General features: G+C 33.9%; 95 protein-coding genes and 1 riboswitch (2 of these 96 only partly in view). Of the genes, 51 read left to right on the forward strand and 44 right to left on the reverse strand.

What is annotated here, in order from left to right:
- Positions 1-175, forward strand: partial view of a translation elongation factor Ts gene (gene tsf / locus JI750_RS02065; RefSeq protein ID WP_132990828.1) — the end only. 788 nt of this gene lie to the left of the window's left edge; 175 of the gene's 963 nt are visible here — the last part of the coding sequence; its start codon lies beyond the left edge, outside the window; it ends in the stop codon at positions 173-175.
- A gap of 61 nt (positions 176-236) precedes the next feature.
- Here the strand turns inward: tsf and JI750_RS02070 are convergent, their stop codons facing one another.
- On the reverse strand, positions 237-2,300 hold the full coding sequence (locus JI750_RS02070) for a M3 family metallopeptidase (protein WP_201998635.1): 2,064 nt from the start codon (positions 2,298-2,300) through the stop codon (positions 237-239).
- A 161-nt stretch (positions 2,301-2,461) separates the two neighbouring features.
- Here JI750_RS02070 and JI750_RS02075 point away from each other — a divergent pair, with 161 nt between their 5' ends.
- The 12 genes from JI750_RS02075 (at position 2,462) to JI750_RS02130 (ending at position 12,287) form a co-directional block, all read left to right on the forward strand.
- Entirely contained in the window at positions 2,462-3,124 is a 663-nt protein-coding gene (locus tag JI750_RS02075; RefSeq protein ID WP_201998636.1) for a queuosine precursor transporter, read from the forward strand.
- Positions 3,125-3,143: 19 nt separating this feature from the next.
- Entirely contained in the window at positions 3,144-3,821 is a 678-nt protein-coding gene (locus tag JI750_RS02080; RefSeq protein ID WP_201998637.1) for a hypothetical protein, read from the forward strand.
- A 164-nt stretch (positions 3,822-3,985) separates the two neighbouring features.
- Complete coding sequence (locus JI750_RS02085; RefSeq protein ID WP_201998638.1) at positions 3,986-4,420, forward strand: lipocalin-like domain-containing protein; 435 nt, start codon at positions 3,986-3,988, stop codon at positions 4,418-4,420.
- A 73-nt stretch (positions 4,421-4,493) separates the two neighbouring features.
- A complete protein-coding gene (locus JI750_RS02090) occupies positions 4,494-5,057 on the forward strand; it encodes a DNA-3-methyladenine glycosylase I (protein WP_201998639.1) in 564 nt (187 codons plus the stop codon).
- 72 nt (positions 5,058-5,129) lie between these two features.
- Positions 5,130-5,226, forward strand: a riboswitch (TPP riboswitch).
- Positions 5,227-5,292: 66 nt separating this feature from the next.
- Positions 5,293-5,499, forward strand: a complete 207-nt coding sequence (gene thiS / locus JI750_RS02095; protein WP_201998640.1) for a sulfur carrier protein ThiS — start codon at positions 5,293-5,295, stop codon at positions 5,497-5,499.
- A 123-nt stretch (positions 5,500-5,622) separates the two neighbouring features.
- Positions 5,623-7,446: a phosphomethylpyrimidine synthase ThiC gene (gene thiC, locus JI750_RS02100; protein WP_201998642.1), complete on the forward strand. Its 1,824-nt coding sequence runs from the start codon at positions 5,623-5,625 to the stop codon at positions 7,444-7,446.
- A gap of 74 nt (positions 7,447-7,520) precedes the next feature.
- On the forward strand, positions 7,521-8,129 hold the full coding sequence (locus JI750_RS02105; RefSeq protein WP_201998643.1) for a thiamine phosphate synthase: 609 nt from the start codon (positions 7,521-7,523) through the stop codon (positions 8,127-8,129).
- Positions 8,087-8,839: a hydroxymethylpyrimidine/phosphomethylpyrimidine kinase gene (locus JI750_RS02110; RefSeq protein WP_201998644.1), complete on the forward strand. Its 753-nt coding sequence runs from the start codon at positions 8,087-8,089 to the stop codon at positions 8,837-8,839. Before JI750_RS02105 ends, JI750_RS02110 begins: the two co-directional genes overlap by 43 nt.
- Entirely contained in the window at positions 8,832-9,470 is a 639-nt protein-coding gene (locus JI750_RS02115) for a thiamine phosphate synthase (protein ID WP_201998645.1), read from the forward strand. The genes JI750_RS02110 and JI750_RS02115 overlap by 8 nt, the downstream gene beginning before the upstream one ends.
- Entirely contained in the window at positions 9,451-10,227 is a 777-nt protein-coding gene (locus JI750_RS02120) for a thiazole synthase (protein ID WP_201998646.1), read from the forward strand. The genes JI750_RS02115 and JI750_RS02120 overlap by 20 nt, the downstream gene beginning before the upstream one ends.
- A 137-nt stretch (positions 10,228-10,364) precedes the next feature.
- The gene (gene thiH, locus JI750_RS02125) at positions 10,365-11,477 is read left to right on the forward strand and encodes a 2-iminoacetate synthase ThiH (RefSeq protein ID WP_201998647.1); all 1,113 of its coding nucleotides are present in this window, start codon (positions 10,365-10,367) and stop codon (positions 11,475-11,477) included.
- 102 nt (positions 11,478-11,579) lie between these two features.
- Positions 11,580-12,287, forward strand: a complete 708-nt coding sequence (locus JI750_RS02130; protein ID WP_201998648.1) for a HesA/MoeB/ThiF family protein — start codon at positions 11,580-11,582, stop codon at positions 12,285-12,287.
- Here JI750_RS02130 and JI750_RS02135 read toward each other — a convergent pair.
- From JI750_RS02135 to JI750_RS02150, 4 genes are all read right to left on the reverse strand, one after another.
- Positions 12,284-13,078 carry an MOSC domain-containing protein gene (locus tag JI750_RS02135; protein ID WP_201998649.1) on the reverse strand — a complete coding sequence of 265 codons (795 nt, stop codon included), beginning with the start codon at positions 13,076-13,078 and terminating at the stop codon, positions 12,284-12,286. The genes JI750_RS02130 and JI750_RS02135 overlap by 4 nt on opposite strands.
- Before the next feature lie 3 nt (positions 13,079-13,081).
- The gene (aat, locus tag JI750_RS02140) at positions 13,082-13,720 is read right to left on the reverse strand and encodes a leucyl/phenylalanyl-tRNA--protein transferase (protein WP_201998650.1); all 639 of its coding nucleotides are present in this window, start codon (positions 13,718-13,720) and stop codon (positions 13,082-13,084) included.
- 168 nt (positions 13,721-13,888) lie between these two features.
- Complete coding sequence (locus tag JI750_RS02145; RefSeq protein ID WP_095927972.1) at positions 13,889-14,260, reverse strand: DUF3127 domain-containing protein; 372 nt, start codon at positions 14,258-14,260, stop codon at positions 13,889-13,891.
- Positions 14,261-14,293: 33 nt separating this feature from the next.
- Positions 14,294-15,169, reverse strand: coding sequence for a flavin reductase family protein (locus JI750_RS02150; protein WP_201998653.1), 876 nt, complete (start codon positions 15,167-15,169; stop codon positions 14,294-14,296).
- Positions 15,170-15,330: 161 nt separating this feature from the next.
- On the opposite strand from JI750_RS02150, the gene JI750_RS02155 reads away from it, so the two are divergent.
- Positions 15,331-16,482 carry a sensor histidine kinase gene (locus JI750_RS02155; protein ID WP_201998654.1) on the forward strand — a complete coding sequence of 384 codons (1,152 nt, stop codon included), beginning with the start codon at positions 15,331-15,333 and terminating at the stop codon, positions 16,480-16,482.
- Between the two features lie 87 nt (positions 16,483-16,569).
- On the opposite strand, the gene JI750_RS02160 is transcribed toward JI750_RS02155, so the two are convergent.
- A complete protein-coding gene (locus JI750_RS02160; RefSeq protein ID WP_160780920.1) occupies positions 16,570-16,959 on the reverse strand; it encodes an HIT family protein in 390 nt (129 codons plus the stop codon).
- Between the two features lie 62 nt (positions 16,960-17,021).
- Positions 17,022-17,498 (reverse strand): transcription elongation factor GreA, encoded by a 477-nt coding sequence (greA, locus tag JI750_RS02165; RefSeq protein WP_026728641.1) that lies wholly within the window; start codon positions 17,496-17,498, stop codon positions 17,022-17,024.
- A gap of 159 nt (positions 17,499-17,657) precedes the next feature.
- Here greA and JI750_RS02170 point away from each other — a divergent pair, with 159 nt between their 5' ends.
- Positions 17,658-18,074 carry a Rieske (2Fe-2S) protein gene (locus JI750_RS02170; RefSeq protein ID WP_201998656.1) on the forward strand — a complete coding sequence of 139 codons (417 nt, stop codon included), beginning with the start codon at positions 17,658-17,660 and terminating at the stop codon, positions 18,072-18,074.
- 50 nt (positions 18,075-18,124) lie between these two features.
- On the opposite strand, the gene JI750_RS02175 is transcribed toward JI750_RS02170, so the two are convergent.
- The 5 genes from JI750_RS02175 to JI750_RS02195 form a co-directional block, all read right to left on the reverse strand.
- Positions 18,125-20,287, reverse strand: a complete 2,163-nt coding sequence (locus JI750_RS02175) for a TonB-dependent receptor (RefSeq protein ID WP_201998658.1) — start codon at positions 20,285-20,287, stop codon at positions 18,125-18,127.
- 283 nt (positions 20,288-20,570) lie between these two features.
- Positions 20,571-20,975, reverse strand: coding sequence for an alternative ribosome rescue aminoacyl-tRNA hydrolase ArfB (arfB, locus tag JI750_RS02180; protein WP_201998659.1), 405 nt, complete (start codon positions 20,973-20,975; stop codon positions 20,571-20,573).
- A 1-nt stretch (position 20,976) separates the two neighbouring features.
- Positions 20,977-23,091, reverse strand: a complete 2,115-nt coding sequence (locus JI750_RS02185; protein ID WP_201998661.1) for a DUF4301 family protein — start codon at positions 23,089-23,091, stop codon at positions 20,977-20,979.
- The gene (gene pnuC / locus JI750_RS02190; RefSeq protein WP_111379299.1) at positions 23,052-23,675 is read right to left on the reverse strand and encodes a nicotinamide riboside transporter PnuC; all 624 of its coding nucleotides are present in this window, start codon (positions 23,673-23,675) and stop codon (positions 23,052-23,054) included. Before pnuC ends, JI750_RS02185 begins: the two co-directional genes overlap by 40 nt.
- A 23-nt stretch (positions 23,676-23,698) precedes the next feature.
- Positions 23,699-24,424, reverse strand: a complete 726-nt coding sequence (locus JI750_RS02195) for a phosphoglycerol geranylgeranyltransferase (RefSeq protein WP_201998663.1) — start codon at positions 24,422-24,424, stop codon at positions 23,699-23,701.
- A gap of 94 nt (positions 24,425-24,518) precedes the next feature.
- Between JI750_RS02195 and JI750_RS02200 the strand changes: the two genes are divergently transcribed.
- The 3 genes from JI750_RS02200 (at position 24,519) to JI750_RS02210 (ending at position 25,880) form a co-directional block, all read left to right on the forward strand.
- Positions 24,519-25,115, forward strand: coding sequence for a Crp/Fnr family transcriptional regulator (locus JI750_RS02200; RefSeq protein ID WP_201998665.1), 597 nt, complete (start codon positions 24,519-24,521; stop codon positions 25,113-25,115).
- Positions 25,116-25,197: 82 nt separating this feature from the next.
- A complete protein-coding gene (locus tag JI750_RS02205) occupies positions 25,198-25,485 on the forward strand; it encodes a hypothetical protein (RefSeq protein ID WP_111379304.1) in 288 nt (95 codons plus the stop codon).
- Positions 25,482-25,880 carry a group III truncated hemoglobin gene (locus tag JI750_RS02210; protein WP_201998667.1) on the forward strand — a complete coding sequence of 133 codons (399 nt, stop codon included), beginning with the start codon at positions 25,482-25,484 and terminating at the stop codon, positions 25,878-25,880. The genes JI750_RS02205 and JI750_RS02210 overlap by 4 nt, the downstream gene beginning before the upstream one ends.
- A gap of 141 nt (positions 25,881-26,021) precedes the next feature.
- Here JI750_RS02210 and JI750_RS02215 read toward each other — a convergent pair whose 3' ends face one another.
- Positions 26,022-26,672, reverse strand: a complete 651-nt coding sequence (locus JI750_RS02215) for a 4'-phosphopantetheinyl transferase family protein (RefSeq protein ID WP_201998669.1) — start codon at positions 26,670-26,672, stop codon at positions 26,022-26,024.
- Between the two features lie 317 nt (positions 26,673-26,989).
- Between JI750_RS02215 and ahcY the strand changes: the two genes are divergently transcribed.
- The 12 genes from ahcY (at position 26,990) to JI750_RS02275 (ending at position 37,416) form a co-directional block, all read left to right on the forward strand.
- On the forward strand, positions 26,990-28,306 hold the full coding sequence (gene ahcY / locus JI750_RS02220) for an adenosylhomocysteinase (protein ID WP_201998671.1): 1,317 nt from the start codon (positions 26,990-26,992) through the stop codon (positions 28,304-28,306).
- A 211-nt stretch (positions 28,307-28,517) separates the two neighbouring features.
- On the forward strand, positions 28,518-30,836 hold the full coding sequence (locus JI750_RS02225) for a patatin-like phospholipase family protein (RefSeq protein ID WP_201998673.1): 2,319 nt from the start codon (positions 28,518-28,520) through the stop codon (positions 30,834-30,836).
- Between the two features lie 228 nt (positions 30,837-31,064).
- Positions 31,065-31,403 (forward strand): hypothetical protein, encoded by a 339-nt coding sequence (locus tag JI750_RS02230; RefSeq protein ID WP_201998675.1) that lies wholly within the window; start codon positions 31,065-31,067, stop codon positions 31,401-31,403.
- Between the two features lie 29 nt (positions 31,404-31,432).
- Positions 31,433-31,717 carry a hypothetical protein gene (locus tag JI750_RS02235; protein ID WP_201998677.1) on the forward strand — a complete coding sequence of 95 codons (285 nt, stop codon included), beginning with the start codon at positions 31,433-31,435 and terminating at the stop codon, positions 31,715-31,717.
- Between the two features lie 10 nt (positions 31,718-31,727).
- Positions 31,728-32,810, forward strand: coding sequence for a WG repeat-containing protein (locus tag JI750_RS02240; RefSeq protein ID WP_201998679.1), 1,083 nt, complete (start codon positions 31,728-31,730; stop codon positions 32,808-32,810).
- Between the two features lie 40 nt (positions 32,811-32,850).
- Positions 32,851-33,183, forward strand: a complete 333-nt coding sequence (locus JI750_RS02245) for a DMT family transporter (protein WP_201998680.1) — start codon at positions 32,851-32,853, stop codon at positions 33,181-33,183.
- An 18-nt stretch (positions 33,184-33,201) separates the two neighbouring features.
- Positions 33,202-33,663, forward strand: coding sequence for a GNAT family N-acetyltransferase (locus JI750_RS02250; protein ID WP_201998681.1), 462 nt, complete (start codon positions 33,202-33,204; stop codon positions 33,661-33,663).
- A 268-nt stretch (positions 33,664-33,931) separates the two neighbouring features.
- Entirely contained in the window at positions 33,932-34,774 is an 843-nt protein-coding gene (locus JI750_RS02255) for a bifunctional helix-turn-helix domain-containing protein/methylated-DNA--[protein]-cysteine S-methyltransferase (RefSeq protein ID WP_201998682.1), read from the forward strand.
- A 200-nt stretch (positions 34,775-34,974) separates the two neighbouring features.
- Positions 34,975-35,730 (forward strand): SDR family oxidoreductase, encoded by a 756-nt coding sequence (locus JI750_RS02260; protein WP_201998683.1) that lies wholly within the window; start codon positions 34,975-34,977, stop codon positions 35,728-35,730.
- Positions 35,727-36,431, forward strand: a complete 705-nt coding sequence (locus JI750_RS02265) for a 2OG-Fe(II) oxygenase (protein ID WP_201998684.1) — start codon at positions 35,727-35,729, stop codon at positions 36,429-36,431. The genes JI750_RS02260 and JI750_RS02265 overlap by 4 nt, the downstream gene beginning before the upstream one ends.
- 144 nt (positions 36,432-36,575) lie before the next feature.
- Positions 36,576-36,821, forward strand: coding sequence for an Ada metal-binding domain-containing protein (locus JI750_RS02270; RefSeq protein WP_201998685.1), 246 nt, complete (start codon positions 36,576-36,578; stop codon positions 36,819-36,821).
- The gene (locus JI750_RS02275) at positions 36,808-37,416 is read left to right on the forward strand and encodes an alpha-ketoglutarate-dependent dioxygenase AlkB family protein (RefSeq protein ID WP_201998686.1); all 609 of its coding nucleotides are present in this window, start codon (positions 36,808-36,810) and stop codon (positions 37,414-37,416) included. The genes JI750_RS02270 and JI750_RS02275 overlap by 14 nt, the downstream gene beginning before the upstream one ends.
- A gap of 4 nt (positions 37,417-37,420) precedes the next feature.
- Here the strand turns inward: JI750_RS02275 and JI750_RS02280 are convergent, their stop codons facing one another.
- Positions 37,421-37,741, reverse strand: coding sequence for an MmcQ/YjbR family DNA-binding protein (locus tag JI750_RS02280; RefSeq protein ID WP_201998687.1), 321 nt, complete (start codon positions 37,739-37,741; stop codon positions 37,421-37,423).
- Positions 37,742-37,773: 32 nt separating this feature from the next.
- Positions 37,774-38,529 carry an NUDIX hydrolase gene (locus tag JI750_RS02285; protein ID WP_201998689.1) on the reverse strand — a complete coding sequence of 252 codons (756 nt, stop codon included), beginning with the start codon at positions 38,527-38,529 and terminating at the stop codon, positions 37,774-37,776.
- A gap of 294 nt (positions 38,530-38,823) precedes the next feature.
- On the opposite strand from JI750_RS02285, the gene JI750_RS02290 reads away from it, so the two are divergent.
- A complete protein-coding gene (locus JI750_RS02290) occupies positions 38,824-39,081 on the forward strand; it encodes a hypothetical protein (RefSeq protein ID WP_129748489.1) in 258 nt (85 codons plus the stop codon).
- Between the two features lie 149 nt (positions 39,082-39,230).
- The gene (locus JI750_RS02295) at positions 39,231-41,252 is read left to right on the forward strand and encodes a DUF3857 domain-containing protein (RefSeq protein WP_201998691.1); all 2,022 of its coding nucleotides are present in this window, start codon (positions 39,231-39,233) and stop codon (positions 41,250-41,252) included.
- Between the two features lie 44 nt (positions 41,253-41,296).
- Here the strand turns inward: JI750_RS02295 and JI750_RS02300 are convergent, their stop codons facing one another.
- The 14 genes from JI750_RS02300 to JI750_RS02365 form a co-directional block, all read right to left on the reverse strand.
- Positions 41,297-43,525: a glycoside hydrolase family 3 N-terminal domain-containing protein gene (locus tag JI750_RS02300; RefSeq protein WP_201998693.1), complete on the reverse strand. Its 2,229-nt coding sequence runs from the start codon at positions 43,523-43,525 to the stop codon at positions 41,297-41,299.
- A gap of 13 nt (positions 43,526-43,538) precedes the next feature.
- Positions 43,539-44,963 carry a glycoside hydrolase family 30 protein gene (locus JI750_RS02305; protein ID WP_201998695.1) on the reverse strand — a complete coding sequence of 475 codons (1,425 nt, stop codon included), beginning with the start codon at positions 44,961-44,963 and terminating at the stop codon, positions 43,539-43,541.
- Positions 44,964-44,965: 2 nt separating this feature from the next.
- Positions 44,966-45,805, reverse strand: coding sequence for an endonuclease/exonuclease/phosphatase family protein (locus tag JI750_RS02310; protein ID WP_201998697.1), 840 nt, complete (start codon positions 45,803-45,805; stop codon positions 44,966-44,968).
- A gap of 72 nt (positions 45,806-45,877) precedes the next feature.
- Positions 45,878-46,951 (reverse strand): glycoside hydrolase family 16 protein, encoded by a 1,074-nt coding sequence (locus tag JI750_RS02315; RefSeq protein WP_201998699.1) that lies wholly within the window; start codon positions 46,949-46,951, stop codon positions 45,878-45,880.
- Between the two features lie 60 nt (positions 46,952-47,011).
- Positions 47,012-48,757 carry a cellulase family glycosylhydrolase gene (locus JI750_RS02320; protein WP_201998700.1) on the reverse strand — a complete coding sequence of 582 codons (1,746 nt, stop codon included), beginning with the start codon at positions 48,755-48,757 and terminating at the stop codon, positions 47,012-47,014.
- Between the two features lie 18 nt (positions 48,758-48,775).
- Positions 48,776-50,248, reverse strand: coding sequence for a glycoside hydrolase family 30 protein (locus JI750_RS02325; RefSeq protein ID WP_201998702.1), 1,473 nt, complete (start codon positions 50,246-50,248; stop codon positions 48,776-48,778).
- A 29-nt stretch (positions 50,249-50,277) separates the two neighbouring features.
- The gene (locus JI750_RS02330) at positions 50,278-51,729 is read right to left on the reverse strand and encodes a glycoside hydrolase family 30 protein (RefSeq protein ID WP_201998704.1); all 1,452 of its coding nucleotides are present in this window, start codon (positions 51,727-51,729) and stop codon (positions 50,278-50,280) included.
- 92 nt (positions 51,730-51,821) lie between these two features.
- Complete coding sequence (locus tag JI750_RS02335; protein ID WP_201998706.1) at positions 51,822-53,276, reverse strand: glycoside hydrolase family 30 protein; 1,455 nt, start codon at positions 53,274-53,276, stop codon at positions 51,822-51,824.
- Between the two features lie 146 nt (positions 53,277-53,422).
- Positions 53,423-54,298 (reverse strand): hypothetical protein, encoded by an 876-nt coding sequence (locus tag JI750_RS02340; protein WP_201998708.1) that lies wholly within the window; start codon positions 54,296-54,298, stop codon positions 53,423-53,425.
- 29 nt (positions 54,299-54,327) lie between these two features.
- Complete coding sequence (locus JI750_RS02345) at positions 54,328-55,836, reverse strand: RagB/SusD family nutrient uptake outer membrane protein (RefSeq protein ID WP_201998709.1); 1,509 nt, start codon at positions 55,834-55,836, stop codon at positions 54,328-54,330.
- 13 nt (positions 55,837-55,849) lie between these two features.
- Entirely contained in the window at positions 55,850-58,960 is a 3,111-nt protein-coding gene (locus JI750_RS02350; RefSeq protein ID WP_201998711.1) for a SusC/RagA family TonB-linked outer membrane protein, read from the reverse strand.
- A 1,004-nt stretch (positions 58,961-59,964) separates the two neighbouring features.
- Positions 59,965-60,756 (reverse strand): hypothetical protein, encoded by a 792-nt coding sequence (locus JI750_RS02355; RefSeq protein ID WP_201998713.1) that lies wholly within the window; start codon positions 60,754-60,756, stop codon positions 59,965-59,967.
- A gap of 28 nt (positions 60,757-60,784) precedes the next feature.
- Positions 60,785-62,494, reverse strand: a complete 1,710-nt coding sequence (locus JI750_RS02360) for a RagB/SusD family nutrient uptake outer membrane protein (protein ID WP_201998714.1) — start codon at positions 62,492-62,494, stop codon at positions 60,785-60,787.
- Positions 62,495-62,510: 16 nt separating this feature from the next.
- Positions 62,511-65,741, reverse strand: coding sequence for a SusC/RagA family TonB-linked outer membrane protein (locus JI750_RS02365; RefSeq protein ID WP_201998716.1), 3,231 nt, complete (start codon positions 65,739-65,741; stop codon positions 62,511-62,513).
- Between the two features lie 345 nt (positions 65,742-66,086).
- On the opposite strand from JI750_RS02365, the gene JI750_RS02370 reads away from it, so the two are divergent.
- Positions 66,087-68,966: a triple tyrosine motif-containing protein gene (locus JI750_RS02370; protein ID WP_201998718.1), complete on the forward strand. Its 2,880-nt coding sequence runs from the start codon at positions 66,087-66,089 to the stop codon at positions 68,964-68,966.
- 34 nt (positions 68,967-69,000) lie between these two features.
- Here JI750_RS02370 and JI750_RS02375 read toward each other — a convergent pair whose 3' ends face one another.
- The gene (locus JI750_RS02375; protein ID WP_201998720.1) at positions 69,001-70,284 is read right to left on the reverse strand and encodes a UDP-N-acetylmuramoyl-tripeptide--D-alanyl-D-alanine ligase; all 1,284 of its coding nucleotides are present in this window, start codon (positions 70,282-70,284) and stop codon (positions 69,001-69,003) included.
- 117 nt (positions 70,285-70,401) lie between these two features.
- Positions 70,402-72,087, reverse strand: coding sequence for a gliding motility lipoprotein GldJ (gene gldJ, locus JI750_RS02380; protein WP_201998722.1), 1,686 nt, complete (start codon positions 72,085-72,087; stop codon positions 70,402-70,404).
- Between the two features lie 212 nt (positions 72,088-72,299).
- Here gldJ and porU point away from each other — a divergent pair, with 212 nt between their 5' ends.
- From porU to JI750_RS02420, 8 genes are all read left to right on the forward strand, one after another.
- Positions 72,300-76,136 (forward strand): type IX secretion system sortase PorU, encoded by a 3,837-nt coding sequence (gene porU / locus JI750_RS02385; RefSeq protein ID WP_201998724.1) that lies wholly within the window; start codon positions 72,300-72,302, stop codon positions 76,134-76,136.
- Positions 76,137-76,177: 41 nt separating this feature from the next.
- Positions 76,178-77,383, forward strand: coding sequence for a type IX secretion system outer membrane channel protein PorV (gene porV / locus JI750_RS02390; RefSeq protein ID WP_201998726.1), 1,206 nt, complete (start codon positions 76,178-76,180; stop codon positions 77,381-77,383).
- Positions 77,384-77,463: 80 nt separating this feature from the next.
- Entirely contained in the window at positions 77,464-77,946 is a 483-nt protein-coding gene (cdd, locus tag JI750_RS02395; RefSeq protein WP_201998728.1) for a cytidine deaminase, read from the forward strand.
- Positions 77,947-78,105: 159 nt separating this feature from the next.
- Positions 78,106-79,104, forward strand: a complete 999-nt coding sequence (gene pdhA / locus JI750_RS02400; RefSeq protein ID WP_111379359.1) for a pyruvate dehydrogenase (acetyl-transferring) E1 component subunit alpha — start codon at positions 78,106-78,108, stop codon at positions 79,102-79,104.
- Between the two features lie 4 nt (positions 79,105-79,108).
- On the forward strand, positions 79,109-80,779 hold the full coding sequence (locus JI750_RS02405) for a dihydrolipoamide acetyltransferase family protein (protein ID WP_201998730.1): 1,671 nt from the start codon (positions 79,109-79,111) through the stop codon (positions 80,777-80,779).
- Between the two features lie 91 nt (positions 80,780-80,870).
- Positions 80,871-82,718 (forward strand): hydrolase/aminopeptidase, encoded by a 1,848-nt coding sequence (locus JI750_RS02410; protein WP_201998733.1) that lies wholly within the window; start codon positions 80,871-80,873, stop codon positions 82,716-82,718.
- Between the two features lie 475 nt (positions 82,719-83,193).
- Complete coding sequence (locus JI750_RS02415; RefSeq protein WP_201998735.1) at positions 83,194-83,724, forward strand: carboxymuconolactone decarboxylase family protein; 531 nt, start codon at positions 83,194-83,196, stop codon at positions 83,722-83,724.
- Positions 83,725-83,820: 96 nt separating this feature from the next.
- Positions 83,821-84,699: a helix-turn-helix domain-containing protein gene (locus JI750_RS02420; RefSeq protein WP_201998737.1), complete on the forward strand. Its 879-nt coding sequence runs from the start codon at positions 83,821-83,823 to the stop codon at positions 84,697-84,699.
- Here JI750_RS02420 and JI750_RS02425 read toward each other — a convergent pair.
- The gene (locus tag JI750_RS02425) at positions 84,696-85,940 is read right to left on the reverse strand and encodes a glycosyltransferase family 4 protein (RefSeq protein WP_201998740.1); all 1,245 of its coding nucleotides are present in this window, start codon (positions 85,938-85,940) and stop codon (positions 84,696-84,698) included. The two genes, JI750_RS02420 and JI750_RS02425, sit on opposite strands and share 4 nt — an antisense overlap.
- Positions 85,941-86,053: 113 nt before the next feature.
- Between JI750_RS02425 and JI750_RS02430 the strand changes: the two genes are divergently transcribed.
- Positions 86,054-86,635: a MiaE family protein gene (locus JI750_RS02430; RefSeq protein ID WP_129746205.1), complete on the forward strand. Its 582-nt coding sequence runs from the start codon at positions 86,054-86,056 to the stop codon at positions 86,633-86,635.
- Between the two features lie 51 nt (positions 86,636-86,686).
- Complete coding sequence (locus JI750_RS02435; RefSeq protein WP_201998741.1) at positions 86,687-89,449, forward strand: AsmA family protein; 2,763 nt, start codon at positions 86,687-86,689, stop codon at positions 89,447-89,449.
- 100 nt (positions 89,450-89,549) lie between these two features.
- Here JI750_RS02435 and JI750_RS02440 read toward each other — a convergent pair whose 3' ends face one another.
- From JI750_RS02440 to rplU, 3 genes are all read right to left on the reverse strand, one after another.
- Positions 89,550-90,845 (reverse strand): hypothetical protein, encoded by a 1,296-nt coding sequence (locus tag JI750_RS02440; protein WP_236672956.1) that lies wholly within the window; start codon positions 90,843-90,845, stop codon positions 89,550-89,552.
- Between the two features lie 139 nt (positions 90,846-90,984).
- Positions 90,985-91,245 (reverse strand): 50S ribosomal protein L27, encoded by a 261-nt coding sequence (rpmA, locus tag JI750_RS02445; protein WP_012023622.1) that lies wholly within the window; start codon positions 91,243-91,245, stop codon positions 90,985-90,987.
- A gap of 24 nt (positions 91,246-91,269) precedes the next feature.
- Entirely contained in the window at positions 91,270-91,707 is a 438-nt protein-coding gene (gene rplU / locus JI750_RS02450; protein ID WP_026728576.1) for a 50S ribosomal protein L21, read from the reverse strand.
- 273 nt (positions 91,708-91,980) lie between these two features.
- Here rplU and JI750_RS02455 point away from each other — a divergent pair, with 273 nt between their 5' ends.
- Both JI750_RS02455 and JI750_RS02460 read left to right on the forward strand, forming a co-directional pair.
- The gene (locus JI750_RS02455) at positions 91,981-93,303 is read left to right on the forward strand and encodes a M16 family metallopeptidase (RefSeq protein ID WP_201998743.1); all 1,323 of its coding nucleotides are present in this window, start codon (positions 91,981-91,983) and stop codon (positions 93,301-93,303) included.
- Between the two features lie 12 nt (positions 93,304-93,315).
- Positions 93,316-95,364: a M16 family metallopeptidase gene (locus JI750_RS02460; RefSeq protein ID WP_201998745.1), complete on the forward strand. Its 2,049-nt coding sequence runs from the start codon at positions 93,316-93,318 to the stop codon at positions 95,362-95,364.
- 294 nt (positions 95,365-95,658) lie between these two features.
- On the opposite strand, the gene JI750_RS02465 is transcribed toward JI750_RS02460, so the two are convergent.
- Positions 95,659-96,525 (reverse strand): DMT family transporter, encoded by an 867-nt coding sequence (locus tag JI750_RS02465; protein ID WP_201998746.1) that lies wholly within the window; start codon positions 96,523-96,525, stop codon positions 95,659-95,661.
- Between the two features lie 102 nt (positions 96,526-96,627).
- On the opposite strand from JI750_RS02465, the gene JI750_RS02470 reads away from it, so the two are divergent.
- Positions 96,628-97,005 (forward strand): heavy-metal-associated domain-containing protein, encoded by a 378-nt coding sequence (locus tag JI750_RS02470; protein ID WP_201998747.1) that lies wholly within the window; start codon positions 96,628-96,630, stop codon positions 97,003-97,005.
- A 51-nt stretch (positions 97,006-97,056) separates the two neighbouring features.
- Here JI750_RS02470 and gldD read toward each other — a convergent pair whose 3' ends face one another.
- From gldD to mutY, 4 genes are read right to left on the reverse strand one after another with little or no spacing between them, the layout of a single operon-like run.
- The gene (gene gldD / locus JI750_RS02475) at positions 97,057-97,617 is read right to left on the reverse strand and encodes a gliding motility lipoprotein GldD (RefSeq protein WP_201998748.1); all 561 of its coding nucleotides are present in this window, start codon (positions 97,615-97,617) and stop codon (positions 97,057-97,059) included.
- Positions 97,610-98,914 carry a gliding motility-associated protein GldE gene (locus tag JI750_RS02480; RefSeq protein ID WP_201998750.1) on the reverse strand — a complete coding sequence of 435 codons (1,305 nt, stop codon included), beginning with the start codon at positions 98,912-98,914 and terminating at the stop codon, positions 97,610-97,612. Before JI750_RS02480 ends, gldD begins: the two co-directional genes overlap by 8 nt.
- Before the next feature lie 26 nt (positions 98,915-98,940).
- On the reverse strand, positions 98,941-99,378 hold the full coding sequence (locus JI750_RS02485; protein ID WP_095928033.1) for a single-stranded DNA-binding protein: 438 nt from the start codon (positions 99,376-99,378) through the stop codon (positions 98,941-98,943).
- Positions 99,379-99,414: 36 nt separating this feature from the next.
- Positions 99,415-100,461, reverse strand: coding sequence for an A/G-specific adenine glycosylase (gene mutY, locus JI750_RS02490; protein ID WP_201998752.1), 1,047 nt, complete (start codon positions 100,459-100,461; stop codon positions 99,415-99,417).
- A gap of 140 nt (positions 100,462-100,601) precedes the next feature.
- On the opposite strand from mutY, the gene JI750_RS02495 reads away from it, so the two are divergent.
- From JI750_RS02495 to JI750_RS02505, 3 genes are all read left to right on the forward strand, one after another.
- The gene (locus JI750_RS02495) at positions 100,602-100,892 is read left to right on the forward strand and encodes an HU family DNA-binding protein (RefSeq protein WP_007805026.1); all 291 of its coding nucleotides are present in this window, start codon (positions 100,602-100,604) and stop codon (positions 100,890-100,892) included.
- A gap of 376 nt (positions 100,893-101,268) precedes the next feature.
- A complete protein-coding gene (locus JI750_RS02500; protein WP_066032867.1) occupies positions 101,269-102,813 on the forward strand; it encodes an Rne/Rng family ribonuclease in 1,545 nt (514 codons plus the stop codon).
- A 146-nt stretch (positions 102,814-102,959) separates the two neighbouring features.
- Positions 102,960-103,763 (forward strand): hypothetical protein, encoded by an 804-nt coding sequence (locus JI750_RS02505; RefSeq protein WP_236672958.1) that lies wholly within the window; start codon positions 102,960-102,962, stop codon positions 103,761-103,763.
- Between the two features lie 8 nt (positions 103,764-103,771).
- On the opposite strand, the gene pbpC is transcribed toward JI750_RS02505, so the two are convergent.
- From pbpC to JI750_RS02525, 4 genes are all read right to left on the reverse strand, one after another.
- A complete protein-coding gene (gene pbpC, locus JI750_RS02510; RefSeq protein WP_201998754.1) occupies positions 103,772-106,147 on the reverse strand; it encodes a penicillin-binding protein 1C in 2,376 nt (791 codons plus the stop codon).
- A gap of 131 nt (positions 106,148-106,278) precedes the next feature.
- Positions 106,279-111,966, reverse strand: coding sequence for an alpha-2-macroglobulin family protein (locus tag JI750_RS02515; protein ID WP_201998755.1), 5,688 nt, complete (start codon positions 111,964-111,966; stop codon positions 106,279-106,281).
- Positions 111,967-112,142: 176 nt separating this feature from the next.
- Complete coding sequence (locus tag JI750_RS02520; RefSeq protein ID WP_201998756.1) at positions 112,143-112,775, reverse strand: hypothetical protein; 633 nt, start codon at positions 112,773-112,775, stop codon at positions 112,143-112,145.
- A 10-nt stretch (positions 112,776-112,785) separates the two neighbouring features.
- A complete protein-coding gene (locus JI750_RS02525; protein ID WP_111367845.1) occupies positions 112,786-113,229 on the reverse strand; it encodes a nucleoside deaminase in 444 nt (147 codons plus the stop codon).
- 61 nt (positions 113,230-113,290) lie between these two features.
- Between JI750_RS02525 and JI750_RS02530 the strand changes: the two genes are divergently transcribed.
- Together JI750_RS02530 and JI750_RS02535 are read left to right on the forward strand one after the other, a co-directional pair.
- Positions 113,291-113,914 carry a hypothetical protein gene (locus JI750_RS02530; RefSeq protein WP_201998757.1) on the forward strand — a complete coding sequence of 208 codons (624 nt, stop codon included), beginning with the start codon at positions 113,291-113,293 and terminating at the stop codon, positions 113,912-113,914.
- Positions 113,915-113,966: 52 nt separating this feature from the next.
- Positions 113,967-115,343, forward strand: partial view of a 1-deoxy-D-xylulose-5-phosphate synthase gene (locus tag JI750_RS02535; protein WP_201998758.1) — the 5' portion only. Its footprint extends 411 nt past the window's final position; the window shows 1,377 of its 1,788 coding nt (coding positions 1-1,377); it begins with the start codon at positions 113,967-113,969; the stop codon falls past the right edge of the window.

The following is a 115,343-nucleotide window of genomic DNA, read 5'->3' on the forward strand; positions in this document are numbered from 1 at the left end:
GGATAAAATTCTTCCAGGTAAAGTTCAACGTTTTATCTCTGACAACACTACTTTAGATCAAGAGAAAGCTCTTTTAGATCAAAACTTCATCAAAGATGACAGTAAAAAAGTTGGTGATTATGTAAAAGGATTCAATGTTGAAATTACAGGTTTCAAAAGAGTTACTTTAGGTTAATATATTATTTTCAATATTAAAAAGCCCGAATATTTATTTATTCGGGCTTTTTTTACTTCGTTTAATTTTCAACTGGAAAATTTCTTGCTCTCATCAATGCATCAGATTGTGGCGCATGACCTCTAAAATTCTCATACATCTCTTCATTATCAATAGTATTTCCAACACTTAAAACTGTTTCATAAAGACGTTCTGAAACATTCTTATCAAACGGTCCGTCTGCTTCCAGAAACGCTTCATAAGCATCTGCATTGATCACATCTGCCCACAAATAACTGTAATAGCCAGCCGCATATCCATCACTTGAAAATATATGTGCAAATTGCGGAATTCTGTGTCGCATCACAATTTCTGACGGCATATTAATTTCATTTAAAACTTGCGCTTCAAATGTCTGCGGATCGATTGTTTCGGTTGTTAAATGCAGTTTCATATCAACAAATGAGCTTGAAATCGTTTCTACTGTTGCAAAACCCTCATTAAAATTTGCTGCTTTTCCTATTCTTTCTACTAATGATTGTGATAAAGGCTCATTAGTTTTATAATGAAGCGCAAACTTATTTAAAACCTCTGGCGTTGCTAGCCAATGTTCCAGCAACTGAAACGGAAACTCAACATAATCTCTCGCAACTGAAGTTCCAGAAAGACTTGGGTAAGTAACATTAGAACATAATCCATGAAGTGCATGACCAAATTCGTGAAATAAAGTCGTTGCATCATCCCACGAAATCAAAACAGGTTCGTCACTATTTCCTTTTATGAAATTGCAATTGTTTGACACAATAGGAAGTACATTGCCTTTTATTTTCTGCTGATCTCTATGCGAATTCATCCATGCCCCTGAACGTTTTCCTGTACGAGCGTAAGGATCAAAATACCAAAGTCCTATTGCTTCTCCTGTCTTTTTATTATTCACTTCCCAAACACGAACATCGGGATGATAAACAGGAACATCAAATAATTGCTTAAAACCTAAATTAAACAACTCGCCTGCCGTCCAGAACATTCCTTCACGTAAATTTTCCAGCTGCAAATATTGCTTAATTTCATTTTGGTCTAAATCGTATTGTGCTTTACGCACTTTTTCTGCATAATAGCGGTAATCCCAAGGCTGAATTCTAAAATTTTCTCCCTCTTTATTTACCATTTCCTGCATAGCAGAAACATCGTTTTTTACTTTTTCTACAGCAGGTTTCCATACAGAATGCATCAAATCTAGCGTTTTCTGCGGATCCTTGGCCATCTTGTTAGACAAACTCCATTCAGCAAAGTTTTTAAAGCCTAAAATTTTCGCTTTTTCAGCTCTTAATTTTAAAATAGACACAAGTGTTTCATTTGTATCATTTTCATTCTTATTATCGCCTCGTTTTACGAATATATCAAAAGCTTCTTGTCTTAGACTTCTCTTGTTTGAAAAAGTCAGAAAAGGTTCAATTGAAGATCTTGTATTTCCAATACATCCCAAAACATTTAGATTCCTTTCGTTAGCTTCGGCAATGGCCGCATTTTTAAATTCTTCAGGCAAGCCATCAAAATCCGCTTCTGTTTTTAATTCTATATATTGATCGTTTTCTTCTGCTAACAATTTTTGGCTAAATGATGTAAAAAGCGTTGCTAATTCTTGATTAATCTTAGCCACTTTCTCTTTATCTTGTACTTTTAACTCTGCTCCTTCTCTAACAAAATCGGTATAATAAAGCCATAGCAAACGTTGCTGCTCTTTCGTTAAATTCTTCTTTTCATCCGATTTGTACAAGGCTTCAATTCTAGAGAACAGTTTTTCATTTTGATACAATTTATCATTAATCTCTGCCAATTTTGGCGACATTTCAGTGTCAACTGCATTAAATTCTGGAGTACTTAGATTAGACCTGTAAATACCGTAAACTGCATGAATTCGATCCAATTTTTCACCAGAAAGCTCTAAAGCTTCAATTGTATTCTTAAATGTCGGTTTTTCTGGATTATTTGCAATTGAATCAATTTCTTCTAATTTTTCCTGAATAGCAAATTCTATTGCAGGCTTAAAATCTGAAACTTGATATACTCTAAAATCTGGAACTCCTCCGTAAGGCCCAGACCAACTTTTTAATAATGAATTATCTAACTCTATTGGTGTTTTCATAACAAATGCATTGATTAATTCTGTACAAAATTTCAATTAGAAAAAAAGCAACAGAATCTCAAAATTAACCAATCGAAAGCAAACTTCATACACGAACGAATTATAGTTTCAAAGATTTAAAAGAAATAGTTTATTTTTGAAATATCAATACCAAAAATCAAATGTTTAGAACCAGAAGAGAAATTGTTTTTGTAATTTTATCAGGGATTTTTATCACCAATGCTGTTGTGGCTGAGTTAATTGGAGGAAAATTAATTCAAATTGGCCCTTTTGTAATGAGTATAGGTATTTTGCCTTGGCCGATTGTATTCCTAACTACCGATTTGATTAATGATCATTTTGGTGAAAAAGGTGTAAAAAAGCTTTCTTTTATAACTGCAGGTTTGATTGCTTATGCTTTTTTGATACTTTTTATGGCCATTACAATTCCAGCTGCAAAAGGAATCAGCCCTGTAAATGACGATCAGTTTCAGGCAGTATTCGGGCAGAGTATGTGGATTATTGTGGGAAGCTTAATCGCTTTTATGGCTTCTCAGCTTATAGATGTTTGGATATTTTGGTTTTTCAAAAATAGAACTGGCGAAAAGAAAATATGGTTAAGAGCAACAGGTTCTACTGTAATTTCGCAATTGTTTGATTCATTTATTGTTTTAGGAATTGCTTTTTGGCTTCCTGGAAAAATTGACTTTGACACCTTTATATCCTCAGGGTTAATAGGATACACTTTTAAACTAGCAATAGCTATCTTATTAACTCCAGCAATTTATTTAGGTCATTATTTGATCAAAAAATATTTAGACGAAGATCCTGCACACAAAGGATAAATAAAAAAACATTTAGGTCATGAAAAAAAATTGCTTGCTTATTTTATTCTCTGTAACCTATTTCTTTTTCAGCTGTGGCAATGACGAAAAAAAACAGCCTAAAAAAGTCATTCAGTCTGTTAATGAGTTAACACCTGCTCCTGTCAAAAAAGGTGCAAAAATTTCATCAAAAAATATTAAGGCCTCTAAAGAATTTGTGGCAGAAAAAACTACTGTAAATCAAAAAGCCTTTGCTGTAAAAAATGCCATTACGATAACTCCAGCTCCTAATCTCGAAAACAAAACTCAAAATGCAAATATGGATATCAAAAAAGAAGCAAATGACAAATTGCTAAACTTTATTAATATTCGAAAGATTCTCGATAATTGCAAAATGGGCCAAACAATGACACAAAAAGAACTGACCCAAAACTTTGAAATTCCTGAAGAAGCTGTTAAACTAGTTAAAAGTGTTACTAAAACTGCCGAAAATGAGTTATCTGTTAAATGGAAGTCAACATGGCTCGTCGAAAAAGTATCAGATGCCGAACTTGAAGACGGCAAAATGAAAGTAGTCTTTAAAGCCAATAAAATGTACACTTCTGGCAATGCTATTGGCATTAAATATAACCGAAAAATCTATACCAATTTAGTCATTGTGGGACGTTCTGCTTATATTCCGAGTGTAAAAGGATATAGCTGGCAGATTGGAAGATAACGAAAGAAAAAAATTACCAAACACAAAAAGCCAAACTCACCTGACACTCAATTAATTACATGTTAACAATAAAAAAATACGAAAAAACTTAATATGTCCACTTGGTTTTCTTTTAAAAGATTTTACTTTTGCCCTAACATTTAACAAATAAAATCCACCCAAAAATGAAAAAACTAAGTATTTTTTTTGTGTCAGTATTGGCACTAGGTTTAACTACAGTATCTTGTAGCAGTGATGACGACAAAGCGTCTATTGAAGGAAAATGGGAAGCATCCCAAGAGGGAACTATTGTAGATGGGAAAGAGATAATGGCCCCAATTGTTAACGAAGGAGGTTGCAGCAAAGGTTTTCTTGAAATTCAAGCAGGAGGAAAAGTAATTGATCACTATTCTGAGTATTCTAATTCAAAGTGTGAAGATTATAACGATAATGGAACATGGACGAGAACAGATAATAAAATAACTTTTAAATATGGTACTGATTCAGGAGATACTGGAGAAATTTTAGTATTAGATAAAAATACATTAAAAATTAAATATACTTACACATACAACAACGAAGTATCTGAAATATACATCATTGAATTAAAACGTAAATAGTTATTGTTTTTTAACTTTTTTAAAACCTCAAACTTCTTTCGTTTGAGGTTTTTTTATACATTTAAAATAAAAAATGGAACCAATAAGATGCGGCTGGTGCTCCGCCAGCGATTTATATAAAAAATATCACGACGAAGAATGGGGAACTCCTGTTTACGACGACCCAACTATTTTTGAGTTTTTAATTCTAGAAACTTTTCAAGCAGGTCTAAGCTGGATTACCATTTTAAATAAAAGAGAAAACTTCAAAACTGCTTTTGATTATTTTGATTATAAAAAAATTGCTAATTATTCTGAAGATAAAATCGAAGAATTAATGCAAAATACTGGAATTATTCGAAATAAACTTAAAATCAACTCTGCCGTTTCGAACGCTCAGGCTTTTATGAAAATCCAAGAAGAATTTGGAACTTTCTCTGATTACATCTGGAAATTCACAAACGGAAAACCAATCGATAATAAGCCAAAAACTCTACAAGATGTTCCTGCCACTACTCCAATTTCTGATGCAATCAGCAAAGATTTAAAAAAACGTGGATTTAAATTTGTCGGTTCGACGGTTATTTACGCTCACATGCAAGCAACTGGAATGGTCAATGATCACGTGGAAGATTGCTTTACCCGAAAGGAAAAATAGTCACAGTTTTCAGTTTTTTTGAACCAGAAACTTGAAACCTGAAACTTTTAAACAAAAATTACATATATTTGCTTCACACTTTAGGGGTGTCTACAACTTGTAGGCTGAGATTTTACCCTCTGAACCTGATCTAGTTCATACTAGCGTAGGGAAAAGTAAGATGACTTCTTGAACGCATTTCTATGCGTTATTGTAGCCATTCCTAATGTGTATCTATACACTAAACTAAAAAGGAATGGAACTAAAAATCAATCAACAAACTAAACAATTCAATGCTGAATCGCTAAGCGTTCAATCATTGCTCGATCTCGAAATTCCGCATAAACAAAACGGAATCGCCGTTGCTGTCAACAATACTGTTGTTCCAAAACTCAAATGGAACGAATTCCTCGTACAAGAAACTGACGAAATTTTGATCATTTCTGCTACGCAAGGGGGATAAAGGTTAAAATTCTAAAATAAAAAAAATCCAAATTCCAATTATACATTGGGCGTAAACGCACTGTAGTGCGTCTCTACAATTCACATTTTACATTTTACATCTCACATTTACAATATACAAGCTATGACAAACGAAGAACAAATATCAAGAACCCCGTTTCCGAATTCTAAAAAAGTTTATATCGACGGAGAAATTCATCCAATAAAAGTAGCGATGCGTGAAATTGCTTTGAGCGACACCAAACTTTCAAATGGCGGAATTGAGAAAAATCCACCTGTAACAGTTTATGATACATCAGGCGCTTACACAGATCCGAATATTGAAATTGACATTCGAAAAGGATTGCCTCGTTTACGCGAAAATTGGATCCTTGATCGAAATGATGTCGAAATTTTAGATGAAATCACTTCAGATTACGGCTTAAGCAGATTAAAAGATGAAAGTTTGAATCATCTTCGTTTCGAATATTTGCACCAACCAAAACGCGCTAAAAAAGGAGCGAACGTAACGCAATTGTATTATGCAAAACAAGGCATTATTACTCCAGAAATGGAATATATTGCTATTCGCGAAAACCAAAGAATTGAGCTTTTAAACGAACAAACCAAAGCGATGCAATGCCAGCACAGCGGAAACAGCTTTGGTGCAAATACTCCAAAAAATAAAATCACTCCAGAATTTGTTCGTTCTGAAGTTGCCGCAGGACGAGCAATTATTCCAAACAACATCAACCATCCAGAAAGCGAACCAATGATTGTTGGTCGTAATTTCTTGGTAAAAATTAATGCCAATATTGGTAACAGCGCCGTGACTTCAAGCATTGAAGAAGAAGTAGAAAAAGCCGTTTGGGCTTGTCGTTGGGGAGCTGACACTATTATGGATTTATCAACAGGAAAAAACATTCACGAAACCAGAGAATGGATTATTAGAAATTCTCCTGTCCCAATTGGAACTGTTCCTATTTATCAAGCTCTTGAAAAAGTAAAAGGAATTGCCGAAGATTTAACTTGGGAAATTTTCCGCGATACGTTAATTGAACAAGCAGAACAAGGGGTTTCGTATTTTACGATTCATGCAGGAGTTTTACTTCGTTACATTCATTTAACAGCCAATCGTGTTACAGGAATTGTTTCGAGAGGTGGATCAATTATGGCGAAATGGTGTTTATTTCATCATAAAGAAAATTTCTTATACACACATTTTGAAGAAATCTGCGAAATCATGAAACAATATGATGTTGCTTTTTCTCTTGGAGATGGTTTGCGTCCGGGTTCGATTGCTGATGCGAATGACGCAGCTCAATTTGCAGAATTAGAAACTTTGGGAGAATTGACCAAAATTGCTTGGAAACATGATGTTCAGGTTTTTATTGAAGGGCCAGGTCACGTACCAATGCACATGATTAAAGAAAACATGGACAAGCAATTGGAGCACTGTCATGAAGCGCCATTTTATACTTTAGGCCCTTTAACAACAGATATTGCACCAGGTTACGATCACATCACATCGGCAATTGGAGCCGCTATGATTGGCTGGTATGGCTGTGCGATGTTGTGTTATGTAACACCAAAAGAGCATTTGGGCTTACCAAATAAAAAAGACGTAAAAGACGGTGTAATCACTTATAAAATTTCAGCTCATGCTGCAGATTTAGCAAAAGGTCATCCAGGAGCACAATATAGAGACAATGCTTTGAGTAAAGCTCGTTTTGAATTCCGTTGGGAAGATCAGTTCAATTTGGCCTTAGATCCAGATACTGCAAGAGAATTTCACGACGAAACTCTTCCTGCCGATGGTGCAAAAGTAGCGCATTTCTGTTCGATGTGCGGACCAAAATTCTGCTCTATGAAAATATCTCAGGAAATTAGAGATGTCGCTGCCGCAGAAAAAGGAATGCAAGAGAAATCAGAAGAGTTTATTGAACAGGGGAAAGAGATTTATATATAGTGAGATGGAATTTGTAAAATGTGAAATCTTTTGATTTTCACATTTTACATCTCACAAAAAACATTTTACATTTTATGATTGTGATTACAAATCCTTTTTTTGTTGAAGATGAAATTCAAATGCTAAATTCTTTATTGGAAGAAGGATTGTCTTTGCTTCATATTCGAAAACCTGATTTTTCGGAGTTGGAAATGGCGCAATTTATTCATCAGATTAAATTAGAATTTCGTACAAATTTGGTATTGCATAATTATCATCATTTAGCGAAAGATTTTGGTGTTGAAAAATTCCATTTTTCTGAAAAAGAAAGAAAAAGTATGAATGATTTTCCTGCAAGGTTTTCAAAACCTTTTAGGTATAAATCAACATCAACACATTCAATTGAAGATTTTAATTCTCTTGAAAATTTTGATTATGCTTTTCTAAGTCCTGTTTTTAAAAGTATTTCTAAAGAAAATTATTTTCCTGAAAAAGATCTTTTCAAAGCAATAAAATCACGAACAAATCATAAAACAAAAGGGGTTGCTTTAGGCGGAATTGATGCGAAAAACATTCAAAAAACCTTAGAAAATGGTTTTGATGATGTTGCGCTTTTAGGAAGTATTTGGAACAATGAAAATCCGTTAAAACAATTTAAATTATGTCAGAAAATCGTCCATTCGTACTTACAATCGCAGGTTTAGATCCTTCTGGAGGCGCTGGAATTTTAGCTGATACTAAAACATTTGAACAGCACAAAGTTACTGGTTTTGCTATTGCAACGGCTAATACCATTCAGACTGAAAATGAATTTCACAAAATTGAATGGATCAATATCAATTTTGTGATACGATCTATTGAAGTATTATTTCAAAGCTATAAAATCAGTGCTGTTAAAATCGGGATTGTACCCTCTCTTTCTTATTTAAATCGAATTCTTTCAACGATAAAATTGATTTCTCCTGATACAAAAATTGTCTGGGATCCAGTCTTAAAATCGACTACAAAGTTTGATTTCTTAAACATTGAAGATCGTTCAGATCTCAACCAAATCCTTTCCAAAATCAATTTGATTACACCCAATTATATAGAGATCGAACAGTTATTTCCCGGTTTTATAAAAGATCATCTTTGGATTGAGAATGAAATTTCGACTGCAATTCTGCTCAAAGGTGGTCATAATTCGAATGAAATTGGAAAAGATCAATTGTTTTTGAAAAATAAAATTCTTGATTTATTCCCGACGGAAAAAGATTGTCATGAAAAACATGGTTCAGGCTGTGTCCTCTCTTCTGCAATCGCTTCAAATTTAGCCCTAAATCAAACTATAGAAGAAGCCTGCAAAAATGCTAAAATCTATATTGAAAACTATCTAAGTTCAACTACCTCCTTAATCGGATATCATTATGTATAACAAACTACAATATATTTCGCAAGGCGAAACAATTGACGACCAATTACGCAACATACACCTGGCACTTGATGCTGGATGTAATTGGGTACAAATGCGATTTAAAAATCAAATGCCAAAAGACGTTTATACTTTAGCCGAAGCAGTAAAACCTTTGTGCGAAGAATATCATGCGAATTTTATAGTAAACGATGATTTACATCTCGCTAAACAAATTTCGGCTGATGGCGTTCATTTAGGACTAACAGACACAAAAATCGATGAAGCAAGGGCAATCTTAGGTTCTACAAAAATTATCGGAGGAACTGCCAATACTTTTGAAGATATCCAAAACCATGTAGAAAATGGTTGCAATTATATCGGATTGGGGCCTTTCAGGTTTACGGCTACGAAAGAAAAATTAAGTCCGATTTTGGGACTATCAGGTTATTATGATATTCTTCAAAAACTGAAAAAAAACAAAATCGACATTCCTGTTTATGCCATTGGCGGCATCACATTACGTGATGTTAGTCCGTTAATGGAAACTGGAATTTTCGGAATTGCCATTTCTGGAATCATTACTGAAAGTGATGAAAAGGAAAAATTAATTCAACAATTAAAAGAAAAATTGTATGCAAACATCATTATTTAATATTGGAGATAAGAGCTTTAAATCCCGTTTATTTTTAGGAACAGGAAAATTTGGTTCGAATGAAGAAATGGAAAATGCTATTGTATCTTCAGAAAGCGAATTGGTTACGGTTGCCTTAAAACGTATCGATCTGGAAACTGATACAGATGCTATTTTATCGCATTTAAAGCATCCGAATATCAATTTATTGCCGAACACTTCAGGTGCAAGAAATGCTAAAGAAGCCATTTTCGCAGCACAATTGGCTCGTGAAGCTTTAGAAACAAATTGGGTAAAACTGGAAATTCATCCTGATCCGAAATATTTAATGCCCGATCCAGTTGAGACTTTAAAAGCGACTGAAGAATTGGCGAAATTGGGTTTTATTGTGCTTCCTTATATTCATGCTGATCCTGTTTTATGCAAACACTTAGAAAGCGCTGGAACTTCGGCTGTAATGCCTCTGGGTTCTCCAATTGGAAGCAATAAAGGTTTAAAAACAATTGATTTTTTAGAAATCATAATCGAACAAAGTACGGTTCCAATTATTGTAGATGCTGGAATCGGAGCGCCTTCTGATGCAGCAAAAGCAATGGAAATCGGTGCTGATGCCGTTTTGGTTAATACTGCCATTGCTGTTGCTGGAAATCCAAAATTAATGGCTGAAGCTTTTAAGGAGGCGGTTATTGCAGGAAGAAAAGCTTTTGAAGCTAAAGTTGCTAATCAGCAAAATTATGCTTCGGCTTCTAGCCCCTTGACTTCTTTTCTTTATGAATAATTTTAAACGCAAAGTTCGCAAGGTTTTTTCGCAAAGCACGCAAAGCTTGGCGAACTTTTAAAGCAAAAAAAAGAACTCAAAGCTTAGCGAACTTTGCGTATTCTTAGCGCATTTTGCGTTAAAAAAACCAAAACAAAATGAAAACATTCAAATCTATTTTTGAACAATATAATTGGGATGAAATTCAAACCAAAATATACAAAACCACATCAAAAGATGTCGAACAAACTTTGGCTAAAACCAAATACAACCTCGATGATTTCTTGACCTTAATCTCGCCTATTGCTCAAAACTATTTAGAGCAAATGGCACAAAAATGCCATGAAATAACCAAGAAACGTTTCGGAAAAACCATCCAAATGTATGCTCCGTTATATCTAAGCAACGAATGCCAAAATATCTGCACCTATTGTGGATTTAGTTTAGACAATAAAATAAAAAGAAAAACGCTTACCGATGCCGAAATAAAACTTGAAGTTGAAGCTCTAAAAAAAACTGGCTTTGATCATGTTTTATTGGTTACAGGCGAAGCTAATTATACCGTAAACATTAATTATTTCCTGAATGCAATTGATTTAATTAGAAAGGAATTTTCGATTATTTCTGTTGAAGTTCAGCCACTTTCTACCGAAGATTATCAGCGATTACATGATGCAGGAGTCTATTCGGTTTTAGTTTATCAGGAAACATATCATCAGGAAGTTTACAAAAAGTATCATACAAAAGGTAAAAAATCAAACTTTGATTATCGATTGGAAACTCCAGATCGAATTGGAACTGCTGGAATTCATAAAATTGGTTTAGGCGTTTTACTAGGTTTGGAAGATTGGAGAACCGATAGTTTCTTCAATGCTATGCATTTAGATTATCTTCAAAAAAAGTATTGGCAGACAAAATATTCAGTTTCTTTCCCCCGCCTGCGTCCAGCTGAAGGAATTATCGAACCCAATTTCATTATGGATGATAAAGATTTGACACAATTAATCTGCGCCTATCGTTTGTGGAATGAGGATTTAGAAATTTCTATTTCAACTCGCGAAAACGAAAAATTTAGAAACCATATTATTCCGATTGGTGTTACGAGTATGAGTGCCGGTTCTAAAACAAATCCGGGCGGTTATATTGTTGATCCGCAATCTTTGGAGCAATTCGAAATCAGCGATGAACGTTCGGCAGAAGAAATTTCAAAAATTATTAAAAATGCAGGCTATGAACCCGTTTGGAAAGATTGGGATAAAGCATATAGTTGAAAGTCTAAAGTCATAAAGTCCAAAACTTCATCTTAAAATTCAACTATAACCATATTCAAAGACTTTCGCTCTTTGACTTTTCAACTTTAAGACTAAATTAAAATGAGCATTATACAAGAGTTTCTTCGTTATAACAGACAAACTATCCTTCCTGAAATTGGGGATGAGGGACAAGAAAAATTAAAAAAAGCCAGAGTTTTAGTAATTGGAGCTGGTGGTTTGGGCTGTCCGATTTTACAATATATTGCAACCGCTGGAGTTGGTTTTATCGGAATCATGGATTTTGATACGATTGAAATTCACAATCTCCACAGACAGATTCTATATACCGAAAATGAAATTGGTCAGCATAAATCAATTGTTGCTAAAGAAGTCGTTTCTAAACTAAATCCGCTCATTGATTCTGTTGCAATCAATGAAAAATTAACGGTTGAAAATGCATCAGAAATCATTCAGCAATATGACATTGTTGTAGATGGTTCTGATAATTTCTCCACTCGCTATTTAGTAAATGATACTTGCGTTCAGCTTAACAAACCGTTAGTTTACGGAAGTATTTTAAAATTTGAAGGTCAGATTGCAGTTTTTAATCATAACAGTAAAAATCTTAGAGATTTATTTCCTGAAATGCCCGATCCTAAAGATGTTCCAAATTGTAATTTGAATGGGGTTTTAGGAACATTACCTGGAATTATAGGCAATATGATGGCGCACGAAACTTTAAAATTAATTCTCGAATTGCCAACTTTAAATAATGAATTAATAATCTTTAATACTTTGAACTGGAACTTTACAAAGTTGAATTTCTAAAAAACAACCTCATCACCTACGCTGATAATTCCAGAATTTAGACTCACAATATTGGTTCCGAATAAAACCGAATTATCAACATTTCTGTATTTGCTCAGGGTTTTTAAAGGTTCTTTTTTCAAACGCCCATTTTCTGGATCATTGTTCACCATAACACATCTTCCGCATGGTTTTATGTTTTTAAACTGAACACCACCTATTGCAAAAGTCTTAAAATCGTCTTCTTCATGAGGATTTTCAGTGCTTACAACAATGTTTGGACGAAATCTTTTTATGGTAATTTTTTCATCCAATTTATCATTCAAAAAATCCAAGCTTTTAGATCCAATCATTAAATATGGATAACCGTCTGCCAAACTCACATTGAATGTTTCTTTTAATTTAGAACTTTCATGTTTACGAGCTCCATTTCTAAGTATTTTAACCAATTTACAATCAAAACCTAAATGCTGGCTGAACCATTTTGAAGTTTCAAGATTCACCTCAACCACTTCACTTTTATCATCCCAAACATTTACTTCTATAGCATTTTCTAAATGTTCGTCTACAGAAAATTCATGTTTTTTATCCTGAAAAGTAACGTTGATTTTTCCGTTTGAAATCTGCGGATAAAATTGGCTCATAATACGATGTTCTCTCTGTGTCAGCATCTGATTTTCTGCATCAATAAGCATCCAACGGCGATCATTTTCAAATCCCATTTCTTCAGCTTTTGCAGATTCAAGACTAATTCCTGCCAAACTCTTTATCGGATAAATATAAATTTCTTTTACACTGTAAATTGCACTCATTTTCTATTTACTTTTTAAAATGGACATAAACTCTTCACGGTCAATTTCTCTGCAGCCTAAGCTCTCCAAATGCGGATTGTAAACTTGGCAATCCAATAATTTATAATTTTCTTTCTTCAAATATAAGGCTAAAGCAATAAAAGCTGTTTTTGAAGCATTTGAGACTTTAGAAAACATACTTTCTCCACAAAAAACATCTCCCAAATCAATTCCATATAAACCGCCAACCAAAACATCATCTTGCCAAACCTCAACAGATTTAGCAATTCCTTCTTCATTCAATTTGCAGTATGCATTTATCATTTCATCAGAAATCCAAGTTCCATTTTGACCTTCACGTTTTATCTGCTGGCAGTTCGAAATTACTTCTCTGAAATTTTTATTATAGGTTACTTTAAAGATTTTCTTATTGAGAATCTTTTTCATGCTTTTGGATATCACCAATTCATCAAAAAACAATACCATTCTTGGATCTGGCGCCCACCACAAAATCGGTTCTCCTTCATTAAACCAAGGAAAAATACCACTTTTGTAAGCCAATAGTAAACGTTCTGAGCTAAGATCGCCTCCAATAGCTAATACCCCTTCTTCATCGGCTTCTGTAACCGGTGGAAAAAATAAATCGTTGAATAGATAATACATTTTTAAATAATCAATTTTTTAAATTGCTTCGCCAATTCGCTATCGCTCGTGTCCAAATTTCAAGATTTGGAGATCAATAAAAAAAGAATCAAAAATAAAATTCCAAATTCCAAATTCACGTTAATGAATTGGAATTTGGAATTTATAATTTTAGAATTTAAACCTTTTTTAGAACGGTAAATCGTCTGGTTCGTCTTCGTTTATACTTGTTGCTGGCGCAAAAGTTTCTGCAGCTGGCATTGGCGCCCCTTGTGCAGGTCCTTCTGGAGCTAATCTTTCAATTCTCCAACCTTGAATACTATTGAAATATCTAGTTTCTCCTTGTGGATTAACCCATTCTCTTCCTCTTAAATTGATAGAAACTTTTACTGCATCTCCTTGTTTATAGCTACTCAACAAATCGCATTTATCTTGTGTAAATTCGATTAAAATATGTTGTGGATACTGCTCCTCAGTAGTAACAACTAACTCTCTTTTTTTGAATGAGGCACTAACTTGCTGCTCTGGGTTAACCACTTTTACTTTTCCTGTAACTTCCATCTTCGTCTGTATTAATTATTGTTTCTATTTCTTTTATTTCTTAGCTAAAAGCACTTTCCAAGCCGATTCTACATCGCCATTATCCAGATATTTTTTGGCTTCTAAATGCACTTTTTTCTGGTCGTCTGAGCTTAAAACTCCTTTGACTGCGAAATTTTCTTTCACAAATATAGTAACTTCTTCTTTTGTAGGCAAGGATTCTATATTGCCTAATTTTCCTAAATCATTTCCATCTAAAACAGAGCTTTCTTTTATAAAATCGGGTATCGCATCTACGCCTACCCCCAATGTTGTCAAGGGTTTTGCCACTTCAAAAAGTCCTTGATTAGATCTTGAATACCAATTATTTCCAAGTCTTGAGACCAAATCAATTTTGTGCTGATCAATTGCTCCATTTTCATCTAAAATCGATTCATCAATATGAATTTTCACCACTTCGCATAAGATCAAATTTCCTGCTCCACCTTCTGTTCCTAACGGAATAATCTGTGTAATCTTACATTCAAACTGAACAGGAGATTCTTTTACGCGATATGGTTTTACTAAATCTGAAGGAATTTGGGTTAATCCAGCTTTAATAAACTCGTTTACTCCGTCTGCATATTCTGTACTTGCCAATGATGTTTGTTGTACAATATCATAATTAACAACATTTATTACCACTTCGCGAGTAGCTTCAGCGTTAATTAAAGTATGTTTAATCGTATTATCGCGAACACGTCTTGATGGCGAGAAAACCAAAATTGGCGGATTGGCACTAAATACATTAAAGAAACTAAACGGAGATAAATTTGGAACTCCAGTTTCGCTAATTGTACTTGCAAAAGCAATAGGTCTCGGTCCGATTGAACTCTGCAGATAGCCTTGCAATTTGGCCGTTGGAATCTCTTTTGGGTTAACGCTGATCATACTTTAAAATTTAGACAGAATCTGATTTTAGCAGCTACAAAAGTATTGAAATGGTTTAATTCGAAGAAATAGTTTTGCAGATAAAAACGAAAAAATCTTTCTATCTCGGCAAAATATAAAATGTGTATATTTCGTTATATTTATACCTCAAAAAAACTGATATGTCTTTTTCTGAAAGAACAAATACAACCCGCTGGATTATTATTTCGGTATGTTTTATAATCATTTCTCTAATTCTTTGGAACACTTATACTTTCTTCCAAATATTTAAAAATGAGGAACGTTTGAAAATGAACCTTTTTGTGAAGGCTCAAATTTCAATAGTTAATGCTGATGAAAATACTGATGTAGAGCTTCCTCTTCAAATTTTCAACAACAACACTTCGATTCCGGGTATAATAATGTTGTATGATAAAGTGGTAAGCGCGGTGAATGTTCCTGACGAAATTCTTAATGATAAGAAAAAAAGAACTGCTTTCTTAAATAAACTAAAAAATGAAAATGAGCCAATCACTTTCGAATATGCTCCAGGAAAATACCAAACTTTATATTATGGTAACTCTTCATTACTGAATAAACTCAAATATTATCCGATCGCGCTACTTCTGATTATATTTTTATGCATTGCCTTAATTTATAACTTCTATAAAAGCACCAAAATGGCAACCCAAAACAAACTTTGGGCGGGAATGGCGAAAGAGACAGCACATCAGATTGGAACACCGCTATCTTCATTAATTGGTTGGGTTGAAATATTAAAAACCGAAGATATAGATCCGTCAATTAGCACTGAAATTGAAAAAGATATTGAGCGTTTGCAAACCATTACTGATCGTTTTTCTAAAATTGGCTCAGTACCTGTTTTAGAACTTCATGATATTGTAGAAGAAACTAAAACGGCTTATGAGTATCTGCAATCTCGTTTTTCTAAACAAGTTACTTTTTTGTTTAATGCTCCCGATTCTCCTATTTTAGGAATGATAAATCCAACATTACATAGCTGGACTATCGAAAATTTGGTTAAAAATGCTATTGACGCGATGAAAGGAAAAGGAACTCTGGATCTTCAAATTGAGCAAGATACGCATCAGGTAAAAATTAACATTAAAGATTCGGGTACTGGAATTCCTAAAAAACAGTTTAAAACTATTTTTGAAACTGGATATACCACAAAAAAACGCGGTTGGGGACTTGGACTTTCTTTAACTAAAAGAATTGTCGAGGAATATCACAATGGAAAAATAAAAGTACTGAATTCTGAAATTGGGAAAGGAACTACTTTTCAGATTTCATTAAATAAAAAAGTGCAGTAAATTTATTACTGCACTTTTTTGTTTTTTTTATAGTTTTCTAACTTCACAAAGGCTTAGACATCGCTCAGCCTGATATGCATAAAATCTTTACAAATTTGATTGAATATCTTTTGCTAAAGCTTCAAACTCTTCTTTTGAAAGTGAAACTTTATCAATAAAACGCATTTCGTCCATATGGTTTAATGGGATCAAATGCACGTGTGCGTGAGGCACTTCAAGTCCAACAACCGCAATTCCGATTCTTTTGCATGGAACTGTCTTTTCTAAAGCTGCAGCTACTTTTTTAGAGAACTTCATTAATCCTAAATACAATTCCTCATCCATATCAAAAATCTTATCGATTTCTTGTTTTGGAATACAAAGCGTGTGTCCTTTTGCGTTTGGATTTACATCTAAAAATGCTAAATAGTTTTCGTCTTCAGCAATTTTATAAGCTGGAATTTCTCCATTTACTATTTTAGTGAATATTGAACTCATTGTTTATTCGTTTATTTGGTTAATCGTTTAACCGATTTAACGATTAAACGGTTAAACTAAAGTTAGTCTCTTGAGATTTCTAGAATTTCAAATTTCAAAACTCCATTTGGAACTGTAATTTCAGCTACTTCTCCAACAGATTTCCCTAATAAACCTTTCCCGATAGGAGAAGTTACAGAGATTTTCCCTGTTTTTAAATCAGCTTCGCTTTCAGCAACAAGCGTATACTTCATTTCCATTCCATTGCTTTGGTTTTTGATTTTCACATTCGATAAAACCAAAACTTTAGAAACATCTAATTGAGATTCGTCAATTAATCTTGCATTTGCATATACTTCTTCAAGTTTAGCGATTCTCATTTCTAATAAACCTTGCGCTTCTTTTGCTGCATCATATTCTGCATTTTCAGACAAATCACCTTTATCTCTTGCATCTGCAATATCTTGAGATGCCTTTGGACGCATTACACTCTTTAAATGCTCCAATTCATCTTTTAATTTTTTTAATCCTTCAGCTGTATAATAAGATACTTTACTCATAACTTCATCGTTTATATAAATACAAAAAATCCCATCGCGACGGGATTTTCTTACCACAAATATACTATAATTTTTAATAGTACATAATTATATGTTAATCATATATAGATTTCAAATCTAAATAAATTATTTTTGTTTTAACTAATTCTTATTCAAATAATGAAAAAAATCTGGTTCTTTATCGCATTTACTGCAGTTTTATTCGCTTGCAGTGACAATAACAGAAGCAATAACAATCCGAACATTCCTAACTATTCGGTAAATGCTTATCTCGACACTAATCTTCCAACATACAACAAATTAATGTATCCGAGTAATCCAGTATACGTTGCCAATTATGGAGCAAAAGGAATTATTGTGATGAAAACTGGCGAAGGAACATATACCGCTTTTGATGCCGCTTGTCCGAATCAAGCTTTAAATTCTTGTACCGCAATGACAATTGATGGAATTTATGCGGTTTGTTCTTGCGACAAAACACAATATAATTTATTTACAGGACTTGGCGGAAAAGAATATCCGATGAAACAATATCGTGTCGAATCTTCTGGAACTGTTATTCACGTATACAACTAAAAACAAAAAAGCCTGAAAGTACTTTCAGGCTTTTTTGTTGTCTAACTTAATTAGAATTTCAAATTCAAACCAATTAAGAAATTTGTTCCCGCTTGTGGATAATAGTACGGATAAACATCCCACATTGCTCCATTTGAAACATATTTTTTATCGAAAATATTATTCACCAAAGCTGTAATCGTTATAGATTGAAAAATCGTTTTTGGCTTTATTTCGTACGATGCATTAAAATCATTTACAAAGTAATCTGCCAATTTAGCTGCCGGAAGCTCAATATTGTTCATATATTGTTCTCCAACATATTTTTGCAATAATGAAAGATATAATCTTTCTATCGGCTTATACACAATCACGTTTCCTGCAATTACTTCTGGAGAATAAGCAATTTTAGTTGTTCCGTAAAATTCGCCATCAACAGCCAAATCTACATTTTTGTTGCTGCTTAAAGTAAAGTTTGGTCTTAAAGTAAATTTATCAGAAAGTGCAATTGTTGCATCAAATTCAAAACCTAAACGGTAACTTTTCTCTGTATTCGCACGAATCGGATTTCCAACATCGTCTAATCTTCCCGTTAAGATCAACTGGTCTTTGTATCCCATGTAATATACATTAGAATTCAATTGAAATTTCTCTGAATTGAATCTCCATCCTAATTCAAAATCATTCAGCTTTTCTGGTTTTACATTTCCGCCTTCGTAATCTGTTCTATTTGGTTCACGATTTGCTCTTGCGTAAGAGAAATACAAAGTGTTTTTTTCATTGAAAGCATAATTCAAACCAGCTTTTGGATTAAAAAAGTTGAAAGTATCATCTACTAAACCAGTTTCTGCACTATTGGCTTTGTAATGAACTCTTCTGTATTGCAAATCTCCATAAAAACTTAATTTTTCTGTGAATTGATAATTGGCTTTAGCGAAAATATTACCATCTGTTTTTGATGAATAATCGTCGTAATAATGATCTCCTAATTCAGATTGTGAAGCGTATCTTGCCCAAATTACTTTTCCGAAATGATCGCCTTCATATTTATTCCAACCTCCACCTAAAATAACATTTAGTTTTTCTGTTACATATTTAGCAGAAAAAGTAGTTCCGTAAAAATCATTATCTAACCATTTCTGACGAATTAAATCAGTTTCTGTAACTGTCCCAACTGGATTTAAGCCATAATCAGCCATATCAGAATCTTCTTTGTAGTTTTCATAATATCCTTTACCTTTCGTATAATGAAATGCTAGGTTTGTGCTCCATTTATCAGAAATAGATTCGCTCCAGTGCAATTGATAATGATCCTGGTTATAATTATCGGTTTCATTATCATAGAAACGTACATTTCCTGCTTCATCTGTATACATTCCTGCCGAATTGAAAGTGCGGTTTTCATTTAAAGTTTCCCCATCGATTCCGTTCCAAGATTGATACGTTTTTTGAGTTCCTCCAAAAACTAACGCTTTAATTAAAGTTGTTTTACCAACGTAAGTTCCTTGCAAGAAATACGATTTTAAATCTGCACTTCCACGATCAATGTATCCATGTGTTTTTATTGTAGACAAACGACCTGCAATTTCAAAATGATCATTTAATAAACCAGTACTAAATTTTACTGTGTTTTTAAAAGTATTGAAAGATCCAGCAGAACTTGAGATTTCGCCAGTGGCTTTATTAGCATAACTATCCGTTAGCATATTTAAACTTGCACCAAAAGCACCTGCTCCATTTGTAGATGTTCCAACGCCGCGCTGCAATTGAAGACTTTCTACAGAAGAAGCAAAATCAGGCATATTTACCCAAAACGTTCCCTGACTTTCTGCATCATTATAAGGTATTCCGTTTATGGTTACATTTACACGAGTAGCGTCGCTTCCACGAACTCTGATTCCAGTATAACCAACACCGTTACCAGCGTCTGAAGTTGTTACAACCGAAGGAAGATAATTCATCAGAACCGGAATATCCTGACCTAAGTTTCTATACTTGATTTCCTTTTTATCCATATTACTAAAACTCACTGGAGTCTTAGAAGTAACACGAACTGCAGAAACCAATACATCATCAAGCTGATTCACTTTGGTAGAATCCTGCTGCTGTGCAAAAGAACAAAAAGTAAAGAAAATAGATAAAAGAGTAAAGAAAATCGATTTGGTTCTATTAAGATTTTCAACCTTAGAACCTTTAAACCTTAGTGCCTCAGCACCTAAAAAATTAGTTTTCATTCGTAAAGAATTACGAATAAAAGGGGGAATTATTCTTTTGTTAAATTAATAAATGTGTTTCCCGACAAAATAAAGTGTGCACGCTCGATAGTGTCGTTTTCCCTTAGCAACATTACTCGCTCAGGTTCTTTGGGTATGATCTCAGCTCGTTATTTAGAGCACCCCTTTGAGACAATGCAAATGTAATGTTAAAATATTTAAAACTCCAAAAAAGAAATTCCAAATTCCAAACACTCGCTTTTTCATGAATAACTTTGAAATTTGGAATTTTAAAACTTGAAATTTATTCCAAGTTTGGTTTTCTTCGAGATTGCTTTAATTCAGAAACATTCTTTTTGTCTTTGATTCTTTTCCTAATTACCGCTTTTGGAATTTTTGTTGCTTTCCTAACTTTAGGAACATAAAGTCCTTTTTTGATAATTTCCAGAAATCGTTTGGTTACAATTTCTTTGTTTTTAAGCTGACTTCGGTCTTCTTCGCAGTTTAAAATCAAGATATTTTCAGAAGTCAACCTTGCTGCTATATTTTCTTGCAATAGTAATTTTTCGTCTTCAGACAAAGCTTGAGAAGCATTTAAATCAAAATTCAGAACTACCTTAGACGAAACTTTATTCACGTTTTGCCCACCAGAACCGCTGCTTCTAACGGCCTTAAAGCTTAACTCAGCTATGATTTTTTCTGAATCCATACTATTGTGGCTGATGTGCCGCTTTTAATAAATCGTTTACTGTTTTTACCGGATTAAAAGTAATCAAAGGAACAGCCACAAAAATAGTAAGCCAATTTGCCATTGAACCATTCCATAATCCTGGTAATTCATAATTTTTGACAGGTTTGCCATCAACACTTTTTTCTACAATAAAACCAGTTTTTTGATCAACAAACTCTAGTAAATCAAACCTTTCATCTTTGTAATTTTTAATTCCGCAAACTAAATCTACTGGATTAAAATGTGTTGCCTCTGCCAAGATTTTTTCTTGCTTTTTATCCTGAAGATCAATTTGAGATGTTTCTACAATTTGCAACGATTTTATTCCCTTTTTATTCATAACCCAAAAAGGACCTCCACCTGGCTCACCTTCATTTTTAACCATTCCGCAAACACGAATTGGCCTGTTTAAAAGTTCTTTAAGTTTACTTATCTTATTTTCAAAAGTAAATTTATTGAAATCTGTTGTCATCTCAACATTAAAGTCTTCTTCCAAAAAATGAAGCATGTCTTCAACATCATTTTCTTTAATTTTTCCTTGGTCAATTAACCTTAGATTTTCAAAAACTTTCTGCTGCATTTCGATCAAAATACCAGCCAGAGCTTTTTTATATAATGTAATTTGATCAATATGATTTTGAATTACATTATCTATATTTTTAATAAAAATTATATCTGCATCGAGATTATTAAGATTCTTAATTAAAGCTCCATGTCCTCCCGGTCTAAAAATCAGACAACCATCTTTGTCTTTTACTAATTTATCTTTTGCATCAACTGTAATAGAATCTGTACTTTTACTTTGATAAGAATATCCAATATCGATCTTAATTCCTGACGGTTTTTCAATTTTGTCTTTTACTTCAATAACTGCTTTTTCAAACAATTGCTGATGTATTTCTGAAACTGTAAAATGCAAATTAGAAACATTTTTAGAAGAAGCATAATGAACACATTCATTCAAATGTTCCTCTATCGGATTGGCAATATGAGTACTATATTGATGAAAAGGTAAAACAGCTTTTGGCTTATTTGCAGAACTGAAATATTCTGTCGACAGCAGTGTTTTTATAAAATAATAATTCTTATAGTCCCTTTCTAGAGTCTCAAAATCTGGATAAATTTCTCTTAACTTTTTATCTACTGTTTCAAAAAATGGAAACTTCTCCATACCAACAATAAAAATAGCAAGCTCTTTGTCATTTTTTCTGTTGATATAAGCATTTATGGTTTCTTTTTTAATGTCAAAATCATTCAGAAACGCCGTTAAAAACTTATACATTCTTGTTGCGGCACCAGAAGCGGGAACAAATTTTTTAATTTTAAATTTATCTTTCTGCTCATCAAAAAATAAAGCTTTTTGCTGAAATTCGTTATCAGATAGATTTAGAATACCGTCATTTATCGTGGCTGGTCTTATGAGATTACTTTTAGCAATTCCCTTTTTAAAACTTTTTAACTGTTTTAAAATAGCTTCAAATGAAATCCCTCTATTGTAGATTTGCACAAAATCATTTGGAGAGAAATCATGCTCTTTAGCAATAGTCAAATTATCAATAATCGCCGTTGCTTTTGCCAATCTTGTCTCTTTATCTCCAGATAAAATTATAAAAGGCTTTTTGGTATCTATTAAAGTCTGTTTAAAAACAGAAAATACAGTTTCTCTTCCTTCAGGAGTATCACGAATATCGTCTTTCTCCCAAGGAACATCTATGTCCGTCAAGAAAAACAAATCGTATTCATGTTTTAGCGCTGCTTCATTTAAAAGCGGATCACAAAAACCATAATACATTTCAGAAAATACTTTGGTTACCATTAAGTTGGTATCGCAGAACAAATATTTCTTAGCATTTGCCAACTTTTCGTTTTCTAACGCTGTCTGCCCATACGCAATTGGCATCATATCATCGGCTACACAAATATGCTTATTCTCTTCCCATTTTTCTTGTAGATAGTCGCGTGCAAACTCGGGAACCCATTCGGTTTCGTAGTAATCTGCAAGCTGTTTTGCTAAGGTTGTTTTACCTGTACTTTCAGGACCAAACAAAGCAATTTTTATGATGGTTGTTTTTTGCTGTCTAAGATCTTTCTCCATTCTAAATAAGCTGAAATAGCCAAAATTGTAAAAATTATATACTGAAGTGAAAGCATCCCTAAGCCACGATACGCGTAGAGAGGCACAACAATAATATCACCAATAATCCAAAGTGTCCAGTTTTCTATTTTTTTTCTGGCCATATACCACATTCCTGCAAAAAATATTCCAGACGAAATCATATCAACATAATTGTCTTTATGAATTTCGTAATCAAAATATTTATAAATGCCGAAAACTACAAAAACAGTCACAATAAACAGTAAGATTCCGATTATTTTTTCATTAAAATTTGTACGGGTAATAGGTAGATTATCTTCAGCAGTTCCTCCTTTTGCCCAAACATACCAACCGTAAATACTCATTATAGAAAAATAAGCATTAATAATCATGTCTCCTATATAACCGGCAACATAAAGAAGATATACCGATATTGCCGTAGCAATTAATCCTGTTGGATATACCCAAATATTTTCTTTTTTAGCAAACCAAACACTTAAAATTCCGCAGACAAATACCAGGAACTCCAATGCAATATGCCATAACGGTGCATTTTTATAACTTTCTAAAAAAAAATCTATCATGAAAACATGGTATTTGGCGTTTATTATTCAAAAAAATGACTGTTGTTTTCAAAAGCAGTTCCAATAACAACCAAATCTGCACCAGCCTGATAGGCTTTTTGAATTCCTTGCAAATCTACAATTCCTCCTCCAACAATAACAGGAATTTGAATGTTTTGAGAAATAAGTTCAATCATTTCTGTTGGAACGGACTGTTTAGCGCCACTTCCCGCTTCTAAATAAATCAACTGATTTCCTAACATTTCTCCTGCTTGTGCTGTCGCCAAAACCAAATCAAGATTTTCGCGACTTAAGGGTTTTGTTTTACTTACACGAGCAACAGCGGTTTCGTTACCGCTTTCTATCAAAATATAACCTGTAGAAATAACCTCAAGATTAGTTTTTTTAAGAATTGGAGCGGCCTGAACCTGATATTCAATCAAATAATCTGGATTTCGGCCAGACAATAAGGATAGAAACAAGATACCATCTGCTTTTGGTGAAATCTGAGAAGGATCTCCAGGAAACAAAATAACTGGCAGAATTGTCTTTTGTTTTAATGCAGTAATTAATTCTTCTAAAATATTGTTCTGAACAATACTTCCTCCTACAAAAACATGAGTTGCGGGCGACTCATTAATTTTTTCAATTAAATGATCTACTTTTTCCAATACGATTTTATCAGGATCCAAAAGCACCGCCAGTAGTTTTTGACCGTTGCTTTTAGCTTCTAAAATCTGTTGTCTAATAGTGAGTATTTGTTCTTGCATACAAGGTGTAAAAGTAAAAGATTTTTAATGCAGAAGAACTATTTTGAATGAATTATATTTGTTCAACGTCTTTTGATAACGTAAATAACATATTATGATTACAGTTGAATTACTAGAAAAGTACGGAGTTATAAAAAAATCATTTGATAAAAATGATATCATTTTAGAAGAGGGGAATCTTCCATCGCACTATTACCAGATTATTTCTGGCGAAGTAAAAATGAGTAATTATAATGATGATGGACGTGAATTTATACAAGGCATTTTTTATAACGGGCAATCTTTTGGAGAACCCCCATTATTCTTAAATCAAAAATATCCAGCAAATGCAATAGCTGTAGAAAATACTGAGATTTTCATTCTTCCAAAAGGAAACTTCATGAAACTTTTAGAGGAAAATCCAAAAGTGAGCATCAAAATAATAGAAAATCTAGCGCAGAGATTGTATTATAAATCGGTAATGGCGGCAGAAATTTCGACACACGAACCCGAACATCGCGTATTGAAGCTAATAGATCATGGTATTGCCTATTTTAATTTTCAAAAAGATAAAAATGGGTATTTGATTAATTTTACCAGACAACAAATTGGAGATTTGACTGGTTTACGCGTTGAAACCGTCATTAGAGCGATAAAAGCATTAGAAAAAAAAGGCGAATTGAAGATTATTAACCGAAAAGTATACAGATAAAAAATTTTCCGTTTTATGATTAAAATCATAAAATGGAGTACTATTGTGGGTGTAATTTTGTTGGTATAAAAAACTGAATATCATGACACTATACCAAACAACATTCGACATTTTCAATAGAAACTATATGGGCTCTGCTGCAATGGCAGTAATTGGACAAAGCTGTTTAGGAGGCGCTGCAGCTATGTATGTTTTAGCCAACGGAACTTCAATTCCGCAAATGATCCAACTAGGAATTATTGTTTTAGCTTGTGTTTTCGCAAATACATCTATCTTGGCACAAATGAAACATAAAGTAGTTTTCAATCTTATTATGCTAAGCACATTTTTAAGTTTGTTCTTTATACTTTTAAATAGTTTAATTCTATGAGAAAACAAATAGAAAATAGAGCAGATGTTTCCTTTTTGGTTCATCAGTTTTATACTAAAATAAGAGCCGATAAAGAAATCGGCTTTTATTTTAATGAAATGATTTCTGATTGGGATGCGCATCTCGAAAAACTGACTGATTTTTGGGAAACCAACCTATTTGGTGTTCGCAAATACAAGGGAAATCCGCATGCTGTCCATAATGAAGTTGACGCTCATTTTGATGAGAAAATCACAACAAACGAATTCGGAATCTGGTTGAATCATTGGTTTCAAACCATTGACGAACATTTTGAAGGGGAAAATGCCGAAACACTAAAAAGACGCGCCCGTAAAATGAGTACTTTTCTGTACATGAGTATGTTTCAGCATAGACAAAAAGAAAGCGAGATTTAAAATTCTTTTATTTAAAAGGCTTACGATTTACTTTGCGGAGTTTCTTGCGAAGATTCCTCGTTCCTCGGAATGACAAATTTGAAAATAAATCTTAAAATTTGGAATTTGGAATTTGGAATTTGGAATTTTTATATTAAAACGTTATTTCTCAAAAGCATAAACCAAAGTAAAAGTTCCTTCAAAATTATCAGATTTGACTTCCTGATAATGCACATCGAAATCTTTAACTAAATCATCAAAATGAAGACTTGCCTGCGTTTGGGTTTTATCTAAAGAAAAGTTGTCTACATTAATATGATCTTTAAAACTTATACCTTTTTCATTTCTTATTTTAAAGATCGCCTCTTTGGCTCCCCAGATAACGGTAAGTTTTTTTATGTATTCTTCTGTAAAGTTCGGTTCTAGATAATCACATTCATAATCGGTGAATTTATCTGCAATTCTCTGAATCTTTTCTCGTTGCAATTCCATATCAATTCCAACCTTTTCTTTGCTTATAATTATCGCAGCAAAATGGTAAGAATGTGTAATTGAAATATGATTATCACAATCGAAATAAGGTTTCCCGAATTCGTCATAATGCAGATCTTTATCTGTAAACCCCATTTCTTGAATCAGCATTCGTACACTTAGGAAAGCACGCTGATGCATCTGTGATTTCATTCCATCCAGTCTGCGCTGTGTCTTTTCTTTCAGGGTAACGCGACTATACAATTCTTCAAAAGATTCGGTTATTTCCCAAATTAGGATTTTAGTATTTTCGTTGAATTGTATGGTCTGAAATAAAGGCATTACTTTTTAATTATAAATGGTAAATGATTAATTATAAATGTTTGGTGGTAAATTTTAAACCATACAAGTCATTTAAGAAAATATAACTGCTGGCTTAAAGAATGCATTAGTAAATATAAGCAATTCGCGACAAAGGTAATAGTTTCAGAATCTTTTTTAAATGAACTTACATCAGTTATATGGTTAAAAACAATTTTAAGAGTAACATTCTAGAGATTAAGAAATTAAAGATTTCACAAATCTGATAGAAATTAGTAAAAATAAAAAGCTATTCCTTAAATTTGCAAAAAATTTACAATTATACAAATATAATATAAATGAGTACTACAACTACGCCTTACGTGGCTTTCAAAGTAAAAGACATTTCTCTAGCGGCTTGGGGAAGAAAAGAAATTGAACTAGCTGAAGCTGAAATGCCAGGTTTAATGGCACTTCGTGCTGAATACAAAGACGAACAACCATTAAAAGGTGCTCGTATTGCTGGATGTTTGCACATGACGATTCAAACTGCTGTTTTGATCGAAACTTTAATTGCTCTTGGTGCAGAAGTTACTTGGTCTTCTTGTAACATTTTCTCTACTCAAGATCAAGCTGCTGCTGCTATTGCTGCTGCTGGAATTTCTGTTTACGCTTGGAAAGGTTTAAATGAAGAAGAATTTGACTGGTGTATTGAGCAAACTTTATTCTTTGGTGAAGACAGAAAACCATTGAACATGATTCTTGATGATGGTGGAGATTTAACTAACATGGTTATTGATCGTTACCCAGAATTGGTTCCTGGAATTAAAGGTCTTTCTGAAGAAACTACAACTGGTGTTCACAGACTTTACGAAAGAGTAAAAGCTGGAACTTTACCAATGCCTGCTATCAACATTAATGACTCTGTTACTAAATCTAAATTTGATAACAAATACGGATGTAAAGAATCTGCTGTAGATGCTATTCGTCGTGCAACTGACTTAATGTTAGCTGGAAAAAGAGTAATCGTTTGTGGATATGGTGACGTAGGAAAAGGAACTGCTGCTTCTTTTAGAGGTGCTGGCTCTATCGTAACAGTTACTGAAATCGATCCAATTTGTGCTTTACAAGCTGCAATGGACGGTTACGAAGTGAAAAAATTAGATACTGTAATTGCTAATGCTGATATCATCATTACAACTACAGGAAATAAAGATATCGTGGTGGGAAGTCATTTCGAGAAAATGAAAGACAAAACTGTTGTTTGTAACATCGGACACTTTGATAACGAAATCGACATGGCTTGGTTAAACAAAAACCACGGTGCTTCTAAAATCGAAATCAAACCTCAGGTTGACAAATATACTATCGCTGGAAAAGATATCATTATCTTAGCTGAAGGTCGTTTGGTAAACCTTGGTTGTGCTACAGGTCACCCAAGTTTTGTAATGAGTAACTCATTTACAAACCAAACTTTAGCTCAAATCGAATTATGGAACAACAGCGCTGCTTACAAAAACGAAGTTTACATGTTACCAAAACATTTAGATGAAAAAGTTGCTGCTTTGCACTTAGCTAAATTAGGCGTTGAATTAGAAACTTTACGTGAAGATCAAGCTGCTTACATTGGTGTTGAAGTTCAAGGTCCATTCAAACCAGAGTACTACAGATACTAATCTATTTTAGATTTAATCCCGATAGCTATCGGGAGTAGATCTTAGATTTAATTACATATTTCAAACCCGACAGGTTTTAAAAACCTGTCGGGTTTTGTTTTTAACAGACAAAAAAAGATTTCTTTTCAAAAAATTGTACTTTTATAAATATCTCCTTACTTTTAATAATCAAAATAAGAATCTATTTATCAAATACTTAAATAGTAAAAAATTGAAAAAAACATCCTATTTATTCGTATTCTTGTTTTTACTTAGCCTTCCGCAAATTATTTTTTCTCAGGAAAAAAAACCTAAAGTTGTATTGGTCTTAAGTGGTGGTGGTGCAAAAGGAATTGCGCATATTCCTCTTTTGCAAAAATTAGATTCACTCCACATCGTTCCAGATCTTATTGTTGGAAACAGTATGGGAAGTATTATAGGTGGTTTGTATGCAATGGGATATTCTGGTGACAGTATAGAAAAAATCACCAAAGATATTTATTGGGATAAATTGCTAGGCGGAGGCCAGTCATTACGAGCTGTAAGTGCCGAAGAAAAAAGAGAATTTCAACGATATTTAGTCGGAATAGGTGTTAAAGACGGAAAACTTAACAGTATTGGTTCTCTGTTAAATGATCAAAATCTAAGAGAATACCTTTCTGAATTAACTTTCCCTGTATACAATGTTAAAGATTTTGATAGTTTGCCCATTCCTTTTAGGGCGATGGCTACAGACTTAGTTGAAGGAAAAGAAGTTATTTTAAGCAAAGGAAGTTTATCTTACGCCATGCGTGCCAGCATGTCGCTGCCTGCCATCTTCAAACCAATGCCTTACGGAAAAACAGTTTTAGTAGACGGTGGAGTATTAAATAATTTCCCTACCGATGTTGCCAAACAAATGGGTGCCGATATTATTATTGGAAGTGATGTCGGAGGCGGAATGGAGCCTGTCGATAAGCTAAACAATCTTATGACCATATTAATGCAGACCAGTATGTTTCCGAGTAACATCAAAAATCCTGCAAATCGTGATTTATGTACAATACTGGTCGATCACTTGCCTAATCTGCGCTTCTCTACTGCCGATTTTGCCAATAGCAATGAAATCTACAAAGACGGTAAAATTGCCACAAATCAAAATCTTCCCGCTTTAATTGCTTTATCAGAAAAGTTAAAGGGATTTCAGCAGCGAACTCACAAATTGCCCGATATGCCAAATGAGTTTATATTGGACACAATCGTTTATAAAAAAATAAGCCCCGAAAATATGCCTCTCGTTGTTGGAAGAGCAAATCTTAAAACTCATGTAAAATATACCACCAAAGATTTAATAGCTGGCATTAATAGAGCAATGGGAACCAATCTCTTTGATGAGATTACGTATAGCTATTTCATTAAAGACGAAGATAAACTAGGAATTACATTATTCGGATTTGAACGCGCTAAAAATCAATTAAATACCTCAATCCATTATGATACTTATAGAGGTGTCGGAATAATTTTTAACTACACAGGAAGAAATGTACTTGCAGATGCATCGCGTCTTCTTTTAACGGTAGATATTGCCGAACAGCCAAAAGCAAGAATCAATTATCAGAAAAATTTTGGACAGCATAGAGAATGGTGGTGGATATCTGAAGCTTATGGAGCTTTACTTCGCCAAGAAATCTACATCAATGGTAAAGCATCAGACAATATACTTTACAACACTGTTGAAGTTAACAATGAAGTAAACAGAAACTTAAATTCTCTAAAAAGTTATGTCGGTTTTGGACTAAATTATAGCTACACAAATCTAAAACCAAAATATGACCGAGAATATAATCCCAATTCTCTGAGTATTAATAACTATAGCTTTAACAACATCGAATTCAACTTGCATTATTCTTATAATGACATGGATCGAGTTTTCTTTGCCACCGACGGAACCATTATAAAATCTAACATTGCGAGATCATTTCTTACCGATCTAGACGCCTCATTTTCAGATCCAGACTTAACACGTGTTTCAGGCTCTACAAATGGCTACACCAAATTTGGTTTAACCTATGAAAAGAGATTGCCTATAAAAAAGAAAATTACCGGAATCATAGGATTCGATTCTTATTTCATCTTTCAGGATAAAGTTAAACATGACGATATTCCGTTTTCAGGGTTTGGCTATGCTGCAAAATATTTTATAGGAGGCATTATACCAAGTTCTGGCAGCAATCGATTCTCGTTTGCAGGACTTCATGAGGACGAACTTAATGTTACACAATATATGGGACTCAAACTTGGATCTCAAATAAACTTAATAGGAAAAATTTATCTTACTCCTCATTTCAATCTTGCTTCTGTTGGTTTTGATAATTTCAACGATTATATAAAACATGCCTTCAATCCAAAAGGAAATTGGGATGACAACATCGATACCAGTTTAGTAATATCAGGAGGCGCAGCAATTTCCTATCAGTCCATTTTAGGCCCGATTCATTTTGATACTTCATGGATCAATAATATAGACAAAGTAAGATTATTTTTTAGCGTAGGATTATCACTCAACCCATAAGAGAAATAATTAAATCCAAAATAATTTGGGCGTGCCATAATTTAAGAAAAGGCCTAATATGCTTTGCGCGCATTAGGCCTTTTCTTAAATTATGTCGGGCTATCCGCGCTACTTCGGTAGCCAGCTCCTATCCCTCACGCTCACATAGACTAACAACCAATTAATTTAACAAGACATTTACAGCTTTTATTAGTTTATAAATTTAAATTTGAAGTTCAAATTCATAAAATGACAGCAGAAAAAATCTCTCCAATTGCATTCAAATTAAGTTCCGAACTAATAGAAAACATCAACGCTAAAGATTTCGAAAACTTAAAAACCAACTTCGGAATTAATTCAGCTGTTTTTGAAGAAACCAAAAAAGAATTATTCGACTATTTTGAAACTGAAAATTTACCAAAACTGAAAATTCTTGAAACTCATTTCAGCATTTTCAAATATAATACCACTGAAGGATTTGGTATTGAAGCAAAAATTTTCACTCTCGACAATAAAGAAACCGAATTGACTCTACACACAGAATTCTATAATAACACCTTGAGATTTAAGTTAATTGAAGTAATGTAAATCTGCTTTTTTATTCCAAAACATCAAAAATGATCGAAAAAATTTCCTGTCACATACACGGTTCAAAAGAAATGTCTTTCACTTGCATACATATCGCAACGGCAATAGATTCAAAAAATCAAGTTGGCTTTTACTATTCAGAAGCCGAAGAAGATCTACCGCAAATTGCTTGGTGCGGTTCCTGCGAACAATATCTTTTGGATAATGGCGAAGATTGGACTAATACTTTTGAAACCTTAGCCGATTTTAAAATGTTATGCTCCGATTGTTTTGACGAAGCAAAAAACAACGAAACAGAAGTTCATATCCGATAAATACTTTCCTATGAAAAAGATTCTCATTCTTTTTATATCCTTTCTCTTTAATACTTTGGCATTTTCTCAAGGCAATGACATTTGGACTGCATTTCCTAACAAAGACACCACATTAACTGGATTTAAAGACAAAAACGGAGTAGTAAAAATAGAACCTAAGTTTAACGGTTTTACCATTGCACGCAAATTTGAAAACATAATTGCTGTTACTGAAGAAGAAAACAGTAGATGGAAAAGCTATTATTTAACCAAACAAGGAAAAATTGTTGGGCTAGACAGCTTATATATTTTTGACAATGGCCCCGATTGTGAAAATGAAGGATATATTAGATTTAGAGATCACAAAACAGATAAAATGGGAATCTTTAACAGCGAAGGAAAAATCGTTATTCCAGCCATTTATAGAGACTTGACAAAAGTAAGAAACGGGATGATTATCGTTTTAAAAGATGCAATAAGAACAAAAATTGACGATGAACATTTTACCTGGACTGGCGGAAAAGAGTTTTTAATCGATATCAATAACAAAGTCCTCATCGAAAATTTCTCGTATAATGATGATCTGAATTTTTATTCTTTAGAAAAGTCAAAAGAACCTAGCAAAGACCAAACAAGAGACAGTTTTCTTGGAGTTGACGGACAATATTATTCTTTTATAAATTTCGATAAAGAGTTTAAATATTGGCTAGAAAACATATTGCTAAAAGATTTATCTAAAGCCAATTTAGAGAAACATTCTTTCGATAAAATCACGTATTGGAAAGAACCAGACGGTTGGATCAATGCACCAAAAACGAAATTCATAAATCAAAATTATACTTATTTAAAACTAAAGCTCCAAGAACTTAAAAATTCAAAAACAGATTATTTTGTTTCTTCTGACGGATTAAATCAGTTTATTTTTGAATCCGACGAATACGACATTTATTTCAACAATTGCAATGAATCTAAAGATTGGATTTACCCAACAATGGATGTTGTAATAAATCCGAAAAGGCAAAACGATCGCGGACAAGATCATTTCGAGTTTCTAAGAACCGATTACGGATATAAAATGATAAGCGTTTCTTCTAGAACAGATAATCTTAAATAATTCTTTCCGCTTTAAAATTTAACTTTGTAAAAAAGTAACTATGAAGAATTTTCTATTTTTATTTCTCGCTATAATTTTCGAAATCATTGCAACTTCAGCATTAAAAAAATCTGAAGAATTCACCAAAATGCTTCCAAGTATTATTACCATTATTGGTTATTGTGGTGCATTTTACTGTTTGAGTTTTGCCATTAGAACCATTCCGGTTGGTTTTGCTTATGCAATTTGGTCTGGCGTTGGCATTGTTTTAATCACGATTATAGGTGCCGTTTTCTTCAAAGAAATTCCAGATTTGCCTGCAATTATTGGCTTAGCTTTAATAATAATTGGTGTTATTGTGATTAATGTTTTTTCTAAAACTACTGCTCACTAATTTAAAACTTAAAAGAAAATGACTTTTAGAAATGCTGTTATTTCAGATTTAGAAGAAATGCAAAAATTGTATGTAGAAACCATTCAATCTGTTTGCAAAAACGATTATAATCCTGAACAAATTGAAGCGTGGACTTATGGCGTAAAAAATAAAGAACGTTGGATTGAAGTTATTGAAAAACAATTTGTTTTATTAGCCATTATCGAGAACCAAATTACTGGATTTGGAACCTTAAAAGACAAAAATTACATTGATTTCTTCTACATTCATAAAGATTTTCAAAGACAAGGAATTGCAGATAAAATTCTAAAAGAATTAGAATTAGAAGCTAAGAATCAGCATTCAAAAATTATAACTTCAGATATCAGCATAACAGCAAAACCATTCTTTGAGAGAAAAGGATTTGCTGTAAAAGCTGAACAAAGAAATATTCGTTTGGGCGTTGAATTGATTAACTATAAAATGGAAAAAGAAATATAATGAACAATTTAATCTCGCAAAGGCGCAGAGTCGCTAAGTTATATTTTTAAGTTCACTTACCTTTGTGGGCTTACTTTGATATCCTTCGACTTCGCTTATAAAGACAAGATTGAAAAAAAACTTTGCGACTCTGCGCCTTTGCGAGATTAAAAACTTTGCGAACTTTGCGTAAATCTTAGCGTGCTTTGCTGTTAGAAAAAACTCAGCAAGTTTCGGATTTTATACCTTCCAAAACCAATCGATCTTTGTATTATAAAATGGAAAGAAAATGAACACACAGGAAACCATCAATTATAATCGTATCGCTGAAGCTATAGATTATATCAAAGCTAATTTTAAAGATCAGCCTAATCTGGATGAAGTGGCTGAAAAAGTGCATTTGAGTCCGTTTCACTTTCAGAGACTTTTTAGTGAATGGGCAGGAACAAGTCCGAAGAAGTTTTTACAATATACAAGCATCGAACACGCCAAAAAATTACTCAAAGAAAATCAGGCAACCGTTTCTGAAACGGCTTATGAAACAGGATTATCAGGAACAAGTCGTCTTCATGATTTGTTTGTAAATATCGAAGGGATGACACCTGCCGAATATAAAAACGGAGGAAAAAATCTTGAAATAAATTACAGTTTTGCCGAAAGTCCGTTTGGGAATATTATCGTTGCATCGACTTCAAAAGGTGTTTGTTTTATGGCTTTCGCCGAAGATGAAATAACAGGACTTATTGCATTGAAAGATAAATTTCCGAATGCGTCTTTTACCCAGAAACTAGATTTGGCACAGCAAAATGCACTATTTATTTTCCAAAATGATTGGAGTAAATTATCTGAAATCAAACTGCATTTAAAAGGGACCGATTTTCAACTGAAAGTTTGGGAAGCTTTGCTTAAAATTCCAATGGGACAGCTTTCTACTTATGGTTCGATTGCGCATCAAATTCAAAAACCAAATGCTTCTCGCGCTGTCGGAACCGCAATTGGCAGTAATCCTGTTGCGTTTTTAATTCCGTGCCATCGCGTTATTCAGTCTTCTGGAACCTTTGGTGGTTATATGTGGGGAAATACCCGAAAAACAGCCATTATTGGTTGGGAAGGTGCGCATATAAATCCATAATTTTTTTAGCCACGAATTCACAAATTATTCTTTTTAAAATCTTTGCGATTATTTATTCGAATTAATCCAAATAATATTAAATAAAGTATTTAAAAGAAAATTCGTGAATTCGTGGCAAAAAAACCAAATCTCAAAACCGCAAGTTTCGGATTTTTTACCCTTTCCTATTTTAGAAACTTTGCATTCTAAAATCATACGAAATGGAAAAACTAAAAAACAAAACTGCTTTTATTACAGGCGGAACCAACGGAATGGGTTTTGCAACTGCTCAGGAATTTATTAATAATGGAGCAAAAGTAATTATAACGGGACGTAGTGAAAATACAGTAAATAAAGCCGTACAAGAATTAGGAAAAAATGCAATCGGAATTGTTTCGAACGCAGGACAGTTATCAGACATTTTCGAACTTCAAAATCAGATAAAAAAGTATACTGACAGTATAGATATCCTATTTGTAAATGCCGGATATGGAAAATTCAATTCTATTGAAAACGTTACGATTAAAGAGTTTGATGAGGTTTTTGATATGTTGGTTAAAGGAACTTTTTTTACCGTACAGCAGGTTTTGCCATTAATGCCAGAAGGAAGTTCGATTATTTTAAATACTACTTTTTTAACCGATATTGGCCAGTCCAATATGTCAATTTATACAGCTGCAAAAGCTGCGGTTCAATCTTTTATCAAAACTTTTGCGGCAGAATGCACTTCAAAAAAAATACGTGTAAACGGAATCAGTCCGGGTTATATTGCCACAAATATTTTTAATAATACGGGTATGAATCAGGAAAACATCAAAAATACAATTGACGCCGTTACGCCTACTCTTCCGTTTAAACGTTTTGGAGAACCTTCAGAAATTGCCAAAACAGCACTCTTTCTAGCCTCAGATGATGCTTCTTATATTCACGGAATTGAATTAAGAGTTGACGGCGGTTTATCAAAAACAAAACCATGAAAACAAAAATAGAATCTCTAAATTGGGAAAACATCACAGAATCTATGCACGAAAATGGATTTGCCGTTCTACAAAATATTCTGAGTAATGATGAATGTGAATCATTAAAAGCCAATTATTCGAATCCCAATTTATACCGAAAAACGGTTGTAATGGAACGCTACCGATTTGGCTTAGGCGAATACAAATATTTCAATTATCCGCTTCCAGATTTAATTCAGAACATTCGATCTGCAATCTATCCGAAATTAGCGCCAATTGCAAATGCTTGGATGAAAGTCTTAAATATCGATACAGTATTTCCAATCAAACATGAAGATTTGCTAAAACAATGCCATGACAATAATCAACTGAAAGCTACAGTTTTAATTTTAAAATATGGCAAAAGCGGTTTTAATACACTTCATCAGGATTTATATGGCGATGTTTATTTCCCTATTCAAATTGTGCTTTTTTTAAATGAACCAGATGAAGATTTTACTGGCGGCGAATTTGTTTTGACACAACAAACGCCAAGAGCACAATCTAAAGCGATTGTCTTAAAACCTAAAAAAGGAGATATTCTAGTTTTTACAACCAATTTCAGACCTGTAAAAGGTACGAAAGGCTATTATCGTGTGAATATGAAACATGGTGTAAGCGAAGTACATTCGGGTGAAAGATATACACTGGGAATTATTTTTCATGATGCGCTTTCGTGAATATTTTTTTTTCGCCACGAATTCACGAATTATTATTTTAAATTCTTTGCGATTATTTATTCGAATTAATTCGAATAGTTTCTGATAAAATATGTAAAAGAATAATTCGTGAATTCGTGGCGAAAAAACAAAACACAAAACAGTATGTTTGAGCATAACAAAATAACCGATTCAGATCTTCGAAATAAAATTAAAAAAGGCGAAATTTGTTTCGGTGGCAATCAAAAATTAAAAATCTACGGAACGCTTAAATGTTCTTCGGGGAAAAGAATGAAACGGGAGAATCGTGTCTTTTTTTCTTCTGAAAAAGATGCCAAACAAAATGGTTTCAGACCTTGCGGTCATTGCATGAAATCAGATTATCAAAAATGGAAAAATGGACTTATTTAATCCGCAAATAGACGAAACTACAAATCTGCTTCCTAAAGATGGAACGGTGAATTATTACGGAAAATTATTTTCGAGAACAGACGCCGATTTCTATCGTGATATTTTACTAAATACAATCGAATGGAAAAATGACGAAGCCATCATATTCGGAAAATTAATTTTAACCAAACGAAAAGTGGCTTGGTATGGCGATCAGGAATATGAATATACTTATTCGAATACCACCAAAAAAGCTTTGCCTTGGACGCCAGAACTTTTGAAGCTAAAAAAAATAATTGAAGAAAAAACAGGAGAAACTTTCAATTCTTGTCTGCTGAATTTATATCATACAGGAGAAGAAGGAATGGCTTGGCACAGCGATGCTGAAAAAGATTTGAAGAAAAATGGCACAATTGGATCTGTAAGTTTTGGAGCCGAACGCAAATTTGCTTTCAAGCATAAAGAATCTAAAAAAACGGTTTCTATGATTCTGGAACATGGAAGTTTATTGGTTATGAAAGATGAAACACAAACACATTGGTTACATCGTCTTCCTCCAACAAAAAGCACTCAAAAACCCAGAGTCAATTTGACTTTTAGAACGATTGTGAGATAAAATGTTACTTCTTTTTTGTGGCAACATTTTCGTACGAACGTATTAAAGCATCTTCAAACATTTCAGGTCTTACTCTTGAAAGCTCGACAATTGTCCAGCCTTGTTTTCCCCATTTGTTTGGAACTTCATAGAAAATCTTTTCGCTTGACGCACAAAAAACGGATTGATCAATTTCGTTTAATTTTAAAACGGCGTGATTATTTTTTTCATCGAAGGTGGCAAAAATCTTCTTTTTAATTCGGAAAGAAGTTTTCTCAAAATGAGGTTCTTCTGTTGCATCTGGAAATGACATTGCTAACTTTCTAAATTCTTCAATTGAAACCATAATATCATTTTTTAAAGATTAAAATTTAGATTTTACCAGCCTTGATTCAGTCCGTTTTTAAGAACCTCATCATATTTTTCTTTATCAAAAGAATATAAGTTTGGAGCTTTGTGCGCTCCGTTGCTTTTCTTTTCATCAAGCTTGGTAAGGATTCCTATATTGGTAATTTTGCGTAAAAAGTTTCTTCGATCTAGCTTTTTATCCAAAATCGTTTCGTATAATTTCTGTAATTCTGGAATGGTAAATTTCTCTGGCAATAAATTGTAACCAACTGGCATTAAATTCAATTCGATTCTTAAAGTATCTAATGCTTTATCCAGAATTTCACGATGGTCCAAAATAAGCTCGGGAACTTCTTTATGATCAATCCATTCTACAATTTCATGTCGTCCTGTCGGGTTAGGAAGAATTTTCGAAAAATCGACCAAAGCATAATATCCAATTGTAACAAAACGGCGCATAAGCCATTTTCCTTTTGCCTCTTCAATTTTAAGGTATTCTAGTGTTTTTTTATCAAAATGCTGCTTGTTACGATCTACTTTTCCAAAGGTTGCAAATTGTCTTAAAAAAACACCATCAACACCAGTTCTACTATTCAATACCGTGATTGCAGCAGTATCTATATCCTGATCAACAGGAATAAATCCGCCGGGTAAAGACCACTTATTGGCACGTTCTACTTTAATCAATAAAACTTTTAACTGATTATCGTGAAAACCAAAAATAACACAGTCTATAGAAAGTCCTGGTTGGTAATTTTCGTTATTATCTATAATGTCTTTTAACATCAGGTTTGTATAAATTCTTTCCTTTAACTCTGCAATTTACTTCATTTTTATAAAACTAAAATATTTTCCAAAAACAAAGGATTGATTTTCACCAAAACAGAAGTGTTGAAACTACAATTTTAACGAAAATTTAAAATCAAATTTAAAATCAAATTTAAAAAAAATAAGTACATTGCGTCATAATAACACATTAATGATTTTAATTGTTAAAATCTGAATCAAAAACAAAGAAAAATAATACAAACAGCTACTATTTATCTTCAAGTGAGTGTAGAAATTTAAATGTAGAAAGTTATGAATGCCAATCCTTTAAAAAATTTTAATCAAAAGATTAGAAGTAAAATTCTCAATTCTTTTGGGTTTGTTTCTAAAACCTATCTTTTGGAAGCTTCATTGAAATATAGTGAAGAACAGGAAAGAATTTTCAACGAGATGATTGTTGAAACTGATGCAAAAAACAAGAAAGCAAAACAAGAAGCATTTGACAAAGCTTTGTATGCTTCTTATAAAGGAATTGGTGCTATGGATTTTGTAAATACTGTTATAAAATAACCTTGTCCCTGTTTATAGTTTATAATGTGGCCTCACTTTTAGTGAGGCTTTTTTTATTATAAATTTTACAATAAAATGAAAGAAAATGGTCATTTATTAATTATTTTAGCCGTTTTAAAAGTAAGAATATACCCCTATAGAAAAAGTACATGGAAAACATCATTGAATCAGAAAGCTACAAAATTCAAAAACCAGAAAACTGGGCACCTACAATTAACGAGGATCAACTTATTGATTATATAAAAGAATCCGATTTCTCCAACAAACAAGTTGAAGAAGGGCGTGATTTCTGTTACTTCTTAGATAAAATTTACTACACAAGCGATACTGAAAACAGCGAATATGCTTGCGTTGCTTATACGCTTAACGAACCTTCAAACCTTGAAAGCGCTTCGGTAAGAGATGTTGTTATAGAAGAAAATGAAACTTATGTTATACACCGAATCAGTGTTTTGAGAGACGGTGTTTTGATTGATAAAATTCCTGATACTAAAATTAAAGTTTTAGATAGCGAAAATCAAAGTGAAGGCGGTATTTTGAGCAGCAATAAAAAAGTAAATATTACCATTAAAGATTTACGCCTTTATGATGTTTTGATTACTGAAGATTCACGTACAAAGGTTTTTACAGATCGCGATTTTATGCGAAAAGAATTTCTTAAATATGTGTATGTAACACCAAGCACTTATTGGGCTTATGGCAAATACAAATTTTCTTTTATTAATGACAGAAAAGAAGCTATTAAATACAAAAAAACTTTCTTTAGAGATAAAGAGGGGAATGTTATAGAACCCGAAATCAGTTACCTGAAAAAAGGAGAGCGTTTTGTTATCGAAAAAGAAAATTACATTAATTCGTTTGACGTTAATAGAGAAATTGCTCCTTTTATTGATTTTGCTACAGACCGTAATTGGATTGATTTATCTAATTATATTTCTCCGCTTTACGAAGAAATATACAGCAAATCTTCTTTAACAGAATTTGCTCCAAAACTGGTAGAAAAGTTGGATGCAATTGCAGATCAAGACGAAAAATTACAGTTTGCAATTGATTATGTGCAGAATCACGTTTACTATATTTATAATGCTGATGAAATGAATGGCCACAAACCGCAAGAACCATCAGTAACTTATGAAAATAAACAAGGAGATTGTAAAGCAAAGTCGGTTTTACTAAAAGTAGTTTTAGATTATATTAATGTTGATGCTTCTGTAGTTTTGGTTAATTTCAATTCAGATCATTACATTAAATATTACCTTCCGTCGCTATTGACTTTTAATCACGTTATTGTAAAAATCAATTACAAAGGCGAAACTTATTTTGTTGATGCAACTTCGAGAGATGAATTTGGATTAGTTGAAAATCGTGGCTACATCTATTTTATGCATTATCTTGAAGTTAAACCGAATCAGGAATTGCAGATTAAAGAGTCTTATAAATTTCCTTACTATGGCATAAATGAAAAAGTAGATTTTAGTGCTCAAAATAATTTGGGTCAGCTAAAATTGGTTACGACTTATAAAGGAAATCGTGCCAATTATATGCGTAAATATTTCAAAAATACTAACAAAAGAGAAATCATTGACAGCTGGAATAACTTCTTGTTCTATGCTTTAAATTATTCTAGCGATAGAAACGGAACTGATATTAGAACTATTTTTAAAGATGCGTCGATTGAAATTGTAAGTGATGATAAAAAGCTGAACGAGTTTACAATTCAGTATAACACTTCGATCGAAAATCCATATTTTACAGATCCTGAAAAGAATCGTTTTTTAATGTATTTTGATCGAAATGTGGTTAAAAACTCAGCGCGCGACTTTATGCATAGCGATCTTTCTTTCTGGCATAATTTTGATAATGAGAAATACGAGATCAATTTAACGACAGATCAGAAAATAGATACTCAGGAAAAATACACTGTTCAAGAAAGTACTATTGCTAACCCATATTTTGATTATACAAGCCGTAAAAAAGTAACTAAAAATGGCGCTTCTATAATTGTCGATTTTAAACCACTGATCAATCTAGAAATTCCAAGTGAAGATTTTGAAGATTTTAGAAATGCGCATCATGAAGTTGCTGACAGTAATTTCGGAATTGGAATTGATATTATTGAAGAAGGCTTATTGAATATGCTGAAATATAGTTTTAAGAAACGACTTAAATAACTTTGATAAAAAAAACGGGGCTCAAAAGAAGCCCCGTTTTTTATTTAGTTTACTAATTCAAAATCAGATTTTAATTTAATATCTGCTGATGAAGTTCCAATCATAACTTCGAAATCTCCTGGTTCAGCAACCCATTCTATTTTATCATTATAAAAAGAAAGCTTCTCTTTATCAATTGTGAATTCGATTGTTTTAGATTCTCCAGCGTTTAATTTCACTTTTTGGAAATCTTTCAATTCTAAAACTGGTCTTACTACTGAACCGAATTTATCTTTCAAATACAACTGAGCTACTTCTTCTCCAGCAACTTTTCCAGTATTTTTCAATTGGAAAGAAACTTTAATTGTTTCATTGCTTTTTATTTTAGTCGAAGATAATTTCAATCCTGAATAATCAAACGTTGTGTAGCTCAAACCATATCCGAAAGGATATTTTGGAGAGTTTTTCAAGTCGATATAAGCCGAAACATAGTTTGTTGAATTTTCATCTTTAGCTGGTCTTCCCGTGCTGAAGTGATTGTAATAAATTGGCACTTGCCCTACTTCTCTCGGGAAAGTCATTGGCAATTTTCCAGACGGATTATAATCTCCAAATAAAACATTTGCAATTGCATTTCCAGCTTCAGTTCCTAACCACCAAGTGTAAACAATTGCAGGAACATTATCTGCAGTCCAGTTAAAAACTAAAGGTCTTCCAGCATTTATTAAAACTACAACCGGTTTTCCTGTTGCCTGAATTGCTTTTACTAAATCTTCCTGAACGCCTGGTAAATGAAGATCGCTTCGGCTTTTTGCCTCACCGCTCATATCACGTCTTTCACCAATACTCAAGATTACAACATCTGCTTGTTTAGCTGTTGCTACAGCTTCTGCAAAACCATCTTTGTTTGTTCCTTCAATCTCACAACCTTTTGCATATAACAATTTAGTGTTTTTACCCACTTTATTTTGTAAACCATCCCATTGCGAAACAATCCATTTATTGTAATCAACTTCTGGAAGTTCTACAGACCAGAAGCCCATGTTCTCTTTGTATTCTTTAACCATTGGCCCAATAAATGCAATTGTTTTTACATTCTTAGAAATTGGCAAAGTCTGATTTTCATTCTTTAATAAAACAATACTTTTCTCAGCAACTTCAAGAGCCGCTTTTCTGTGTTCTGGATTGTTTAATGCTTTTTCAGCACGTTTTTCATCAGAATATCTGTAAGGATCATCAAATAATCCTAATTCGAATTTCTTGCGAAGAATACGTCTTACTGCATCGTCAACCAAATCAATAGAAACTCTGCCCTCTTTTACTAACTCTGCTAAATTCTTACGGTATGCATTGCTTTCCATATCCATGTCACTTCCTGCAGTAATTGCAGAATAAGCAGCTTCTTTAAGATCTTTAGAGTAACCGTGTGCTACCATTTCTCCAATTGATCCCCAGTCTGAAACTACGAAACCTTGAAAGTTCCATTTTCCTTTTAAGATATCTCTTTGCAAATGTGCATTTCCAGTTGCTGGAATTCCGTTGATATCGTTGAATGAATTCATAAATGTTGCTGCACCAGCGTCTAAAGCCGCTTTAAATGGCGGTAAATAGGTTTCCCACAACATTCTTTCGCTCATATCTACAGAATTATAATCTCTTCCTCCAACTCCAGCTCCATAAGCCGCAAAGTGTTTAACACAGGCCATAACTGAGTTTAAATCTCCAAGTTTATTTCCCTGAAAACCTTTTACTCTTGCGTAAGCAATTTTAGAACCTAAATAAGTATCTTCTCCTGCTCCTTCCATTACACGTCCCCAACGAGGATCACGGCTAATATCTACCATCGGTGCAAATGTCCAGTGAATTCCGCTTGCTGCTGCCTCAGTTGCTGCAACTCTTGCTGCTAATTCAATTGCCTGTAAATCCCAGCTTGCTGCTTCTGCTAAAGGAAGCGGAAAAGTGGTTTTATATCCGTGAATTACATCCTGCCCAAACAACAACGGAATTTTAAGTCTTGACTGCATCGCCAATTCTTGATATCCTCTGGTATATTTTGTACCGATAACATTTAGCATCGAACCAATTAAACCTGCTTTTATTTCAGCTTGTTTGTTTGGGTTTATTGTAATTGGACCCGTTGCCTGGTTATCGCCAGTATATTGATTTAACTGACCAATTTTTTCTTCGATTGTCATTTTCTTCAATAGATCATTGACTTTCTGATCTATTGTCTGCTGTTGTGCCGACGCTAAAAGCGAAAGCATAAACAGCATAATTGTTGTTGTTTTTTTCATGTGTTTAAGTTGTTTACCAAACGTAAGTTGCTACTGCACCTGCGTTTAGAGTGGTTGTGGTTTGTTTTTGGTTGTATTTAATATTAAATGTTGCAGCTGAAGCTCCGTCATTTTCTACAATTAAAACGGTCTGTCCAGATGGCGTTTTAAAAGCTACATTGTATAAATCTCCCGCAATATTACTTCCAATTCTCACCGAACCTTCTGGAACAAATTTAGAAGCATGTCCGATAATATAATATCCAACTTCTCTTTTAATATTTTGGTTCTGATCAATCATCAAAGCTCCTTTGCAAGTTGAACATCCTCCTGGAGTAAAAGGTTTATAGAATTCATCATTTGCCAATCCCCATGAAAGTGCATTTTTACTCCAGTTTCTCATTGAACCGATTACTACATTTTTTACGCTCCATTTCAAGTCAGTTTCAAAATTAGTTCCTGAACCTGTGTATTGTTCGGTAAAATACAAATCTTTATTTGGAAATTCGTTATGAACAGTCGTTAAAGCGCTAATGTCTCCTTCATACAAGTGAAAAGCCGATCCTGTTACAAACGGATTTGCTTTTGAATCTCTTAAAATCGTCAAAGGATATTCTGGTTTGTTACAGTTGTGATCGTAAACAATGATTTTAGTTTTTATGTTTGCTTTCGCGAAAGCGGGACCTAAATGATTGCCAATAAAATCTGCCTGTTGTTCTGCCAACATTAACAAACTCGGATTGTTTCCCGGATGCAATGGCTCGTTTTGAGGTGTAATGGCATCAATAACAATTCCGTGCGATTTCATTGCTTGAATGTATTTTACAAAATACTGCGCATAAACTCCATAGTATTTTGGCTGTAAGCTTCCGCCTTTAGAACTTCCGTTATCTTTCATCCAAACTGGAGGCGACCACGGAGAACCCATTATTTTTATTTTAGGATTTATAGCTAGAATCTCTTTTAAAACCGGAATTACATCGTCTAAATCTGGACCAAGATTAAAATGTTCCAAATTCATATCGGTTTGTCCTTCTGGCATATCATCATACGAAAAAACTTTTTCATTCAAATCTGATGCTCCAATACTTATTCTTAAATAACTTAGACCAATTGCATTGTCTTTTCTTGAAAATAATTCCTGAAGTAACGCTTCTCTTTTTGCCTTATCCAATTTTTTGATAGCCTGAGCGCTTCCTCCTGTTAGAGAAAATCCGAAACCTTCAATGGTTTGAAATTTCTCAGCTGGATTTACTTCAATGGTCTGATTTGAATTTGTTTCTGAACTAAAAGTCAAATCAGTTTGTTTTTTAAGTTTTGAAGTTTCATCTGTAGTAGTAATCCAAGATTCTACTTTTCCAGAATTGGCAGTAACACTTTTTGAAGATCCACAATTGAACTGCATCGCAATTAACGGCAGTAAAACCAGGATTTGAAGTTTTTTGTTGATGTTTTTCATTTTTAATCTATTTCTATTAAGACAGGCAAATGATCCGACGGATATTTTAAATCTTTAGAATCACTTAACACTGCGTGTTTTTGAACTTTTAGACCACTATTTTTTGAAATAAAAATGTAGTCTAATAATAATGTTACGGGTTCGTTATGTTTGAAATCATTGAAAGTTCCAGAAGGCCCGAAAGGTTTCTCTATTGAAACGTCTCTTGTATCATTCATCACATTTTTGATTTCTTTAATCTGTTTTGTATCTGGTTCTGAATTAAAATCACCCATTAAAAAGGCTGGATAATTTTTAGTGTTCAATTCTTTCATTTTAGAAAGAACAAGCTGTACGCCTTTTACTCTAGCCTCTTCACCCATATGATCCAAATGCAGATTGAAAACCCAAAATGACTTTTTAGTTTTTAAATCTTTAAAAAGTCCGTACGTACAAACTCTGTTGCAGGCTGCATCCCAACCTCTTGAAACTACATTTGGAGTTTCAGACAACCAGAAAGTGTTAGATTGTTCGACCTTAAAACGATCTTTTTTATAATAAATCGTACAGGCTTCTCCCAATCCGCCTTCTTCTCTTCCTACTCCAAATCTGCTATAATTTGGCAAAGCCGATGCAATGTCTAAAACTTGATTTGGCGTTGCTTCTTGAACTCCGAAAATTTCTGGACTATAAAACCCAATTTGAGAGGTAAAATAATCCTTTCGTTTTGGCCATGCATTTTCTCCATCTGAAGCAACATCCAAACGGATGTTATAAGTCATAATCTTTAAATTCTGACCATAAAATGAGTTCACGGCTAAAAGCAGCATTACTGCAAAAACAAGTTTGTTTATCTTTTTCATGTTAAAAAATTTTAATCTTGTAAATCTAGCGTTTACGGGGCTTTAAAGAAAAAAATTTGTTTAAAAGTTATGTTAATTGTACACTCTTACGTAATCAATTTCGTAAGTTGCACTTTTGAAATTTGGATCTACTGTTCCTCCAAAATTTCCTCCCATTGCTAAATTTAGAATTACAAAGAATTTGGCATTAAATGGGGTTGTACTTGAGTTTTTGTAGGTATAAAATAAATTATCATCTACATAAAATTTGATGTTCTCGGCATCCCATTCGGCAGCATAAATATGAAACTCAGTTGTCGAATTTGGAGCTGTTGTCGTTTTTGTATCTGGTGTATTTCCTGAACGTCCCGGAGAATGCAATGACGAATGAATGACATTTGGATTGTTTCCAACTGATTCTAAAATGTCGATTTCTCCACATAACGGCCAGCCTGCAGTATCAATATTGTCTCCTAACAGCCAAAAAGCTGGCCAAGTGCCACCGCCAACAGGCAATTTTGCTCGAACTTCTGCTCTTCCGTATTTAAAAGAAAATTTGCCTTTTGTCAGCATTCTTGTAGAAGTGTATTGGCTTCCTTGGTAAGCTTCTTTGATTGCTGTGATTTTCAAAAGACCTCCTTCAATTTTTACATTTTCGGAGCGGTTTGTATAATATTGTAATTCGTTATTCCCAAAACCGTTTCCATTTCCTAAATCGTAACCCCATTTATTAGAATCAGGAGCTCCGTCTGTATTAAATTCGTCTGACCAGATTAATTTTCTGGCTACAAAAATATTTACTGTTGTAGAAGTATTAGTATATTTTATTCCATTAAATACCGTAACATCAATAGTATAGGTTTTTGTTCCAGGTTGAGTAAACTCATATGAAAAGCTGTTGGCTGTAAACTCTTTTGTTTCATTGTTTACCACAACTTTATATGACTTTGCATTAGGAGCATCGATCTTTAAATTAATTTTTCCGCTTCCGTCTCCATTTGGCATTTCAGCAGTTTTTCCAACTACATCAACTTCCACCGAAATTTTATCGGGAGCTACCACGACAGGAGTATCGGATGTATCATTGTTACTGCTGCACGACTGAAATACAAATAATAGGATTAAAGTAAATGCTGCTGCTCTATTTGCGAGATTGATTATTTTCATCTTTTTATTATTTAAATGGTTTGGTTAATAAATTGAATATCAAGATAAATATTATTTCTTCTACTTTTTGTTTTTGTTCACAACAAAGTCAAAATAGTTCAGATTAAAACCTCCTTTTTCAAATACAGCTTTTACTTTATTTGAACCTGATTTCAATACAACATTTGATACAATTACCGTTTTCCATTTATCATTTGCTCCCGTTGCAGGAAGCGAAATAACTGCTGATTTTATTCCTCCATCAATTTCTAAATACAATTTCCCTTCTGCTTTTTCGCTCGAATAACGAATCGCAACATTGTAAGTTCCTTCTATTGCATCAACGGTATATTGAATCCATTCTCCATCTTCGATAAATGAAACTTGATAACCATTTGAATCTTTGTCTTTACATGGCAAAATATCAACTCCATCATTTCTCATACTGTTACCGCGATTCCATTGCTCGTCTTTTCCAGTTACCGATCTATAGTTTACAAAATCAGTGTCTGAATAAGCTTTTCCGTTGGTTCCTAAATCGTAATGCGTTGCAGCAATTTTACCAGGAACTGCATTCTTCTTGTATGGTTTTGTATCATCAGTCTGTACTTGTCTGAACATGGCGTCTACCACATCTGGTTTAACGGTTACGTTTTCCATTTTGTAATTGTCTGCCATTTTCATCAAGGTCTTTTTTGCAAATTCTGGTGATGGTTTCTGTCCGCCATCTTTCCAATATTTCAACAGAACATCATATTCAGGAATTTTGGTAACAGAAGCTACTCCTGCGATATTGTCTATTTTTTTCATTGGCCAAAATGCCCAACCAATATTATGGCTTTCAACCAAGGTTAAAACATCCTTAAACCAGACATTAGAATTCTCTCCACTTTCTCCCATCCAGATTGGCACATTGTATTTTTCTCTGTACTCTAGCATCTTTTCGATAGAAGCTTTGTCATTATAATTCCAATATTTATGAAAACTTAAAGCCAGATTATCATCCCATAAAGGAAAAATTCCATTGTAGTTATTTCCCCAGCAGTTTCCTTCAATAAAAATTAAATGATTGGTATCAACTTCACGAATGGCTTTTGTAACTGCAACCATCAAATCTCTTAAAGGGCCGTTTGAATTTTCATCACAGCCGTTTTTGTTTGATCCTGTAAAATTCCAGTTTGGCTCGTTGATAATATCATAAGCTCCAATCCAAGGATTATCTCGGTAACGAGAAGCCAATTTCTTCCAAAGCGCAATCATTTTTTTCTGATTGGCTTCACTCTGCCAAAGCGCTGGTTTTGTAGTATCAAAATCTGAAATCGCAGCATCATTTCCTTGTCCGCCAGGAGCTGCGTGCAAATCTAAAATCAGATATATTTTATTTTCTGCACACCATTTCAACAAATTGTCAGTCATTGTAAAACCTTCTTCTATCCAAGTGATTTCATCATTTTTTTCCTGCTCGATGGACGGTGTGTAAAGATTGTAATGCATTGGAAGACGAATAGAATTGAATCCCCATTTTGCTAAAGAATCCACATCTCGTTTTGTAATTCCGTTTGCCTTGTACGCAGCGTAGAATTCTTTTGTTCCCTCCTCACCAATTACATCCTGTATTTTTTGCCTAATTTGATATTGCGGACTAGCAAATGGCTGCGTCTTGAGCATATAACCTTCCTGCACCATCCATCCGCCAAGGCCTAAACCTCTTAAAAGAACATTTTTACCATTTCCGTCTACTATTTTTTGTCCGTCTCTGTGCAAGAAACCTTGCCCAAAAGAAGCAATCGAAATTAGAAGCTGTACTGTTAAAATTATTTTTTTCATATCGAATTGTCTCTAAATTTATTTCCAAGTATAAGTTCCAACTGATCCCGCTTCTAGCGAAGTTGTTACCCATTTCCCGTTAAATTTTATATTGAAAGTTTCTGTTGCAGCACCATCATTTTCAACAATTAATACTTTAGAACCAGAAGGCGTGATAAATGCAACATTTTGCAAGCTTCCGCCAGAATTGCTTTCGATTCTAGTAGATCCCATTGGGACAAATTTTGAAGCATGTGCAATAATATAATACGCTACATTACGCTCAAAACTATCGCCTGAAGTTATAGTTATAGCACCTTTACACATGTTACAGCCACCATCTGTATGGGGTCCAAAACTTGCATTATTTGCCACATTCCACTCTAACGCATTTTTACTGTAATTTCTCATTGATCCGATAATTACATTTCGAAGATGCCATTTTAGATCGCCTTCAAATTTCCCATCAGAAGAAGTCCATTGCTCTGTAAAATATACGTTTTTAGTCGGATAAGAATTGTACACATTAGTTAAAGCACTAATATCACCAGCATATAAATGAAAAGCCGATCCGTCTACAAAAGGAAATGCATCTGCATCTGCTAAAATTGTTTTTGGATAATTTGGATTATCGCAATTGTGATCATAAGCAATAATTTTTACGCTTAGATTTGCTGTTTTAAACGCAGGCCCCAAGCTGTTTTTTATAAAACTTGCCTGATCTGTTGCCGACATATACATACTTGGATTGTTTCCGTCATGTAGAGGTTCATTTTGAGGAGTTACGGCATCAATCGTAATTCCTTCCGCTTTCATCTGCTGAATGTATTTTACAAAATATTTAGCGTAAACATTATAATATTCTGTTTTCAGTTTTCCACCTTTAAAACTAGCAACATCTTTCATCCAAATAGGCGCAGACCAAGGCGTTGCTAATATTAAAATCTTCGGATTAATTGTCAGAATTTCTTTTAACATGGCAATTAAATTTTTGTCTTTATCTAAACTGAATTTATCTAGATTTAAATCTGTTTCTCCAGCCGCAAGATCATTATAAGTAAAAGGCGTTGCATTTAAATCTGAAGCTCCAATACTGATTCTGATATAACTTACTCCAATTGAATTTTCTCCATTCCCGAATAATTCTTGTAAAAGAGCAGTTCTTTTTGCTGGGTTTAATTGGTTTATAACATCTACACTTCCTCCTGTTAAGGTATACCCGAAACCATCGATTGTCTGATATTTTTGAGTAGCATTAACTTCAATATTAGCATATGCATTTGCTGTTGTGCCAAATCCTAAAGTTCCAGGTTGTTTTGCCAATAAAACACTCTGATTTCCTTTTGTCAACCAGAAATCAACATCATTTGTAACAACTACAGGAGGATTTACAACTGGCGGATCTACAGGCGGGTTTTCTATAGGATCACTTGAAGAAGAGCATTTTACTTGGGCCATTACGACTGCCATAAAGAAAAACGCTTTTATGACATTCTTTAAATTAAACTTCATTTTCTGTGGTTTTTTAGTTAGTTCGACAATTAGTATACAATAGTCTGTATAGCATGTGCCGGAATAGTAATTGTCGTTTTTCCTTTTTGATTTTCTAAAGAATAGACAACTTCTTTTTCAGATTGATTCATTACGATCGTAATCAATTGTCCGTCAGAATTTTTAAAAGAAGTACTCAATAAAGATTTGTCGCTTATGGTTTCAAGCACTCTTTTTGCGTTTGGTCTAATGAATTTTGAGAAATGGCCAATATAATAATACATTGGAGTATAAATCAATTCATCTTTTGTGGTATCGGCATGGATTGGCGCAAAACAGAAATTGCCAACATGATTTGGACCTCCGTTCTGGTCTAAAAGAATATTCCAGTCTGTCCAACCAACTGTTCCATTATTAAAATCATGAATCATATTGATTCCGTAACGCTCTGCATTTCCCCAAAACTGATATTTTGAAGCATCAAATTTTTCGATACATCCTTCTGTAAAAAGCAGGTTTTTATTTGGAAATGCTTCGTGAACTTTTGCCACAGACTCGAATTGAGGCGGGCCACCATTCCACGTTTCGTACCAATGAAATCCGATTCCCCAAGCATATTTAGAAACTTCAGGATCCGAGAAAACAAGATTGGCTCTTTTGGTTAGCATGTCTCCGCGATTGTGATCCCAGATAATAACATTTTTAGACCCTAATCCTTCTTTTTCTAAAGTTGGTCCAAGATGATTTTTAAGAAAGTCTCTTTCTGCTTCTGGAGTATAAGTACAAGATTCCCATCTTTGTTTAGCCATTGGTTCATTCTGAACTGTTAGTCCCCAGATTGGAATTCCTTCTTTTTCGTATTCTTTTATAAACTTCGTATAATACAATGCCCAAGATGGTGCAAATTCAGGCAATAAAACGCCGCCGTGCAAAATATCATTATTGTCTTTCATGAAAGCTGGGGGACTCCATGGGCTAACAAATAAGGTTAGTTTCCCGCCGGCTGTTTCAATTGCTTTTTTGATTAAAGGAATTCTATATTTTCGATCGTGGTCAATATTAAAAGTCTTTAAATCTTTGTCTCCTTCAGAAACATAAGTATAGCTGTCACTGCTGAAATCACAGCTGTGAATATTTGTTCTAGCCAAAGAATATCCAATACCTTTATTTTTATCATAATAAGCATTTAAAAATTCCTGTTGTTTTTTTGGCGATAATTTTGCAAAAACTTCAGCGCTTGCATCTGTAATTGCACCCCCTATTCCGAGAAAGGTTTGGTCTGTCTTTTCAGTATTTACTAGAATAGATACTGTTGAGTTTTTTTGTTGTTTAGTGTTGTTTTTTGAAATCAAATTATTTGATAATGTCAATTTCAAATTGGTGTTTTCGGCAGTAGTATAAACCTTTATTTTATTATTTTTCTGAGCTGTTATTTTCGAGGTAAAACAGCTTAATTGCATTAAGACAAAGGCTGATAAAAATATTTGAGAGGTAACTTTCATGTTGCTTAAAAAATCGTTTTAAAATTAAAAAGCAAGAGAAGACTAAAATGGATGATTCAAATTAGTCCTCTTCATTACTTTACTACAAAATATTAATAAACAAGTGTTTGTATAGCGTGTGGCGGAATTTTCACTTCTGCCTTTTTATCTCCAATAATTAAATTGTAGGTAAGGTCATTTGCTGATTGGTTCATGACAATAGTGGCCATGGTTCCGTCAGCATTTAAAAAAGAGGTACTCAATAAAGCGCTTTTGCTTACTGCAGTACTTACTCGCACAGCATCTAGACGGATAAACTTTGAAAAGTGTCCAATGTAATAATAAGACGGCGTGTAGATTAATTCTCCTGTTGAAGTATCTGCGTGAATTGGTGCAAAACAGAAATTTCCAACATGATTTGGTCCTCCAAACTGGTCTAAAAGAATATTCCAGTCTGTCCAAGCAACTGTTCCGTTATTAAAATCATGAATCATATTGATTCCGTAACGCTCTGCATTACCCCAAAATTGATATTTCGAGGCATCAAATTTTTCGATACATCCTTCTGTGAACATCAATTTTTTATCTGGATAAGCTTCATTTACTTTTCCAACATTATCAAACATTGGTGCTCCGCCTGACCAAGTTTCGTACCAGTGGAATCCCATTCCCCAAACATATTTTGATGCTTCAGGATCTGAGTAAATTACGTTTGCACGGTAATTCATCAAATCACGGTTATGATCCCATACAATGATTTTTTTATTTCCAAGGTTTTCTTTTTTCAAAGTTGGTCCAAGGTAATTTTTGATAAAATCTCTTTCTGCTTCAGCTGTGTAAATACAAGATTCCCAAGTCTGGACTGCCATTGGCTCATTTTGTGTCGAAGTTCCCCAAATCGGAATTCCTTCTTTTTCATAAGCTTTTATAAACTTCACATAAAAGTTTGCCCATGTCTGATAATATTCAGGAAGTAAAGTTCCTCCTTTTAATACATTTTTGTTGCTTTTCATAAAAGCATTTGGTGACCAAGGAGCTACATAAGTAGTCAATTTTCCACCTGCTTTTTGAATGGCTTGTTTGATCAAAGGAATACGAAATTGTCTATCATGATCAATAGAAAAAGTCTTCAGATCTTTGTCTCCTTCTTCGATATAAGAATAGCTTCCACTGCTAAAATCAGAACTTTGAATTGTTGTTCTTAGCAAAGAATAGCCAATACCTTTTTGCTGATCGTAGTAAGCATTTAAAAACTCTGCTTGTTTTTCTTTTGAAAGTTTAGCAAATATTTCGGCACTTGCATCTGTAATTGCCCCTCCGATTCCCATAAAAGTCTGAAACTTTTTGGCTGGTTCTACAAAAACAGAAGTTTCTGTTTCTAAGGGTTGTTTTGCGGCAGAAAAAGTCAAATTATCTGTTGTAGTCAATCGTAACTTTGAGTTTTCTGCAGTAGTATAAACGGTTATTCTTTTGCCGTTGGTTGTAAACTCTTTTTTTGTTTTTGGCTGTTGTGCAAAAGCTGCAGCAGAAAACAAAAGGCATAAAATTTTTAGGCTATTTTTTTTCATTCGCTTCCAATTATTATGTTTTTAAATTGAAGTTTAGAAGAAATCAAAATCGAGTTCTACCTATGAAGGATTTAAAAAATAGCCCATACTCATAATGATTATGGGCTATTTACAACCAAACTTAAACTTAAACTTAACTTAACTTTTTATTTTCCTCTGAACTCAACCTTTTTGATTGTAATTGGCTCATTAGTACTTTTATTACTTCCCGATCTAATTACAAGGTAAATTTTTCCACTTTCAGAGAATTTAACAACATTGGAAACTGTACCGGTTACTTTATTTTTCTTACAGCCAATTGCAGACAATCTTCCTGCAAATTTAGATGTTCCGCAGCCATCCCAAGTACTTATTCCCATTACTACGTTATCATTATATTCAACACCTGGTTTTGGCTCTGATGTACCAGCATATACTTCAAACCAAGTCTCGTCTAAACCGCTAGGGCAAGAAATTGTCATGTCTATAGTATACTCTCTGTCTTTTACAACGTCGATTGCCTGATAAATACCTTCTTGAGCTCCTCCTCCTGGTAAATGAATGGTAGCACCATTAGCACCATAAGACCAAAAAGCCGTTCCTGACGGACTTAATTGTGCACTTGTCCATTTAGCTTGATCTGCAGCTGTAGCAAAATTTCCACCTTGCACCAAGTTTCCTTTTGCAGGGTCTGTTTGTGCTACTATAATTTGCTGAGAAGAAGATGCCATTGCTGCTCCAGCTCCCACGGCTGTGTGCGTTATAGTATATGTTCCTGCATCAGGTAAAGAAATCACTTGATTCATTTTTCCATTACTCGCACCATCGCCTAGATCCCATTGCGAAAGAATTACTCCTTTAGGCTGTGCCGTTAGAAGATAAGTATTCATAGCACCTGCAACAGGCGTTATAGTAAACGAAGCATCAACATTTGTAGCTACAAGAGGGTTTTCATTAACTTCTTCGCTACAGCTATTTAGTGTTCCTAATGCTAAAGCTAGCATTAGGTATACACTTTTTCTTAAATACATATTTAGGTTCATTTCTTTTTGCTTTGGTTAATTAGTAAATACTATTGGTAATTAGGATTTTGTTTCAATTTAGTACCATTAAGTTCTGTATACGGAATTGGTAAAATTTCATCCGTTCCTGCATCAAAACCTCTATCTGACAATGCTGCAGCAGCATCTCCCCATCTTACTAAATCGAAGAATCTATGTCCTTCACCTGCTAATTCCATTCTTCTTTCATGCTTGATAGCTGCTAATGTAACAGGAACAGAAGCTAATCCAACTCTTTCTCTAACCGCATCAAGTAAAGCTTGTGCTCTTGGCCCAGATCCTAAAGCTTCTGCTTCCATTAAATAAGTATCTGCAAGTCTAATTACATAAGAATTTTGTTTGTAGTTCAACTCTGAGTTACCACCACCAGTACTAACATCTGATTGTCTTGGAAGATATTTGTTTAAGAAATATCCAGTATCTTGGTAAGCTGGAATATAATCTGCTTTTCCTGCTGCTTTTAAAGCTTTTAAGTCAAGAATTGTAGCTCCTAAACGTGGATCACCTTGCATAGCATCATATAATTTTTGAGTCGCAACGTTGAAAGCCCATCCTGCTGGAAGATCTGGTGCATCAGAACCTTTTGGTCTAGAGTAACCTCTAGGTCCAACCATGATGTTTAAAGAGTTTCCTTCATCTTTACCTTGTCCCCAGAATGTCCAATCAGAGTTACCGGCACTACTATGAGATACCTCGATTAATGATTCTTCATTGAATTTGTTTGATGTTACCCATAAGTCACTATATTCATCCAATAATTTATTACCATATTGGTTTACCGCTCCTGGAGTACCGTTTACTTCAGCTAAAACTGCAGCTGCCTGAGGTTTTTTACCTTCAAATAAAAACACTTTCCCTAAAAGTGCCTGGGCAGCTCCTTTGTTAAATCTTCCTGCTTCAGTATCTTTTACCACAGTATTTGGTAAATCTGCAATAGCTTCTGTTAAATCTTTTTCTATTTGAGCATAAATTACCTCTGGTGCAACTTGCTCAGGAGTATAAATTGTCTCAGTAGTTAATGGGTCTAAAACTAAAGCAATATTTTTGAACATTCTTACTAAATTAAAATAGTAAAGCGCTCTCAACGTTTTTGCTTCAGCAGCAAATCTCTTTCTAACTGCATCATTCATAGAAGCAGCTGGTAATTTAAATAATAACAAGTTTGCTCTAGAAATACCTTGGTAATGATCGTTCCAATAGCTTGATGGAATTGTAATTGAAGAAAGTGAGTGCGTAGAAAAATTTTGAATTCCAGTTCCGTCTGTAGAGCTACCTCCACCAGCGTAAAAATCATCAGAACCAGCATTTAGCATTGCTACTAAGTTTTCAAAACCTCCCGTATTTTTTCTCATCGGATCGTAAACTCCCACTAAAGCAGCATAGCATTGCTGCTCATTAGAAAAGTACGTACTTGTGTCAAATTTTCCTTCTGGGTTAGTGGTCACGAAATCTTCAGAGCAAGATCCTAGAACAGCCAGTGCCACAGCCACATATATATATTTAAATTTTATCGTTTTCATGATTCTTTATTTTTTAAAATTGAACGTTAACTCCGAACAAAATAGATCTTGCTTGTGGATAAACTCCTTTATCTATACCAAAAACTTGGCCTCCAATTTCTGGATCAAATCCAGTATATTTTGTAAAAGTGATTAAGTTTTCCCCTGTTAGATAAAAACGTAATTTATCAGCTCCAATTTTAGATGATAAACTAACTGGCATTGTATATCCAAGAGTTACCACTTTTAAACGGAAGTAATTTCCATCTTCCAAGTAAAAATCAGACATGTTAGTGTAGTTTTTATTTGGATCATTATTTGTCAATCTTGGATAATCGTTTGAAGTTCCTTCTCCAACCCAACGCTCTAAAGCTTTTGTCTGGTAGTTTGCATTAAGTACATCTAACCTTCTTAAACCTTGGAAAATTTTGCTTCCTGCGGCTCCTTGAGTAAATGCCATAAAGTCAAAGTTTTTATAGTCTAAGTTTATTGTAAAACCGAAAGTATATTTAGGGATATTTGTTCCTAAGAATTGTTTATCATCATCAGTAATTTTTCCATCGTTATTAGAATCTACCCAACGGAAATCTCCAGGTCTAGCATTTGGCTGAATTAAGTCTCCTGATGCATTTTTGTATGCTGCAACTTCTGCCTCATTTTGGAAAATCCCAGCTGTTTTATATCCGTAGAATTCATTAAATGAATGTCCAACTTGTGTTCTAGTTACAGGTCCCATAGATTGGAAAGAAGCATCTCCAACAATGAAATTAGTAGACGATCCTACATAAGTAATTTCGTTTTTCAAGTAAGCAAAGTTTGCATTTACACCTAAATTAAACTCTCCAAGTCTTTTCTTATATCCTAATTCAACCTCAAAACCGCTGTTGTCCATATCTGCAATGTTAGCAGAAGGTGCATCAGTTGCTCCAACATATCCAGGAATTACAACGTTTCTTAAAATTCCTTTTGTTGATTTTTTGTAGTAATCAAGTGTAAGAGAAAAATCATTAAATAATTTTGCATCAAGACCTACAGTAGTTTGAGATGTTTCTTCCCAACCTAAGTTTGCATTTGGTAAAGTAGAGTTTCCGTATCCAGTTGTGATAGCTCCTGAATTTCCAATAGTATAATTGTAACCTCCTACAACTGTAGCTCTATATTTAAATTCTTCAATATTGTCATTACCTACTACTCCGTAACCTCCACGGAATTTTAAAGTATTTACTATATTGTTTTCTTTCCAAAAACCTTCTTTAGAAACTACCCATCCTAAAGAGAATGATGGGAAAACTCCCCATTTTTTGTTTTCACCAAAACGAGTTGATCCATCACGACGAACGATTCCAGTAAAAAGATACTTCTCCATATAATCGTAGTTGGCACGTAAAAACAATGAAGCCAATTTGTGTTCTACTTTATCGCTTGTTCTTGTTGTTCTGTCTGTTTGAGGAATGTCAAAATTCCAAGAAGCATCTTTGTAGCTTGTAATTGGCAGACCGAACATTGTTGTTCCTATAGTACTACCAATATTTTCTACGTAAGCACCTTGCCCTGCAAGAACACTCACGTTATGTTCTCCAAATTTGTTAGCATAAGACAAAGTATTTTCTAAAGTCCAAGAAAGTGCTTTTTCATTATTTTGATTGTAGTTATTTCTGTCAGCTTTCATATTTGGGTTTAAGAAGTTAACCGGAGTAAACATTTCATTCCCCCAATATGCCAACTTACCACCAAGTGTTGTTCTAAATTTTAAATGACTAGTAATATTAGCTTCTAAATAAGCATTACCAACAAAATCGTCTGACCAGTCAAATCCTCCTAATCTAGTTTGAGTATATGCAAGAGGGTTTGTCATCTCTTGTTGTACTAAAGAAGAAATTCCATAAGGATTTCCATTTGCATCTCTAATCACATTTGGATTTGTATAATAACCTGAGTTTGCTACAGCAGGATCAGTAACTACTAGTGGAGTAAGCGGATCTAAGTTAATTGCAGAACTTAAAGGTCCTCCAAACTCATTGTTTACGTTACCAATTCCTTTTGTTTTTTGGTGTGTGTACCCGAAAGTTTGACCAAAAGTAAAATAATTAGAAATTTTGTGAGTTGAGTTTAATCGGAAGTTTTTCTTTGTATAGTTAGAAATATCAGTAACAACAATACCTTCTTGATCTTGAATTCCGAATGAAGCATAGAAAGTAGATTTTTCACCACCTCCACTAATACTTAACTCATGTGTATATCTAAAAGCTGAATCATTAAAAATTGCATCTTGCCAATTTGTACCTTTACCATAAGATGCAGGATTTGCGTATTTAATACCTCCTCCATCATTTAAAGATTTTTCATTCATTAAAGTTGCATACTGAGTAGCATTCAACATATTTAATTTTTTAGCTGGAGCCGAGATACCTGCAAAACCATTATAGTTTACAGAAATTTTTCCTGACTTACCTTTTTTAGTAGTAACTAAAATTACCCCAGTAGCCGCACGAGTACCATAGATTGCAGCAGACGCAGCATCTTTAAGAACCTCGATAGATTCGATGTCAGATTGATTGATAAAACCAACGGCACCAGCATCTATAGCAATTCCATCAACTACCCATAAAGGATCATTTCCACCTTCTCTAAAGGTAGTGATACCTCTTACACGAACTTTTGACTTTTCTCCTGGCTGTCCAGAAACTGCAGCAACAGAAACCCCTGCTACTCTACCCTGTAAAGCCTGTTCAACTCTTCCGTTTGGTACTTTTTCAAGATCAGCCGATTTTACACTAGAGATTGCTCCAGTTACAACAGATTTCTTTTGAGTACCATATCCAACAACTACAACCTCATTTAAAGATTGCGATTCTGGTTTTAATTGAATTGTAATTTTTGTTCTTCCGTTTACTGCTTCAGTTACTGTTGCGTAACCAATAAAAGTAATTGTTAATGATCCGTTTGAAGGCGCTTGAATCTGGAACTTTCCGTCAAAGTCTGACGCAGTAGATTTTGTAGTACCTTTTAATAAAACTGTTGCGCCTGGAACAGGCAAACCATTTTCATCATTAATTATTCCATTTACTGTGACATCCTGAGCCACAGCTATAACCGAGAATAACAAAGATGAAATACAAAAAACAAGTAATTTTGTTAATTTCATTTTTCTAAAAATTTTGGTTAATTAATTAGTAATTTGATGCAATACTAAAACTTAATTTTTACTTTTCATATCTAAAATTCACTACAAAAACACATCAAAAAGAAAAAAATAATATTATAAAAACACATCAAAAAAAACACAAACAATTGATTTTAAATATTTTAAAAAAATAATAAATAGTACTAAAGAAAAGTTAATATCAAAAAATAACACTACATTATATTTTGAGCAAAATAAATCAAATAAAATTATAAAACTACAACGTGATAGTGCTAGTAAACAAACTGTAAATAGCTATTTTTAAATCAATTACAAGAATAAAATGTCATTTTTTTATAAATTCTAAAAAACTGAGAATATCATTTTTTTACCGTACTTTTTTTACATTATCAGCAATATTTTTATTGTAAGTAAAAACTTATTTTAATAATTTTTAGAGGAAATTACTGCTTTTTTTATCTCCGAAAAAGCGAATAATGCTGAAATTGAATCATAAAAAAATTGAAAAAACATCCAATTTTAAAGAACTAAGATGTAAACATCAATTTTAGACGGTTTATCAACTTGGCGTTTGGATTTATTTTGAAATACATTTTTTAAGACAATTGTCTGTAAAATGAAATCCATTCCAAAAAAGCTCACAAATAAGACCTAAAACAACTTGTTTCTCCATATAAGCATCCGTTAATACTACCTTAAATAAAAATCAAAAGGAATTTGACCAGAATATGGCCTAAAAATCAAATAATAAGAGTTCTTTTTGATTATCAAAGCTCATTATCAATAAAACACATAACCATTTAATTCAACTAAATTTTGATTTAATGCAAAAAAAAGCCCGTAATCGAAATTACGGGCCACCAGGCAATAAACTTAACTTAAACTAACCATAGTTTAAATCTTAAAATACACTTTCATCATTAGAATGAAGCGTAAATAAGGTTTGAAATTCGAAAAAGGAATTTTTTAGTCTTCCTTTTTCGAAATAACTAACACAAAATATATTATTCAGGCTTATAGACAAAAGTCCAACCTGTTGTTTTATCTTTTAAACTTCTTGGTACATACAATACTAATTTGTCTTCTGTAAGTGTAATAATAGTATATTCATTAGCGGCATTTCCAGCCTCGTATCCTAAAATTTTCGAATTATTAATGAATAACTTTTTATTAGCAATATCCATAACAAAACTTCCCTTCTCAGCTGTTGCAGAAGCTGTTTGATAGTGATTATAATTTGCAGCTCCATTTAAGTCAAAATGCATTTTGCCACTCACATCTAACGGAGGACAACAATCTCCCGCATTCCACCAAGCAGTCATAGCCGTACTAGGATCATCTGGAGGAGACATAAACCAATAGGCATCACCTGTTCCTGCAACGCCATCAAAAACCCATGTCTTACCAGCTGCAGTGTTAGTACTCACTAAATCATACCAATCTTGATCTAATGGAGTATCCAGTTTGTCTACTTGTACATCTATCGTTTTTGAGAAAAATTCGCCTCCTAAAGTTCCTACGAATGTAAAAGTTGATTTACCAGGAATGGGATAAACAATAGTTACTTCATTCGTAAGAGCTTTTCCTAAATTATAGTCCCAGTACCCTGTAACACCAGGTGTATTCATACTTAAGGTAATTGTATTACCTTTTGCAGAATTTTGTGCCGAAGTTAATTCAACTCCAGCAACATCTGTAGAATTCTCTAAATGCTGCTCATCTACAATTGGGTCGCACGCTGAAAAGACCAACGTAAAGGCAGCAATTAGTAAATATTTTATATTATGAATTTTCATCTTTCTAATTATTAATAGTTAATAAATATTACCACCCCGGATTTTGATTATAAACTCCATTTAATAGTCTTATTTCAGTTTCAGGAATCGGAACTAACCCTTTAGTTTCAGATCTGTATTTTACACTATAATTAGCATCAACACCAGAGTTTCTAACTTGAATCACATCATTAAATGCTGTATCTACATCTCCCCAACGAACTAAGTCAAACCAGTGCAAACCTTCAAAAGCTAATTCATGTAAGCGTTCCGTTTTAATATTGTCAAGAGAGTATCCCACTGGTCCTAGATGAGCTCTTGCTCTTACTGCATTCATACCGTCTGGCGTTTTAGTAATTTCAGAATGCATTAGTAATACATCGGCAAAACGCATAAAAATAAAGTCTTGAGCATGCATTAACTGCATATCTGTAATTTTCCAATCATACATCTGAACAAACATTCCAACATATGATCCTTTACCGTTATCGTGCTGTAATGCAACATATTTTTTGTTAAAATACCCTGTTTCATGATCTCCTTTATCTGCTGCATAACCAGCTGTTCCTTGTTCTGCTTTACCCACTTCAAGTATAGATCCTCTTTTTCTTGGGTCGGCATCATCCCATCCTGCAAATAATTTTGGATTTACAGTACACCATCCCCAACCTTCTCCAAAAGGCGCTAATGAGTTACCACGCAATGAATTAAAAAGAGCAAGTCTATTAGTATAACTCTGACCATTTGTCCAATCCCAGTTACCAAAAGAATATCTTTGCATAAACATCGTTTCAAAGTTTCCTGTTCCAAATGTTGGTGTAGCACCATCTTGACCTACCCATGATAAGCCTTCTGCTGTAGCCCAAGGCAGTAAATTGTCATTTTTAGCACTTTTGTTTACGTAAGAGTATGGCCAAAGGTTTCTAAAATCAGAGGCTAGCTTATAACCACTATTATTGATGCAATCATCTAAATAAGTCGCAACTTGTGTTGCAGTTAAAGTACCGCCTCCAACAAGAGGTAAATCTGCCGTTGCTTGCTTTTCGATATTACTCATGTAACCTGTATAAAACAAAAACACACGTCCTAAATATGCTTCCGCAACCCATTTATTAGCGTGACCATATCTTGCAGTCGGAATGCTAGTAAACGGTGTAGAAGGCATAGTTTCAATGGCTAGTTTTAAATCAGATGCGATTTGTGCGAATGTCTCACTATAAGTCGATCTAGCAACTAATCTATCTCCATCATATTTTATAACCAATGGTACTCCACCAAAGAATTTTGCTAATCTGAAGTAAAAGAAAGCTCTCATAAACAAAGCTTCTCCAAGAGCTTGCTTTTTAAAGTCATCTGCTAGTTGTGGTGTATCAAAATACTTAGAGAAATCTGCATCTGGAACTTTTTCAATAATGGCATTTGCTCTCGAAATTCCGTTATATGATTGTCTCCACATATCGCGATAGGTATCTTCTGCAGGATCTTCAAAATTATCTACCCATTTTGCCGATTTATCGTCAGGACCTCCCCCGCCAAGCATCATATTGTCCATCAAGTTTGCCGCTACTTGTTCTTCACTATGAACATTGGCTGTATAGATAGCATTGTAAATACCTGCCATTGCTTCGTCTATATCAGTAGGAGATTTATAAAAACTAGTTAAACTTTTTTCTGAAAGGTTCTCCGTATCCAGTTCATCATTACAGCCATACACTGCAAAAATTGCTGAAATTGCTACTATATATCTTAGTTTTTTCATTGTCAATGTTTTAATATTAAAAATCTGCACTTAATCCAAACATTACTGTTCTAGATTGTGGATATAAACCTAAATCTACTCCTGAAGCCCATGAATAGTTTGTATTATCTCCTCCCCAACGTACTTCTGGATCCATACCATCATACTTTGTAAATGTGTATAAGTTATTTACAGCAACGTAGAATTTAAGATTTGAAATAAATTTAATGTCTTTCAATAATTCATTAAAATTATAACCTACTGTTAAATTGTTAATTCTTAAATAATCAGCATTGTGCATGTAGATATCCGAAATATAATTTGTATTTCTATTTGACACAGAACTTAAACGAGGCATTTTGTTTGAAGTTCCCTCTCCGTGCCAACGATCAAATACATCTGAAGTATAGTTTTGTTTTGGACTATCAGCAAATGATCTGTACGATTGCATCACCTGCATACCATATTTACCAGCCATTGTTGTGTTCAGATAAATATTTTTGTACTCAAAGTTTAATTGGATTCCTAATTGGAAATTTGCATTTGGATCTCCAAGAATTACTTTATCTTTTTCATCAATAACACCATCGTTATTTTGGTCAACAAAACGAACATCTCCAGGACGTTGGTCACTAAAATACGGCTGGCCTGTAGGTCCTACATAAGCATCAGCTTCTTGTTGGTTCTGCAAAATTCCAGCTGTTTTAAAACCGTAGAAAGACCCGATTGGATAACCTACTTGCGCTCTAGAAATTTCTGATGTTCCTTGTGATAAAACGTGAGGCAAACCATTAATTATACCATTTCCATTGTCAATCCTTGTAACTTCATTTTTGTTAAAAGCACCGCTTAAAGTTACACCATATTTAAAATCCCCTGCTTTATCTTTCCAAGATAAAGAAAGTTCAAAACCTTTGTTTTCAATATCCCCACCATTTTTGTAAGGATCATCAGCACCAGCTGTTCCTGGCAACTGTGCTTTAACCAACCAGTCTCTAGTTGTTTTCTTATACCAGTCAAATGTTACTCCTAATCTTGAATTGAAAAAACTTGCGTCTAATCCTAAATCTAGCTGTTCAGATGTTTCCCAGCTAACTGTTGGATTAGGTACTGAGGCAGGATATGCAGTCTGGCCAGAAACCGGTTTAGTATCTCCAAAAAAGTAACCAGGAAAAGCATATTTAATACTAGATGTATAATAGAAAGCATAATCTGTATATTGGTTCCCATTTTGTCCCCAGCTTGCTCTCAACTTCAAGAAATCAAGGTATTTTGAAGTACCAGCCATGAAATCCTCCTTGCTTAAAACCCATCCAGCAGCCACTGATGGGAAATTACCATACTGATAGCCTTTGGCAAAATTGGAAGATCCGTCACGACGTATAACAGCAGAAAGAAGGTACTTTTCTTTATAATCATATTGTGCACGTGCAAAATAAGACATAATTGCACCTCCACCGGCAGCTTTATCAAAACCTGTCGTATTAATATCTGCTATAGAACTTGGACTTTTCGTATTGTCTAAATAAGCATATTTTGGATCATTAGGAAACGACAAACCATTTCTTGAACCGTATATATTATTTTCAACAATTCTTTTCCATAGCTCTGTACCAATTACAGCATTAATATTATGATTTCCTATTTGTTTTTGGTATGCAAGAGTATTTGTCCAAGTTGAGTTTGCACCAAAATATTGAGATTGTGTAGCTCCATCAACTGCATCATCGTAAAGCACTCCTAAATGGTATGTTGGGTTCATCGTTCTGTTATAACCAAACCATGAATCAATTCCGTAAACCGTTTTAAATCTTAAGTTAGAAATTGGCTCAATCTCTAAAAATACGTTACCAATAATTTTATGATCTTTTGGGTAATTGTAATTACTTCTATAATACATTACCGCTAAAGGATTGGTCTGATTTGTATTTAATCCATCCAATGTTGGAGTAAATCCATATTCATTTATATTTCTGTCAATCGCTGTTTGCCAATAAGCAGGTTGTAACGGGTTTTGTGTAAGAGCATTGTGCAAATCATTCCCGTAAATATTTCCATTTGAAACATCTCTTTTTTGAATATTAGTATAAGTTACATTTTCTCCAATAGTAATGATGTTATGGCTTTCATTCTTCTTCAAAACCATTTGCGTATTCATCCTAGTAGTTAATCTTTTAAAACCAGCATCTACGATATTTCCACCTAGTATACCGTCTTGATCAAAATAGGAAACCCCAAATGAATACGTAATATCTTCAGTTCCACCTGTAATGTTAATAGAATGATTTACTACAGGAGCATCTTTTTTAGACATTTCATTTATCCAATTAGTTCCTGTCCAGCCGTTTTGCAATTTATTCCAGATCTCTTCTCCAAGCTGCGTTCCTGCTCCCGGATAATTTCTCTCTAGCCAGTCGTTGCTAGTTAACATCGCTTTCCAATCGTTTGGAGCAAGTCCGTCGTTAACTCTTCCTTCATCTTGAATGTACATATATTCTTGTGCGTTCAAAGGATCCAGATTTTTGTAGATGTTTTGAATTCCAAAATATGTATCATAAGAAATTCTAGCTGGTCTTCCTTTACGTCCTTTAACGGTAGTTACCAAAACGACCCCATTTGCCGCTCTAGAACCATAGATTGCAGCAGAAGCCGCATCTTTAAGAACATCTATAGATTCAATGTCTGAAGGGCTTAGATAATCTATATCTCCAACAGCAACTCCATCTACGATATACAACGGATTTGAAGATCCAATTGTACCAATACCACGAATAACGACTTTTGTACCAGCTCCTGGCGCACCACTATTTCTTGTAATACTAATACCTGGCGCAATACCTTGAAGAGCTTCCATAGCCGATCCAGTATTCAATTCCTTTAGTGTTTCTCCTTTTAAGTTTGTAGAAGCACCAGTAATCAAAGCTTTCTTTTGTGTACCGTATCCGATAACTACCACTTCATTTAAGCTTTGAGATACTGCTTTAAGAACAATAGTAAGCTTTGTTTTGCCCGCTATCACCTCATTTACAGTTTCAAAACCAACGAAACTAATTGTCAAAGTTCCGTTAGAGGGAGCACTAATCTGAAATTTCCCATCAAAGTCAGATGCAGTTGCTTTATTGGTTCCCTTTACTAAAACCGTCGCACCTGGGACGGGTAATCCACTTTCATCATTAATGATTCCATTTACAGTCACATCCTGAGCTAATGCGACAACAGAAAACAGTAATGACAAAACACAAAAAATAAATAATTTTGTCAATTTCATTTTTCTAAAAATTTTGGTTAATTAATTAGTAATTTAATGCAATTATAATGTTAAATTTTAATAAGTATTAGATTAAATTTCTTTACAAAAACACTTCAAATTAAATTTTAACACACTACAAAAACACAACATCTATTGCATAATTAATTAATTTACAATACTTTAATTTTGAAAAAAAAATGTTACAAAAATGTTAATTAAAAAAAACGTATATTACATTAGTTTAACAACAACTATTACGTTATAAATTAAAAATAATTTAAAAAACGTGATTAATTCTGATTGATAAATCAACAGTTTAAAAACAAAATAGAGCATTTATAATAAAAATATATTTAAAATTTTATGAAATTCTTAGTTAGGTCTTATATAATAATTTCACTATTTTTCTTACAAATAAAAAGTTTCTCTCAGGTAAAAAATATCGGAATTCCAGATATAAAAAATTATAAAAGATCAGAATATAAAGGAGGAACCCAAAACTGGAGTATAGATCAGGATAAAAATGGAAATATTTATTTTGCAAACAACAGCGGTCTAATTCAGTTTGACGGTTCAAACTGGCATAAATACTCTTTACCCAATAAATCGGAGATTAGAAGCTTAAAAATTGATGCTCTAGGAAGAATATTTGTTGGAGGAAACAATGAATTTGGGTATTTTAAAAATGATGAAAAGGGAATTTTAAAATATCATTCTCTCTACAATTTATTAAGCCCCATAGACAAAGAGAATATCAACTTGATCTGGAGAATACATATTTTTAATGGAGAAGTCATATTCCAGTCTTTCAGCAAAGTCTTTTTTCTTAAAAATGAGAAAGTTACCACGCTTACTGCACCACACAAATTTCAATTTTCATTTTTAGTCAACAATCGCTTATACTTCCAAGACAAAACATTGGGATTACTTGAATACAAAAACAGAAAACTTACAGCAATAAAGGGCACTACTGTGTTTAATGACAAAGAAATATGGTCACTTTTTCCTTTGTCGAATAACAAATTATTATACGCTACTTTAGAAAAGGGTCTTTTTGTATCTGAAAATGGCATTATTAAACCGTGGGCGACAGAAGCCAATGAATTTATCAAGAAAAACACTTCGCTAGGCGGATCCATAATCAAAAACAAGTTTATAATACTAAATTCTGTATTAGACGGGGCCATTATCTGCGATTTAAATGGAAAAATAATCCAGCATTTAAACCGACAAAAAGGCATTCAGAACAATACAATTCTAGCCTCATTTATAGATAACAAAGGTAATATTTGGCTTGGTCTTGATAATGGTATCACTTTTATAAATGAAAATTCGCCTTTCTCCTTTTTTGATTATAGCTACAATATAGGTACAGTATATGCCTCTACAATGCATAATGGAAATCTATATGTAGCCACAAACCAAGGTCTGTTTTACCATTCTTGGGGAGGTTCTTTTAAAGACAGCCCATTTACAAGAGTTGAAGGAACTATTTCACAGGTTTGGAATATTCAAGTTCTAAATAATGTATTAATATGTGCCAGTAACAGTGGAGCATTAATTATCGAAAACAACCGAGTATCAAAAATACTTGACAACAAAGGGTATTTTGGATTCAAAAAAATCCCTGACCATGAAAATTATATAATAGGAGAAAGTTATAATGGCTTTTCAGTCTTTAAAAGATCAGCTTCTGGATATGATTATTTACATCAGGTCAAAGGATTTGATGAAACGACTAATAATTTTTCTGTAGAAATAGATGCAAATTATTTATGGTTAAAGAAAAATCCTTTTTTATATCAGGTAAAATTATCTGAGGATTTACAAAGATTTGATTTTATAAAAAAGCACGTCAATATATCAGAAAAGTATAAAGGAATAAACAGCCTTCAAAACATTAATGGCAAAGTATACTTTCAGGTAAAAAATCATTTTTTCAGATATTCTGTAGAACAGGAAACTTTTTTCGAAGACAAAAAAATTACAGACTTATTTAACGGAATTCCAACTATTAACACTTTAATAGAAGATTCTGCAGGAAACCTCTGGTACGCATTTAATGAATCACTTGGCGTATTAGTTAAAAACAAAAACGGAACTTTCACAAAGAAACAAGCCATTTTCTCAAACCTAAGCGGAAATTTGGTAAACAATTATATATCTGTAAATGCGATAGATCCTCAGAACATTTTTATAGGACTAACAGATCGTTTAGCTCATTATAATTCAACAATTCCAAACACTTTTATGGCAAAACCAAAAGCTTTTATTGAGAGCTTTTCGAATCCTGGAGACACTATTTTAACAGGCAATTTAGACAATAAACTGGAGTCATACAGCATACCATACAAATACAACCGTGTCAAATTCACTTTTGCATCGCCAACATATGAGAATCAGGAAAATGTAATGTATTCGTATAAATTAGAACCTTTTGAAGAGAATTGGCGCGGATGGTCATCGACAGCAATAAAAGAATATACCAATTTGAGAGAAGGCAATTATGTAATGAAACTAAAAGCCAGAAATAGCTATGGTATAGAATCTAATATCACAGAAGTGGAATTTACAGTATCTCCGCCTTGGTACAGACACTTTTTGGCTTACCTATTTTATCTAGTGCTCATATTGCTTGGCGCGTATATAATCTCAGTTAGAATTAAACTGAAGATTAGAAAAAACAGATATTATGAAACCATTGAACAAAGAAGGCTTTATCTTGAAAAAGAGTCTAAAATTAGACATGAACAGCATGATCTAGAAAAAGAAATTGAAAAGCTGAAAAATGACAAGCTTCAAATCAAAATCTTAGCAAAGGACAAAGAACTAGTAAACAACTCTTTACAGGTTGTGAAAAAGAACAAAGTTCTAAATGGAATCATTCATAAACTGAAAGATATTGACACTGGAATTTTAGACGAAAACACCAAATCTGAGTTTAGCAAATTACATAAAAGCATCGTAAAAGAAGTAAATACCGATAAAAGCTGGAAAGACTTAGAAAAGCACATTAAAAACGTTCATTTTGAATTTTTAAAGCGATTAAAAGGACAATATCCAACCATTTCTCCAAGAGAATTAGATTTATCTACTTATTTATTAATGAATATGTCTACCAAAGAAATAGCCGAAATTATGAACATTTCTACAGGTGGGGTTGAGTTAGCCCGTTATCGTTTAAGAAAGAAATTAGGACTAAACAAAAAAGAAAACCTAATCGGGTTTTTAATGAGCATTTAAAAAAGAAGCCATTCAGTATTGAATGGCTTCTTTTTTAAATATATTCTAACGTTCTCTCTAAGGCCATGCCTCGCGAACCCTTTATTAATATCATATTAGAATCAAATTTGAAACTCTTTAGAAATTCAGTAAAATCATCAAATGTTTCAAAAAACTGAATATTTTCATTCGAAATCTTATTGGCAAAAAATGATTTTCCTAACAAGAAACATTGAGCTTGCTTTTGATCTGCTAAAGAATCAACAATGACCTTATGCTCGTATAGACTTTCATCTCCCAGTTCGAACATATCTCCAAGAATCATAATCTTATTTTTCTTGTCTAATTGCAGAAAGTTTGTAATTGCCACCGCCATACTACTCGGATTCGCGTTATAAGCATCTAAAATGATCTCATTTGAGCCTTTTTGCATCATTTGAGACCTGTTGTTAGCAGGAATATAATTCTCAATAGCGCTCTTTATATCGCTTTCTTTTACATCAAAGTATTTCCCAATTGCTGCAGCTGCATTAATATTATTAGCGTTGTAAAGTCCAATTAAATGAGATTCTACAGAAAAATTATTGTATTCAATTGTAACAAATGGATTTGCTGTAATATTCTGAATGTTTAAATCTGCATTTTCTTTTTTAACTCCAAAAGTAAATGATTTAATGCCTTTTGATTTCTCAATCTGAATTGGATCTTCGAGATTTACAAAAACAGTTTTCTGCTTTGCCGCAAGATATTGATACATTTCACTTTTACCCGCAATTACTCCCTCAACTCCACCAAAACCTTCCAAATGCGCTTTTCCAAAATTGGTTATATATCCAAAATCGGGTTGCGCAATTTGACATAAAAATTCGATTTCTTTTTGATGATTGGCTCCCATTTCAACAATTCCAATTTCTGTTTCTTTTGTAAAAGAAAGCAATGTCAACGGTACACCAATATGATTATTTAAATTGCCAATAGTCGCTTTTGTTTTAAACTTTTTGGACAGCACAACATTAATCAATTCCTTTGTCGTGGTTTTTCCGTTACTACCTGTCAAGGCAACAATTGGAAGTGCTAAATAGTTTCGATGAAATCTTGCCAATTCCTGAAGCGTTTGCAAACTGTTTTCCACCAAAATAGTTCTACTGTCAATAAAGTAAGATTCATTATCAATAATAACATATAAAGCCCCTAATTCTAACGCTTGTTTAGCAAACGCATTAGCATCAAAATTTTCTCCCTTAATAGCAAAAAACATCGATTCTTTTTCGATTTTTCTTGTATCAATTGACAAGGAACTACACTGTAAAAATAAGTTATGAATGTCTTGAATATTCATTTATAAAATTTTTAATAAGTCATAAAAGTAGAAAAAAAACAATAAAAAAATTCCAAATTCCAGACTGAATATTCAGTTAATGGAACTTGGAATTTTTTATATTTTAATTCCTAAATCTTAGTTTCTAGGAGATTTTCTTCTTTCAGATTTTGAACCTACTCTAGACATTGCACATCTGAAACCAATGTAATCAGTTGCCATATCTTGAGGGAAGTATCTTCTTTGAGCTGGATCTAACCAGTAAGCTCTATCTCTCCAAGAACCTCCTTTGTAAACTCTTACTTTATCATCGATTAAAGTTGTACGTTTACTAGAGTTATCATATTTTCTGATCATTTTCCCTAAACTGTCTGTTGTAACATTATGTTTAGGAGAGTTGTACATAGCTTGATCTGCTTTAGATCCAGACTCTGAGTCTCCAAAATCAAAATATCTAGATGATTGTTTATCACCATCTCTGTAATTGATATTGTCACTTGTACTAAAGTTTTGTCTCAAATACGTTTCTTGCTCGTCAACTGGAACCTGTGCAATTTCTCCAGGAAGGTTTCTTGCAACAACTTTACCGTTACTTAAAGTGTCATATTTAATGTTAGAAGTAGAAACGATTTCAAGTTTACCGTCTTTACCAATTTTATTTTTAGCATATTGATTTCCTCTGTAATAGTTAAAATCGTTTGCTTCATTATCAATAATTGGTCTATAAACGTCAGCCACCCATTCTGCTACGTTTCCAGCCATATCATAAAGACCGAAATCGTTTGGTGCATAACTTTTCACTGCGTTTGTAATATCAGCACCATCATCAGACCAACCTGCAATTCCACCGTAATCACCGTTTCCTTGTTTAAAGTTAGCCAATTGGTCACCTTTGTTTTTACGTTTGTTAGAACGTGTATAATCTCCAGACCAAGGATATTTCTTTTGTCCTTTGTAGATGTTGTATTCTCTTTGTCCAACGTCTGCTGCTGCAGCATACTCCCATTCTGCTTCAGTAGGAAGTCTATACTCTGGCAAAATGATACCAGAAGAACGTTGAGCATAAACATTTTTTTCTTCAGGAACTACACCGTCTTTACCTGCTTTTGGTCTTCTTCCGTTAGGGTTTTTCTTTAACACCAACTCTTCATTTCCACCATAAGTTGTAGATGGAGACGCAACGTAAGCTTCTGTGTTAAATAAACTTTCAGCACTTACATCATTTGTTTTAGCACCTTTTTTAAGATAACCGTTTTTTTCTAAAACAGCCTCGTTTACACGGTCTGTTCTCCATTTACTAAATTCAACTGCTTGAATCCAGTTAACACCAACTACAGGATAGTTAGCATAAGAAGGGTGTCTCAAATAGTTATTAGTCATCGTTTCGTTGTATCCTAAACGATTTCTCCAAACTAATGTATCAGGAGATGCTCCTTCGTAAATATTTTTGTAATTTTCTTCTGTTGGTGGGAAAACTTTCTTTAACCACTCAAGGTATTCTAAGTACATACCGTTCGTAACTTCGGTTTCATCCATATAGAATGATTGAACGTGTTGTTGAGTTGGCGTGTTATTCCAATCGTGCATAACATCATCCTGTACTTTACCCATAGTAAACGTACCTCCTTCAACAAAAACTAAACCAGGACCAGCCTGTTGTTTTTTACCTGCATTTCTGGCAGCAGTTCCATTCTGACTATCTACATCCCAGCCAGTAGCTCTAGAAGCGTGAGTGGAACTCGATTTTTTGCTACAACTAGCCGTGCCCAACATCAATACCATTGACATCATTAACTGCAAGACTACAATTTTGTTTACTTTCATACTCATTCTTAGGTGATAAATTTAGGTGCTGCAATATAATAATTAACATTTAATTGGCAACATCTGTTCTAATAATTTTATTTAGCTGTTTTTTACCAGAAAATAACCTTTAGTTACGAACGCAAAAATATACTTTTTATTATTACTATAACATGAAATACTATATTTTTACTTACTAATTATTTTTTAATTAAATTTCGCCTTTTTAACCTATGAAGCAAGCATTTCTAATTTACATTTTTTTAATTCCAATCCTCTCGTTTTCACAGCTAAATGGGACCATAGCAATCGATTGGCAAAATAAAAAAGAGGTAAATTATGGCGAAAACAAAATCGTAATTCCGTACTTCTCAGGAAGCAGTTTCCGCTTCGACATTACAAAAAAAAGCATAACATTGCTTCAAAATCTAAATCAGTCTGGCATTTCAAACGGCAGTTCAGCACAAATTAGCAACATCGTTTACGAATCAATTTCAAGAGCTGATTTAGGAGATTTAACACTTGAAAATATCCCTGAGAAACCAAATGAATCGGTAATAGTTACGAACGCTAGAGATATACGCTATTCTTTTCTTTCTTTATCTCCTATAATTAAGGAAGGAAACAGCTACAAACGCATAAAATCCTTTTCTTACTTTATTAGCAATGCAAACGCAAGAACTTCAACAGCGGCTTCATTTCAAAAATCGGCAGCAATAACGAGCTCTGTTTTAGCTTCTGGAGACTGGTACCGATTTTATATTCAGAAATCAGGCGTTTACAGAATCAATAAATCTTTTTTACAAAGTTTAGGATTTGATGCTTCTAAAATTGACCCAAGAAAAATCAAAATTTACGGAAATGGAGGAAGAATGCTCCCTTTAGCCAACAACGCTTATTATCCTGATGATTTAATCGAAAATGCAATACAAATTTCAGGAGAAAACGACGGTGTTTTTAACAATGAAGACTACATTCTTTTTTATGCCGAAGGAACAGACAATTGGAACTCTGAAAGCCAAACCAACTTAAATCTATACGACACTAAATCCTATTATTATATTACGGCTTCTGGCGGCGATGGAAAGCGAATTCAAAACCTAAATCAGCCTGCAGGGAACATCACTTTAGAGCTAAACACGTTTGATGACTATCAGTATCATGAAATGGACCAAACAAACATTGCGCATCTTGGCCGTCAATGGCTCGGAGAATCATTCGATATCAATCAGGAACAAGAGTTCTCATTTAGCTTTCCAAACCTAGACACCTCTATACCTGTTAAAATAGAAGTAAGCGCAGCAGCGGCATCTTTTACCACTACTTCTTTTGCAATATCGGCAAACGGACAAAGTGCAGGCTCTATAAGTTTTCCTCCTTTAATTGCAAACTCCGACACTAAATATACTACTGGAAAATTGCCGTCAAATAACCAATTTACAGGAACAGATAACATAAAAATAAAACTTACCTATAATAATAATGGTATCCCAGGATCAAAAGGCTACTTAGATTACATCAATTTAACTGCAAAACGAAAACTTTTAGGAACAGGTAAGCAATTTCATTTTCAATACAACACTGCAGGTTCTACAGCTGGAATTGTGAATTACACAATAGGGAACGCATCTGGATTAACTCAAATCTGGGATGTTACTGACCTATATAATGTATCTAAAATAGAAAATACTAATCAGACTTCTTTTAGCTTTAAAGCCAATTTAGGAGAAGTTAGAAAATACGTAGCAATAGATCCATCCGATTATTATGCTCCGCTAAAAGAAAATCAGTCAAAAATTGCGAATCAGAATTTAAAAGGAACCATTTTCAGAAACAACCAAAATACTTTCCAAGATATCGATTATGTAATTATAACTCCCAAATCTTTAGCCTCGCAAGCCGAAAAATTAGCCAATTTTCACAGAAATAATTCCAATTTAAATGTAAAAGTTATTGCATTAGAAAACATCTATCAAGAATTTTCTTCTGGCAAACAAGACATTGCCGCTATTAGAAATTGCATCAGATATATTTATAGCAACGCATCTTCGCCAGATAAAAGAATACGTTATGTAAACTTATTCGGCGATGCTTCATTTGACTATAAAGATCGTATTTCGAATAACACTAATATTGTACCTATATATCAATCTCTAATAAGCAACACTGTCGGAGAAGCTTCATTTGCCTCTGATGATTTTTATGGATTAATGGATTCTAATGAGGGAGTTGTAATTCCTTCTCTTGCTGGAATTGATATAGCCGTGGGAAGAATGCTAGTTTCAAACAACTCCCAAGCGCAGGAAATGGTCAACAAAGTCTTAGAATATCATGATACAAAATCTTATGGAAACTGGAGAAATAATGTTGTTTTAATTAGCGATGACTCCGACAAACCAGGCGATCAGACTTTACAATCAAATCAAAATGCCCTTGCAGACCAAATTGCGACTGAAAAACCTTTTTTCAATATCGACAAAATATTTTTAGACGCTTATACACAAGAAGCTTCCGCAGGTGGGTCACGATATCCAAAAGCGAGGACTGATTTTTTTAATGCTTTTGAAAAAGGTGCTCTGATATTTAATTACCTAGGACACGGTGGTGAGGACGGACTAGCAAGCGAAAGAATTTGGGAGAAATCGGACGGACAAAACCTGACCAATCAATACAAATATCCTTTATTTATTACCATTACCTGCGAATTTTCTCGTTTTGATGATCCAACGAGACCAACTGCCGGTGAATATGTTTTCTGGAATCCAAAAGGAGGCGCTATTTCAATGCTGACAACAATTCGCGAAATCGGACAAACAAATGCCGAAGAATTCAACAAAACACTAAGCAAAAACCTTCTTTCTTATGGTTCAAATCAATACAATACTATTGCAGAATCATTAAGAATATCCAAAAATGAAAATCCTAGCTCTGCCAGTAACGTTGTCTTTTACTTAGGCGATCCTGCTTTAATGCTCGCAGTTCCAAAACCCCGAATTAATTTAACCAAAGTAAACGATATTGTGATTTCGCAAGCAATCCCTGATTTAAAATCATTATCAAAAATTAAAATTTCTGGAGAAATCACAGACGAAAACAACACACTTTTAAGCAATTATAACGGAGAATTGGCAACCGCTATTTTCGATAAATTAATTACAAATACCACCTTAAACAATGACGGTTTTAGTCCTCCAATGCAATTTAAAACTCTTGGAGAGACCATTTTTAGAGGAAACGCATCTGTTACCAATGGACAATTCGAATTTAGCTTTGTAGTCCCAAGAGACATTAGAATTCCTGTTGACAATGGAAGAATTAGTTTTTATTCGAAGAAAAATGAGTCTTTAGAAAACCAAACGGGCTACAACAACATCATCAAAATTGGAGGAATTAATGAAAATGCACCTCAGGACAATATAAATCCAAAAGTGAAGTTATATATGAACGACGAAACCTTTGTATCTGGAGGAATTACGAATGAATCGCCATTTCTTTTGGCCTTTTTAGAAGACGAAAACGGAATTAATACAGCAAGTGGAATCGGCCATGATATTGTCGCTATTTTAGATGGAGACGTAAGTAATCCTTATATTTTGAATGATTACTATCAAACAAAATTAGACGATTACACCAACGGAAATTTACGTTTTCCATTCCGAAATTTAGCTCCTGGACTGCATACTATAAGTTTTACTGCTTGGGATGTTTACAATAACCCCGTTACAAGTGAAATTCAATTTACAGTTGTAGGAGATGATAGCTTGACATTATCTCACGTTCTTAATTATCCAAATCCATTTTCTACTTATACACAATTTTGGTTTTCGCATAATAGACCTTACGAACCATTAGACGTACAAGTACAGGTAATGACCATTACAGGAAAAGTAGTCTGGACAAAAAATCAAACTGTCACGACAGAAGGATTTTTATCTAGAGAAATAACATGGGATGGAAGAGACGATTTTGGTGACAAAATCGGAAAAGGAGTGTATATTTACAAACTGACTGTAAGATCTAATTTAACAAATAAAAAAGCAGAAAAATACGAAAAGCTTGTCATCCTATAATATTATATATATTTGCACCACCAAAAACACTAGTCCCATAAATGAAAAAACTATCACTTTTATTAATTTGTATTTTTAGCATTTACACTTCAAAGGCTCAAGAATCAAGGCCAATTGTTACTGGAGTACCCTTTTTATTAGTCGCTGCTGATGCTAGAGCAGCAGGTTTGGCAGACCAAGGTGTCGCCACTTCTGCAGACGTTTTCTCTCAACAATGGAACCCTGCTAAGTATGCATTTTCTGAAGATGCACAAGGTCTTTCCATCAGTTACACTCCTTATTTAACAGATCTTGCCAATGATATTTCATTAGGCCAGATTACGTATTATAACAAAATCAACGAACGAAGCGCTTTTGCCGGAAGTTTTCGCTATTTTGGTTTTGGAGGAATCGAACTAAGATATACTGGAGACCCAAATGAAGCCGTAAGAGAAGTAAATCCAAACGAATTTGCTTTAGACGGATCGTATTCACTTAAATTAAGTGACAAATTCTCTATGGCAGTTGCAGCGCGTTTTATTAACTCAAATTTAAAAGTCGCTTCAGAAGAAGTTGACGCTACATCTGCAAGCTCATTTGCTGTTGACGTAGCTGCTTTTTATCAATCGGAAGAAGTTGCATATAGAGACTTCAACGGAAGATGGAGAGCTGGTGTCAACCTTCAGAATATGGGACCAAAAATCAGTTATGACAATGACAATGTAAGTTCAAACTTTCTACCAGCTAACTTAAGATTAGGAGGCGGTTTTGATTTTATTTTTGACGATTATAACAAATTTACTTTAAGCGCCGAGCTTACAAAACTTTTAGTTCCAACTCCTCCAGGAATCGGAACACCAGTAGATGTAAATGGCGACGGGGATTATGATGACCCTGAAGATATTTCTCAACAAGAAGCAACAGATATTGGCTATAGAAATTATAACGATATTGGCTGGTTTGAAGGAATGTTCAAATCTTTTGGAGATGCGCCAGGCGGGTTTAAAGAAGAAATGAAAGAGGTAACCTATAGCATCGCTGGAGAATATATGTATCAAGATGCTTTTGCATTCAGATTAGGATATTACCACGAAAGCCCAGAGAAAGGCGCTAAACAGTTTTTCTCTTTAGGAGCAGGATTTAAATACAACATCATGAAAATTGATGTTTCGTACTTATTCTCAGCTTCGAAAATAAAAAATCCTTTAGAAAACACACTTCGTTTCTCATTAACGTTTAACTTTGGAGACAAATACGATAATTACTAAAGAGAAAAGATTACAATAAAAACAATTCAATCCAAATTCCGGCATTTTAGGAATTTGGATTTTTTTTCCCTTAAAAACAGATGAAAGAAATCAATATAACAACTTCATTTACAATATTTGATAATCTAAATGAGCTTCCAGCAGAAATTCAGGAGTTAATGAATCAAGCTATCGAAGTTAGAAAAAAAGCTTACGCACCTTATTCAAAGTTTAAAGTTGGTGCCGCTTTACTTTTAGATAATGGAAAAGTGATCTTAGGCTCTAATCAGGAAAACGCAGCTTACCCTTCAGGACTTTGTGCTGAACGAACTGCCATTTTTTATGCCGGAAGCACTTATCCAGAAGCAAAAATCTTGAAAATGGCTATTACAGCAGCTTCAGATACCAATCAAACCACTGCTCCTATTCCTCCGTGCGGATCTTGCCGACAATCAATAGCAGAATATGAGATAAAACAAGATACACCAATAGAAATCTATTTTATGGGAGAAATTGGCGAAGTTTACAAATCGTCATCATTAAAAAATTTGCTCCCATTGATGTTTGATAAAAAGTTCTTGTAAAAAAAAGCCAAAAAGTATCGTTTTAATTTTAGTTCTTAAATGTAATGTCTTATTTTTGCATCCCGACCTTTCGGGCGCAAATTTGTGGGAGGAAACTATTTTGCGTTACAGGCACAATAATCGATAACACAAACAACTTTAGCAAAAGAAAGAATTCAGATGAAAGAAGTTACAAAAGAGGTATATTTAAAGTGGTATGAAGACATGCTACTTTGGAGAAAGTTTGAAGACAAACTTGCAGCGTTATACATCCAACAAAAAGTTAGAGGTTTTCTACACTTATATAATGGTCAAGAAGCTGTATTAGCAGGTGCATTGCACGCTATGGATTTGACCAAAGATAAAATGATTACTGCTTACAGAAACCACGTACAGCCAATTGGTATGGGGGTTGATCCAAGAAATGTAATGGCTGAGCTTTTAGGAAAAGCAACAGGAACTTCTAAAGGTATGGGAGGTTCTATGCACATTTTCTCTAAAGAACACGGTTTTTACGGAGGACACGGAATTGTAGGTGCTCAAATTCCTGTGGGAGCTGGTATTGCTTTCGCAGACAAATATTTTAATACTGGCGGTGTTACTATGACTTACTTTGGTGATGGTGCTGCTAGACAAGGTTCTCTTCACGAAGCTTTCAACATGGCTATGTTATGGAAACTTCCAGTAGTATTTATCGTTGAAAACAATGGTTATGCAATGGGAACTTCTGTAGAAAGAACTGCAAACCACACTGACATCTGGAAATTAGGTTTAGGTTACGAAATGCCTTGCGGACCTGTGGACGGAATGAACCCTGTAAAAGTTGCCGAAGCAATGCACGAAGCTATCGAAAGAGCACGTCGTGGCGACGGACCAACTTTCCTTGAAATGAAAACGTACCGTTACAGAGGACACTCTATGTCTGATGCACAATTATACCGTTCTAAAGAAGAGGTTGAAGAGTACAAAAAAATCGACCCAATTACGCAAGTTCTTGACGTAATCTTGGATCAAAAATATGCTACTGAAGAAGAAATTGAAGTAATTGACCAAAGAGTTAAAGACTTGGTTGAAGAGTGTGCGAAATTCGCTGAAGAATCTCCATATCCAGACTTAAAACAATTATACGATGTAGTATACGCACAAGAAGACTATCCATTTACACCTCATAAATTATAATATCATGGCGATTAAAGTAACAATGCCTCGTTTGAGCGATACTATGACTGAAGGAACGGTAGCAACTTGGCTTAAAAAAGTAGGCGACAAAGTAAGCGAAGGTGATATCTTAGCTGAAATTGAAACAGACAAAGCAACTATGGAGTTCGAATCTTTTAACGAAGGAACTCTTTTACATATCGGAATTCAAGCTGGAGAAACTGCTCCAGTTGATTCATTATTAGCTATCATCGGTAAAGAAGGAGAAGATATTTCTGCTCTTTTAGCTGGTGGTGATGCTCCTGCTGCCGAAGCTCCAAAAGCGGACGCTCCAGCTGCCGAAGCTCCAAAAGCGGACGCTCCAGCTGCCGAAGCAAAAACTGAAACTGCTGCTCCTGCAAAAGCAGCTGAATTACCAAAAGGTGTTATAGTTGTAACTATGCCACGTTTGAGTGATACAATGACAGAAGGTACAGTAGCAACTTGGTTGAAAAAAGTTGGAGATACTGTAGCTGAAGGAGATATTTTAGCAGAAATTGAAACAGACAAAGCGACTATGGAGTTTGAGTCTTTCAATGCTGGAACATTATTATACATCGGAATTCAAGAAGGAAGCACTGCTCCTGTTGATAGTTTATTAGCGATCATCGGACCTGCAGGAACTGACATTTCTGGAGTTGCCGATAACTTTACTGCCGGTGGCGCTGCAACTGCAAGTGCTCCTGCTGCTGAAGAAACAAAAGCTGCTCCGGCTGCTGCGCAAGCTACAGAAGCTGTTGCTGAAACTTCAAACGGAGGAAGAATTTTAGCTTCACCATTAGCTAAAAAAATCGCTTCTGACAAAGGAATTCAATTAAGCCAAGTTAAAGGATCTGGAGAAAACGGAAGAATCGTAAAAAGCGATATCGAAAACTTTACTCCATCTGCTCAAGCACAAACTGCTGCTTCTGCTCCTGCTGCTAAACAAGAAGCATCTGCTCCTGCTGCACCAAAAGTATTTGTTCCTGCTGGTGAAGTTTACACAGAAGAGATCAAAAACTCTCAAATGCGTAAAATCATTGCAAAACGTCTTTCTGAATCTTTATTCACTGCTCCTCACTACAACTTAGTGATCGAGGTAAGCATGGACGAAGCAATGCAAGCTAGAGCTGCTATCAACAGCGTTCCAGATACAAAAGTATCTTTCAACGATATGGTAATCAAAGCTTGTGCTTTAGCATTGAAAAAACACCCAAAAATCAACTCTACTTGGAAAGAAGATGCTATCATCATTAACCACCACGTAAACATTGGTGTTGCTGTAGCTGTTGAGGACGGATTAGTTGTTCCTGTATTGAAATTTACTGATGCTATGAGTTTATCTCAAATTGGCGGTTCTGTAAGAGATCTTGCTGGAAGAGCTAAAAATAAAAAACTTGGACCACAAGAAATGGAAGGAAGTACTTTTACAGTATCTAACCTTGGTATGTTTGGTATTACTGAATTCAATTCAATTATCAACCAACCAAACTCTGCTATCCTTTCTGTAGGTGCAATTGTTGAGAAACCAGTAGTTAAAAACGGTCAAATCGTAGTTGGAAACACAATGATGTTATCATTAGCTTGCGACCACAGAACAATTGACGGTGCAACTGGCGCTCAGTTCTTACAAACATTAAAACAATACATCGAAAGCCCAGTTACAATGTTGGCGTAATCTTTGTTAATTTTATAATTAAATCCCATTTTGTTTATTCAAAATGGGATTTTTTATTTAATTTTCATCCTCAAATTCAAAACCTCACAAAATGAAGAAACTAATTCTTGTCGCTTTATTTCTGACAGCAATTGCCTGCCAGAAAAAAGAGCAAACAGAAAAAACTGTTGCTGTTACAGACGAACACAGTTACTCTAAACCAGAACTCGCTGTTGCAAAACATCTTGATCTTGACATCAAAGTTGATTTTGACACTCAGACAATTTCAGGAAAAGCATCTTGGACAATTGACAACATCAGTAAAGGAAATGAAATTATCTTCGATGAAAACACTTTAAATATCACTAAAGTAACTTTAGGCGATGACGAAAAAGAAACGAAATTCGAGCTTGGAAAAGACACAGAATTTCACGGAAAACCGCTTCATATTACCATTGAACCAAACACAACCAAAGTAAATATTTATTACAATACTACTAAAGACGGGGTGGCTTTGCAATGGCTAAAACCAGAGCAAACTGCAGACAAAAAGAAACCTTTTGTTTTCTCTCAAGGCGAAAGTGTTTGGTCTAGAACTTGGATTCCATGTCAGGATTCACCAGGAATTCGTTTTACTTATAATGCTAAAGTTACAGTTCCTAAAGATTTATTGGCGGTTATGAGTGCTGTAAATCCACAGAAGAAAAATGATACTGGAGTTTACACTTTCAAACAAGACAAAGCAATTCCGTCTTATTTAATGGCAATTGCCGTTGGAGATATTGAATTCCAAGCAATCGACAACAGAACTGGAGTTTATGCAGAACCATCTGTTTTAAAAAGCGCAGCGTACGAATTTGCCGAGCTTGGAAAAATGGTAAATGCTGCTGAAAAATTATACGGACCATATAGATGGGGACGTTATGATGTTTTGGTTTTACCACCAAGTTTCCCTTATGGCGGAATGGAGAATCCGAACTTGACTTTCTTGACTCCAGGAGTACTTGCAGGAGATCGTTCGCTTACAAGTTTGCTTGCACACGAATTAGGACACAGCTGGAGCGGAAACTTAGTTACAAATGCTACTTGGGATGATATTTGGCTAAACGAAGGTTTCACCACTTATGTTGAACATAGAATTGGAGAAGCTATTTTTGGAAAAAAAGAATTTGACATGCAAAATGTTATCACCAACAAAGAATTGGTTGATAATGTTGCTGAATATGGAGACACAAATCCAGATACAAGATTAAAAGTTAGCTTGACAGGAAGAAATCCTGATGACGGAATTAGCATGATTCCTTATGTAAAAGGATATTCTTTTTTAAGAGTTATTGAAAATGCCGTTGGACGCGATAAATTTGATCCGTTTATCAAAAATTATTTCGATTCTCATGCTTTCCAATCTATCACAACTGAAGATTTTGTTAAGTATTTGAACGAAAATCTTATCAAAGGAGACAAAGCTTTAGCAGATAAAATTCAATTAGATAACTGGATCTACAAACCAGGAATTCCATCAAACATCGTCCCTGTAAGTTCTGCCGATTTTGATGCAATTGACGCTATCCAAAAAAGCTGGAGAGAAACTGGAGTTGCAGGTTTAAGTAAAAAAATCACCACAACTGCAGAAAAACAACATTTTATCGACCATCTTCCAGCTGATATTACAGCAAAAGAAATGGAAGCAATTGATAAAGAATTCAACTTTACTAAGGGAGGTAATTTCATTATTAAACGCCAATGGTTTGTTCAGGCAATTCGCCATCAATACAAAGCTGCAGATCCTGCAATTGAACAATTCTTAATTGGAAGCAGTAGAACCGGCTCAATTATGATGCTTTATAAAGAAATGGTCAAAACTCCAGAAGGAAAAGTTTGGGCTAAAAAAGTTTTTGATAAAGCAAAATCTGGTTATCATGCAACCACTATTCAGGATGCTGCAAGTGTTTTGAAATAATTTTTTCGAAAATATAAGTTTAAAAGAGGCTGTTCTTTAGGAACAGCCTCTTTTTTTTACGTCTTATTTGTCATTCCGACGAAGGGGAAATCTTCACAAGAAGCTCAACAAAGATTGGATTCTCATTGCGGAGTTACTCGTGAAGATTTCCCCTTCGTCGAAATGACAAGATTGTGTTAATTATTTGCAGAATTTCTAAGTGCGATCCTTCCTTCGTCAGGATGAAAAACTATGCGAAAAACAATCTTATAAAAACGAGAGCCCTAGCCCCGATAGAAGTGGAAATCCTTTTGTGTCTCGTTTCTTTAACGAGACACAAAAGATTGGAACGGATAGCGGGAAATAGCTCCTAAAAAAAAGCAGGGAAAATTATCCATCACATAGCGTACATTCTCCATGTTCTAAAATCTGCAATCGTCGCAACTTTGTAATGTCAAAAGACAACAACAAATAACAACTTTAAAAATTAAATAAAATGGCACGATTAACAGCTTTAAACCCAGAAGAAGTAACAGGAAAAACTAAAGATTTATTCAACGCAGTTCAGGCAAAATTAGGCGTTGTACCAAACATGATGAGAACAATGGGAAATTCTCCAGCAGTTCTTGAAGGATATTTAAACTTAAGTGGTGCTTTAAGCCACGGAAAATTAAGCGCAAAAACAGGAGAATTAATCGCTCTGGCAGTTTCAGAAAGCAATTCTTGCGATTACTGTTTGGCAGCTCATACTTTTATTGGAGAAAAATTAGTGAAAGCAGATCCAGCAGTTTTAAAAGCAGCAAGATCTGGAAATTCTGATGATGCAAAAACAGAAGCGATTTTACAATTAGCTAAAACACTAATCAGCAAAGGCGGTTTAGTAAATGACGAAGATGTAAATAAAGCCAAAAATGCAGGAGTTTCTGATGCCGAAATTGCAGAAACTATCGGTCACGTAGCTTTAAACGTTTTAACAAACTACTTTAATAATGTAGCAAATACAGAAATTGATTTTCCAGCAGTTTAATCAAGATTTACACATTCACTATAACAAAAAACAATTTATAAAGATAGCCATGGATTTATTTCATGGCTATCTTTATACTTTCAAAAACAAAAACTCATGAGTTCTCAAAATGTTTTTACTTTAATCAATCCGCAGAATGGAAATTTGGCTTTTAAAATTCTTCCTTTTGATGATAATAGCCATTTTGACCATTTACAGCGCAATAATTATTATTCTTTGATTTGGGTGACCAAAGGAAAAGGCAAAGTGAAAGCGGATTTTGCCGAACATCATTTTGAGGAAAATTCTCTTCTTGCCTTTTCTCCTTATCAACCTTTTATGCTTTGTGTGAATGAACCGATCGAAGGAATTGCGATTCATTTTCATCCTGATTTTTATTGCATTCATATGCATCAAAAAGAGGTTTCCTGCAATGGCGTTTTATTCAATAACATTTATCAGCCACCGTATGTTCATGTCACAGAACAAGCGGAACAGACTTTTAAAATGGTGATTGAACAAATGAAAGCTGAAATTCAGAATGCTGAATTGGCGCAGTATGAATTACTGATTTCTTATTTGAAGATTTTTCTAATTACGGCTTCGAGATTAAAAACAGAACAATTGGAAGAAATGAAATCGGTTCCGGATTCAAAAGAACCAGTAATTCTTCAAAGCTTAAAAGATGCAATTGAACTGAATTTTAAAACCAAACATTCTGCAGGAAATTATGCTGAATTATTGAATATTTCTCCAAAAGCATTAGCCAAAATATCCAAGAATTATTTCAATAAAACTTTGACTGATTTAATTTCGGAAAGAATTATTATTGAAGCTAAGAGAGAACTTTATCTAACCAACAAAACGGTAAAAGAAATCGCTTACGAATTAGGTTATGACGACGAACATTATTTTAGCCGTTTCTTTAAAACCAATGCAGATGTTTCACCTCAAATTTATCGCGAGACAGTAGGATTTGGCAAAATGGAAGCTTAATTTCTGTTCTTCGCTTCAATCCATTTTGACATGTACATTGTACTTTTAAACGCATGATGTTGAAGCAGATTTCCCATAAAATTATGAAGACGATGCCTTTTTGAATCAATCAAAAGTAAATTTACCAGTGAAATCAATTGATTAGAATAATTGCTTTTTTGGTAGCATTCATTAATGATTGTAATTCCATTATTCTGAGACTGCTTCCAAAGATTTTCATTTTGATATAGCGCAATAGCTTTTTTAGCAAATTCTGCTGGATCATCTTCAATAAAACCATTCCAAGGCAAACCGTCGTGCATAGCTTCAGAACCAACAGCTGTTGTTGCGCTTGGTGTTCCGCATTGCATAGCTTCTAATAATTTTCCTTTCAGACCTGCTCCAAAACGAATTGGCGCTAAAACTACTTTTGCATTTTTTACTATTTCATTGGCATCTTCTGCCCTTCCCATAATGTGAAAACCATTTTTAGGCTGATGCAACTGCAATACTTTCTGCGAAGGATAAGCGCCATAAACCTTCAAAACTGCTTCTGGAAAATCTTTTTTTATAGAAGGCCAAATGGCTTCTTTTAAATATTGAACGGTATTCCAATTTGGTTCATGAAGAAAATTTCCAATAAAAACAAAATCATTTCGTTTTTCAAAAGAAGGCAATTCTAGCAAGTCTTCTTCTTTCATTTCATCAACCAAAAAAGGAAGATAAAAAAGCAAATCTTCATTGATTTTGAAAACATCTTTTAGAGTATTCATCTCAAATTCAGAAATAATCAAAGATAAATCGCAACGTAAAACACTAGCAATTTCTCTTTTTGCCACTTCTTCAGACAGTAAATCTTCTAGTTCGAAAATCCGGTTTTCTTTAAAAGCTTTTTGCCTTGCAGTTCTTAAACAATGCAAATCTTCAGTATCTAAAATTCTGATCGCTTTTGGACACTTTTCAACCACTCGCCAACCAAACTGTTCTTCGACCATAAAACGATCAAACAAGACAACATCCGGATTTAATTCGACTATAAAATCATCAAAACTTGAAGAATTAAGTTCGATGCTTTTTTTTATTACTCCAAATTCAGACAAATCAACCATAAAATCGCTGTCCTGTGCCGCAGTTGCAAATGTAATTTCAAATCCATTTTCTTTAAAAATAGAAATCAATTGCATCATTCTTCCGCCTGCAGCAGAAGACTTTGGCTCGGGCCAAACAAACCCAACAATTAAAAGTTTTTTTATTTGATTCATAAACTTTGTTTCACATTACAAAATAATGCTTTTTTCCGCGGATTTGCACCCAATTTCCTGAAATTCGATCGTAAAAAAACACTAATTTTGCAAAATCTAAATGCTGGGAAATTATGTTAGGATTAAAATTAGCTACAGACCCTCGCTGGGTAAATATCGTTGAGTCAAATATCGAAGAAATTTTAACGGATCATGCCTGGTGCGAGCAAAAAGCGGCTTCAAACGCGATTAGCATCGTCACTTACAACTCTGAAATTGAAGAACTGGTAACCGAAATGCTTGAAATTGCCAGAGAAGAACTGGAACATTTTCAAATGGTTCATAATATCATTAAAGAACGCGGACTTACGCTAGGCCGTGAAAGAAAAGATCATTATGTAAACGAGCTTTTTAAATTCATGAAAAAAGACGGAAGCCGAAGAGATGCACTTTGCGACCGATTATTGTTTTCTGCAATGATTGAAGCTAGAAGCTGCGAACGTTTTAAAGTGCTTTCAGAAAATATCAAAGACGAAAAATTAGCTAAATTCTATCGCGATTTAATGATTTCTGAAGCCGGACATTACACTACTTTTTTAGGATTTGCCAGAAAATACCAAGACAATATTGATATTGATAAACGCTGGAAAGAATGGATTGAATATGAAGGTTCTATCATTACCAATTATGGTAAAAAAGAAACCGTTCACGGATAAACTACGCTCTTTTTATTACTCTATTTAAAAATATAAATACCACAATTCGCTATGCAGAAAAGTAAATCCAGATCAATCGTTTTTAAAATTGCGAAGTATTTCGGAATAACTTTCGCGGTTATTTTAGGATTATTATTTTTAACGCCTATCGTCTTTGAGGACCAAATTAAAGAGCAGATAAAGAAAACGGCGAACGAAAGATTAAGCGCAGAACTAAATTATTCTGATGTTTCGGTGTCGTTTTTTCATCACTTCCCTTCGCTTACTTTAACCTTAGACAATTTAAGTCTGAATGGCTCAGCACCATATACAAACGAAAAATTCATTACTGCAAAAGAGGTTTCTTTCGGAATAAATGTGGCGAGTCTGATTTTCAGCAAATCGGTAAAAATTGATCAGATTTATTTATCGGATTCTTTTATAAACGTAAAAGTAAATCCGGAAGGAGAAGCGAATTACAACATTTACAAATCACAAGAACAGGCTTCTAAAGCCAAGGACAGCAGTGACACTGCGCTTAAATTGGAACGAATCGAAATTTTAAACAGTAAAATTGTTTATGATGACAAATCGACTAAAGTCCATTTTGACGCATATGGATTCAATTATTTAGGAAAAGGAGATTTAAATAAAGCTGTTTTTGATTTATATTCTAAAGCAAACATCGAAAAATTAAATATCGTTTACGAAGATGAACCTTATTTAATGAACAAAAAGGTTGATGCTGATTTGATTACAAAAGTAAACATCAACTCGCTTTCTTTCTTTTTCCAGCAAAACAACCTTAAAATCAATCAGCTTTTGGTCGATTTTAAAGGAAAATTTGATATTTTGAAAGACGGCTACAATATGGATTTTGTTATTAAATCTAATAACAGCAAACTTTATGATGTCTTTACAGCGCTACCGCCAAAATACATAACATGGCTTTCTAAAACAGATTTAAAAGGAAATACAAATCTGTTGCTGACTTTAAAAGGTAAATATATTACTTCTGAAAATATCGCTCCTGATCTGGATTTGGATGTAAAAGTAACTGACGGTTTTGTCAATTATAACAAAAGCGCATTTCCGGTTTCAAATTTAAATTTAGATATCAAAACAACTGTTCCCTCTCTAAATCCAGATTTGGTAATTGTGGATGCCAAAAACTTATCGTTAAACATTAATCAGGATTATTTAAAATCGAAATTCTTGGTTAAAGGTGTAAACACGCCGGATATTAATGCTGATTTTAAAGCCAAAATTGATCTTGAAAAATTAATGAAGGCACTTGGAATTCCTGATATTGAATTAAAAGGAACTTTAGCTGGCGATGTAAAAGCAAACGGAATCTTTGACCAGAAAAACAAGCGTTTTCCTGTTACAAACGGAACTCTTAATTTGGATAATGGATATTTAAAAACTCCATATTATCCAAACCCAATTACTGATATTACGATTAAATCGAAAATCGAAAACCAGAAAGGAACATTTGCAGATTTGAAAGTAAGCTTAACGCCAACTCAATTTACTTTTGAAGGCAAACCTGTTTTTGTACAGGCTGATTTAAGCAATTTTGATGATTTGAGTTATGATGTAAAAGCTAAAGGCGAATTAGACATTAACAGAATTTATAAAGTTTTCTCGCAAAAAGGTCTTGATCTTGATGGTTTTGTAAAAGCCGATGTATCTTTAAAAGGAAAACAAAGCGATGCCGAAAAAGGAAATTACAGCAAATTAAACAACAAGGGAACGCTAGAATTAAGAAATATCGGAATTGCTTCTGAATATCTTCCTAAGAAATTCATCATCAAAGAAGGAATTTTCAAAATCAATCAGGATAAAATGTCTTTCAATAATTTCCTTGCTGCATACGGGCAATCTGATTTTAAATTGAATGGATATTTACAGAACGTTTTCAATTATGTAATGACTAATACTGGTGTTTTAAAAGGTTCTTTCAAAGTTACTTCGCGATATATCAATGTTGACGAATTCATGTCTAGAGTAGACCCTAACACACCTGTAACACAGACTTCTGCTCCAAAAACCGAAACAAAACCATCTGAAAACACTCAGACTGGCGTTATTATTATTCCAACCAATTTAAACTTACAATTGATCGCCAATGCTCAAAAAGTATATTTTGACAAATTAAATCTTCAGAATGCAACTGGAAATCTAACCATGAAAAATGGCAAATTGACTATGCAGAATACTGGTTTTAATTTAATTGGATGCAACGTTTCAATGAATGCCAACTACCAAGCTATAACACCGCAAAAAGCCAATTTTGATTACGCCATAAAAGCTACAGATTTTGATATTAAAAGAGCCTATAACGAAGTCGAAGTTTTTAGAAAAATGGCAAGTGCTGCCGAAAAAGCACAAGGAATCGTTTCTTTAGATTACCAATTAAAAGGCCGTTTAAACGGAAATATGGATCCTGTTTACCCTTCTCTTGTCGGTGGCGGAACTCTTTCTGTAAAAGATGTAAAAGTGAGAGGTTTGAAAATGTTTAATGCTGTAAGCAAACAAACAAATTCTGAGTCTATGAAAAATCCAGATCTTTCTAAAGTTGACATCAAAACAACAGTTAAGAACAATATCATAACCGTAGAACGCTTTAAATTTAAGTTTGCAGGCTTTAGACCAAGAATTGAAGGAACAACAAGCTTAGACGGAAAATTAAACTTAAAAATGCGTTTAGGACTTCCTCCTTTTGGTATTTTCGGAATTCCATTAACTGTTACTGGAACTCAAGATAATCCTAAAGTAAAAGTGGGCAAGAAAACAGAAGATTTAGAAGAAACCAAGGATACTGAGGAATAAAATCCTAAATTAAAAAATTCCAAATTCCAAACTGGATCTCTACATACCAACCTTTGTCAAAGTTTTGAACTTTGACAAAGGTTTTTTCTTTTCCAGAAAATTAAACTATAAATATCTGCTTCGAAACATACAAAATTCCTTTACCCATCAACCATAACAACAAAGCTAAACCAAGCAATTTCCAAGCCCAACCTCTTCCCCTTTTCCAATTTGAGAAAAAAGAAAAAGCTTCCATGTACTTTATTATTACAAACAGGGTTGATCCTATAATAGCAAACCAAATAACTTCGTTTAACTGAAAATAAAACCCATACATTAAAACGGCACTAAGAAAAAGTAACGCAACCAATTGTATAAAATAATAGTTTCTTGAACTGTATTTATGATTCATTTTTAACGATAAAACTAAAAATGACAAAATCAATAAACTTACTAGAGCGGAAATAATATTATAAAAAATAAGATTTTCTTGCAGCGCCAATACTATCGTGACAACAACCGCAACAACAGTACAGGCCGCTAGAGAATTAATACTTCTATCTCTATAATCTTCTTTATGAAAGGGAAATAAAATAGGATAAATATACTTTTCTAAAGAGCGCCAGAAAGGCAAAGCATAAACCGCAGCGATTCCTGATAAAACCACTTCATAATTATAAAAAACATCGGCAGGAACTTTATACAACACATATAAAAGCGCAAGTGTAACTATAAAAGCCGGAAAACATATCGTTTTTATGGTTTCCCAAGAATCTTTGCCCCAAAAGTTATTTTCTATTTCATAAACATACTTCTTAATCCAGTATTCCTTTGTAAACAAAGCCGTAGACTGGCTCCATAATAAAAACAAACCTAGATGAATAATTACAGTTCGCAATACAAATTCTTCAACAATACAGCCATAAATTATGCACACTACTCCAATTAAAAGCAATTCAAGAGTTAACAAAACAGGTGAAAACAGAATTTTTAATACTGGCGCAATATGATGAACTAAAAACTGAATGAGCAGACTCCAATATCTTTTAAACAAAGCAACGACAGCACAAATAGCAATAAATGCAGAAAGATAAAACATCCAATTGGTCAACAATTGCGTCTGCATCCACAATTGTACAGCAGAATCTTTTTGAGGAGTATAAATAATATCTGAATTTATGAAAACCTCTTTTGCTAATTCATCTCTTAGATCATTAGATAAACTAGGAAACTCATTTTTATGCGCGTTCCAAAACTGATCCGTGTTGAAACCATTCTTTTTTAGAACTTCAAATTCATACAGAACATTTTTATGCTCATTGTTTAGCGAATTCAAATAAATGGCAGTACTATCCGATAGAACTTTACCGTAAGTGTTTATACAGAATAAAAGGGCAAATAAGAATATTTTTTTCAACTTATACTTTTTAAAGAACTGAAGATATCTAATTATCCTCAGCCTTGCAAATGTATTTTTTTACTAAACCACCTTGAGTAAAAAATAAAAAACCCGCTCTTTTCAGAACGGGTTTTCTATAAAAAGTAATCTATGATTATTATGCCTCGAATGGAATAATAGATACATAAGATTTGTTATCTCTTTTCTTTTGGAACTTAACAACTCCAGCAACTCTTGCGTGAAGAGTGTGATCTTTACTAATGTAAACGTTTTCACCTGGATTGTGTTTTGAACCTCTTTGTCTAACGATGATGTTACCAGCAATAGCAGCTTGACCACCATAAATCTTAACGCCTAGACGTTTTGATTCTGATTCTCTACCATTCTTCGAACTACCGACACCTTTCTTGTGAGCCATGACGTATGAGTTTAAATATTGTTATTATTCTTTAGTAGTCTCTTTTTTTGCTTTTGGAGCTGCTTTTTTTGCTTTTGGAGCTTCTACTTCTTCAGTAGCTGCTTCTTCTGCTACAACTGCTTTTTTAGCTGCTGCTTTTTTAGTTCCTCCTGCTGCAGTAATACCTTCAATTACAATTTGAGTAAGATATTGTCTGTGACCATTTCTTTTTTTGTATCCTTTTCTTCTTTTCTTTTTGAAAACGATAACTTTATCTCCTTTTAAGTGTTGTAACACTTTAGCTTCTACTGAAGCACCTTCTATAGCTGGGGCGCCTAAAGTTACATTTCCATTGTCATCTAATAAAAGAACTTTGTCAAAAGAAACTTTTGAACCTTCTTCATTAGCTAAACGGTGAACATAAACCTTTAAGTCTTTGCTTACTTTAAATTGTTGCCCTGCTATCTCTACGATTGCATACATATCAAATTGATTTATTGAATTTTAAGGTTGCAAATATACAACTAATAATTTACTATGCAACCCATAAAAGCAAAAATATTTTCACCTAAAAAAACCTTGTTTTTCAAGCATTTCCATACAGAAAACAAAATTAATTTAAAGTAAAAGATTGTTAAAATAGTATTTATTTGAAAACTATTCTGCAATTCCTAATTAAAAAAAACTATTTTTGGTGTAACCAAAATCAACTCTTGTCTACCTACTATTGTTGATATTTTAAAATTATTAATCTTTATGAAAAAATCAATAATGATGTTAAGTGCTGCATTAATGCTTGGCGGAGTGGCTCATGCCCAAAAAGTAGCTTTTGAAGAATACGATTTAGACAATGGACTGCATGTCATTTTACACAATGATCCCTCTGCTCCTGTTGTTATCACTTCGGTAATGTATCATGTTGGATCAAAAGACGAACGTCCTGACCGAACAGGTTTTGCACACTTCTTTGAACATTTATTATTTGAAGGAACCCAAAATATAAAACGTGGAGAATGGATGAAAATCGTTACTGCAAATGGCGGAGTAAACAACGCCAATACCTCAGATGACAGAACGTATTATTATGAAGTTTTTCCTTCTAACAGTTTAGAATTAGGCTTGTGGATGGAGTCTGAAAGACTGATGCATCCTATCATCAATAAAATTGGTGTTGACACTCAGAATGAAGTCGTAAAAGAGGAGAAAAGAATGCGCTATGACAATCAGCCGTACGGAAATATTCTTCCTGAGGTCAAGAAGAACATGTTCAAAAAACATCCTTACAGATGGACTACTATTGGTTCTATGAAGGATTTGGATGCTGCAACTCTTGAAGAATTTCAAGCTTTCAACAAAAAATTCTACACTCCAAACAATGCTGTTTTAGTCGTTGCTGGAGATTTCGAAAAAACAAAAACAAAAGAATGGATCCAGAAATACTTTGGTCCAATTCCGAAAGGCGAAGAAGTTAAAAAACAAACTTATGTTGAAGATCCGATTACGCAGCCAATCACAGCCACTTATGAAGATCCAAACATTCAGATTCCAATGGTTGTTGCTTCTTACAGAACACCTTCAATGAAAACAAGAGATGCAAGAGTTTTAGATCTAATTTCTTCTTATTTAAGTGATGGAAAAAGCTCTAAGCTTTACAAAAAAATAGTTGACGACAAAAAAATGGCGTTACAGATTGGTGCAGTTGGATTTAGCCAAGAAGATTACGGAATGTACATTCTTTATGGTTTGCCAATGGCTCCCTATACAATTAATGACATCTTAAAGGAAATGGACGAGGAAATTGTAAAAATCCAAACTGATCTTATTTCTGAAAAAGATTACGAAAAATTACAAAACAAATTCGATAACAATTACGTAAACGCCAATTCAAGCGTAGAAGGAATTGCAGAAAATCTTGCTTCATACTATTTACTTTATGGCGACGTCAATTTAATCAATACTGAAATTGACATCTATCATTCTATTACAAGAGAAGAAATCAGAGAAGTTGCCAAGAAGTATTTGAACCCAAATCAGCGTTTGATTTTAGATTATATTCCGACAGCCAAATCTCAAAACTAAGAATATCGAATCATGAAAAAAATACATACTTTTTTAATCCTTATTTTCCTAACTGGAATTATGCAAGCACAAGATCGTCCACAACCCAAACCAGGAAATGCTCCAGTAGTCAACATCAAAAAACCGCAGACCTTTGTTTTATCAAACGGAATGAAGGTTTTAGTTGTTGAAAACCACAAATTACCTAGAGTGAGCTATACACTTACTTTGGATAATGCTCCTTTTACTGAAGGCAATAAAAAAGGGGTTGATGAATTGACCAGCAGTTTAATCGGAAACGGAACTAAAAAAACAACTAAAGAAGCTTTTAATGAAGAAATTGATTTTTACGGAGCTAACATCAATTTCACTTCTCAAGGCGCTTACGCAAGTACATTATCAAAATATTCGGGACGTGTTTTAGAACTTTTGGCAGAAGGAGCATTACAGCCAAATTTTACTCAGGCAGAATTTGACAAAGAAAAAGCAAAACTTTTAGAAGGTTTAAAAGCCGACGAAAAAAGTGTTCCTGCCATTTCAAATAGAGTTGTAGATGTTTTGGCTTTTGGAAAAAATCATCCCGCGGGAGAATACCTTTCTGAAGAGACTGTAAAAAATGTTACGCTTGCAGATGTTCAAAACAATTACAACACTTATTTCGTTCCAGAAAATGCTTATTTGGTCGTTATTGGCGATGTTAAATTTAAAGATGTAAAAACAGCTGTTGAAAAATTATTCAGCGGATGGAAAAAGCAAGCTGCGCCAAAAAACACTTATCCAAATCCGACAAACGTTTCAAACTTACAAATAGATTTTGTTGACGTACCAAATGCAGTTCAATCTGAAATTTCATTGGTAAACACTGTAAATTTAAGAATGAGCGATCCTGATTTTTTCCCTGCTGTTATTGCAAATCAGATTCTTGGAGGCGATTTTAATAGTTATTTAAACATGAATCTTCGTGAGCAACATGCGTGGACTTACGGAGCAAATTCAAGTATTGGAAGCGGAAAATATGTCACTAAATTTAAAGCATCTTCTGCTGTAAGAAATACGGTTACAGATAGCGCAGTGGTACAATTTGTAAAAGAAATTAAAAGAATCAGAACAGAAAGAGTCGATCCAGAAGTTTTAAGAAACGTAAAAGCAGGTTATATAGGAAGATTTGTAATGCAGGTAGAAAAACCTCAAGCTGTTGCACGTTACGCCTTAAATATTGAAACAGAAAAGCTTCCTGCTGATTTCTACGAAAAATACATTCAAACCATTAATAATGTTACTGCAGACGATATTTACCGCGTTGCCAACAAATACTTTTTATTGGACAATATGCGAATTGTTATTGTTGGAAAAGGTACAGATGTAATTCCTGGTTTAGAAAAATTACAAATTCCAATTTCCTATTTCGACAAATACGGAAATCCAGTTGAAAAACCTTCAACAAAAAAAGAAGCGCCAAAAGATATTAGTGCAAAAACGGTTTTCGAAAACTACATTAACGCTATTGGCGGAGAAAAAGCGGTTACAGCTGTTAAAACATTATACATGAATGGCTCAACAACAATTCCACAAGCTCCTACTCCATTGACTTTTACATCTAAATTAGATTCAAAAGGAAAAATGATGGTTTCACTTTCTATGGGAACTATGAATTTAATGAAACAAGTTGTTAACGAAAAAGGCGCTTACGTTGAACAGCAAGGACAAAGAAAAAACCTTGAAGGTGAAGATTTAGCCGAAATGAAAGCTAATGCAGCTCCATTTGAAGAACTGCAACTTGTAAAAAGAACTGATCTTAAAGTGGAAGGAATCGAACCAATCAATGGAAGCGATGCTTACGTAATTAAAGATGGTAAAACAAAATATTATTACGATGTTAAATCAGGCTTAAAAACTGCTGAATCTAAAGTTCGTGAACAAGCTGGAAAATCAGTTGAACAAATCACTAATTTTAATGATTACAAAGAAGTAAAAGGCGTTAAGGTTCCTTTTAACCTAGTTCAGAATGTTGGATTTGAATTAGACATTAAAATGTCTGACATCAAGATTAACGAAGGAGTTTCTGAAAAAGATTTTCTTTAAGATACTAAGGTTCTGAGATACTAAGACACTAAGTCCCTAAGTGTTTAAGATTTTAAGGCTTTGTCAAAGTTCGAAACTTTGACAAAGCCTTTTTTTATTTACTAAGTTCTGTTAGGCTCAATGATTTGGTACTATTAAGAAAAAAGCCTCTCTTTTGTCAGGCTGAGCCCTTCGTTCCTCAGGATAAACTCCATCGAAGCCCCATTCCAATTGGCGCGCCCTTCGACTTCGCTCAGGGCGACATACATATCAGATTACATTTTACCTTTTACAAGTTACATTTCACAATTCAAATCACTTCTTAGCCGACAAATAAACTCCGATCAAAATAATAAAAGCACCAACAGATTGAATTGGCGTCAGGAATTCGTTATCCAACAATCCCCAGAAGAATGCTACAATCGGAATTAAATACGTTACTGATGTTGCAAAAACTGGCGATGACATTTGAATCAGCTTAAAGAACAGAATATTGGCGATTCCTGTTCCTAAAACACCTAAAATTGCCACAAAAAGTGTAGAATGCTCCGTTTCTGCAAAATGTATTTTCTGGCAGATATCGGTTGCACTTAAAATGATTAATGCTGGCAAAAGCAAAACCGCAAAATTTCCTGTTGTTATGCTTACAGAATTTAAATCGTGAAGATATTTTTTAATCAGATTTACGTTGATCGCATAACTAAGTGTCGCTATAACCACCAATAAAACATATAAATAGTTTTGCGTTCCACTCGCAGAATCTCCACTTAAAACCAAAAGCAGACAGCCCACCAGTCCAACAAAAACACCCAAAACTTGTCGTTTTTGGAACTGAATTCCAAAAGCAATAATTCCTAAAATCAAAGTATTTAAAGGCGTTAGCGAATTTAAAATCGCCACAATAGAACTATTAACTTGAGTTTCTGCAATGGCAAAAAGATACGCTGGCATAAAAGTTCCAAAAAGTGAAGTTATTGCAACAAATTTCCATTGGCGTCGGGAAATCTTTTTTAGACTATTAAAACCTACAATTAGCAAAAACAAAGCGGCAAAAATGATTCGGAATGATCCTACCTGAACAGCGCTTAAACCGACCAATCCTTTTTTTATTAGAATAAATGAGCTTCCCCATATAAGAGAAAGAATCGCTAAGTAAATCCACTTTAACTGTTTTGTTTCCATAAATCGTATTTTACTGCAAATTTGTAATTATTTTACGAACTGACGGCTCTCTTTTTACTAATTTTGCAAACAAGTAATTAGCAATCTAAAATTTAATATATAATGAAAATTTCAAAAATCTTATTCGCTGCAGCAATCGCTGGTTTAGTGTTTGTTGGCTGTAAAAAAGCAGAAGACAAAAGCCTTGAAGTCGTAAATAAAGAAAAAAGTGCTCCAAAAGAACATAAACCAATCGCAGCAGAAAATCTCCAAACTGCAAGCTTTACAATTGACGGAATGACTTGCGCTGTTGGATGCGCTAAAACCATCGAAGAAGAATTAGCAAACCTTGACGGAGTTGAAAAAGCAGTGGTTGATTTCGATAAAAAAACTGCAACTGTAAGTTTTGACAAAACAATCCAAAACTCAGAATCTTTGACAAAAGTAGTTCAAGAAACCGGAGACGGGAAGACATATAAAGTTTCTAATTTTAAATCTTAATTCAAGATATTTGATAATAAAAAAGGATCCTATTCGGATCCTTTTTTATTTTTATTTCCATTTCAATGTTTCCATCAAACGCTGCATATCGTTTTTAACATAACTTGCGGCAGGCATAATCGAATCAAAATTTGGTTTTGCATAAAAGTACATCGAGCCAATTAAAAAGTGCTTTGTACTGTCTGTAACATAAAACTGAGAGTTTGTAGCTGCGTTTCCGTCTACTTGATAAAACATTCCATAAACCTTTTTTTCTGGATTTAAATACGGTTGTTCTAAAATATCATCAGCTTTAATAACGTGCTCATAAGTTAGTTTTTGAGCATCGCGTAGTAATTTATCAATATTGCCATTTACAGGCTTGTAAGTTAAATAAATAGTTGCTTTCATTTTAGGATATGTGATCGCAAAACCACATTCTTTTTCTCCTTTTATAATAGCATCTTCATTCATTTGAAAAGTGAACGGACAAGTATTTTCAAAATTCACATATTTTGCTTCTGGATAATCTAATCGCAGGTAACTGGCTGGTTTAGGCAGAACATCATTTTTACAGCTTATAACCGTAAGCGCAAGCAAAATTGCTGTTATTGAAAGTATTTTATTAAGCATTTTTATTTATAGTTACTTTTATTTGTTTTACACGCTTTTTATCTACTGTTTCTACAGTGAAAATACAGTTTTCAAAAGGCACTTTTTGATCTTTTTTAGGAAAATTGCCCAAAATCTCCAGAATAAATCCAGCCAATGTTTCGGCTTCTCCCTTATGAGATTCAAAAACATCTTCGTCAACATCTACAATTCTGTAGAAATCTTTCAGGTTTATTTTTCCTTCAAAAAGAAAATTATTTTCATCTATTTGCGAGAAATTCAGATTTTCATCATCAAATTCATCACTAATATCACCCACAATTTCCTCGATAACATCTTCTAAAGAAACCAATCCAGAAGTTCCGCCATATTCATCAACTACGATTGCTAAGTGACTTTTTAAGCTCTGAAAATCCTTCAATAGATTATCCAATTTTTTATTCTCAGGAACAAAGAACGCTTCTCTGATCAAAGAAGTCCAATCAAATTCTTCTTTATCAATATGAGGCAATAAATCTTTTACGAAAAGCACGCCTTCAATCTGATCAATATTATCTCGATAAACTGGAATTCTAGAAAAACCTGTTTCAATTATCTTAGGATAAATTTCTGCGAATGTTTCTGATATTTCCAATGCAAAAATATCAATTCTCGGACTCATTACCTGCTTTGTATCGGTATTTCCGAAAGAAACAATTCCTTCAAGGATTTTCTGTTCTTCTGTTGAAGTTCCTTCCGAATCCGTAAGTTCCAATGCCTGAGAAAGTTGATTGACAGAAAAATTACTTTTTTGTTTTCCTAATTTATTCTGAAAATATATGGTAACGGCACGCATTGGCAAACTAATCGGCGAAAGCACTTTATCTAAAAATGCCAGCGGATAAGCTACACGTTTAGCAAATCGAATACTATTTCTACTCGCATAAACTTTAGGAAGCACTTCGCCAAATAATAAAATCAGGAAAGTAACCAGAATTACTTCGAGCGTAAATTTGAAAGCTGGCGAACCTACATTGGCAAAAATACTCTGCCCAATATAGCCAAACAGAATTACTACGCCAATATTAAAGAAGTTATTTGCAACCAATAAAGTTGCTAAAAGCTTTTTAGGCTTATCTAATAAATTTGAAATAATTTTTCCTTTTGCAGGGTTATCGTTTAAAGAATTGTCGATATCTTGCTGTGATAAAGAAAAAAGGGCAACTTCAGCACCAGAAACAATTGCTGAAAGAAATAACAAAATAAATATTCCGACGAAACCAATAATTAAATTAGCGTCAAGATTGGTAGAAAAAAGTAAACTGGGCTCTGGGTCCAAATTGTATAAAATTAGTTAAACATCTCTTAAAAGGGCAGATCATTAATCGGAAGCCCTTCAGGAGCATCAAAGTTAGTGTTTTTTGCCGACTCTGTATCCTGGTTTTGTTTAGTATATGCAGTTTCTTTTTTCGTTGTCAGGAAAGTAAACTCCGTAACCTGAATTTCGGTCGTATATTTTGTAGTTCCATCCTCTGTTTGCCACTGACGAGATTTTATTCTTCCTTCGACATAAATTTTGTCTCCTTTAGAAAGATATTTTTCGCAAATCTCAGCGGCTTTATTACGCACAACCAAATTATGCCATTCTGTAGAAGTAATCTTTTCATTGGTCGTTTTATTGATATACACCTCATTGGTAGCCAGCTGAAAACGTCCGATGCAGTTTCCTCCATCAAAATAATGCATCTTTACATCATCGCCTAAATGGCCAATAAGCATCACTTTATTTAATGTTCCGTTCATAGTTTTTGGTGGTATTTCTACCAAAGATACATTTTTTTAGCAATTTATTTCTTGCTTTTCTATAAAATTATATATCGCAATAGGAAAAGGAAAAGTTTTTAATTTTTGGAAATCTATTCCGTTTTCAATTTCCTCTTGCACCTTAATTTTCCAAAATTGGATATGCAGATGTTGATGCGAAAGCTTATGAACAATGGTCGATTCACTGCAATCTTCTATACTTATAATAGTGTATTCTGAAAAAATTTCTTCTTTTGCTCTTTTGGAAACTTCATCAAAACCAACAATTGATTGGGTTTCTAACAACGGAAACTCATACAAATTATGCCAGATTCCTTTTTGGGTTCTTTTTTGTATTAAGGTGTTTCCTAAAACATCTTCCAAAATCAAATAATTAAAGTAACGATTGGTTACTTTAAGTTTTTTAGATTTAACGGGAAGCATATTCACTTTTCCTTTTTGCAATGCAGCGCAACTTTCGTTAAAAACACAAACAGAACAATCGGAACTTTTAGGAACACATTGCATCGCCCCAAACTCCATTATAGCTTGATTAAAAAGGGCCGGATTATCTTTTGGCATTAATTCTTGCGCCAAAGCCGTAAATTCTTTTTTGGTTGCTGGAAGCGCAATATCAGATTCAATATCAAAATAACGAGATAGTACCCGAAATACATTTCCATCAACCACAGGAACCAATTCATTATAAGAAAAAGAAGCAATTGCCGCCGCTGTGTATTCACCAACTCCTTTGAGTTTTAGAAGTTCTTTATAAGAATCAGGAAAAACTCCATTTAAATCATTACTTATATATTGAGCCGTTTTATGAAGATTTCGGGCACGAGAATAATATCCTAAACCCTGCCAAAGTTTCAAAACTTTCTCTTCTGAAGCATCTGCTAAATCTTTTACTGTAGGAAATTCTTTAGTAAACGAAAAAAAATATGGCATTCCTTGCGCAACTCGTGTCTGCTGAAGCATAATTTCTGAGAGCCAAATATGGTACGGATTGACCGTTTTTCGCCACGGCAAATCACGCTTGTTCTGTAAATACCATTTTATCAATATGTTATGAAAATCCATTGCAAAATCCTTAGATTGCAAAAGTAAATGTTTATGTAATTAAAATTTAACGAATTAGCTTGATTAATTATTTTTTTAATTCCTATATTTGCAAACTCAAAAAAATAGTACACCATTTATAAAATAAAATAGGAAAGAAAATGACGAAAGCAGATATCGTAGCGAAGATTTCAGAGAAACTAGGTCTTGAAAAAGGAGACGTTCAAGCAACAGTAGAAACTTTTATGGAAGAAGTTAAGACTTCTTTAGAAACTGGAGACAATGTATACCTTAGAGGTTTCGGTAGTTTTATCGTTAAAACTAGAGCTGAAAAAACTGGAAGAAACATTTCTAAAAACACTACTATTAAAATTCCAGCACACAACATTCCTGCGTTTAAACCTGCAAAAGTTTTTGTAGAAGGGGTTAAAACAAACAACGAAGCAAAATAATATTAATTAACATAAATCGACACAATATGCCAAGTGGTAAAAAAAGAAAGAGACATAAGGTAGCTACTCACAAACGTAAAAAAAGAGCGAGAGCTAACCGCCACAAAAAGAAAAAGTAGTTTTAAACTACTTTTTTCTTTTTAAACGTTCATTGAAATTGAAAATTAGTACTCAGTCATCAGTTTTTAGTGCTCAGTCCACTGATTACTTAGAACTGCGAACTGCCAGCTAGTTTTCACCGGGTTAATACCTGTTAAAAATATTGTTTAATCCATCCTTGTAGAAGTTGATGGTTTTTGTTTTTTGGTTTTGGTTTTCTTTACCAACAACTATCAACAAACAACCTACAACCAATTCACGGATAAAAATTTACAGTGTGAATAAAGAATTAATCATTAGATCTAGTTCTGATGCAGTAGATTTTGCCTTATTAAAAGATGGAAAACTAATTGAATTACACAAAGAGGAAGAAAAAAGCAACTTTCAGGTTGGTGATATTTTTATTGCCAAAATCAGAAAACCAGTTGCTGGACTTAATGCTGCTTTTGTAAATGTAGGTTTCGAAAAAGATGCCTTTTTACATTATCACGATTTGGGTCCAAATCTAGCTTCTCAGCTGAAATTCATAAAACTTGTAAGCGCAGGTAAATTAAAAGATTTCTCCCTAAAAACCTTTCAGTTTGAGAAAGAGATTGACAAAGATGGCATCATTACTGATATTTTAAGTGCCAATCAATCTGTCTTAGTTCAAGTAGTTAAAGAACCTATATCTACCAAAGGCCCAAGAATAAGTGCTGAGCTTTCTCTTGCCGGAAGATTTATTGTTCTAGTTCCTTTTTCTGATCGTGTTTCTATTTCTCAAAAAATAGAAGACAAAAAAGAAAAGGATCGTCTAAAAAAACTTGTTCTATCGATCAAACCTAAAGGATTTGGTGTTATTGTTCGTACAGTAGCAGAAGGCAAAAACGTAGCCGAATTAGAAAAAGATTTGCAGAACCTGCTTGGCAGATGGTCTGCAATGTGTAAAAAATTACCAACTGCTCATCATCCATCAAAAGTATTAGGAGAGCTAAATAGAGCTTCTTCAATATTAAGAGATGTTTTTAACGATACCTTTAGTGGTATTCAAATAGATGATGAAGAGTTGTACCATCAAACGAAGGAATATCTGCAAGAAATTGCTCCTTCAAAACAATCGATTGTTAAGTTTTATCAATCAAATGACACTCCGATTTTTGAGAAATACAATATAGAGAGACAAATCAAAACTTCATTTGGCCGAACTGTTTCCATGAGTAAAGGTGCTTATCTTATCATAGAACATACCGAAGCTCTTCACGTTATAGACGTAAATAGCGGAAACCGTTCTAATAAAGCGACCAACCAAGAAGACACAGCCATGGAAGTAAATATGATTGCCGCTGCAGAAATCGCAAGACAATTACGTCTGCGTGATATGGGCGGAATTATCGTAGTTGATTTTATCGATATGTCTAATCCAGAAAACAGGAAAGTTTTGTTCGACTTCTTGCGAGAAGAAATGAGCGACGATAAAGCAAAACATAAAATATTACCGCCGAGTAAATTTGGTTTAGTCCAAATTACAAGACAGCGCGTAAGACCAGAAGTGAATATCAAAACCAGAGAGGAAGATCCTAACAAACATAATGGTGAAATTGAAGCTCCAATTTTAATCATTGATAAGATCACCGCTGATTTAGAAAGACTTTTAAAAACCCACAACAAGGTTGTGCTTAATACACACCCGTTTGTGGCTGCATACCTCAGCAAAGGTTTTCCATCATTACGTTCAAAATGGTTTTTTGAACATAAGAAATGGGTGAAAATCATACCTCGTGACGCTTACACGTATTTAGAATACCATTTCTACGACAAAAAAGGAAATGTTATTACAGAATAAATCAAAAACCGCCTTTCGTGAGATTGGCGGTTTTTTTGTGCTTTTTTATAACATCTTTTATGTCTTATACTAACACAAAAAAAGCTTATGCGTTTACAAAATATTTATTTTTAAAGTAAGTTTATATAATCTTTAAAAGATAATAAATGAAAATTGTTACTACTTATAGTTTTGAGAAAAAAAAATATACCATTTACCCTCTCATAACAATCCTTTTTTTGCTTTCTTCGAAAGTGACTGCGCAAAACGACACTATCTTTTTTGATAAACAATGGAAAATATCTACCAAAGAAGTCGCTTTTTATTACAGAATTAAGCCTTTAAAAATAAAAACAAAAGATGCTGTAGGATATAAAATAAAGAATACTGACTCTCTTTTTACAATTAAAGACTACTATTTAAATAGTAATAAAATACAATTTCAAGGCTATTCTAAAGATTACAATGGTGACTATTTAGTCGGGAAAGCAAAATGGTATAATGAAAACGACGACACAATTGAAACGAGAGAATTTAACTATAGAAAAAACAATGCTACACCAAGATTTAGGATTCCAGATTGGCCTATACTTTATTTAAATTATTCAATTGCCAACAAAAGTCTTTTAACTGCAGGTATGGAATTTTGTTTAGATTGCCATACTGACAACAAACTCTTCATAGGTGCTGGATACGGAATTACAAACAGCTACAATGACAAATACTATGGTTTTCCAGATCTTCATTTATCATTTAATACAGAATATTTTCTATTTTTAAAAGCCGGGAGTTCTACTAAAAATGCATATGCAATGGGAGGCGTAACCTTTTTAAACATGATAGATTTAGGCTTAGGTTATTCACTTCCATATAACAAAGAAAAAATTCCAACTTATCAGGGATTTACCACTTCAATTACGTTCCGATTTACAAACAATAAAAATGTATATAGCAAATTCAAAATCATGTAATACATTCATTATTCCTTGACAATTTCAATTTTTCTTCTGATTTCATTTCCAGAAGCATCTACCACTGTTATGTAATGTATTCCTGTTGTTGGCGTAATAGGCAGTTCATGAAAAGTTTTTGTTGTTGCTGTATAAACATCATCAACATACCAAAATAATTCTTTATCCCTTTCAGAATAAGCTACTTTTAAAATTACGGGCTGCACATTGCTATTAAAATCCTTTGTTAAGTAGATTTTACTGTTAGCTTTCGGATAAATAAAATCCATTGTAATGGTTTGCGCTCCTTCGCAACCTTCCTTGAATGGCGGCAAAGGCAAATACTCTATATGCTGGCTTTTGTAATACCACGCCATGACAGGAGGCAATACAAACCAGTTTTTAGTAACAATATTTTCAACACTTTCGCAACTGCTGTTTACCTGAAACTGCTCAGTTTTATCTAAATGAATCGTTCTGTGATACGGACAAACTTTAGTCGATTTTCCTTTTTTAGTAACCCATTGCTTAATTTTCGGACAATTGTCTTTTGCCAAATAACCACTTAATCTGCAAACCTCAACTTCGGCTAAATCATTATATGGCGTATCAAACCATTTTTGCCTCGGCAGCAAATTAAAAACATCGAACAAAATTGGCGCCGCACTGGTAACTCCTGTTAAAGTTGGTCTTCCTTCTCCAGTTGCATTTCCAACCCAAATTCCGACTACATATCTTGAATTGCTTCCTATTGCCCAAGCATCACGATTCCCGAAACTAGTTCCTGTTTTCCAAGCAATTTTAAGCGAGCTATCATAAAACTTCCATGCTTCATCTCCTTCAGGCCTGTTAACCTCTTCCATAGCGTTATATGTCAACCAAATTGATCCTGCACCTAAAATATTCTTCTGGTCGGTTTCTGAGCCAAAATCGGGCTTAAAATCATTTTTATAATTGAGTTCGATAAATTCGTTAGTTCGATACTTACTCTTATTTTTAGTGTAATAATTAACCGTAGAAGAAAGATTGGAGTATGTTCGACATAAATCCCACAAATTACTTTCAGCTCCTCCTAAAATCAACGATAAACCATAATGATCTGGGGTTTTATTTATGTTCTTTAATTTGAATTTCTGCAGTTCTTCATAAAACTTATTTACAGTAAATTCCTGCAACATCAAAACCGCAGGGATATTCAACGAACGTGACAAAGCGCGATGTGCAGGTACAGCTCCGTCAAAAGTCAAATTAAAGTTTTGAGGAGTATATCCAGAAATCTGTGTTGGAATGTCAGCAACTAAAGTATTCGGCAACAATTCGCCATCATCTAGCATTGCACCATACAAAAGTGGTTTTAAGATACTTCCTGTACTTCTTGGCGCGTCGATAATATCAACGTCTTTTTGATGATCTTTATCTGTTGGAGAATTTCCCACATAACTAATCACGTTTCTACTCTGAACATCAATTACCAAAATCGCCAAATTATGCACTTCGTTCTGTTTGTACTGATTGTAATAATATCTCGCAATTTGATTGACCCGATTTTGCAAAACATAATCAATCGTAGTTTTTACTCGTGTTCCTTCTTCGTTTTTTGCTACTCTCTGCAATAAATGTGGTGCAATTTGAGGCAAATCATACGGTTTTTGAGGCAGAGGTTCTTCTATTGAAAGCTCATAGGTCTGTTTATCAATAATGCCTTCCTGATGTAATTTCAATAAAAGTCGGTTTCGTTTATTTAATAGCTTTATTTGATTTTTTCCCGGATAAATTAAACTTGGCGCATTGGGCAAAACAGCTAAAACTGCATTTTCAGCCCATGATAATTGATTGGACTGAACGCCAAAATAACGCCATGAAGCCATTTCCAATCCCACAACGTTCCCACCAAATGGAGCGTGCGCTGCGTACATTTCCAGAATTTCATTTTTAGAATAGCCTAACTCCAATCTTGTAGCGAGAATAATTTCTATTATTTTTTCGAAATAGGTTCTGTTTTTTCCTTTTCGGGAAAGTCTGATTACTTGTTGCGTCAGCGTACTTCCGCCTCTGACCACTTTTCCTGCTTTTCTATTTTGCTTAAAAGCATTTATCATTGCACCTGGATTAAAACCAGGATGTTTATAAAAATATTCGTCTTCAAAATAAACAATGCATTTCTTGAATTTATCAGGTACGCTGTCCTGCGCAGGAAAACGCCATTGTCCGTCTCGGGCAATTTTTGCTCCGAGAAGTTCTCCTTCTTTGCTTTCTATAACTGTAGAATACGGCTCTTTGAATAAAGTTCGAGGTATCGAAAAATAGTAAATCAGCAAGAGCAGAAATGCAATTGCTGATTTTATTTTGTTTCTTTTTATCCAGTTTAGAATGCGTTGGAAAAACGCTTTTAATTTATTTTTCAATGCCTATTTTTTTTAACCGCAAAGGCGCTAAGTTATCGCAAAGGTCACAAAGTTCTTTTTTGCTCGCAGATTCAGCAGATTTAGCAGATTTTTATTTTTATCTGCTTGATCTCCAAAATCTGCGGGAGACTTTATTTAACAACTTCAACCCAGAAACCTTTTGTTCTTGCCAAGAATGTATTATCATACATTGCTTCACATTGCAATCCAGGCAAATAATAATTTCCTAAATAAGATGCATTTAGCAGAATTCTGAAAACTTTGGTTTCTCTGGCTTTCATTCCGAAATAGAAATTTGTTCTGTCATCACGGATATCAATATAATCGGCAATGTTGTTTACGGCATCTCCATAATCTGTGAAACGAGTATTTACGATTTCGAATCCAGAAGGCAGAATTTGCGATAATGCAACATTTTGAACGCTTTCTCCTCTTTGATTTTTAATTGTAACCTCAGCAACAAATTCAGTTCCCTGATTGATTCTCGAAACATTGATTACACTTCCTTTTCTGTTTTTGAAAACTATAGAAGCCGTAACATCGCTTTGAACCGCATTTTCTTGTCCGATTGGCAATATTCCTGTATTCAATACACGAACATAAACCGTATTGGCTTTATTGTTTTTCAACATAATGCTATTTGTTCCAGAAGCGACAGACAAACTACGATCTGCAACCGATTTACCTGTGTTTATTGTTTCTCCTTTTCCGTTTTTACTAAATTGAATATTGATTCCTTTTGAACCATTACTTACTGCAAATTTCGACATTGCATATAGGCAGTAAGCCGTTGTTTGTGTACTCATCCATTGGTTAGCCGACATTTCTTTGGCTAATTTCGTTGCCGTTACAAATGCTTTTTGTTTTTGGTCTAAAAGAAGCATTGTTTCAAGAGCCATTGCTCTATTTCTTTCGCTAGAACCATAATAGTAATAACTGTATTCATCTGAACTTCCATCAATGCTGGTTTTCAAGAATAAACTTTGTCCAGCCGATTTTTGTCCTGCCAAAACATAAGCCGCGGCCAAACGAAGCATACTTTCATTCGAAATACCTTTTGTTTCACGCAATCTGTTCATTGATGATAAATCGGCATTTCCTGCTAATGCTAAAGTATATAAACGATATGCCTGCGCTAAGTCATTTCCGTATTTAGGTTCAAAACGCCATTGTTTTGCTTCTTTCTGCTGATAACCTAACCATTTAGATTTGAAATTAATCGGTAAAACATATCCTTTTTTCTCTGCTTCAATCAAGAAATGTCCAGCATAAGAAGTTCCCCAATCGTCTGCAATTGCATTTCCTTGCCAATAAGGCATTCCGCCGTTTGATAATTGGAAATTACCCAATCTTGCAATTCCAGCAGCAATATTTTTCTGAATCAGATCTTTTCGTTTCGCATCAATATCAGCCACATCTCCCAAATACAATTGAGGGAAAACTGACGAAGTAGTTTGCTCTACACATCCATGAGGATACTGAATCAAGAATTGCAACCTTCCATTCAAATTCATTGATGGCATTGATGAAACTTCCAATCTTGCTTTATTACTTCCTGCAATTCCAAAGGTTTTCCATGAAATTGTTTTAGTACTATTTGGCGTTAAAACAACATCTGTAAAAGTACTCGTAACTGGATTCGGATTTGTCATATCGATTTCAACATCATAAGTTGATTTCTCGCTTCCAGATGTCGCAATAACCTGAACTTTTGCAATTCCAGTTGCAGAACCGACAACTAAATTAAAATACGCCATTTTTTCATCTGGTTGCGCAAAATTCAGTTTCTGAACGGCACTTCCAGCAACTTTCAATCCGTTGCTTGTTTTTACCTGAATTGTAACGTTTTTAATTTTATTTTCAGTCGCAAAAACCGTTACAGGCAATGTCACTTTTTCTGATGGTGAAATTTTTCTAGGTAACGAAGCCAATACCATCAGTGGACTCTTAACCTGCGTTGCTTTTTCAACACTTCCGTAAGCACTTGTATTTGCGTCTCCAGCCACAACCATCGTTCGAACTGAACCAATATATTTCGGCAGTTTTAATTGGTGCGATTTTGTTTCTCCTTTCCCTAATTTAAATGGTCCGTAGTATAACACAACAGGTTTAAAACGGTTTGCTTTTTTAGCTTTTCCTCCACCTAAATCCTGGTCACCACCAATACTGAAAATCTGGTTTATTTTTCCGCCATAAGCGCCAATTACATCATCATAAATATCCCAAGTTTTCACTCCTAAAGCTTCACGAACGTAGAAACTATCCCATGCATTTGGAGTTTTAAAACGAGTTAAATCTAGAAGACCTTCATCTACAACAGCAATTGTATAAGTCATTTCTTTACCTGATTTTTCGCCTACTTTAACTGTAAAAGGCTGTTCTGGCCTAAGAACATCTGGCATGTTTAACGTTGGAGCTAAAATCGTGTTTTTATCAACTACTTCAATCGGAACGATTCCGTACATACGAATCGGCGAATCATTTTTGGTCGAAGCGTGAGGCTGTAATAACGTGATATTGAAATACACATTTGGTGCCATTGCTCCTGTAATCGGAACCTCAACTTTTGTTTCACCTTTTTTAGTTTCGGCCCAAATCGTCTGCACTACTCTTGATCCGTTTTCTACTGAAATTAAAGCTCTTCCGCCTTCGCTTGAAGGGAAAGAAATTTGTGCTTTTTCTCCAACCGCATAATTCTTTTTATCCGTAGAAAAAACTAACATATTAGCTGTAGAAGCATCTCTGTTTCGTGTTTTTCCAGACCAGATTGGCCAGTCGATATTTACGGTTAAAGATGTTGCATGACCATCTTGCTGATCGGCAACACGAATTAAATAACGTCCCCATTCTTCGTCTGTCAAGGCAAACTGGAAACTTCCTTTTCCACTTGAATCAGTATTGATTACAAAGGTTTTGTATGAAGTCGTTGCATTTGATGAGTTGTAATTTGATAAATTATCGCTTGATGAATCCCACCACCATCTCCAGTCTACTTTGTAAACTCGTACTTCGAGATTACGAACTGATTTTGGTCTTCCGTTTTCATCAACCGTTACCACATCAAAACGATTGTTTGTTCTCGTTTCAAGCATGCTGTATTTGTTCAGTTCTGGCGTTTTGAGTCCAACATAGGTTTTGTACGGAGAATAAGTCGTTGACATAACATCTGTACTAAAATCTCCACCTTCTTCATATACTTTTGTGATGAATGAAGCGCGCAACATTCCCGGTGCCTGACCTTGTAATCTTGGCTGAATATTTACTGAAGCTTTTCCGCTTTCATTCAATTTTCCTGAGAAAATATTAATTTCTTCTGTACTAAATTGACGGGCCAAATCATCAAAAGTATATTTTTCATAACCTTTAAAAGTAGTTGCCTGCTGAGAGAATTTCACCTGCATTTCTACATTCAAATTCTTAGCAATTGCGCCATGTAGCCAAGTTACTTCCAGATTATCTGTATTTGGATAAGAAGCTGAAAGTGTTTTTCTGCTAAAGGTATTTTTGATTTTTAAACGATTCGGTTTAATCGTTTCAATCTTAATGCTCTTATAGAATTTAGCCCCACCAACACTTACCATAGCTTCCCAATTTCCTGTTGGCGCATCTTGGTTTGTTGGCACGGTAAAAGCGTAATGGTTTAAATCGTTTGTTTTCTGAACTGTCTGATAAACCGTTTTACCATTCGGATCATTTAATCTGAATTTAATTGGATGCGATTTTGGAAGTTTATTTGCCGCATCATTCAAAATAAATGACAGGTACAAATTATCTCCAGGGCGCCAGACACCTCTTTCTCCGTAAATAAATCCTTTTAAACCTTTTTGTAAAGTTTCTCCCGCAACATCAAAATTACTGACAGACAAGGAAAGTCCGTCGTCTAATTTCACGTAAGTCGATTGATCACCTAAAGTTACAATTGCGAAATAAGCAAATTTATCCAATTGGAAAGACGCAATACCTTCACTGCTTGTTGCTTCTGTTGCTATTTTTTGCTGTTGGAAATTATACAAATCTACTCTTGCATTTGAAACAGGCTCGGTTGTAACGATATTGTTTACGGCAAATAAGTATGATTTGTTCTCGCCTCTTTTAGCAATAACTCCTAAATCTGATGCTAAAATATTAGTAGTAATTCTAGCATTGTAAAAATAAGAACCTGTACATGGATCCTGACTTTCTCTCCAATCATAATCATCATAATAGTAATAATCGTCGTAAGAGTTTCCACTGTAGTTTACTTCATTTTCATCAACTTCTTCTTCCTCAGCCTCATCTTCGCTATTATCTGATGTTTCGCATTTATAAAGCGAGTATTTCTTTTTATAAACAAATTCAACTCTATAAATCGCTCCAGGTTCTGGCTTGATAATTTTAGATAAATCTAAAGCATACGTATTCCATTTTGCCAGATTTACGAGCGTGCTTTCCCTTAAATTAAGCGTCGTTTTGGCAATTGGCTGCGCTACTTTCTTGAGATTTTGTCCGCCATTTAATTCATTGTATTGCAAAAACTGCAGAATATTGTTCTTATAGATTTTATAAACCTTTACATCGACTGCACTTAAATTTACGGCTTCGAAATTCAATTTTAAATTATTTGAGCTTGGCAGAATTGTTCCGTTTTTAATAAAACGAACATTAGGTTTTACTTGATCAAAAGAAATTTTTTCATTGTAATTATTTTCTAGTTTTTTACCATATTGACTTTCAATTCCTTGAAAAACTTCTAACAATAATTCTCCCGTTATAACTTGTTCAGGTTCTTCGTCTGGCACTAACTCAACAGCTTCTTCTGCAACTGCGGCAGCTGAATCAACTACAACTGCGGCTGAATCAACCGCAACAGCTGCCGAATCTACAGCAACCGCAGCTGGTTCTGCTACAGCTACAGCTATTGGTTCTTCTTTTTTAGGCGCATTTTGATTCGTAAAATATACTTTAAGTAAATTCCCTTGTGTAGAAAATTTCAGGTTATTGGTATTTTGAATCGAAACCAATCCAGCAAAATCCTGACCTTTTTCTAAAGGTTCTGAGAAATTAATTAAAACCTGCTGATTGTTTCCATCTGGAATTTCAACTTTTATAACTTTAAATTCGTTGATGCTTGTAATCGGAAAATCGATTTGTCCCTTCTGATCGATGTCGAAATCATTTCCGTCATATATAATTTCTAAATTCGAAGCTTCTGATTGACGTTGAATACTGTCAATTATAAAACGAAATTCTTTTGCAGGTCCGTTTGTTTTCTCAAATTTAATTTTAAGATTATTTCCGTTATGTTTAGCTTCAACCAGCTTTTGAGCAGTTTCCAAATCAATATTATCTGCTGTTTTTAAAACACAGTTTAAATATTGATATTCTTTACTGTACGATTGAATATCCCCAGTATTTATAGTAAAATCCTGTTTTACCGTTTTGACTGTAAAATTGAATTTAGACAGTTCTTTTTCTTTCTCTTTCGGAATGGCCGTCAGCTTATCTAAGTTTAAAGTAACCTGATATTCTGTTCCCATTTTAAGTTTTTTCTCCGGAATAAAAGCTAAAGTATTTGTTGAAAGTGCAATAACTTTTCCGTGAACACTTGGCGAAATATCGAACAAATCATCATCTAATTCCTGATTCGGTTTCCAGTCATTTTTATCGAAAGCCAAAACCACACGAATATCAGAATCTGCAGAAACTATTCCGCCTGTAAAACTGGTAATGTAATCTTTGAATAATGAAAAATCGGAATTGAAATCTGCAGCTGATTTGCGTCCGCAGGATTGGAAAATAAAAAACACAAAAAATACGAGAAATAGTCCTTTTGCTTTCACTTTTATCTAGAGTTAATCGGTTAATAAACTAAATAATTTATGCGAAATTTCATCAGAAGCCATAACAGCAAAATCGCAATTAAATTATTATAAAAGTAAAATATTTCCTGAATTCTTTAAGAAGAAAATTCTCTAATAATGATTATTTAACTTTTGTTGAAGTTTTATCATTACTCTCAGAGCTCAGAACCTAATTTTGACAACACTTTATCCATTTCAAGAAAGTGTTCTTCGGTATTTGAGGAATAATGCATTTGATTGCCGTTTATGACAACAATTATATCGTCCGAATGATTTCCATAGAATTTTATCCCTTCAACCCATTGGCTGAAAAAGACTCCTTTATTTGAAAAATTCTGAGTAATGAAATCTAATTCATTTGGTTCGATTTCATAAAATGTATCACAAGTAAAATCTAATGCAAAACTTGCTTGTAAATACGCCATTGCAGTGAAAAAATCTGTCAAAGTTCCTGTTTCCAGATTCCATTCTTTTTCATCATAACTCATGTAAACTGGAGGATTAGATTTTGACAAATCATCTTTGTGAATTCCCCATGCACATGCCTTTTGATTTTCAGAATAAAATATCAAATAATCATCGTTTCTATAATATTGAAAACGTTCTGGAACAATCAACAAATCCTGTGTATGATTTAAGTTTTGATTCTTACCTAACTCAGCATAATAATCAACGAAAACATTAGGAAGCTGTCCGAAGATATCTTTTACAATTTGAATTTCATCGTTTGTAAAACCATTTGGCTCTGCAATATGAAATAACTTTTTTATCACTGAAAAATCTGTCATGCCATTTAGTTTACTTACGTCTTTCAAGAAAAAAACGTTTCATTAAATCGGCAGCTTCGTTTGCCATTACACCAGAAACAACAGTTGTTTTAGGATGCAGTTTTGTTCCCATATTTAAGAATCCACGTTGTTCATCTCTTGCTCCAAAAACGATTTTAGAAATCTGGCTCCAATACAAAGCTCCTGCGCACATTTGACAAGGTTCTAAAGTCACATAAAGCGTACAGTCTTTCAAATATTTTCCGCCAAGGAAGTTTGCGGCTGCAGTTATGGATTGCATCTCAGCATGTGCCGTTACATCATTTAGCAACTCAGTCAAATTGTGACTTCTAGCAATAACTTTATCAGCCACAACAATTACAGCTCCAACAGGGATTTCGCCTTTTGAGTAGGCTTCTTCTGCTTCCTGCAAAGCTTTTTTCATGAAATATTCGTCAGTAAAAGGATTTTCCATAGATGCAAAAATAGGATTTTAGAACTTATTTTTTATTACTTTTAAATCGTGATATTAGAATATGGAGAGAAAACATAAAATAACTGCTCAGACAAACTACAAATTGCTTTTGCCAATACTGTCTGCGGTTATTACTTTTTTCAGTTGCCAAAACAAAGAAGATAAACAACAGAAAGTTATTGAAGTTGTCAAAGATACTTTGACAGCAAAACCAAATGTTTTAGATACAACTGCAATTAGCACTAAAAAATTAGATCAAGCACCCGATTTATCAAAAGCAGAGCAAACTGAATTAAAACAAGCGACACCAATAGCAACTAAAGAAGTTGATAAAAACAAATCTTCAAAATCCGATAAAGTAAAAAAAGATGATTTGCAACCCACTCTAAAACCCCTTTCAAATACAAATGCTGAATTTCCTGGTGGAATAGAACAATTTCATAACTTTTTTATGAAAGAATATAAAAAACCAGAAGATGTAAGTTATTGGAAACTGAATTTCACTCTCGCATTTGCCGTAGAAAAAAATGGTGCTGTCTCTTTTCTTGAATGTTCGCCAGCAGTTGAAGAACCACTGCAAAAAGAAATTATCAGAGTTTTAAGTTTATGTCCGAAATGGCAACCGGGCGAATCGAATGGAAAAAAAGTTAGAATGCAATATTCTGTACCTATTTTATTGAAGTAAGACTCCACGGAAAAATTAAATTTAAAACCGTAAATTTGCTTTTTACCATACAATGAAAAGCGATTTACTTTCCAACATATACAATCCTGCCGATTTGCGTCTTTTAAAAGAAGAACAGCTTGCTCAAGTTGCTCAAGAACTTCGTCAGTTTATTATTGATATCGTTTCTGTAAAAGAAGGGCATTTGGGAGCCAGCTTAGGCGTTGTAGAGCTTACAATTGCTTTGCATTATGTTTTTAATACTCCTGATGATTTACTGGTTTGGGATGTTGGACACCAAGCTTACGGGCATAAAATACTGACCGAAAGAAGAGAAAGTTTTGATACCAACAGACAGATTGGAGGTATCTCTGGTTTCCCGAAAAGAAGCGAAAGCGTTTATGATACTTTTGGCGTTGGACATTCTTCTACTTCCATTTCTGCAGCACTCGGAATGGCAATTGCTTCTAAACTAAAAGGTGATTTTGACAAAGAACATATTGCTGTAATCGGCGATGCTTCAATTGCAAGCGGAATGGCGTTTGAAGGACTTAATCACGCTGGAGTTACAGATGCTAATATTTTGGTTATTCTAAACGATAATGCGATTGGAATTGATCCTAGTGTTGGCGCTTTAAAACAATATCTAACTTCAGTTAAGAACGGGAAAAATCCTCGACAAAATAATATTATTAAATCTTTGAATTTTGATTATTCAGGGCCAATAGACGGTCATGATCTTCCTAAATTAATCAAAGAATTAAATCGTCTTAAAAAGATAAAAGGCCCTAAATTCCTTCACATTGTAACTACAAAAGGAAAAGGATTGCAGCAGGCCGAAGAAAATCAGGTGAAATATCATGCACCTGGAAAATTTGATGCTTCAACTGGAGAAATTCATTTAAAATCAGAAGAAAATCTTCCTCCAAAATATCAGGATGTTTTTGGTTTAACCATTTTAGATTTAGCCAAAAAGAATGAAAAAATAATCGGAATTACACCTGCAATGCCGTCTGGAAGTTCATTAAAATTTATGATGGACGAATTACCAGATCGCGCTTTTGATGTTGGAATTGCAGAACAGCATGCTGTAACGCTTGCTGCGGGAATGGCCACTCAAGGAATGATTGTTTACTGCAATATTTATTCGACTTTTTTGCAGCGTGCTTACGATCAGGTAATTCATGATGTGGCGCTGCAAAATTTACCTGTAATCTTTTGTTTGGATCGCGCAGGATTAGTTGGCGAAGATGGTGCAACGCATCATGGAGTTTTTGACATTGCATATTTGCGTTCGATTCCGAATATGATAATCTATGCTCCTTTAAACGAAATTGAACTGCAAAACATTTTGTATACGGTTCAATTAGGAATAGATCATCCTATCGCAATTCGATATCCAAGAGGTCGCGGAGTCTTGCCAAATTGGGAAGTAGAAAATTTCGGACAT

Source organism: Flavobacterium tagetis (assembly GCF_016735615.1).
GTDB lineage: Bacteria > Bacteroidota > Bacteroidia > Flavobacteriales > Flavobacteriaceae > Flavobacterium > Flavobacterium tagetis.

Coding starts and splice junctions, on each gene's coding strand:
- JI750_RS02365 (WP_201998716.1), bottom strand. CDS start 65,741: ATGAAATTGACAAAATTATTTATTTTTTGTGTTTTGTCATTACTGTTT.
- JI750_RS02150 (WP_201998653.1), bottom strand. CDS start 15,169: ATGATCAGCGTTAACCCAAAAGAGATTCCAACGGCCAAATTGCAAGGC.
- JI750_RS02130 (WP_201998648.1), top strand. CDS start 11,580: ATGAGCATTATACAAGAGTTTCTTCGTTATAACAGACAAACTATCCTT.
- JI750_RS02435 (WP_201998741.1), top strand. CDS start 86,687: ATGCAGAAAAGTAAATCCAGATCAATCGTTTTTAAAATTGCGAAGTAT.
- JI750_RS02270 (WP_201998685.1), top strand. CDS start 36,576: ATGTTTGAGCATAACAAAATAACCGATTCAGATCTTCGAAATAAAATT.
- JI750_RS02345 (WP_201998709.1), bottom strand. CDS start 55,836: ATGAAAACGATAAAATTTAAATATATATATGTGGCTGTGGCACTGGCT.
- JI750_RS02265 (WP_201998684.1), top strand. CDS start 35,727: ATGAAAACAAAAATAGAATCTCTAAATTGGGAAAACATCACAGAATCT.
- JI750_RS02460 (WP_201998745.1), top strand. CDS start 93,316: ATGAAAAAAATACATACTTTTTTAATCCTTATTTTCCTAACTGGAATT.
- JI750_RS02280 (WP_201998687.1), bottom strand. CDS start 37,741: ATGGTTTCAATTGAAGAATTTAGAAAGTTAGCAATGTCATTTCCAGAT.
- JI750_RS02260 (WP_201998683.1), top strand. CDS start 34,975: ATGGAAAAACTAAAAAACAAAACTGCTTTTATTACAGGCGGAACCAAC.
- JI750_RS02415 (WP_201998735.1), top strand. CDS start 83,194: ATGGCACGATTAACAGCTTTAAACCCAGAAGAAGTAACAGGAAAAACT.
- JI750_RS02330 (WP_201998704.1), bottom strand. CDS start 51,729: ATGAAAGTTACCTCTCAAATATTTTTATCAGCCTTTGTCTTAATGCAA.
- JI750_RS02195 (WP_201998663.1), bottom strand. CDS start 24,424: ATGCAAGAACAAATACTCACTATTAGACAACAGATTTTAGAAGCTAAA.
- pdhA (WP_111379359.1), top strand. CDS start 78,106: ATGAAAGAAGTTACAAAAGAGGTATATTTAAAGTGGTATGAAGACATG.
- JI750_RS02160 (WP_160780920.1), bottom strand. CDS start 16,959: ATGAGTTCAATATTCACTAAAATAGTAAATGGAGAAATTCCAGCTTAT.
- JI750_RS02430 (WP_129746205.1), top strand. CDS start 86,054: ATGTTAGGATTAAAATTAGCTACAGACCCTCGCTGGGTAAATATCGTT.
- JI750_RS02350 (WP_201998711.1), bottom strand. CDS start 58,960: ATGAAATTAACAAAATTACTTGTTTTTTGTATTTCATCTTTGTTATTC.
- JI750_RS02295 (WP_201998691.1), top strand. CDS start 39,231: ATGGAAAACATCATTGAATCAGAAAGCTACAAAATTCAAAAACCAGAA.
- thiC (WP_201998642.1), top strand. CDS start 5,623: ATGACAAACGAAGAACAAATATCAAGAACCCCGTTTCCGAATTCTAAA.
- JI750_RS02175 (WP_201998658.1), bottom strand. CDS start 20,287: ATGAAAACTAATTTTTTAGGTGCTGAGGCACTAAGGTTTAAAGGTTCT.
- thiS (WP_201998640.1), top strand. CDS start 5,293: ATGGAACTAAAAATCAATCAACAAACTAAACAATTCAATGCTGAATCG.
- JI750_RS02200 (WP_201998665.1), top strand. CDS start 24,519: ATGATTACAGTTGAATTACTAGAAAAGTACGGAGTTATAAAAAAATCA.
- JI750_RS02355 (WP_201998713.1), bottom strand. CDS start 60,756: ATGAAAATTCATAATATAAAATATTTACTAATTGCTGCCTTTACGTTG.
- JI750_RS02240 (WP_201998679.1), top strand. CDS start 31,728: ATGAAAAAGATTCTCATTCTTTTTATATCCTTTCTCTTTAATACTTTG.
- JI750_RS02325 (WP_201998702.1), bottom strand. CDS start 50,248: ATGAAGTTTAATTTAAAGAATGTCATAAAAGCGTTTTTCTTTATGGCA.
- JI750_RS02375 (WP_201998720.1), bottom strand. CDS start 70,284: ATGAATATTCAAGACATTCATAACTTATTTTTACAGTGTAGTTCCTTG.
- JI750_RS02420 (WP_201998737.1), top strand. CDS start 83,821: ATGAGTTCTCAAAATGTTTTTACTTTAATCAATCCGCAGAATGGAAAT.
- JI750_RS02505 (WP_236672958.1), top strand. CDS start 102,960: ATGAAAATTGTTACTACTTATAGTTTTGAGAAAAAAAAATATACCATT.
- JI750_RS02135 (WP_201998649.1), bottom strand. CDS start 13,078: ATGAGTGCAATTTACAGTGTAAAAGAAATTTATATTTATCCGATAAAG.
- JI750_RS02465 (WP_201998746.1), bottom strand. CDS start 96,525: ATGGAAACAAAACAGTTAAAGTGGATTTACTTAGCGATTCTTTCTCTT.
- JI750_RS02120 (WP_201998646.1), top strand. CDS start 9,451: ATGCAAACATCATTATTTAATATTGGAGATAAGAGCTTTAAATCCCGT.
- JI750_RS02335 (WP_201998706.1), bottom strand. CDS start 53,276: ATGAAAAAAAATAGCCTAAAAATTTTATGCCTTTTGTTTTCTGCTGCA.
- JI750_RS02210 (WP_201998667.1), top strand. CDS start 25,482: ATGAGAAAACAAATAGAAAATAGAGCAGATGTTTCCTTTTTGGTTCAT.
- JI750_RS02275 (WP_201998686.1), top strand. CDS start 36,808: ATGGACTTATTTAATCCGCAAATAGACGAAACTACAAATCTGCTTCCT.
- JI750_RS02360 (WP_201998714.1), bottom strand. CDS start 62,494: ATGAAAAAACTAAGATATATAGTAGCAATTTCAGCAATTTTTGCAGTG.
- rplU (WP_026728576.1), bottom strand. CDS start 91,707: ATGTATGCAATCGTAGAGATAGCAGGGCAACAATTTAAAGTAAGCAAA.
- JI750_RS02235 (WP_201998677.1), top strand. CDS start 31,433: ATGATCGAAAAAATTTCCTGTCACATACACGGTTCAAAAGAAATGTCT.
- JI750_RS02155 (WP_201998654.1), top strand. CDS start 15,331: ATGTCTTTTTCTGAAAGAACAAATACAACCCGCTGGATTATTATTTCG.
- JI750_RS02075 (WP_201998636.1), top strand. CDS start 2,462: ATGTTTAGAACCAGAAGAGAAATTGTTTTTGTAATTTTATCAGGGATT.
- JI750_RS02285 (WP_201998689.1), bottom strand. CDS start 38,529: ATGTTAAAAGACATTATAGATAATAACGAAAATTACCAACCAGGACTT.
- porV (WP_201998726.1), top strand. CDS start 76,178: ATGAAAAAACTATCACTTTTATTAATTTGTATTTTTAGCATTTACACT.
- aat (WP_201998650.1), bottom strand. CDS start 13,720: ATGTATTATCTATTCAACGATTTATTTTTTCCACCGGTTACAGAAGCC.
- JI750_RS02110 (WP_201998644.1), top strand. CDS start 8,087: ATGTCAGAAAATCGTCCATTCGTACTTACAATCGCAGGTTTAGATCCT.
- gldD (WP_201998748.1), bottom strand. CDS start 97,617: ATGCTTAATAAAATACTTTCAATAACAGCAATTTTGCTTGCGCTTACG.
- JI750_RS02255 (WP_201998682.1), top strand. CDS start 33,932: ATGAACACACAGGAAACCATCAATTATAATCGTATCGCTGAAGCTATA.
- JI750_RS02305 (WP_201998695.1), bottom strand. CDS start 44,963: ATGAAAAACATCAACAAAAAACTTCAAATCCTGGTTTTACTGCCGTTA.
- cdd (WP_201998728.1), top strand. CDS start 77,464: ATGAAAGAAATCAATATAACAACTTCATTTACAATATTTGATAATCTA.
- thiH (WP_201998647.1), top strand. CDS start 10,365: ATGAAAACATTCAAATCTATTTTTGAACAATATAATTGGGATGAAATT.
- JI750_RS02315 (WP_201998699.1), bottom strand. CDS start 46,951: ATGAAAATAATCAATCTCGCAAATAGAGCAGCAGCATTTACTTTAATC.
- pnuC (WP_111379299.1), bottom strand. CDS start 23,675: ATGATAGATTTTTTTTTAGAAAGTTATAAAAATGCACCGTTATGGCAT.
- gldJ (WP_201998722.1), bottom strand. CDS start 72,087: ATGAAAGTAAACAAAATTGTAGTCTTGCAGTTAATGATGTCAATGGTA.
- JI750_RS02115 (WP_201998645.1), top strand. CDS start 8,832: ATGTATAACAAACTACAATATATTTCGCAAGGCGAAACAATTGACGAC.
- JI750_RS02070 (WP_201998635.1), bottom strand. CDS start 2,300: ATGAAAACACCAATAGAGTTAGATAATTCATTATTAAAAAGTTGGTCT.
- JI750_RS02090 (WP_201998639.1), top strand. CDS start 4,494: ATGGAACCAATAAGATGCGGCTGGTGCTCCGCCAGCGATTTATATAAA.
- JI750_RS02145 (WP_095927972.1), bottom strand. CDS start 14,260: ATGGAAGTTACAGGAAAAGTAAAAGTGGTTAACCCAGAGCAGCAAGTT.
- JI750_RS02495 (WP_007805026.1), top strand. CDS start 100,602: ATGACGAAAGCAGATATCGTAGCGAAGATTTCAGAGAAACTAGGTCTT.
- JI750_RS02530 (WP_201998757.1), top strand. CDS start 113,291: ATGGAGAGAAAACATAAAATAACTGCTCAGACAAACTACAAATTGCTT.
- JI750_RS02470 (WP_201998747.1), top strand. CDS start 96,628: ATGAAAATTTCAAAAATCTTATTCGCTGCAGCAATCGCTGGTTTAGTG.
- JI750_RS02290 (WP_129748489.1), top strand. CDS start 38,824: ATGAATGCCAATCCTTTAAAAAATTTTAATCAAAAGATTAGAAGTAAA.
- rpmA (WP_012023622.1), bottom strand. CDS start 91,245: ATGGCTCACAAGAAAGGTGTCGGTAGTTCGAAGAATGGTAGAGAATCA.
- porU (WP_201998724.1), top strand. CDS start 72,300: ATGAAGCAAGCATTTCTAATTTACATTTTTTTAATTCCAATCCTCTCG.
- JI750_RS02230 (WP_201998675.1), top strand. CDS start 31,065: ATGACAGCAGAAAAAATCTCTCCAATTGCATTCAAATTAAGTTCCGAA.
- JI750_RS02370 (WP_201998718.1), top strand. CDS start 66,087: ATGAAATTCTTAGTTAGGTCTTATATAATAATTTCACTATTTTTCTTA.
- JI750_RS02520 (WP_201998756.1), bottom strand. CDS start 112,775: ATGACAGATTTTTCAGTGATAAAAAAGTTATTTCATATTGCAGAGCCA.
- JI750_RS02215 (WP_201998669.1), bottom strand. CDS start 26,672: ATGCCTTTATTTCAGACCATACAATTCAACGAAAATACTAAAATCCTA.
- JI750_RS02410 (WP_201998733.1), top strand. CDS start 80,871: ATGAAGAAACTAATTCTTGTCGCTTTATTTCTGACAGCAATTGCCTGC.
- arfB (WP_201998659.1), bottom strand. CDS start 20,975: ATGGATTCAGAAAAAATCATAGCTGAGTTAAGCTTTAAGGCCGTTAGA.
- greA (WP_026728641.1), bottom strand. CDS start 17,498: ATGAGTAAAGTATCTTATTATACAGCTGAAGGATTAAAAAAATTAAAA.
- JI750_RS02310 (WP_201998697.1), bottom strand. CDS start 45,805: ATGAAAAAGATAAACAAACTTGTTTTTGCAGTAATGCTGCTTTTAGCC.
- JI750_RS02205 (WP_111379304.1), top strand. CDS start 25,198: ATGACACTATACCAAACAACATTCGACATTTTCAATAGAAACTATATG.
- JI750_RS02340 (WP_201998708.1), bottom strand. CDS start 54,298: ATGAACCTAAATATGTATTTAAGAAAAAGTGTATACCTAATGCTAGCT.
- JI750_RS02425 (WP_201998740.1), bottom strand. CDS start 85,940: ATGAATCAAATAAAAAAACTTTTAATTGTTGGGTTTGTTTGGCCCGAG.
- JI750_RS02250 (WP_201998681.1), top strand. CDS start 33,202: ATGACTTTTAGAAATGCTGTTATTTCAGATTTAGAAGAAATGCAAAAA.
- JI750_RS02455 (WP_201998743.1), top strand. CDS start 91,981: ATGAAAAAATCAATAATGATGTTAAGTGCTGCATTAATGCTTGGCGGA.
- JI750_RS02525 (WP_111367845.1), bottom strand. CDS start 113,229: ATGGAAAATCCTTTTACTGACGAATATTTCATGAAAAAAGCTTTGCAG.
- mutY (WP_201998752.1), bottom strand. CDS start 100,461: ATGGATTTTCATAACATATTGATAAAATGGTATTTACAGAACAAGCGT.
- JI750_RS02485 (WP_095928033.1), bottom strand. CDS start 99,378: ATGAACGGAACATTAAATAAAGTGATGCTTATTGGCCATTTAGGCGAT.
- JI750_RS02320 (WP_201998700.1), bottom strand. CDS start 48,757: ATGAAAAAAATAATTTTAACAGTACAGCTTCTAATTTCGATTGCTTCT.
- JI750_RS02405 (WP_201998730.1), top strand. CDS start 79,109: ATGGCGATTAAAGTAACAATGCCTCGTTTGAGCGATACTATGACTGAA.
- ahcY (WP_201998671.1), top strand. CDS start 26,990: ATGAGTACTACAACTACGCCTTACGTGGCTTTCAAAGTAAAAGACATT.
- JI750_RS02105 (WP_201998643.1), top strand. CDS start 7,521: ATGATTGTGATTACAAATCCTTTTTTTGTTGAAGATGAAATTCAAATG.
- JI750_RS02185 (WP_201998661.1), bottom strand. CDS start 23,091: ATGGAGAAAGATCTTAGACAGCAAAAAACAACCATCATAAAAATTGCT.
- JI750_RS02245 (WP_201998680.1), top strand. CDS start 32,851: ATGAAGAATTTTCTATTTTTATTTCTCGCTATAATTTTCGAAATCATT.
- JI750_RS02085 (WP_201998638.1), top strand. CDS start 3,986: ATGAAAAAACTAAGTATTTTTTTTGTGTCAGTATTGGCACTAGGTTTA.
- JI750_RS02080 (WP_201998637.1), top strand. CDS start 3,144: ATGAAAAAAAATTGCTTGCTTATTTTATTCTCTGTAACCTATTTCTTT.
- JI750_RS02300 (WP_201998693.1), bottom strand. CDS start 43,525: ATGAAAAAAACAACAACAATTATGCTGTTTATGCTTTCGCTTTTAGCG.
- JI750_RS02170 (WP_201998656.1), top strand. CDS start 17,658: ATGAAAAAAATCTGGTTCTTTATCGCATTTACTGCAGTTTTATTCGCT.